This is a genomic window from Hirschia maritima DSM 19733 (assembly GCF_000378345.1).
GTDB lineage: Bacteria > Pseudomonadota > Alphaproteobacteria > Caulobacterales > Hyphomonadaceae > Hirschia > Hirschia maritima.
This window is the reverse complement of sequence record NZ_KB899544.1, coordinates 1-115,343: the sequence shown is the minus strand read 5'-3', so window position 1 is coordinate 115,343 and position 115,343 is coordinate 1. Positions and strand designations below refer to the sequence as shown.

At 43.6% G+C, this 115,343-nt stretch carries 91 protein-coding genes and 2 pseudogenes (1 of these 93 running past the window's edge); 37 read left to right on the top strand and 56 right to left on the bottom strand.

Annotation, left to right across the window (positions count from 1 at the left end):
- The 17 genes from F551_RS0100480 to yghU all read right to left on the bottom strand — a co-directional run.
- Nucleotides 1-1,264, bottom strand: partial view of an ATP-binding SpoIIE family protein phosphatase gene (locus tag F551_RS0100480; RefSeq protein ID WP_018995501.1) — the 5' portion only. 815 nt of this gene lie to the left of the window's left edge; the window shows 1,264 of its 2,079 coding nt (coding positions 1-1,264); it begins with the start codon at nt 1,262-1,264; its stop codon lies off the left edge, out of view.
- 9 nt (nt 1,265-1,273) lie between these two features.
- Entirely contained in the window at nt 1,274-1,579 is a 306-nt protein-coding gene (locus tag F551_RS0100475; protein WP_018995500.1) for an STAS domain-containing protein, read from the bottom strand.
- Between the two features lie 12 nt (nt 1,580-1,591).
- Nucleotides 1,592-2,638 carry a methyl-accepting chemotaxis protein gene (locus F551_RS0100470; RefSeq protein ID WP_018995499.1) on the bottom strand — a complete coding sequence of 349 codons (1,047 nt, stop codon included), beginning with the start codon at nt 2,636-2,638 and terminating at the stop codon, nt 1,592-1,594.
- A 38-nt stretch (nt 2,639-2,676) separates the two neighbouring features.
- Nucleotides 2,677-3,735: a protein-glutamate methylesterase/protein-glutamine glutaminase gene (locus F551_RS0100465; protein WP_018995498.1), complete on the bottom strand. Its 1,059-nt coding sequence runs from the start codon at nt 3,733-3,735 to the stop codon at nt 2,677-2,679.
- Nucleotides 3,735-4,343, bottom strand: coding sequence for a hypothetical protein (locus tag F551_RS0100460; RefSeq protein ID WP_018995497.1), 609 nt, complete (start codon nt 4,341-4,343; stop codon nt 3,735-3,737). The genes F551_RS0100465 and F551_RS0100460 overlap by 1 nt, the downstream gene beginning before the upstream one ends.
- Nucleotides 4,340-5,215, bottom strand: coding sequence for a CheR family methyltransferase (locus F551_RS0100455; protein ID WP_018995496.1), 876 nt, complete (start codon nt 5,213-5,215; stop codon nt 4,340-4,342). The genes F551_RS0100460 and F551_RS0100455 overlap by 4 nt, the downstream gene beginning before the upstream one ends.
- 31 nt (nt 5,216-5,246) lie before the next feature.
- On the bottom strand, nt 5,247-8,114 hold the full coding sequence (locus F551_RS17580) for a methyl-accepting chemotaxis protein (RefSeq protein ID WP_018995495.1): 2,868 nt from the start codon (nt 8,112-8,114) through the stop codon (nt 5,247-5,249).
- Between the two features lie 4 nt (nt 8,115-8,118).
- Complete coding sequence (locus F551_RS0100445; RefSeq protein WP_018995494.1) at nt 8,119-8,664, bottom strand: chemotaxis protein CheW; 546 nt, start codon at nt 8,662-8,664, stop codon at nt 8,119-8,121.
- A gap of 5 nt (nt 8,665-8,669) precedes the next feature.
- Nucleotides 8,670-10,736 carry a chemotaxis protein CheA gene (locus F551_RS0100440; RefSeq protein WP_018995493.1) on the bottom strand — a complete coding sequence of 689 codons (2,067 nt, stop codon included), beginning with the start codon at nt 10,734-10,736 and terminating at the stop codon, nt 8,670-8,672.
- Between the two features lie 19 nt (nt 10,737-10,755).
- The gene (locus tag F551_RS0100435) at nt 10,756-11,121 is read right to left on the bottom strand and encodes a response regulator (RefSeq protein ID WP_018995492.1); all 366 of its coding nucleotides are present in this window, start codon (nt 11,119-11,121) and stop codon (nt 10,756-10,758) included.
- On the bottom strand, nt 11,114-11,428 hold the full coding sequence (locus F551_RS15980; RefSeq protein ID WP_018995491.1) for an STAS domain-containing protein: 315 nt from the start codon (nt 11,426-11,428) through the stop codon (nt 11,114-11,116). The genes F551_RS0100435 and F551_RS15980 overlap by 8 nt, the downstream gene beginning before the upstream one ends.
- Nucleotides 11,429-11,902: 474 nt before the next feature.
- The gene (locus F551_RS0100425; RefSeq protein WP_018995490.1) at nt 11,903-13,435 is read right to left on the bottom strand and encodes a tryptophan halogenase family protein; all 1,533 of its coding nucleotides are present in this window, start codon (nt 13,433-13,435) and stop codon (nt 11,903-11,905) included.
- Nucleotides 13,425-14,915, bottom strand: a complete 1,491-nt coding sequence (locus tag F551_RS0100420; RefSeq protein ID WP_018995489.1) for a tryptophan halogenase family protein — start codon at nt 14,913-14,915, stop codon at nt 13,425-13,427. The genes F551_RS0100425 and F551_RS0100420 overlap by 11 nt, the downstream gene beginning before the upstream one ends.
- 26 nt (nt 14,916-14,941) lie before the next feature.
- Nucleotides 14,942-15,982 (bottom strand): cupin-like domain-containing protein, encoded by a 1,041-nt coding sequence (locus tag F551_RS0100415; RefSeq protein WP_018995488.1) that lies wholly within the window; start codon nt 15,980-15,982, stop codon nt 14,942-14,944.
- A gap of 13 nt (nt 15,983-15,995) precedes the next feature.
- Nucleotides 15,996-16,727 carry a SapC family protein gene (locus tag F551_RS0100410; RefSeq protein WP_018995487.1) on the bottom strand — a complete coding sequence of 244 codons (732 nt, stop codon included), beginning with the start codon at nt 16,725-16,727 and terminating at the stop codon, nt 15,996-15,998.
- A gap of 139 nt (nt 16,728-16,866) precedes the next feature.
- Nucleotides 16,867-20,016 carry a TonB-dependent receptor gene (locus tag F551_RS0100405; protein ID WP_018995486.1) on the bottom strand — a complete coding sequence of 1,050 codons (3,150 nt, stop codon included), beginning with the start codon at nt 20,014-20,016 and terminating at the stop codon, nt 16,867-16,869.
- A 396-nt stretch (nt 20,017-20,412) separates the two neighbouring features.
- Nucleotides 20,413-21,252, bottom strand: coding sequence for a glutathione-dependent disulfide-bond oxidoreductase (gene yghU / locus F551_RS0100400; protein ID WP_018995485.1), 840 nt, complete (start codon nt 21,250-21,252; stop codon nt 20,413-20,415).
- A 206-nt stretch (nt 21,253-21,458) separates the two neighbouring features.
- Between yghU and F551_RS0100395 the strand changes: the two genes are divergently transcribed.
- Nucleotides 21,459-22,751, top strand: a complete 1,293-nt coding sequence (locus F551_RS0100395; protein WP_018995484.1) for a Xaa-Pro dipeptidase — start codon at nt 21,459-21,461, stop codon at nt 22,749-22,751.
- 65 nt (nt 22,752-22,816) lie between these two features.
- On the opposite strand, the gene F551_RS0100390 is transcribed toward F551_RS0100395, so the two are convergent.
- Nucleotides 22,817-24,625 carry an acyl-CoA dehydrogenase gene (locus tag F551_RS0100390; RefSeq protein WP_026296561.1) on the bottom strand — a complete coding sequence of 603 codons (1,809 nt, stop codon included), beginning with the start codon at nt 24,623-24,625 and terminating at the stop codon, nt 22,817-22,819.
- A gap of 223 nt (nt 24,626-24,848) precedes the next feature.
- Between F551_RS0100390 and F551_RS0100385 the strand changes: the two genes are divergently transcribed.
- Both F551_RS0100385 and F551_RS0100380 read left to right on the top strand, forming a co-directional pair.
- Nucleotides 24,849-25,319, top strand: coding sequence for a MarR family winged helix-turn-helix transcriptional regulator (locus F551_RS0100385; RefSeq protein ID WP_018995482.1), 471 nt, complete (start codon nt 24,849-24,851; stop codon nt 25,317-25,319).
- Entirely contained in the window at nt 25,316-26,074 is a 759-nt protein-coding gene (locus tag F551_RS0100380; protein ID WP_018995481.1) for an enoyl-CoA hydratase/isomerase family protein, read from the top strand. Before F551_RS0100385 ends, F551_RS0100380 begins: the two co-directional genes overlap by 4 nt.
- A gap of 34 nt (nt 26,075-26,108) precedes the next feature.
- Here F551_RS0100380 and F551_RS0100375 read toward each other — a convergent pair whose 3' ends face one another.
- The 7 genes from F551_RS0100375 to F551_RS0100345 all read right to left on the bottom strand — a co-directional run bounded on the left by F551_RS0100375 (nt 26,109) and on the right by F551_RS0100345 (nt 33,360).
- The gene (locus F551_RS0100375) at nt 26,109-27,290 is read right to left on the bottom strand and encodes a vWA domain-containing protein (protein WP_018995480.1); all 1,182 of its coding nucleotides are present in this window, start codon (nt 27,288-27,290) and stop codon (nt 26,109-26,111) included.
- 31 nt (nt 27,291-27,321) lie between these two features.
- On the bottom strand, nt 27,322-28,164 hold the full coding sequence (locus F551_RS0100370; protein WP_018995479.1) for an AAA family ATPase: 843 nt from the start codon (nt 28,162-28,164) through the stop codon (nt 27,322-27,324).
- Between the two features lie 90 nt (nt 28,165-28,254).
- Entirely contained in the window at nt 28,255-29,046 is a 792-nt protein-coding gene (locus F551_RS0100365) for an SDR family oxidoreductase (RefSeq protein WP_018995478.1), read from the bottom strand.
- Nucleotides 29,021-29,695, bottom strand: a complete 675-nt coding sequence (locus F551_RS0100360) for a histidine phosphatase family protein (RefSeq protein WP_018995477.1) — start codon at nt 29,693-29,695, stop codon at nt 29,021-29,023. The genes F551_RS0100365 and F551_RS0100360 overlap by 26 nt, the downstream gene beginning before the upstream one ends.
- A 2-nt stretch (nt 29,696-29,697) precedes the next feature.
- A complete protein-coding gene (locus tag F551_RS0100355) occupies nt 29,698-30,768 on the bottom strand; it encodes a phosphotransferase family protein (RefSeq protein WP_018995476.1) in 1,071 nt (356 codons plus the stop codon).
- A gap of 6 nt (nt 30,769-30,774) precedes the next feature.
- Nucleotides 30,775-31,593: an SDR family oxidoreductase gene (locus F551_RS0100350; protein ID WP_018995475.1), complete on the bottom strand. Its 819-nt coding sequence runs from the start codon at nt 31,591-31,593 to the stop codon at nt 30,775-30,777.
- Between the two features lie 81 nt (nt 31,594-31,674).
- Nucleotides 31,675-33,360, bottom strand: a complete 1,686-nt coding sequence (locus F551_RS0100345) for an AMP-binding protein (RefSeq protein ID WP_018995474.1) — start codon at nt 33,358-33,360, stop codon at nt 31,675-31,677.
- Between the two features lie 126 nt (nt 33,361-33,486).
- Between F551_RS0100345 and F551_RS0100340 the strand changes: the two genes are divergently transcribed.
- The 4 genes from F551_RS0100340 (at nt 33,487) to F551_RS0100320 (ending at nt 36,864) form a co-directional block, all read left to right on the top strand.
- A complete protein-coding gene (locus tag F551_RS0100340) occupies nt 33,487-34,395 on the top strand; it encodes a LysR family transcriptional regulator (RefSeq protein WP_026296558.1) in 909 nt (302 codons plus the stop codon).
- Nucleotides 34,396-34,505: 110 nt separating this feature from the next.
- A complete protein-coding gene (locus F551_RS0100335) occupies nt 34,506-35,348 on the top strand; it encodes a class II aldolase/adducin family protein (protein WP_018995472.1) in 843 nt (280 codons plus the stop codon).
- Nucleotides 35,349-35,398: 50 nt separating this feature from the next.
- On the top strand, nt 35,399-36,313 hold the full coding sequence (locus F551_RS0100330; RefSeq protein ID WP_324603029.1) for a bile acid:sodium symporter family protein: 915 nt from the start codon (nt 35,399-35,401) through the stop codon (nt 36,311-36,313).
- A 173-nt stretch (nt 36,314-36,486) separates the two neighbouring features.
- Nucleotides 36,487-36,864, top strand: a complete 378-nt coding sequence (locus F551_RS0100320) for a VOC family protein (protein ID WP_018995469.1) — start codon at nt 36,487-36,489, stop codon at nt 36,862-36,864.
- 67 nt (nt 36,865-36,931) lie between these two features.
- On the opposite strand, the gene F551_RS0100315 is transcribed toward F551_RS0100320, so the two are convergent.
- The 6 genes from F551_RS0100315 to F551_RS15975 all read right to left on the bottom strand — a co-directional run bounded on the left by F551_RS0100315 (nt 36,932) and on the right by F551_RS15975 (nt 45,751).
- Entirely contained in the window at nt 36,932-37,795 is an 864-nt protein-coding gene (locus tag F551_RS0100315) for a DUF1838 family protein (RefSeq protein ID WP_018995468.1), read from the bottom strand.
- A gap of 69 nt (nt 37,796-37,864) precedes the next feature.
- On the bottom strand, nt 37,865-38,884 hold the full coding sequence (locus F551_RS0100310; protein WP_018995467.1) for a sugar kinase: 1,020 nt from the start codon (nt 38,882-38,884) through the stop codon (nt 37,865-37,867).
- Between the two features lie 108 nt (nt 38,885-38,992).
- Nucleotides 38,993-39,745: an SDR family NAD(P)-dependent oxidoreductase gene (locus F551_RS0100305; protein ID WP_018995466.1), complete on the bottom strand. Its 753-nt coding sequence runs from the start codon at nt 39,743-39,745 to the stop codon at nt 38,993-38,995.
- A 36-nt stretch (nt 39,746-39,781) separates the two neighbouring features.
- The gene (locus tag F551_RS0100300; RefSeq protein WP_018995465.1) at nt 39,782-41,305 is read right to left on the bottom strand and encodes an MFS transporter; all 1,524 of its coding nucleotides are present in this window, start codon (nt 41,303-41,305) and stop codon (nt 39,782-39,784) included.
- Between the two features lie 45 nt (nt 41,306-41,350).
- The gene (locus F551_RS0100295; RefSeq protein WP_018995464.1) at nt 41,351-43,543 is read right to left on the bottom strand and encodes a heparinase II/III domain-containing protein; all 2,193 of its coding nucleotides are present in this window, start codon (nt 43,541-43,543) and stop codon (nt 41,351-41,353) included.
- Nucleotides 43,544-45,751, bottom strand: a complete 2,208-nt coding sequence (locus F551_RS15975; protein ID WP_155825676.1) for a polysaccharide lyase 6 family protein — start codon at nt 45,749-45,751, stop codon at nt 43,544-43,546.
- A 330-nt stretch (nt 45,752-46,081) separates the two neighbouring features.
- Here F551_RS15975 and F551_RS0100280 point away from each other — a divergent pair, with 330 nt between their 5' ends.
- On the top strand, nt 46,082-49,390 hold the full coding sequence (locus F551_RS0100280) for a TonB-dependent receptor domain-containing protein (RefSeq protein ID WP_018995461.1): 3,309 nt from the start codon (nt 46,082-46,084) through the stop codon (nt 49,388-49,390).
- A gap of 75 nt (nt 49,391-49,465) precedes the next feature.
- The gene (locus F551_RS0100275; RefSeq protein WP_018995460.1) at nt 49,466-50,218 is read left to right on the top strand and encodes a FadR/GntR family transcriptional regulator; all 753 of its coding nucleotides are present in this window, start codon (nt 49,466-49,468) and stop codon (nt 50,216-50,218) included.
- A gap of 171 nt (nt 50,219-50,389) precedes the next feature.
- Here F551_RS0100275 and F551_RS0100270 read toward each other — a convergent pair whose 3' ends face one another.
- Genes F551_RS0100270 through F551_RS0100250 form a run of 5 tightly spaced genes read right to left on the bottom strand, consistent with a single transcriptional unit; the run spans nt 50,390 to nt 55,422 of the window.
- The gene (locus F551_RS0100270; RefSeq protein WP_018995459.1) at nt 50,390-51,502 is read right to left on the bottom strand and encodes a polysaccharide lyase family 7 protein; all 1,113 of its coding nucleotides are present in this window, start codon (nt 51,500-51,502) and stop codon (nt 50,390-50,392) included.
- Nucleotides 51,502-52,593: a polysaccharide lyase family 7 protein gene (locus F551_RS0100265; protein ID WP_018995458.1), complete on the bottom strand. Its 1,092-nt coding sequence runs from the start codon at nt 52,591-52,593 to the stop codon at nt 51,502-51,504. Before F551_RS0100265 ends, F551_RS0100270 begins: the two co-directional genes overlap by 1 nt.
- 53 nt (nt 52,594-52,646) lie before the next feature.
- Nucleotides 52,647-53,927 (bottom strand): TRAP transporter large permease, encoded by a 1,281-nt coding sequence (locus F551_RS0100260; protein WP_018995457.1) that lies wholly within the window; start codon nt 53,925-53,927, stop codon nt 52,647-52,649.
- Nucleotides 53,927-54,427, bottom strand: coding sequence for a TRAP transporter small permease (locus F551_RS0100255; protein ID WP_018995456.1), 501 nt, complete (start codon nt 54,425-54,427; stop codon nt 53,927-53,929). The genes F551_RS0100260 and F551_RS0100255 overlap by 1 nt, the downstream gene beginning before the upstream one ends.
- Entirely contained in the window at nt 54,424-55,422 is a 999-nt protein-coding gene (locus tag F551_RS0100250) for a TRAP transporter substrate-binding protein (protein WP_018995455.1), read from the bottom strand. The genes F551_RS0100255 and F551_RS0100250 overlap by 4 nt, the downstream gene beginning before the upstream one ends.
- Nucleotides 55,423-55,749: 327 nt before the next feature.
- Here F551_RS0100250 and F551_RS0100245 point away from each other — a divergent pair, with 327 nt between their 5' ends.
- Nucleotides 55,750-56,835, top strand: a complete 1,086-nt coding sequence (locus F551_RS0100245) for a LacI family DNA-binding transcriptional regulator (RefSeq protein ID WP_018995454.1) — start codon at nt 55,750-55,752, stop codon at nt 56,833-56,835.
- 5 nt (nt 56,836-56,840) lie between these two features.
- Here the strand turns inward: F551_RS0100245 and F551_RS0100240 are convergent, their stop codons facing one another.
- The 3 genes from F551_RS0100240 to F551_RS0100230 form a co-directional block, all read right to left on the bottom strand.
- The gene (locus F551_RS0100240; protein WP_018995453.1) at nt 56,841-57,320 is read right to left on the bottom strand and encodes a gluconokinase; all 480 of its coding nucleotides are present in this window, start codon (nt 57,318-57,320) and stop codon (nt 56,841-56,843) included.
- A 33-nt stretch (nt 57,321-57,353) separates the two neighbouring features.
- Nucleotides 57,354-58,187, bottom strand: a complete 834-nt coding sequence (locus F551_RS0100235; protein ID WP_018995452.1) for a hypothetical protein — start codon at nt 58,185-58,187, stop codon at nt 57,354-57,356.
- Nucleotides 58,188-58,286: 99 nt separating this feature from the next.
- On the bottom strand, nt 58,287-61,289 hold the full coding sequence (locus tag F551_RS0100230) for a TonB-dependent receptor (protein ID WP_018995451.1): 3,003 nt from the start codon (nt 61,287-61,289) through the stop codon (nt 58,287-58,289).
- Between the two features lie 705 nt (nt 61,290-61,994).
- Between F551_RS0100230 and F551_RS0100225 the strand changes: the two genes are divergently transcribed.
- The 6 genes from F551_RS0100225 to F551_RS0100200 all read left to right on the top strand — a co-directional run bounded on the left by F551_RS0100225 (nt 61,995) and on the right by F551_RS0100200 (nt 68,716).
- The gene (locus F551_RS0100225) at nt 61,995-62,747 is read left to right on the top strand and encodes a FadR/GntR family transcriptional regulator (protein ID WP_018995450.1); all 753 of its coding nucleotides are present in this window, start codon (nt 61,995-61,997) and stop codon (nt 62,745-62,747) included.
- Between the two features lie 60 nt (nt 62,748-62,807).
- Nucleotides 62,808-63,302 (top strand): flavin reductase family protein, encoded by a 495-nt coding sequence (locus F551_RS0100220; RefSeq protein ID WP_018995449.1) that lies wholly within the window; start codon nt 62,808-62,810, stop codon nt 63,300-63,302.
- Nucleotides 63,303-63,397: 95 nt separating this feature from the next.
- On the top strand, nt 63,398-63,988 hold the full coding sequence (locus F551_RS0100215) for a TetR/AcrR family transcriptional regulator (protein ID WP_018995448.1): 591 nt from the start codon (nt 63,398-63,400) through the stop codon (nt 63,986-63,988).
- 164 nt (nt 63,989-64,152) lie between these two features.
- Complete coding sequence (locus tag F551_RS0100210; RefSeq protein ID WP_018995447.1) at nt 64,153-66,519, top strand: efflux RND transporter permease subunit; 2,367 nt, start codon at nt 64,153-64,155, stop codon at nt 66,517-66,519.
- 2 nt (nt 66,520-66,521) lie between these two features.
- Nucleotides 66,522-67,376 carry an outer membrane lipoprotein-sorting protein gene (locus F551_RS0100205; protein WP_018995446.1) on the top strand — a complete coding sequence of 285 codons (855 nt, stop codon included), beginning with the start codon at nt 66,522-66,524 and terminating at the stop codon, nt 67,374-67,376.
- Nucleotides 67,377-67,501: 125 nt separating this feature from the next.
- Nucleotides 67,502-68,716, top strand: coding sequence for a hypothetical protein (locus F551_RS0100200; protein WP_018995445.1), 1,215 nt, complete (start codon nt 67,502-67,504; stop codon nt 68,714-68,716).
- Here F551_RS0100200 and F551_RS0100195 read toward each other — a convergent pair.
- The 4 genes from F551_RS0100195 to F551_RS0100175 all read right to left on the bottom strand — a co-directional run bounded on the left by F551_RS0100195 (nt 68,713) and on the right by F551_RS0100175 (nt 73,525).
- Nucleotides 68,713-69,339: a TetR/AcrR family transcriptional regulator gene (locus F551_RS0100195; RefSeq protein ID WP_018995444.1), complete on the bottom strand. Its 627-nt coding sequence runs from the start codon at nt 69,337-69,339 to the stop codon at nt 68,713-68,715. The genes F551_RS0100200 and F551_RS0100195 overlap by 4 nt on opposite strands.
- Nucleotides 69,340-69,439: 100 nt before the next feature.
- A complete protein-coding gene (locus F551_RS0100190) occupies nt 69,440-70,567 on the bottom strand; it encodes a glycosyltransferase family 2 protein (RefSeq protein WP_018995443.1) in 1,128 nt (375 codons plus the stop codon).
- A 39-nt stretch (nt 70,568-70,606) separates the two neighbouring features.
- A complete protein-coding gene (locus tag F551_RS0100185; protein ID WP_155825673.1) occupies nt 70,607-71,371 on the bottom strand; it encodes a hypothetical protein in 765 nt (254 codons plus the stop codon).
- Nucleotides 71,372-71,476: 105 nt separating this feature from the next.
- A complete protein-coding gene (locus F551_RS0100175) occupies nt 71,477-73,525 on the bottom strand; it encodes a TonB-dependent receptor (RefSeq protein WP_018995441.1) in 2,049 nt (682 codons plus the stop codon).
- Between the two features lie 386 nt (nt 73,526-73,911).
- Here F551_RS0100175 and F551_RS17605 point away from each other — a divergent pair, with 386 nt between their 5' ends.
- Entirely contained in the window at nt 73,912-74,673 is a 762-nt protein-coding gene (locus F551_RS17605) for a helix-turn-helix transcriptional regulator (protein ID WP_407636360.1), read from the top strand.
- Between the two features lie 51 nt (nt 74,674-74,724).
- Here F551_RS17605 and F551_RS17600 read toward each other — a convergent pair.
- Nucleotides 74,725-76,362: pseudogene (locus F551_RS17600) on the bottom strand (TcfC E-set like domain-containing protein); the annotation flags it as partial.
- Nucleotides 76,363-77,326: 964 nt separating this feature from the next.
- Between F551_RS17600 and F551_RS0100160 the strand changes: the two are divergent.
- On the top strand, nt 77,327-78,943 hold the full coding sequence (locus F551_RS0100160) for a helix-turn-helix transcriptional regulator (protein WP_018995438.1): 1,617 nt from the start codon (nt 77,327-77,329) through the stop codon (nt 78,941-78,943).
- Between the two features lie 49 nt (nt 78,944-78,992).
- Here F551_RS0100160 and F551_RS0100155 read toward each other — a convergent pair whose 3' ends face one another.
- The 4 genes from F551_RS0100155 to F551_RS0100140 all read right to left on the bottom strand — a co-directional run bounded on the left by F551_RS0100155 (nt 78,993) and on the right by F551_RS0100140 (nt 82,382).
- Nucleotides 78,993-79,532 (bottom strand): hypothetical protein, encoded by a 540-nt coding sequence (locus F551_RS0100155; protein ID WP_233355183.1) that lies wholly within the window; start codon nt 79,530-79,532, stop codon nt 78,993-78,995.
- Between the two features lie 251 nt (nt 79,533-79,783).
- Nucleotides 79,784-80,338, bottom strand: coding sequence for an ECF-type sigma factor (locus F551_RS0100150; protein ID WP_018995436.1), 555 nt, complete (start codon nt 80,336-80,338; stop codon nt 79,784-79,786).
- 215 nt (nt 80,339-80,553) lie between these two features.
- Nucleotides 80,554-81,348, bottom strand: coding sequence for a DUF4198 domain-containing protein (locus tag F551_RS0100145; protein WP_155825670.1), 795 nt, complete (start codon nt 81,346-81,348; stop codon nt 80,554-80,556).
- Nucleotides 81,345-82,382 carry a DUF6607 family protein gene (locus F551_RS0100140; protein ID WP_033404407.1) on the bottom strand — a complete coding sequence of 346 codons (1,038 nt, stop codon included), beginning with the start codon at nt 82,380-82,382 and terminating at the stop codon, nt 81,345-81,347. Before F551_RS0100140 ends, F551_RS0100145 begins: the two co-directional genes overlap by 4 nt.
- A gap of 135 nt (nt 82,383-82,517) precedes the next feature.
- Here F551_RS0100140 and F551_RS0100135 point away from each other — a divergent pair, with 135 nt between their 5' ends.
- The 4 genes from F551_RS0100135 to F551_RS0100115 all read left to right on the top strand — a co-directional run bounded on the left by F551_RS0100135 (nt 82,518) and on the right by F551_RS0100115 (nt 89,408).
- Entirely contained in the window at nt 82,518-84,683 is a 2,166-nt protein-coding gene (locus F551_RS0100135) for a TonB-dependent hemoglobin/transferrin/lactoferrin family receptor (protein ID WP_155825667.1), read from the top strand.
- Nucleotides 84,684-84,703: 20 nt separating this feature from the next.
- The gene (locus F551_RS0100130) at nt 84,704-85,534 is read left to right on the top strand and encodes a hypothetical protein (RefSeq protein WP_018995432.1); all 831 of its coding nucleotides are present in this window, start codon (nt 84,704-84,706) and stop codon (nt 85,532-85,534) included.
- A gap of 598 nt (nt 85,535-86,132) precedes the next feature.
- Nucleotides 86,133-88,544: a TonB-dependent receptor gene (locus F551_RS0100120; RefSeq protein ID WP_018995430.1), complete on the top strand. Its 2,412-nt coding sequence runs from the start codon at nt 86,133-86,135 to the stop codon at nt 88,542-88,544.
- A 117-nt stretch (nt 88,545-88,661) separates the two neighbouring features.
- Nucleotides 88,662-89,408 (top strand): helix-turn-helix domain-containing protein, encoded by a 747-nt coding sequence (locus F551_RS0100115; RefSeq protein WP_018995429.1) that lies wholly within the window; start codon nt 88,662-88,664, stop codon nt 89,406-89,408.
- Nucleotides 89,409-89,612: 204 nt separating this feature from the next.
- On the opposite strand, the gene F551_RS0100110 is transcribed toward F551_RS0100115, so the two are convergent.
- The 3 genes from F551_RS0100110 to F551_RS0100100 are packed head-to-tail and all read right to left on the bottom strand — an operon-like array spanning nt 89,613 to nt 92,703.
- On the bottom strand, nt 89,613-90,185 hold the full coding sequence (locus tag F551_RS0100110; protein ID WP_018995428.1) for a VOC family protein: 573 nt from the start codon (nt 90,183-90,185) through the stop codon (nt 89,613-89,615).
- A 3-nt stretch (nt 90,186-90,188) separates the two neighbouring features.
- Nucleotides 90,189-91,217: a chromophore lyase CpcT/CpeT gene (locus F551_RS0100105; protein ID WP_018995427.1), complete on the bottom strand. Its 1,029-nt coding sequence runs from the start codon at nt 91,215-91,217 to the stop codon at nt 90,189-90,191.
- A gap of 16 nt (nt 91,218-91,233) precedes the next feature.
- Nucleotides 91,234-92,703, bottom strand: coding sequence for a flavin monoamine oxidase family protein (locus F551_RS0100100; protein WP_026296553.1), 1,470 nt, complete (start codon nt 92,701-92,703; stop codon nt 91,234-91,236).
- Between the two features lie 147 nt (nt 92,704-92,850).
- Between F551_RS0100100 and F551_RS0100095 the strand changes: the two genes are divergently transcribed.
- The 8 genes from F551_RS0100095 (at nt 92,851) to F551_RS16985 (ending at nt 99,654) form a co-directional block, all read left to right on the top strand.
- Complete coding sequence (locus tag F551_RS0100095; RefSeq protein WP_018995425.1) at nt 92,851-93,696, top strand: DUF1838 family protein; 846 nt, start codon at nt 92,851-92,853, stop codon at nt 93,694-93,696.
- A gap of 9 nt (nt 93,697-93,705) precedes the next feature.
- A complete protein-coding gene (locus F551_RS16990; RefSeq protein WP_018995424.1) occupies nt 93,706-94,203 on the top strand; it encodes a c-type cytochrome in 498 nt (165 codons plus the stop codon).
- A 101-nt stretch (nt 94,204-94,304) separates the two neighbouring features.
- Nucleotides 94,305-95,159: an alpha/beta fold hydrolase gene (locus F551_RS15965; RefSeq protein WP_018995423.1), complete on the top strand. Its 855-nt coding sequence runs from the start codon at nt 94,305-94,307 to the stop codon at nt 95,157-95,159.
- A 25-nt stretch (nt 95,160-95,184) separates the two neighbouring features.
- Nucleotides 95,185-96,000: an alpha/beta hydrolase gene (locus tag F551_RS0100080; protein WP_018995422.1), complete on the top strand. Its 816-nt coding sequence runs from the start codon at nt 95,185-95,187 to the stop codon at nt 95,998-96,000.
- Between the two features lie 56 nt (nt 96,001-96,056).
- Entirely contained in the window at nt 96,057-97,421 is a 1,365-nt protein-coding gene (locus F551_RS0100075) for an MFS transporter (RefSeq protein WP_018995421.1), read from the top strand.
- An 11-nt stretch (nt 97,422-97,432) separates the two neighbouring features.
- Entirely contained in the window at nt 97,433-97,726 is a 294-nt protein-coding gene (locus F551_RS0100070) for a DUF1330 domain-containing protein (protein WP_018995420.1), read from the top strand.
- A 19-nt stretch (nt 97,727-97,745) separates the two neighbouring features.
- Nucleotides 97,746-98,741 (top strand): VOC family protein, encoded by a 996-nt coding sequence (locus tag F551_RS0100065; protein WP_018995419.1) that lies wholly within the window; start codon nt 97,746-97,748, stop codon nt 98,739-98,741.
- Nucleotides 98,734-99,654 (top strand): formylglycine-generating enzyme family protein, encoded by a 921-nt coding sequence (locus F551_RS16985; protein WP_018995418.1) that lies wholly within the window; start codon nt 98,734-98,736, stop codon nt 99,652-99,654. The genes F551_RS0100065 and F551_RS16985 overlap by 8 nt, the downstream gene beginning before the upstream one ends.
- A gap of 81 nt (nt 99,655-99,735) precedes the next feature.
- Here F551_RS16985 and F551_RS0100055 read toward each other — a convergent pair whose 3' ends face one another.
- Nucleotides 99,736-101,031: a hypothetical protein gene (locus F551_RS0100055; RefSeq protein ID WP_018995417.1), complete on the bottom strand. Its 1,296-nt coding sequence runs from the start codon at nt 101,029-101,031 to the stop codon at nt 99,736-99,738.
- On the bottom strand, nt 101,031-102,515 hold the full coding sequence (locus F551_RS0100050; protein ID WP_169334110.1) for a flavin monoamine oxidase family protein: 1,485 nt from the start codon (nt 102,513-102,515) through the stop codon (nt 101,031-101,033). The genes F551_RS0100055 and F551_RS0100050 overlap by 1 nt, the downstream gene beginning before the upstream one ends.
- A gap of 128 nt (nt 102,516-102,643) precedes the next feature.
- Here F551_RS0100050 and F551_RS0100045 point away from each other — a divergent pair, with 128 nt between their 5' ends.
- From F551_RS0100045 to F551_RS17575, 7 genes and pseudogenes are all read left to right on the top strand, one after another.
- A complete protein-coding gene (locus F551_RS0100045; protein WP_169334109.1) occupies nt 102,644-103,366 on the top strand; it encodes a chromophore lyase CpcT/CpeT in 723 nt (240 codons plus the stop codon).
- Nucleotides 103,367-103,632: 266 nt separating this feature from the next.
- Nucleotides 103,633-104,286, top strand: a complete 654-nt coding sequence (locus F551_RS16980; RefSeq protein ID WP_018995414.1) for a TetR/AcrR family transcriptional regulator — start codon at nt 103,633-103,635, stop codon at nt 104,284-104,286.
- Nucleotides 104,287-104,295: 9 nt separating this feature from the next.
- Nucleotides 104,296-105,360 carry an efflux RND transporter periplasmic adaptor subunit gene (locus F551_RS0100035; protein WP_018995413.1) on the top strand — a complete coding sequence of 355 codons (1,065 nt, stop codon included), beginning with the start codon at nt 104,296-104,298 and terminating at the stop codon, nt 105,358-105,360.
- Nucleotides 105,361-105,370: 10 nt separating this feature from the next.
- Nucleotides 105,371-108,430, top strand: coding sequence for an efflux RND transporter permease subunit (locus tag F551_RS0100030; RefSeq protein ID WP_018995412.1), 3,060 nt, complete (start codon nt 105,371-105,373; stop codon nt 108,428-108,430).
- The gene (locus F551_RS0100025) at nt 108,427-109,842 is read left to right on the top strand and encodes an efflux transporter outer membrane subunit (RefSeq protein ID WP_018995411.1); all 1,416 of its coding nucleotides are present in this window, start codon (nt 108,427-108,429) and stop codon (nt 109,840-109,842) included. The genes F551_RS0100030 and F551_RS0100025 overlap by 4 nt, the downstream gene beginning before the upstream one ends.
- A 588-nt stretch (nt 109,843-110,430) precedes the next feature.
- Complete coding sequence (locus tag F551_RS16975) at nt 110,431-110,748, top strand: tyrosine-type recombinase/integrase (RefSeq protein ID WP_018995410.1); 318 nt, start codon at nt 110,431-110,433, stop codon at nt 110,746-110,748.
- A gap of 166 nt (nt 110,749-110,914) precedes the next feature.
- Nucleotides 110,915-111,400: pseudogene (locus F551_RS17575) on the top strand (site-specific integrase).
- A 15-nt stretch (nt 111,401-111,415) separates the two neighbouring features.
- On the opposite strand, the gene F551_RS0100015 reads toward F551_RS17575, so the two are convergent.
- The 3 genes from F551_RS0100015 to F551_RS15945 all read right to left on the bottom strand — a co-directional run.
- Nucleotides 111,416-111,931, bottom strand: coding sequence for a hypothetical protein (locus F551_RS0100015; protein ID WP_155825664.1), 516 nt, complete (start codon nt 111,929-111,931; stop codon nt 111,416-111,418).
- Nucleotides 111,915-112,397, bottom strand: a complete 483-nt coding sequence (locus F551_RS0100010; RefSeq protein ID WP_018995406.1) for a toxin-activating lysine-acyltransferase — start codon at nt 112,395-112,397, stop codon at nt 111,915-111,917. The genes F551_RS0100015 and F551_RS0100010 overlap by 17 nt, the downstream gene beginning before the upstream one ends.
- A gap of 74 nt (nt 112,398-112,471) precedes the next feature.
- On the bottom strand, nt 112,472-115,343 hold a 2,872-nt coding region (locus F551_RS15945), incomplete at its 5' end, for an Ig-like domain-containing protein (RefSeq protein ID WP_033404349.1).

Below are 115,343 nucleotides of genomic sequence, written 5' to 3'. Positions count from 1 at the left end.
CACAATCTTTAACGGCCTCTGTTCGGCAATATTCTTGAATAGATTTTGGTGGCAAAACTTTCATCGACAGAACGGTTAGGTCGTCATCAAATTTTGACTTCCCGGTGCGGTCTACCATTCTCTGGATAACCGCTTCTACAAACTTACCTTCTTCAACTTTTTGATTTACAAGTATATCTGATATTTGCTCACCAAGCTCTTGAGAAGATAAAGAGTTGTCTGGATTGTCAAAGTCTTCATACAAAGCATCGCTGTAGAGAAAAACGCGGTCGTTGGATTTGAGTGTCACTGTTTTGGCTTCATATTCAATCTCAGACACGCACCCCAAAATCGGTCCGGTTGAGTCTAGTTTTTGAAAAGTTTTCCCATTTTTGCGAAACACAAATGGACACGGGCTTCCTGCATTAACATACTCTAAGGTTTGTTTGCGCTTGTGGTATATTCCATAAAATCCAGTGGAAAATTGCTCGGCTGGAAGGATCTTTTCCAACTCATTGTTTAGTGTGGACATCCACAAACCGGGTTCAGCTTTATATTCTTTAAGACTTCGAACCAATAATTGTAAGCGAAAGGCATTGATAGCTGCAGTCACGCCATGGCCAGACAAATCAAAAAGGAAAATCCCCAATCGACTATTATCAATAGCTGCTGCGTACCACCAATCCCCTCCCAACATATTGGAAGCCTCGTAAAAGGACTCTATTTCAACATTTCGAGCTTCCGAAAACTTTGCGATATTTTTCTCTGAGGGCAATAATGCACTTTGCATATTCTGGGCGGCTTGTAGATCTTGCTGTAGCCTCGACTGATCCTTACGCAATTGGTTCACAAGGTTTTTGCGCTCCAAAGCCCGTTTTACTCTAAGAATAAATTCCCCTTCCGAAGAAGGGTCCGTTATTATTTCAGTTGCGCCAGCTCTAAACGCCTTCAACCTTGTTAACTGGTCATCTCGTGGGAGCTGAAGGATGATTGGAATTTGCTCGTCCAACAAACTCCGCAGCCTCCGGCATATTTCAAGGTTTGCTTCGGCATCCAAGTCGGTATTCAAAATAACTAGATCTGGAATATGTTCATTCACAGCAATCGATGCACTCGAAAAATTTTCTGCAAACTCAAGGCACTGCAGGTCAGCATTCAACAAAACCCTAGCAACTCTATCACGTGCCAATTCTTCATTTGTGATGATCAGGATGCTGGCATCTTCTAATTTAGATTGGAACTCTCTGGAAACAACAGCGAGATTTTGCAAGGCTTGTTTAGGCATAAATCTATCCTAATTTACAACGTCAACCAATTGATCAAATTTGAATAGCTCCGCCACAACAGCGACATGCCCAGTCAAGTTAGAAACTTTTAGAGATTTGCCTTTTTTCTTAGCCCGATCACTTGCAAGAAGCAGCAATCCGATGCCCGCAGAGTCCACCATTTTTAACTCTTGCAAATTCATTATAACATTTGGATCTGGACCATTTTCTATTTCACGAACCACGGGATTAAATGCTTCGTGATCCTCAAATGTCAAAACATCAGATACGTTCACGTGTAGAGTGTCCCCTCTCACATCAAATCTGTATTTCATTGTCTACTCCTGTTAGAATAATTCGATATCACCATTTGCCTCAGCACCAATTTCTTCGGTCTCAGCAGTTTCTCCGAAGTAAGTTTTTTGAAATTCATTTCGGACTTCCGTAAGAGTTATCCCATCAATAATTGTCTGAGCTAGCGCCTCACAACTATCTTCACTGTTCATCTCTGAAGCATCTCGTTGAACAAAATCAGATAGATTTTCCATTACATTTACAATGGCGTCTGTGCGTTGTTTCATGCGATCCTGAAATTGCATCGTCATGATCACTTCGCGAATATCACTGGCTATCGCTTGGGCTTCATCCGTTGAATCACCCAAAATTTCTTGGATGTCGGAATTGCGACTGACCAATGCATCCATCAAAATTTCGAGACTTTTTCTGGCATCAATCTGCACAGAGAAATCAAGAGCACCAATGCGGCTCAACTCCTGATATTCGTCTTTGATAGAACCAATCACTTCTTTTATGCTGTTGGTGACTGTTTGAGTACTATTCAGCATTCGAGTTGCAAGCTCATCAATACCCTCAGAAACTTTGAGCATTTCTTTGGAGACAACTTGAAATCCACTCGCAACTTCTCCAGCTCTTGCAGATTCAATTTGAGCATTCAGAGACAGCAACCTTGTTTGCCGGTTTATTTTCTCGATGTCTCGAATACAATCATCAAGCTCGCTCATTTCTCTTAGAATTTGATCTAATGAATAAATCAAACCCACGCCTTGCTTTGACAAGACAAGGACGCGATTTGAAACCTCCTCTAATGACTCTTTCAAAAACTCAGGAATGGTCGCGAGGTCCATTTCCTCGCCTTCATGTTCGACTTTAGAAACTTGTCGAACAAGTTGTGACAAACGTCCTGCCTGCCCTTCGGTAGAATTGGTTAACTTTGCAAACAAGTCACTCAACTGGGCTGCCTGCTGCTCAACATCTAGAGAGGTTTCTTTTAATATTCGATTTGCACTCTCAACCGTCCCAAGCAAGATTTTGGAGAATGGTGAAACATTCACCCCCTCCTCCAACTCTTCCAATGTGTCCAGCTCAAATGGCATAACTATCTCTATTCTATAATAAAAATTACTATCTGCGTTTAAATTCGAATTGCATTTGAATGATTGCTTGCTTCGTCCAACACTGCGGAAATGATCTGATCTTCAGGTAATTGATGCATTACTGCACCCATCTCAAAAGCGGCTCGCGGCATTCCATAAACGACACTGGATGCTTCATTCTGCCCGATCGTGACAGCACCGACTTCCTTCATATTTAAAAGCCCTTTGGCTCCATCTTTCCCCATACCGGTCAAAAGCACGCCGATAGCCTTGGGTCCGCAATTTTGAGCGACAGAATCAAACAACACATCAACCGAAGGACGATGACCGTTTACTAACGGCCAATCTTCAAGTTTACAGACATAATCCGCCCCCGACCTCTTTAGGGTCAGATGTTTATTTCCGGGGGCAATCCACACCTCCCCTGGCCGGATACGTTGATTGTTTTCAGCTTCTCTTACAGTTACAGCGCATGACTTATGCAATCGGTCAGCAAATTGGCGCGTAAAATTGGGTGGCATATGCTGCGCTATCACCATTCCTGGAGCATTTGCAGGAAGATGAGGCAACATCCGCCCGAGCGTCTCTACGCCGCCAGTTGATGCACCTATGGCAACGATAGATTCAGTTGTTTCGAATGACGCACGATTTTGAAAAACACCTACATTAGGCATTGGCCTTTTGTGGCGTACATTTGAGTTCGCCGCTATTTTGACCTTTTCAATGAGTTCATCCGCCATTTCTTTCATATTCGATGAAAGGTCCAAAGCTGGTTTAGTTACAAAATCAACTGCCCCCAACTCTAGGGCTCTTAAAGTAACATCCGCGCTTTTTGTTGTCAGAGAAGAGATCATAACCACCGGCATGGGACGAAGGGCCATCACCTTCTCCAAAAAGGAGATACCGTCCATTTTGGGCATTTCTACATCAAGTGTGATGACATCAGGATTGGTTAATTTGATTTTCTGTCGTGCTATCATTGGGTCTGGTGCAGTTGCTGCAACAACGATATCATCTGACTGTTCCAACAAACTCGGAATTAGCCGGCGCATTAAAGCGCTATCATCCACGACTACAACTTTGATTTTTTTACCCATTAGAACAACTCCACTGAACCAAGTTCAGCTTTTTTCTCAGGCACAAATTCTGCCTCTTGCCGAATAACTTCGAGCCCAGCAACTGGATCAAGAAACTTACGCCAAGCGCGTCCTGTGACGGGCTCAAACATAATTCTTCGTCCGCGTTCTCCGCCCAAATCCATTTTTGCAACATTCAAACGTTCAACTGCAGCATATTCTTTGGCGAACAGCGCATTCTTGGAGCCTACCTTTCCCATTCCTTGAACGACATTTCCGCCCCCGAAAAATTTGCAATTCAATCGATGTTTCTCGGCTCCCAATTGCAATAAATCATTGATCAATGCATCCATCGCATGATTGCCGAATCTCAATGCCAAACTGGCACCGGACCACAAACCAGCATCATCATTGGGCAGCATAAAGTGGTTCAATCCACCTATTCTACTTTGGCTATCCCAAATGCAAGCTGCTACGCAGGACCCAAGGACAGTCACAACAATTTCTTCGGGATCAGAAGAAACATATTGTGCGCCGGGCAACACCGTGACGATGTATCTTTGCTTTTGCCGATCATAAAATCGAGATACTTGATTGTCTGACCTCTGGAGTTTTTCTGCCACACTCATATGGTTCTCTCCACATGACGGGGCTCATAGATTGTCCGCCCAACTAACTTAAACGGCGACCTGTCACCCAATATGGACTCCGAGTGACCTAAAAATAGCCAACCATCATTGGATAAGGTTTTTGCAAACCGGTCGACGAGGGATTTTTTCGATGGTGGATCAAAATAAATGAATACGTTTCGGCAAAAAATCACATCAAATTCAGTTTTTATTGGCCATGCACTATGAAGATTTAATCTATTGAAAGTTATATGATTTTTAAGTTCAGAATTAACAATAAAACTCTTATCATCGTTCTGCTTCAAATACCGGGCTTTATAACCCGGTGGAATTTCTTCTAGGCCCAAATCATCATAGCGACCCTGCTTGGCTTTATTGAGGATATTGGTATCAATATCTGTTGCCAAAATTTTCCAGTCCCAGCCTTCGCCCCTATCAAACGCATCAGCAAGTACCATAGCCAATGTATATGGTTCTTCACCTGATGAGCTTGCGGATGACCACACTCTTATGCGCTTATTTCCGGTGAATTTAGCCCGTTTTTTCCAGTACGGAATTATCGTATTCTGCAAGAACTCAAAATGATGTGGTTCTCTGAAAAAACGCGTGTGATTGGTCGTCAAAGCATTGATAAAATCCTTGGATTCCTTGACCGCATTTGCCCCTTGCAAGAGTTGAGCATAGCTTTCGAAATCCGGCAAAGACAATGCTCTCAACCGTCTCACAACTCGAGCATAGACCAACTCCCGCTTTGTCTCATCAATAACAATCCCTGCTTGCTTATAGATTGCTTCAGAGATTGTTTTGAATGCCGCATCATCCATCGAGAATTCACGGTCTTCTTGTACATTTTCATTTGCAAGAGCAGTCATAATTTATACCCAACCTAGCCTTCCGGCAGCTTTAGAATTCACTCCAGTCATCGTCTTCTTCAATGCTTTCGGCCAAAGCGGATTGAAGCACCCTTGCACCGCCTGTATTGGCTACAGCAGGTACTCTTTGAGGAGTTGAGTTTGATGCAAATGATCGTTGCTCAGTTTGTTCGCCCACATCGAAAAAACCCATACGGTCCCTCATGTTTTGAGCTTGGTCTGTCATGGTTTTGGCGGCAGATGCATTTTCTTCGACGAGAGCAGAGTTTTGCTGCGTCATCTCATCCATTTGCGTGATGGCTCTGTTTATTTCCTCTGCACCAGTTGCCTGTTCACCTGAAGCAGCGCTAATTTCGGCAACAATATCAGCTACTTTCTTAATGCCATCAACAATACCATTTAGTGCTTCACCAGTTTGATTTACTAACTCAACACCACCTTCAACTTGTGCGCTTGAGTCAACAATAAGGTCTTTAATATCTTTGGCAGCTTGCGCCGAGCGCTGCGCCAGAGAGCGCACTTCTGAAGCCACAACTGCGAACCCACGACCAGCATCACCAGCACGAGCTGCCTCCACCGCAGCGTTCAATGCCAATAGGTTTGTCTGGAAAGCAATCTCATCAATTACTCCGATAATATCTGAGATCCGACGCGAAGACTCTTCAATCTTACCCATTGAATGGACAGCATTATGAACGATTTCACCACCAGATACTGCAGATTCTCTAGCTGTAATCGCCAATTGACTTGCATGCTGAGAATTGTCCGCATTTTGCTTAATGGTAGCAGCCATCTGCTGCATTGATGAGGCCGTTTCTTCAAGGTTTGCAGCCTGCTGTTCAGTACGTTGTGATAGGTCTGTAGCTCCAGAGGAAATCTCCTCAGCGCCGCTAGACACCTCAACTGAAGCATGAGAAATGGCCAATACCGTATCTTGCAATTTGGCAGCTGTTGAGTTGGCGTCTTCTTTTAGTTTGCCGTAAACGCCTTCAAAATCATCTTCAATACGTTTTGTTAAATCGCCTTGCGACATTGCTGTCAGCATCATCCCCAAAGCATCCAACACTATCGAAACTCGCCCGGAAAGAATGTTGATACTTTCCGCTAGTACCAACATGAAGCCATCTTTGTTTTCTGTAGACAGTTGTTTGCTGAAATCGCCACGGGAAACGGCTTCAACAACGCCTTGAACCTCTAATTCAACCGCTTTCTCAGCCGTATCATCACGCCATTCCACAACAGTTCCGACACGCTGTTTATCATCATCAAAGACGGGTGTAGCGATCAGATGAAACCGTCTTTCTCCAACTTTAATATCCGTCTCAAATGTAGATGTTAATCGTGCCAACATAGTCCGTTGATGAGCTGGATTTTTATGGAATATATCGATATTGGCCCCATGCAATTTTTGGCTATCGAAATTAGGCAGTTCCTTTTTAAGATCCGACTCAGCGACACTCATCATCTTTTGTTGCGCGGCGTTAAGATACACAATGTTGAAATCGTCATCTGCAATCATGACATTTGTTGTAGCAACATCGAGCGCAGAACGAATTCGAGCGTTCTCTTTCATTCGCTCACTCTGTGAAAGGTCAGAAGCATATTTTACAACTTTAAAAGGTCGCCCTTTTGTGTCGTAGATTGGATTGTATGAAGCTTGCAGCAGAACTTTCCGACCGCCCGCAGCTACACGCTCATACTCACCCTCATCAAATTCGCCGCGCCCCAGTTTTTCCCAAAATTGGCGATATTCAATGGAATTTGCGTATTTAGGGTCAGCAAACATTGAGTGATGTTTGCCTTGGATCTGCTCCAATGGGTAACCCATTGTTTTACAGAAGTTTTCATTTGCCGTCAGAATGCGCCCAGTGAGGTCAAATTCAATAACAGCTTGTGATTGGCTAATGGCATTTATCTGGGCAATCATATCCGCAGATTTGATTTTTTCCTGCGTGATGTCACTTGCAAATTTTACAACTTTGTATGGTTTACCATTCAAATCGAAAATTGGATTATAGGAAGCAACAATCCATATTTCTTTGCCATTTTTACCAACGCGAGGAAATTCACCCGATACGAACTCCCCTCTATTCAACTTCTCCCAAAATTGACGATATTCATCAGATGCCGCTAGCTCGTCATCCGCAAACATTGAGTGATGCTGCCCCTGAATATCTGCCAATGAATACCCCACTGTTTTGCAGAAATTCTCGTTCGCATTTAATATCTTACCAGTCATATCAAATTCAATGACAGCTTGAGACTGGCCGATGGCTTTTATTTGAGCGCCCATATCAGAAGATTTTATTTTCTGATCTGTCACGTCAGTTGCATATTTGATTACTTTGTAGGGCTTGCCCACATCGTCAAATACAGGATTGTATGAAGCGACGATCCAAATATCTTTGCCGTTTTTCCCAACTCGCGGAAACTCACCAGCAACAAACTCTCCACGTCTTAATTGACGCCAGAAATTTTCATATTCAGCACCCTTTGCCACAGCTTGATCCACAAACATAGAATGGTGCTGTCCAACGATTTCTTCCTTGCGATATCCTACTGTTTCGCAGAAGTTATCATTGGCATCCAAAATAGTTCCATTCAAATCAAACTCGATTACAGCTTGCACTTTATCAATCGCATTTAGCTTGGCCGTCATTTCTCGCATTTGCGCGCGCTGGCCAAGATGATTGCCATTTTTCTTGAATGCTAAAGCACCTACAGCCGCCGCAGCCGGAACACAAAGAGCAAGTGCCGCACCTAAACCAAACTGAGAACTAACAAATGACACACCGGCAAATCCAACCAATCCACCAGCAAAAAGCGCTGCTGATGACATTAATTGCTGTCTTTTATCTTTAGTTGTTGAAGTATTAATTGGGGAGGAATTCTTGTTCATCTGATTATTCCTTCAGCGCATTTAATTGATTTGTTGGGATTTCAGATCCATCCAATTCGTGGATCTCAGGAATGAAAAGGTTTTCTAGATCGAGCATGGCGACCATCTGCTCTTTATCGGTCAAAAAACCCGTAAACACATTGGCATCTGTCTTGGCATTAGTTTCTGGAACGGGTTTAATTTGATCGTCTGACACCATCAAAATATCTGATACAGCATCAACAAGCAGACCTATTTGTCGATCATTTATTGCTACGATAACAATGACATGACGTTTTGTTGGATCAGTCATGCTGTCACCCAATCGACACTTCAAATCGACTATTGGCAGCACAGCGCCACGTAAATTCAAAACGCCTCGAATATACTGGGGTTGGTTTGGCAGACTGGTTATGTCGTCCCAACCTTTTATCTCCCGTACCGACATTATATCGACGGCATAATAAGCTTCATCCACAGTAAAACTAACGTACTGCTTCGGAGGAGACAGCATCTCCACATTTGCTTCGTTTTCATTTGAAATATCAGATATCATCTGAGGTTGGCCCATGTGCTCTATCCTCCTGACGCAATAGTTTGAATTTCGTTTTCAGCAGGTATTTCTGAAACCGTTTTTGATTTTGAAATTGGAGATTTGGGTAGCAAAGCCGAAAGCCCATCCACATCGAGAATGAGGCGAACACGCCCATCTCCCAAAATGGCAGACCCAGCTACGCCGGGAATACGATAATAGTTTGTTTCAAGGCTCTTAATGACCACTTGCTGTTGCCCAAGAAGCTCATCGACAACAATACCAACATGACGGCCAAATTCGGTTTCGACGATAACTGCTAGCTTCCTAAGCGGCTCGGTTAATCCTTTGCGTGAAAGCCCCATACAACCGCATAAGTCTATCAAGCGAATGGCATTTCCGCGTAAAGACAATACGGATCCACCATCGGGCATTTCTTTTATTTGATTTGCTGCTGGGCAGACCGTTTCTACTATCGAAGACAGCGGTATAACATACCTTTCATCCGCAGTGGCAACCAGCATTCCATCAAGCACGGCCAGCGTCAAAGGAAGAGCCAAGGTAAAACAAGATCCCTTCCCTTTTTGAGATTCAAGTGTAATCCGGCCACCAAGTTTTTGAATATTTCTGCGAACAACGTCCATGCCAACGCCACGACCAGAAACATCGCTCACTTCACTCGCCGTTGAAAAACCAGGACGGAAAATCAACATCTCGATTTCTTCTTTGGAAAGCTCTTCGCCTTCTTGGATCAAGCCCTGTTTAACAGCTTTGGCGACGACTTTATCAGGATCGAGCCCTCGACCATCATCGCTCACGCGGATCAATATACGCCCATTTCGTTGCTCGGCACTAAGACGAACTGTACCTTCTTCAGGCTTACCCATCCCAACACGATCAGCAGGCATTTCAATTCCATGATCCATACAATTACGGATCATGTGCGTGAGCGGGTCTGCCAACTCTTCAATAATAGTCTTATCTACTTCAGTAGCTTCGCCCTCCAGGATGAGGTTCACATTCTTATCAAGCTTCTTGGACAGATCGCGTACTAACCTTGGATATCGCGAGAACAGAGCCTTAATCGGCTGCATACGAATTGCCATCACGCCTTCTTGTAGCTGACGTGTTCGCATCGTCAGATCTTCAAGAGCTTGCAACTGATTGATTTGTTCAATTCCAATTTCTGATGAAATACTCTCTAACGCCATTGCTTGAGCGATGACTAATTCGCCAACCATATTGACCAATTGATCGACACGTTCGAGATCGACACGGATAGAACCTTTGGAGGGTTTTGCTTTTTCTCCGTCAGCTTTGTCATTTTGATTTTGAGGAGTTGTCGAAACTTCAATCGGGTTTTGTGACGTTAAAACTTCACCATCATCGGTTTCTTCTGCGATTGTTTCATCAGGAATTATGGATAAATCACAATCACCATCAACAAATTCGAAAATGGCTTCTATATCTTCAATGCCACTCTCTGTTTCTAGTGTAATTATCCAATCAAAGTAACTCTCCATTGGATCTGTCTTAGACAGTTCGACGATTCTTGAGGTGTCTATTTCAATTTCAGTTTCACCAAGATCAGTTAATGCCTCAAGCAGTAACTGGGGCTCATTTGCTGCTTCATAGAGCTCGCGATGTGGACGAAATTTTACTGTATATTTGATCTTTCCCGATTGTCTTGGTTTTTCGGCGCTTTGAACTTCGGAAAATTGTCCTCCTTTTGGATTGCGCTGACGCACCTGCTCTAACACATCTGCTTCGAGATTTTCCGGTGCCTCCTCTCTAGCCTGAGCATATTCGATGAGAGTGTGAAGAATATCACCGGATTGAACAATTAGATCGGGATCACCAGTTTGTAGATGAATTGTGCCGCTTCGGACTTGATCTAAAAAGTCTTCCAATTCATGAGCAAAAGTGACCAGACGCTCTAACTTAAAAGCGCCAGCTCCAGCTTTGATTGAATGAACCGCCCTAAATAACTCATTGAGTGTTTCATTGTCGTTTTCATCAGGTTGCAGATTTCCCGCAACTTCTTCAAAACGCTGAAGCAACTCATCACATTCTTCAAAAAACGTCTGACGAAATTGTTCAAAATCACTCAATTTGCATCCCCCCAGATTGCTATCTACATACGCGCTTGACGACGCCAAGCAATTGATCGGGATCAAACGGTTTCACGATCCAGCCTGTTGCACCCGCAGCCTTACCTGCTGCCTTTTTTGTACCGTCAGCTTCGGTCGTAAGTATGAGAATGGGCGTTGATCGAAATTGGGGTTTGGTACGCAACTCTTTGGTCAGTGTGATACCATCCATACGCGGCATGTTCACATCAGAAATCACTAAATCAAAATTTCCAACGGTACTTGATTGAAGTGCATCCATGCCGTCTTCGGCCTCAACGGTTTCATACCCTTCACGCTTAAGTGTGAAAGAAACCATATCTCTCATTGTCTTTGAATCATCCACGACAAGAACACGTTTAGCCATTTCCCAGCTCCCACTCTTCAGCAACTGCCCCCAGTCCCAGGACTTTCATTGCATGCAAAAATTCATTGCTCATATTTTGGATTTGGAATTTCTTATTTTGTAACTGACAAGTTTTCGCCGCGCTTAGCAGAACTTGGATCGCTGTCGTGTCGATTACGTCAACTTGCTCAGCATCAAGAAGAATGTCTTGCTCACCTTCACTTATTTCCAATAAATTGGAATGAAGGTCATCAACAGCACCGCCAATTAATCGCGCTTCTAGTTCAATTTTTTCAGCGAAGCTTAATATAGCTACATCATCCGACATTAAATTCTTAAATCCTCAATACAGACTTAAATATCTATTCGTCACGAATACTTATTTTACTTCAGGATTTGAATTATCTGTGTAGGCACAAACGCAATATTCATTATCCTGCTAAAAGCAAAAGGTTACCCAATTGACGATATTTGGTAAGAATTTGTACGCCCAGAAGTAATAACAACTACTTAACGGTGAATAATGATTACGAAATTTGCTTAAAATATTAGGAAATGCATTTACTCCGAATTAACGAATTAATCCGGAGCATTCAAAATGAACACAGCCAAACTAAGTAGTTTGGCGCTCCAATCGGCCCACCACTTGCACTTTATAGATAAATATCGTTTTTTTGGGCCAGTATTTAAGCTTCAGTAAAACGGCTTAATTCTGCGAAGTTGCATTTGGACGCAACATCAAAAGCTGCTTTCAATTTCCAAAAAATTCCTAATTTCGAAAGCTCTATTCACAAACGTCAAGCTATCCGTTGATTATATCTAATATCTCACGATTGGTTTTCAATTTTGTAGACATCAAAGATATGTTTCTTTCAACATTTGAAAACGCAGATAAAGCAAAACGTTCTTCATCTGGCGACACTCCGACACCTCGAGGAGCCGTTTTGTAGCCCATTCCATACAGCACATATTGATAGCTTGCTGTTGGAAACGCTTCATCCACACTATCAAATTCAGCTTTATTAGGTACCTGCGCTTTCCACAGCTCCAAATCCGCTTTCAATCTCTCTGAAATTGTAGCTGGGTCCGCGCTATCCTTCCAAAACATTCCGTCTCGATTGGACATCACATAGTGCAATTTAAGAAAATCGATTATTCTCTGCCATCGAAAACCAAAGCGTTTATTGAACCGATCAGCTATAAAATCCATTGCACTTCTATTTGCTGGCATGTGATCAGCTAATAATGCAGCCGAAGCTTCAATCACCATCATCGCTGAGGCTTCCAACGGCTCTAAAAATCCTGCTGACAGTCCTATCGCGACACAATTTTTATGCCAAAACTTCTCTCGATATCCCGGATTTATATCAATTTTTCTTGGTGTTAAATCAGAGAATTCAACCTCTGTTACACCCAAATATTTTTGCAATTGCCGCGCAGCTTCCTCATCAGAAACATGGTTGGAGCTGTATACATGCCCAACACCGCGACGATTGTACAAACCAATATCCCAAACCCAACCAGCTTCCTGTGCGGTGGATATTGTCGCAGATTGAATAGGCTCATTCTCTTGATAAGGCACTTGAACAGCCAAAGCAGAGTTTATCGGCATTTCAGCGCTTTTGTCTTTAAACTCAACACCTAAGTGTTGTCCCAACAATAATGACCGAAACCCTGTGCAATCCACAAACAAGTCAGCATCGATATCGCCATTGTTTTCCGTAGTAACGGCTTCAATATCTCCGTTCTCACGAAATCGCACATTAAGAACCTTATCCAAAACAAGATTCACGCCCATTTTTTGTGTGCAATGTTGTCTTAGAAACCCAGAAAATTTTCCGGCATCCAAATGGTATCCATAATTCAGCGCCCCACCATATTGAGGCGTTGTTATAAGCTTCGGGGATAAATGCTTCTCACAAACCGCTTCCTGCGCACATGCAATTGATGAGAAAGTATCTGTCTTGCCAGCATCCACCCAATATTGAGCCAGATTTCCCTGATAAAACCCCTCAGGCAACTCGAAGGGGTGATAGTAGAAATCGTCTGCGCTGCCATCTTTCCATCCTACAAATTTGGATGCTTGCTTAAAAGACGCCTGACATTCTCGCAAAAATTCGTTTTCATCAATTCCGGCATTGCGCAAAGTAGCCTTCATTCCCGGCCAAGTGCCCTCACCCACTCCTATTATCGGAATGTCGGAAGCTTCAATTAGAGTGATTTTTAATCCACTCTCACCTTCCGATTTATGCTTGCTTGCTAGAATAGCAGCGGTCAGCCAACCAGCCGTACCTCCCCCAACAATCAAGACAGACTTAATCGGCCTACTGGACATTATCTATTCCACAATATTGCCTGATGAAATCACTGTGCTTTGGCATATTCGAAACGTTTTTTACGATGTTTTGCTTAAGGTCGGTCATCGCCTGTTTTAGCTGCCCGTTTGGCAACATTTGCCCAACAAGATGATACCCATTACTCTCCAATCCTTGCCCCCTAAATACCTGCAACCAAGAATCTATTCGGAATAAATCCAACCCTTCCTGGAAGGCAATTCCATTTTTCGTATACAGGTCAATTCGATGCTGAAGAGATTCTGGAATATCCATTTCTGCGCGCTGTTTCCAAAAATCTGAATCTGTACGCTGATTAAGCTTGTAGTGAAGAATTAAAAAGTCCCGAATACTTTCAAGTTCTTCTCTCGCATAGCGATTGTACTGATTACGTAAAGCATCATTTGCGCCACCAAACGGAAACATTTGAACAAGGCGAGTCACGCCGATCTGGAACAAGTGAATACTTGTAGATTCCAATGGTTCAAGAAACCCACTCGAAAGGCCGAGTGCAATACAGTTTTTAGTCCAACACTCTTTACGACGACCCGTTACAAATCGAATAGGACGTGGCTCTGAAACCAGTTCCCCTTCAATGTTATCCATTAGAATGGAATGAGCCTCATCATCACTCATAAAATCACTACAATATACGTGACCATTTCCAACCCTGTGTTGAAGTGGAATACGCCACTGCCAGCCAGCTTTACGCGCAATTGAACGCGTATAGGGCACAATTTCTTGAGACACCTTTGTTTGAACAGCCAAAGCACTATTCATCGGCAGGTGATCACTCCAATCTTCATACCCCACGCCAAGCGCCTTATCGATTAAAAGCGCTCTAAACCCGGTACAATCTATAAACAGATCACCTTCTATTACTTGCCCGTCTTCTAATTGCAGAGAGCTAATGTCTCCAGTCTCGGGAGCAAGTGTGACATTGGAGATTTTGCCTTCAATACGCTTTGCACCTTTTTGTTCACTATACCGACGCAAAAACTGCGCATAGAGGCTGGCATCTAAATGGTATGCATAATTGAGATTTGATTGTTCTGATGTGGCAAACTTTCCAGCTTCAGCCGCTTGGAGTTCAAAGCAATAATCATCCATCTCACCAGCCCACCCTTCCGAGCGCGCCTGATACCACATGTGCTGAAAATCCGTCATCCATGTGGAAGGGCCTATACTTCCAAATGAGTGAAAATAACGATCGCCCAATTTACCCCAGTTTTCAAAAGCAATGCCTAACTTGAAGGTGGCCCTCGTCGCGCGCATGAAATCTTGTTCGTTTATGCCCAATAGTCGATGATAAGCTTTGTGGGTAGGAATTGTAGCTTCGCCGACTCCCACAGTTCCAATTGCTTCAGACTCGACCAAAGTCACATCGAGCAATTTCCCCAACTGACCAGAGAGCATTGCAGCAGCAACCCAACCAGCAGTTCCACCGCCAGCAATAACCACCTTTTTTACCTTCTGCTCCATTGAGCTTACTCCCCTATCGTAATTTTCTATCTATTTAATCGCTGCAACAACCGCGCACGTAACCTGCGTGCATTAAGGTCATCCAACGGTGCCAAAGGGCCTTGAGCGTGCTTAGGCAAATGCTGACGAGGAAGGTTTGCATCGCCAAATACATAGTAATCGAGCAATTCTCGCCAGGCTTCCTTTTCATAATCTGGCCGATCTCGTAGGGACAACATTCCTTGATAAAGCATATTCACGGGGTCATCGATAAAAGAAGCCACTTCATTCCACCAGTAATTAACCAGCACATTGAACGGGTCTAACGCCTCTACTTGATGCCACCACATTGCAGGGTATACGAGTACATCACCCGCTCCTAGCTCAGCGATCTCACCAACCTGCACCGCTTTTTCAAAATTTGGATGCGCTTCAAAATCCGGCTCCTGAAAATTCACCATACTAACCACTTGCCCACCGGGCGTAGGCTCTAAGGGGCCTGGATAAAGGTTTGCAGTTTGATCAGGAGGAAACAAAGTAAAACGACGACGCCCTGCTAAACAAGCAGCAATATTGTTCGAAAAATCGTAATGTGCTGCCGCAGTGGTCTCATTGCCCATCCATATGCTGACGTGTAATTTGAATTGTTCGAAAAGCTTTTCTGAAATAATAAGTTCAGCTTCAGTCATCAGATCTGAAAAAAAACCATCAATACTCGTTGACCCAATATATTGCGCTTTTGTTTCATTCGTCGGCTGGAGTTGCTCCATCTGCGAGAAAGCCTCACCTAGGTCAATCGTGTCGGACTTGTAATTAAAACCAGATATATCCCAATTGTAAAAAAAGCGCCCGCCTATTTCAGGTTCAGCGACAAATCTTGTAACTGGTCTACCATTATAATGATCGAGCAAAAAAGACATGACATCTTTGGCAGAGCTCTTGGCTTTTTGGCATATAGGCGTGTGCTCCATTATGCCCTTTAAAATGACTGGCTTAGCATTTTTGATTAGAGATTGAAAATCGACATCAGAAAGTGAGGCCCCTTCGATGACCTCCGTTTTACGTGTAATTTCTAAGCTCTCAACCAAAACACTCCTCCAACTATACAGTTTGAGCGTTTTTAATAGTTTTAAGTTCTATAAGGCGAGACACATTCCCCGCCGAAGACATCACTGCGAAACAATGCTCCAATAGCCCTAGCGAATTCAGTTTAGCTAAATCGTTGCCGCTCAATGAAATCATCTTTTCTTTGCTGATGGTGAACACATCAGGCACGGTATATTTTGCCGTATCAGACAAACTGATATCCAATGCAATGGGCTCGATCAAACCCAACGCGTCCAATTCTGAGAAAAACGCTTTTGCGGCGTTTGCACCAACATGGATCCGCTGAAGAACTTGAGAAACCTGCTGAAGATATGGAGAGTTACCTCCCTGTGGAAGAAAGACATTTTCACCAATATCCCCATTCAACCGCGGATGCTCTAAATCAATATTTATTATGGGTTCCACATGACGCACTCCGTCTATTTGCCGCTCATGTAAAGCAATAGAAAAAGGTCCACGATCCTGAATAGCCGGCACATAACGAGCCTGCCATCCGTCTGAATTCAAGAATAAATTCTCTTCTCGGTCCAACCCCAGCAACACAACCGCGTAAAAATCTCCCTCAGGGGATTTGCGGAAAAATATTGGGTACTCACGCTGCAATTCCATAAATTCTGTGGGAAAAACAAGCGCCTGATTAATGTTATCACCGAACTCTTCGCTGTGATGAATTTGAACCTTTAAATCCTTGTGTTCAACATTATCCAGAACAACAATTTTAGACATGGTTAGATCCCACCAAAATTCATTATTTAAAGTCAGATACGACTTCACTATCAACGCACCTAAGTGCCTAATCCGCAATAGCTTAAAGAAAAAAAGGGGCCACACAGAATGTAGCCCCTTCCTCTAAGTTCTTAAAATACTAGAACTTATAGCGTGCACCTAGATAGTAACGCGGTGAACTCTCACGAGCAAACCATAGGTTTGTTGTTGAGCGACCAAACCAACGTGAGCTTTCTCCAGTCAGGTTAATTGCGTCAAGAGACAGAGCAATATTGTCTGTCAAATCATAGTTCAGACTGGCATCTACCTGGCCATAAGCTTCTACGAATACTGGGTTGTTGAAACCACCACCAGCATTTGCATTCAGCAAGAACTCATCACGCCAGTTATAAGCAAGACGACCAGAGAAACCGTAGTTCTCATAGATAAATGTCAAGTTAGCAGTATCACTTAGACCAGTCAGGGCAAATTGGGACGCAGATGGGTCACCAGTTACGTCATATCCAACATCACCTTCAACTAGAGTATAGCTACCCATGATACCAAAACCAGTATCACCAAAGAAGTGCTGACCTTGAATTTCAATACCGTTGATAGTGGCCTGCTCGTTGTTCACAGGTCTGTTGATGTCAAACACATAAAGCGGGTCATCAGCATTTGGTACAAGATCATACAATGTTTCAATATTGTCGTATTCACTTGTAATGATGTTTCCATCTGCACCTTGAACTGCTTGGAATGCAGCAACTGCAGCAGCTGTGTCACCAGGGTTTTGATCAACGAAAACAGCCATTGCGAACAAGTTGTTGTCGTTTGGATCAGCTCCAACGGTGTCTAGAAGCCCACGTGCTATACCTGTTCGTGTTCCTGCATCATCTGTCGTAGCGTCACGAAGACCGAATAGGTTGCCTTCGTAAGTTTCAGTACCAACAAAGTTACGCACAACTTTTTCAAAGATACCTACAGATACATAACTTGATTCACCGAAGTAATATTCAACGGATAGATCAAAGTTGTCTGACTCGAGCGGTAGGAGACCTGGGTCACCTTGTGTCGCACTCGCAATGTTGTCGAATGCAGTTGGACCAGCTGGAGTTCCCTGAAGTGCATCTGAAGCAAACAAGTTGTTGTATGCTGTGCGCGCAATTGTCTTGGAGTAAGACGCACGTGCTTTTAGAGAGTCAGTAATGTCTACTGCAAAATCAACATTCGGCAACCAGTTGTCGTATGAAGATTGCAGAGTCAGACCATCACCAGAGCCAATCGCCAATGTGAAGTCGTTGTTACCTGTCCAGATAAGCTGTGAAGGCGGCACAGTAGCAGTTTTAGCCGTTACTTCTGTATCTTCATAGCGCAGACCAACATTTAGATACGCAGGACGGTTCGCCACTTCAAACTCTGTGGAGAATTGCGCATATAAAGACAGCACATCTTCTTCTACAGTGTCATCAGCTGACCCCTGCGGACGAATAGATGTGTCGCTAGCAAACACGGCACCAGTGTAACCCGGAATATTGTTATTGATGTAAGCTGAAGAAATAGCTTGGAACAAAGTTGCCGCATCGCCACGAACACCCTGCAAATCACCAACATTGTAGTCATCAAACTGACAAGACAAACAGAATTCTTCAAGCGCATCCGGAGCAATCGCTTGAACATCACCTGGGTTTGCCAGCCCCCAGTTACCCAATGTTTGCTGGAATGTTGCGTTTGTAGTTCTGTTAGACTGCGTGCGATAATTTGCACCAACAGTCAAACGAGACATGTCATCCAGATCCCAATTTGCACGAAGGTCGAACTGGTCGATTTCGTTCTTCTGAGATACCGAACGGATACCGTTCGCGATGTTTGTAGCAACATCATAACGGTCAAACACACCGTCATTTGAAATAGCAGTATCTTGAGCATCAATTAGTGTTTGAATTGGCGCATCACCTGAGTAATCAACCGAGTGAGACACAACAATTGGCCAAGCCATACCAACATTAACTTCTGAAAGTTGGTGTGTTTGACCGTCGTTAGCAACGATACTAATTCCGTTTGGAGTTACTTCTGCTTCAGATGTGTGAGCATCAAAAACGATTTCAAAATTATCAGTAGCTTGGAATTTTGTGTTAAAACCAAATGACTGAAGCTCATCCTTAGTGGCGCGAGTTGTTTGCTGAAGCGCCCAGTCTTTTGTTCCCGAAATGACTTCTGTCAAACCAACAGTAGTCGGAACAGGACTGTCATCAAAGATTACTTCTGAAAAAGGACGACTGAACCAGTTTGAAACCTGCGTGCGGTTTTCTTCACCTTCATTCGTTGCGAACGTGTAGTCAGCTGTCATTTCCAAACGTTCCGTTGGAGCAAACTGCATGACTATTTGACCGTTAATTCTCTCACTTGAGAACTCAGAGAAGTTTGCACGACTATCACGCGGCAGTGCAATGTTCCCTGATGAAGGAGCGTTCACAACATTTGTAGCAGCAGTTACACGACCATTCGCAGGATCAAGGAATGAATCAATATCCTCAATGTTCCAGCTAGCAGATTCAACACTTGGAGCCGCACTGTCGCGCTTCGAATAGCTCCCTGTTACACCCACACCAAATGTGCCAGCTTCGTTTGACCAGCTGACAATACCATTCAGTTCAGGTGTAATTTCATCGCCAGTGTCTACAGATGTGTCTACAACACCCTTAACACCCACAGAGGCGACCAACCCATCAGAATCAAGAGGTCTTGCTGTAACAACATTTACTGTTGCTCCGATACCGCCAGATGCAACATCAGCACGCCCCGTTTTAGTAACCTCCAGTGCACTTACACTCTCAGCAGCCAAGTTAGAAAAATCGAACGCACGACTAGAACCACCAGTTCCGCTTCCGTTACCACCAATCAGTGGAATGTCAGCAGTCGGCATTGAACGACCATTTAGAGTTACAGCATTAAAGCCTGGCCCAAAACCACGCACCGTGATTTGAGAACCCTCTCCGTTTTGGCGGTTGATAGATACACCTGGAATTCGCTGCAATGATTCAGCTAGGTTTGAATCAGGAAACTTACCAATATCTTCTGCGTTAATGGCATCAACAACACCATTCGATTTACGCTTGACGTTCATACCGTCTGTAAGAGCCTGACGGATACCTGTTACAACAATAGTATCCAAAGTTTTAGTGTCTTCAGCTGCTTCTGCAACATCTTGCGCCATTGCTGGTGCAGACAATACAGTTGATAGCGCAATCAAAGATGCCCCGAACTGCAACTGAAATTGCCCTACTCCACCTCTATTAATTTTCTTCATATGCTCCTCCCAGAAGTCAAATTGAAAACCGAACTGATATCGTTGTCAATTATTATTGATATCGTTGTCATATGTTAGCCCTATCATGCAAACAGCAAATGAGGCAACTCTCACATTTCAGATTTTTTGAATGTTGGCTTTTTTGTCACAATCTCGTTCAATTTTCTCCATTTCATATGAGAGATAATTGTTAGCAACTACAAAAATACAGTCTAGTCGTAACTTCAAAATACGATCAAATACAGGCGGCTAAATGAGTAACAAAGATCGGACCTGGACACAAAAACTTTACTTCACTAACCCAATATAACCCTTAAAATATCGCGCATAAACTAGAAAGTTTTCTGTAATTTGTGGCCTTTCACAAAAAATTTCATTCAGTACAATTCAAATCTTTCAATCGAAATCAGTCGCTGAATGACGTTCTTTTAGTTGTGTACTTTCTTCACCCCAAACCCGATTGACACGGCACCCTCTTTTCACAGCGGGACGCTCATTAATCTCATTGGCCCAACGCTGCACATGTTCATATTCATGCACAGACAGAAATTCTGCCGCCTCATACAAACGCCCCAATGCTAGCGCACCATACCAAGGCCAGATCGCGATATCTGCGATCGTGTAATCATTACCAGCAATATACTGACGCTGAGAGAGCGTCTTATCCAAAACATCTAGCTGACGCTTTACTTCCATTGAAAAACGCTCAATTGGATACTCAAACTTTTCTGGCGCATAGGCGTAAAAATGCCCAAACCCTCCACCAAGATAAGGTGCAGATCCCATCTGCCAAAAAACCCAATTCATAACCTCAGTCCGTGAAGCGCCCTGTTCAGGTAAAAACTCGCCAAATTTTTCTGCCAAGTGAAAGAGTATTGATGCCGATTCAAAAATACGCACAGGCTCTTCGCTGCTATTGTCCCAAAGTGCAGGTATTTTCGAGTTTGGATTCATCTCGACAAAACCAGATGAGAATTGATCACCTTCTGTAATATCAATAATCCAAGCATCATATTCAGCGTCTTTATACCCAAGCTCCAACAATTCCTCGAACATGACTGTTGCCTTCACACCATTTGGTGTTGCGAGTGAATAAAGTTGAAACGGATGCTCTCCGACTGGCAATTCTTTCTCATGAGTTTCACCAGATATTGGACGATTTATTGATGCAAATTTTCCTCCATTTCCTGGTTTCCATTTCCAAACTTTGGCGGGAGAATAAGCTTCATTCGTCATGTTTTTATCCAATATCAAGTCACTAGGAGGACAGTTATAGATTTATAGATAAGAGAACAGCTCAAGACTTCCAGCATATTGCTCAAAATAATTAGGCATGAAACTCAATCGAAGTAAAAATATTTGCGTATCAGAACTTGGCAAAACAAAGTTTGCGCACAAAACTAACATGGAAACTAAAATTCCAATTTAGACAGAGCCATCTTATGAAAACCATACAATCCCTTTTTCTTAGCGCGAGCTTGTTGTTTTGCAGTCAAGCCGCGGCAGAAACCAGCACTGATGGCATCCTGATCACAAACAGCAATTTAGTTGACGTTATGGATGGCAAGCTTCTCAAAGATCAGACAATTGTGATTCAAGGGAACAAAATTATTTATGTTGGCTCAAAAAATAATGCTCCTGAGGGCAATTGGAATAACATAGACCTCAAAGGTGCTACCCTTCTCCCCGGCCTGTCAGATAGTCACGTTCACCTTACATCAAATGCCAATGATCATGGATATCGCAGATTAGCCGTCTCGACACCTCGCTCAGCAATCAATGGTGTAAAAAATGCCAACAAAACGCTTCTAGCTGGATTTACAAGTGTCCGTAATTTGGGTGCTCCCGGATATGCAGACATTGCTTTAAAGGAAGCAATTGATGATGGTACCGTCATTGGCCCGCGTATAATCGCTTCCGGTCCGTCCATTGGTATTACAGGCGGTCACTGCGACTCCAACTTACTTCCGTTTGAATACAAACAAAAAGCAGAAGGAGTTGCCGATGGCCCTTGGGCTGTCAGAACCAAAGTTCGTCAAAATAATAAGTATGGTGCTGAAGTCATAAAATTCTGCGGTACAGGCGGTGTACTCTCCAAAGGTACAAAGCTTGGAGCGCAACAATTCACCCAAGAAGAAATGTCAGCCATTGTAGATGAAGCGCATCTTTTAGGGCTTAAGGTTGCAGTTCATGCACATGGCTCAAGTGGAATCGCAACAGCGCTGAATGCAGGCGTAGATTCTATCGAACATGCCAGCATGATTACAGATGCCGCAATAGAACAAGCTGTGGAGCAAGGTACATACCTCTCAATGGATATCTATGTATCTGACTTCATACTATCTGAAGGCGAAAAAGCCGGCATATTGGAAGAGTCCCTAGCGAAAGAACGTAAAGTTGGGCGCATCCAAAGAGAACGTTTTCAAGCAGCTGTAAAAGCAGGTGCGAACATAGCTTATGGCACAGACGCAGGTGTATACACCCACGGACTAAATGGGCGTCAATTCAAAAAGATGGTCAAATGGGGCATGTCTCCCATGCAGGCAATTCAGGCCTCAACAATCGGGAATGCAACCCTCTTTGGAACTCAAGACATGACGGGCTCAATAGAAGTCGGAAAATACGCGGACATGATAGCCGTCCCGCTCAACCCATTAAATGATGTAACAGAATTAGAGCACGTCGACTTTGTAATGAAAGACGGCGTCATCTACAAAAACGAATTGTCTGAATAAAAACCAATAACAAAATAGTGCACTCCCCTCCCGCATTGCGTGGGGGAGTGCACTATTTTTCCAGTTTAAAGTGGATTGTTACCTGTCAAATGTTCAGGTTTTAAATCCATACATGTTTCATCTAAATCAGATACTAGTTTGAACTGAACCAATGCCTTTGGCAGCTCATAGCGGAAGAAATAACGACATGCCGCTAATTTACCCTGATAGAAAGCCACATCATCTCCCTGAGCATTTGCCAAAGCATTTGTTGCGATTTGAGCTTGCCTCAACCAAAGCCACGCAATCACAACATGCCCGAAAGCATCAAGGTAAATTGTTGCGTTCGCCAATTGCGTATTGACGTTTTCATGAGCTTTAACTGTTTCAGTAGTCTCAACCAACACTTTGAGCGCTTGCTCTAGATCTTTGTTGTATTCACCCAGCGCACTCATTTCTGAAGTTGCACTCAAAGTCGCTTGAACTTCTTGCAGAAGAAGCTTCAGCGCAGCGCCATCAAACATAGAAACTTTGCGTCCTAGCAAATCTATTCCATGAATCGCATGTGTACCTTCGTGAATGTGGTTCAAGCGGTTATCCCGATACAAGCGCTCAACAGGGAATTCACGTGTGTATCCATACCCTCCAAGCACTTGAATCGCATGTTTATTTGCTTCCAGGCAGAATTCTGACGGCCATGATTTTGCTATTGGAGTTAGTATCTCCAACAACAAAGCAAGGCGGTTCTGAGCGTCTTTATCATCAGTAAGCTTTTGCTCTTCCACCAAATCAGTACAATAGTATAGAAGTGCTGACGCCCCCTCTACCGCAGCTTTCTGCGCCATTAGAAGACGCTTAATGTCTGTGTGTTCGATAATTGGCAACTGAGGCGTGGACGGATCTTTGTCCTGAGGATGCCGCCCCTGAAGACGTTCGCCTGCATATTTAGTAGAATATAAGAAACCTGCTAAGGCACTCATAGTTGCACCATGCCCAACCCCAATACGTGCCTCATTCATCATGTGGAACATATTCTTCAGCCCCTCATGCGGTTTCCCTAGTAAGTATCCGTGACAATCACCGTTTTCACCAAAATTCAAAAGACAATTGGTTGTCCCACGGTGTCCCATCTTGTGGTTCAAGCCAGCTAGTGAAATATCATTCTTAGCGCCAAGGCTACCATCATCGTTCACGCGATATTTTGGAACAATGAATAGTGAAATTCCGCGTACCCCCGGAGGGCCACCCGGTATTTTTGCCAGGACCATTTCAACAATATTTTCTGTCAATTCATGGTCACCCCCTGAAATCCACATTTTCGATCCTTCGATCAAATAATGCCCCTCTTCAGTTGGTGTGGCCTTAGTCCGAATATCTGAAAGTGAAGATCCAGCTTGAGGCTCTGAAAGACACATAGTCCCAGACCACTTTCCTTCTAGCATTGGACCGAGATATTTGTCTTTTTGCTCCTGTGTTCCTACTGCATTCAACATATTGGCAGCGCCAACCGTCAAAAAGGCGTAAGAATTAATTCCGGGATTAGCAGCAGAGAAAAAGCCAGCCAAAGTAAGATTTACGATGCCAGGCAACTGAGCTCCACCAACATCCTCATCAAAACTAGCTGCGTAAAATCCCGCCTCAGCGAAAGCCTGAAGCCCCTCCCCAACCTCGGGAATGATAGATACTTTTTCGCCATCGAAACTGGGTTCATTTGCATCAAGCTTGGCTGCACATGGTAGATATTTGTCTTCTGCGATAGCTTCAGCAGTATCCAAAATGGCTGACACAGCTTCTCGATCATATGATTGATACCGTTCTGTCTGAAATACTTTATCCAGATTCAGAAATTCATACATCATAAAATCAACGTCACGACGGTTTGCAATCAGGGACATTTTAACAACTACCTCAAAATAGAGTTTTGGCTGACCAGCCTTTTTTAACATATGTACCAGAATAAGGGATGAGATCAATCCTCACCTTGCGGCACTTATTCATTCCAACTCTTGCTGGGATCTTCTCCTCTATTTTTTCATAAAATCATGTGACCTAGCGGAATTATTGACACCCAATTTTGCTTCGCATACGAAATTAGTTATAGAGCAATGAAAGATACGAATGCGCCAGTTTCCAGTATTTCACCTAATCCAAAAAGCCCACTGTGCGCTTTTTCGAGCAGCCGATCATGCTCTAAAAGATTATGAAGGCCTAACCGCAACACAGCACGCGGTTTTATTTATCCTGCTGAGGCAAGACGGTGCGCCTATTTCCGCCATCGCGGATGAGTTGAACATGGGCAAATCCAGTTTGACCGGCCTGATCGATCGCATGAGCGAAAAAGGTTTTCTGCGTCGCGCCCAAAGCAAAACAGACGCAAGAAGCTATGAAGTGTATTTGGAGGATTTGGGTCGACAGGTTGGCGAATCCTCGCTGACTGGTACGCGGCAAATCAATTCCGCTATCCTCGAACCGTTTAATGCCAAAGAGCAAGCAATTATAGAACGTTTCCTTGAGCATGTTTCTAGCAATTCAGCCGAAATCGTTTCTGCAGAAATTGAAAAAATCTACAATCAAAGGTCAAAAAAATGAGTGAATTTATAATCGTAACCCACGATGAGCGCGTCACCACATTGACCATCTCACGTACCGACAAAAAAAATGCGATCACAAAAGCAATGTATGCAGCTATGGCTGATGCCATTCTGGCTTACACAGCAGATGACAATGCGCGCGCTTTTGTTATTACAGGTGCCGGAGATATGTTCACATCCGGCAATGACATCTCTGACTTCACCACAGAATTGACAGGAAATGAAAAACCACCTGTTGTTCGCTTTCTTGATGCTCTACGTGAATGCCCAAAGCCTGTGATCGCCGCAGTAAATGCACACGCAATCGGCATTGGCCTAACAATGTTGCTTCACTGCGACCTTGTGTATGCTCATGAAAACGCGACTTTTGGTGCCCCTTTTGTAAAGCTTGGCGTCGTGCCAGAGGCGGCCTCTTCTATTCTACTGCCTCAAGCGGTAGGCATGGCAGTCGCAAATGACATCTTGCTTGCCGGCAGAACACTGAACGCCAAAGAGGCTCTAGACTTCGGACTTGTATCAAGAGTGTTCAACGACGCAGAATATAGTGCTTCTATTAAAGAATTAGCTCAACACATTGCCGATTCAGCACCAATATCAATGAGAAAATCAAAAGACCTGATCCGCAATCGTCGTGGCGATATGACTACCCATATGAATGCTGAGTTTGCAGATTTTGGCGCTCAATTAAAATCACCAGAATTTGCTGAAAGCATCGCTGCTAAAATGCAAAAACGTAAACCAGTCTACAAATAAACGAGACCTGGCGAGCGACATAGCTCGCCATACATTACCTGGATCCACGTAAATTGGTGATCCCGCGTTCAATCCCCTCGACAGTGAGCGGATACATGCGGTCACCAATAATTTCTCTTATCATCTGATTGGACTGAGTGTAGTTCCAATGCTTTTCTGGCTCAGGGTTGAGCCAGGATAACTTTGAATAGACTTCCGTCAGCCGCTGCAGCCAAACTGCACCAGCCTCTTCGTTCATGAATTCAGAAGCGCCACCCGGCATAGCGATCTCATAGGGTGACATAGCTGCATCTCCCACAACAATTACTTTGTAATCTGCTGGATAGGTATGCAAGATATCCCACGTGTTGAGCTTATCTGTCCAACGGCGGGAATTGTCTTTCCAAACGTAGTCGTACAAACAATTGTGGAAATAAAAATATTCCATGTGTTTGAATTCAGCCCGCGCGGCAGAGAACAGCTCTTCAACCATTTTAACATAGGGGTCCATTGAGCCCCCGACATCAAAAAAGATCAGGACCTTTACAACATTGCGGCGTTCAGGACGCATTTTAATATCGAGATAACCAGACTTCGCCGTTGAATCGATTGTGCTCTTTAAATCAAATTCTTCATCCGCACCTGTACGCGCAAAATGACGAAGTTTGCGAAGTGCCATTTTTATGTTTCGCGTGCCTAACTCAACGCTATCGTCGAGATCTTTAAACTCACGTTTATCCCAGACCTTTACAGCGCGCTTGTGACGACTTTTATCTTGCCCAATACGAATACCTTCGGGATTGTACCCATTGGCACCAAAGGGAGAAGTTCCACCTGTACCGATCCATTTATTGCCGCCTTCGTGTCGTTCTTTTTGCTCTTCGAGCCGTTTTTTAAGCGTCTCCATGAGCTTATCCCAACCACCCAAGGCTTCAATTTCAGCTTTTTCTTCCTCGGTGAGATATTTTTCGGTTAGCTTGCGTAGCCACTCTTCAGGGATTTCCTTTTCCATCCCTTCATCGACATTTTCTAGCCCCTTAAAGGTTGATCCGAATACTCGGTCAAACTTATCAAGATTGCGTTCGTCTTTCACAAGACTGGCGCGCGACAGATAATAGAAATTTTCTACCTTCTTGTTTGCCAAGTCAGCTTCCATCACCTCAAGAAACATGAGGTATTCCTTGACAGTGACGGGAATTCCCGCCGCCTTCAATTCATAGAAAAAATTTGTAAACATAGCGCTCGCCCCGCTCTTTCAAGATAGGTGGTTAGCGTTCTCTACGTGCCATAAATGCCAAACGTTCAAACAAATGGATATCTTGTTCATTTTTCAACAACGCACCATGCAATGGCGGAATTGATGTGCGAGTATCGCTCGAACGCAAGGTTTCCGGGTCAATATCTTCTGACATTAAAAGCTTCAACCAATCGATCAATTCTGACGTTGAAGGCTTCTTTTTAAGCCCAGGAACATCGCGCAACTCATAAAATGTGGTCAATGCATTTGAGACCAAACGTTTTTTGATTTCAGGAAAGTGCACATCAACAATAGATTCCATTGTTTCGGTATCTGGAAATTTGATAAAATGGAAGAAACAACGACGCAGAAAAGCGTCGGGCAATTCCTTCTCATTATTAGAGGTGATGATTACTAGCGGGCGTTTTTTTGCTTTGATAGTTTCGCCAGTCTCGTAAACAAAGAACTCCATACGATCTAGCTCTTGAAGCAAATCATTTGGAAATTCGATATCTGCTTTATCGATCTCATCAATTAGCAAGATTGGCTGATCATCTGCCACAAATGCTTCCCACAGCTTCCCGCGTTTAATGTAATTGCTTACATCAGCAACTTTGGGATCGCCAAGCTGAGAATCTCTCAAACGAGAAACCGCGTCGTACTCATACAGCCCTTGTTGGGCTTTAGTTGTTGACTTGATGTGCCATTCAATAAGTGGACGACCCAATGCCTTGGAAACTTCATGCGCTAACACAGTCTTCCCAGTACCCGGCTCTCCTTTGATCAAAAGAGGACGTTCCAAAGCTATGGCAGCGTTCACTGCAACCTGTAGATCGTCGGTAGCAACGTAATTATCGGAACCTGTAAATTTCATTGTCTTATCTCTTTTAATATCAATCTTTCAGTGAATAGATACGCTAACTCAGCCGCACATCAAGACGTACCGTAGCGACAAGCAATCGCTTTAAAGCAATTTCATGACCCAAGATAACGGAAGTCTTTTCATTAAAAAGCATACAACCGTCCAAGGCCATGCGGGAACGATCGCCTTTGCTTTTCTAGACTCGATCGCCTTCACCAACAGATCACACCCTTTATCATTGGATACGATAAATGGTGTCTTTCCATTCGGCGCTTTTACAGTCATCTCGCTTTCAATATAGCCAGGGAATATTGTGGAGACATCAATGTTTGGCTTGTTCAGCATGTCAGCGCGTATACCTTCAGCCATATGCGCAACCGCTGCTTTACTAGTCGAATAACAATTCATTCCACTTCTCAAACCACGGAATGCGCTGGTCGAAGAAATGATGACCAAATGCCCTTCTTTTTGTTCTCTGAAAATTTTCATCCCAGCTTCACTTTGAGCTAGCGCAGCGATTAAGTTAGTCTCTAAAACGAACTTATTCTTCTGGAAACCGCCTTTTCCGATAGGCGCTCCGTCACCAATTCCCGCATTAATAATAACACGATCAATTTTCCCAAACCTCTGTTGAAAATCTTCAAAGACAGCAAACACCGCATCATGATCATTTACATCTAAAGAAGCCAATTCCACTCTAGTTTCAGGAGATGCTTCAAGGATCTCTGACCTTAACCCCTCAAGTTTTTCGACACGTCGTGCGCACAATGCTAGGTCATATCCTTTTTTAGCAAAGCGCGTTGCCATACCAGCACCAAGCCCTGAACTAGCGCCCGTGATCAAGATGACAGGTCTGTTTTTCTTCGTATCAGCGATGGGTGATGAGGTTGACATTTTCTGCCTCCAAATGGTGGTGTTGGTTGAATGCAATCATTTGCATCCGATTTGATGACACAGAGATTGTCGTCACACTTGCATTGTGTAGAACGCGCTCAACTTGCCGCGTTGTATCTTCACTCAGAGCCATTACTTCTTGAACAACAGCACTGATGGGGCCTCCAGAAGAGAAAACATAAGCATTTCCATCCTTGGGGAGCTGTCTAGCTAGATCGGCGACAGCAGACCTTATACGTTCACGAAAATCAGAACGACTTTCTGTATAGTCTGCATCGTATTCTCCAGAAGCCCAACGCGCGACTGAATTGTCATAAATCGCCTGAAAATCAATATTAGCATTTTCAGAACTTTTAAGCGCATCCCCAATTGCTTTTGAGGAGTTTAATTCAGGATGCAATGCGCTGATGATGTTTATATAATCAAACTCGTTCCAACGTCCGTCCTGCTCATATTCTGTACCAGGCGCAAACCCTTCAGCAGTTTGTCTGTGACGCTTTAAAGTGCCGGAAAATAATCTCTCATCGCCTTCATTCCACATTGCCTTGCCAAGTACTTTTGACTGAATGTGCCCAATGTCAGAAAGGTTGTCATAATCTTCCGCACCAAAGGATGCTTGTCCGTGGCGCACAAAGTGTATTCTTGGCATATCTAACGGCTCTCTTTGATAATTTTACAGCTACGATGATTGAGGTAATTCACGAAAATCCAGTAGTTCTTAAAAGCTGGATTTCTGGTTTGCTTATGATGGTATCGATAGTAAATTTGTTGTGCGATGCCAGCTAACCGAAATAGACCATACACTTGATAAAAGGCTATATTTTTAACTTCTAGATTCATTCTCTGACAATAGTACTCGATGACTTCATTTCGCGTCATCATTCCATCAAGCGTAGTGGGCTGTCGCCTGGTTGAACGGTAAAATTTGTCATCACCTGCCTCAACCCAGTATGCCAGCATGTTCCCGAGATCCATCAAAGGATCACCAATAGTGGCAAGCTCCCAGTCCAGCACACCGATTACCTTTGTAGGGTCTTGTTCATCCAAAACGACATTATCAAATCTAAAATCATTATGCGTAATACAGAGAGTTTCCTTTTTAGGCATGTTCTCCGCGAGCCATTTCATGACTTTGTTGCCTTTGGGCACATTCCAGGTGCGAGCATTCGAATAGCGTTTGCTCCATCCCTCTATTTGCCTGCGCGTATAGCCTTCTCCTGCACCCAAATTTTCCAAGTTCGCTGATTTATAATCAACCTGATGCAACGCGATTAATGTATCTAGAACATTGGTACACATCGTACGCACTTGATCTGCATTCATCTCCAGCCCACGAGGCAAATTACGTCTTGGAATGATGCCAGCGACCCTATTCATCATATAAAATTCAGCACCGATTACTGATTCATCATCTGAATAGCCGCGCATTTTTGGCACGTAGGAAAACACTGGCTCCAACGCTTTTTGCAGCCGATATTCTCGTCCCATATCATGAGCACCTTTTGCCTTAGTGCCCGCAGGAGGACGACGAAGAACAAGGTCATCCGTTTCAAATTTCAATCGGTATGTCCAATTAGAAGCACCACCAGAATACTGAGTGACATCGGGCTCCCCTTGCACTTCAGGCATATGCAAAGACATCCATTTGCGAAGTGAAGATACGTCTAACTCTTCACCTGCCCGCACTTTCCCAGCGGCATCAATTACTCCAGCATTGCTCATATCAACTTACCGCTTCATGCGTTCTTCGATTTGAGCAAGTTGCATGCGCATCAAATTTAAGAAATCTTTGAAAGCAAGTTGTTTTTTTGCTTGTAAAGCTTGCTCTGCTTCTGGGTGAGTGAAGATGTGCGAGTCATTGTTTTCAATACCCTTCACGATCTTTTCTGCGATTTCATCGGCGCCAATTCTCGCACGTTCAACCATGCGTTTCGTCATCATTTCTGATTCTTCAGAGCTGGAACGCATATTTTTCGCCAGATCGGTTCTAAAGAATGCAGGACAAGCAACTTGAACACCCACATTATACTTTTCAAATTCCAACATGAGTGTTTCTGAAATAGCCACGACAGCAGCTTTTGTGGCGTTATAGGCAGCTGCGTCGGGCATGTATAAATACCCTGCCATGGATGCAATATTTAAAAACCGTCCCGTCCCTTGCTTTTGGAACACTGGCAAAAAGGCTTTAGTAGACCGGACGATCCCCATCATGTTGATGTCTACTATCCAATTCCAATCTTCATCCGAAACTGTCTCCATTGGCCCCATTTGGGCAACTCCGGCATTATTGATCACTAAATCAACGCCGTCCCAGTTACTTTCCAGCCACTCAATCGATTTAATAAAGTCCTCGGATGATCTGACATCGCAATGAAGATACTCAGAAGCAGGGTTCAAAGCTTTCAATTCTGATAAAGTCGATTTGCCAGTTTCGTCGTTAATGTCCGCTATGCAGACCTTCTTACCTTGGCGCGCAAAATTCAAAGCCAGCGCTTTCCCCAGACCAGCGCTCCCACCCGTTATAAATATGCGTTCTATTTTACTCATCAAACTATCCTAAAATGCACTATGCAACTCTTTGGATCTCGTTCTAAACAACGATCCATCGATGCCGGACATCCCAATAAATTAATTGTCTCTGAGATCTTTTCTCAAGATTTTCCCGACAGGTGATTTTGGCAAATCTTCAACAAATACAATATGTTTCGGACGCTTATATCCTGTCAGCTCTTTGCGGCAGTATTCTTTAACGTCATCGCTAGTGAGCGTTGGATCAGACTTGATAATGAATACTTTGACCGCCTCACCCGATTTTTCATCGGGAACCCCAATAGCTGCAGCTTCAGACACTCCTTCTAGACTAGAAAGAACATTCTCAATTTCATTGCTGTATACATTAAAACCGGAGACAAGAATCATGTCTTTCTTACGGTCGACAATCTTCAAATACCCCCTGTCATCCTGCACACCGATATCGCCTGTAGCCAAAAAACCGTTCTCATCCATCGCTTCAGCAGTGGCTTCTGGTCGGTTCCAATAACCGGCCATAACATTTGGACCTTTGATCCAAATTTCACCTTCAGAGCCAATTGGTACTTCGCTACCATCATCATTGCGAATAGAGATAAGAACAGACGGAATTGGCAGACCAACAGTCCCAGAGAACTCATCACGAGAATACGGATTACATGTTCCCGCTCCCGTTGTTTCAGTCATGCCCCATCCTTCAAGAATAGGTTGACCAGTCAATTCTCTCCACTTTTCAGCAGTATTTCGGTGCGTTGCAGTTCCACCAGAAATGAACATACGGGATTGTGAGAAATCCACCTTATCAATATCTTTGTGAGCTAGTATTCCGGCATACAATGTATTCAACCCAATCATTAGATTGAAACGCGTATTTGCCATTGTTTTAACAAGGCCGTCCAAATCTCGAGGGTTAGGAATGAAAATGCATCGCGCGCCCTCGAATATACCTACAGAAACAGCATATAGGGTGAATACATGATACAATGGCAGTGGGATAAGCAATTCAGGATTTTCGATCTTGGGTTCGTAACTTAACCCGTAATCCAACCAAGCGCTGGAACAAACCGCCGCTGCAAGAATGTTTTTTTGTTGAAGAATTGCACCTTTTGCAACACCTGTTGTTCCACCAGTGTATTGCAGAACAGCCACATCATCCATTTTGTGTTCTTGAGGTGTCCAAGTCAGTTTTTTTCCCGCATTCAGAAAAGCAGAATATTGAATAGCTGTTGGAATATTCCAGTTAGGTACCGCTTTCTTGACGTTTTTCAGAACAAAATTAGCTGCAACACCTTTCAAACCACCAATAGTATCTCCAATGGATGTCACAACAGTATGCTTGATTGGTGTTTTCGCTAGAACTTCTTCTAAAGTCGCTGCAAAAGTATCAAGAACAAAAATTGCTTCTGCACCACTATCATTTAGTTGATGATCCAATTCACGCGGCGTATAAAGCGGATTAACGCTAACGGCAGTTAGTCCTGCTCTGAACACTCCCAGAAGAGTTACCAGATATTGAGGTATCGTGGGCATCATAATCGCCACACGCGAACCTTTGGATAGTCCTAGATTTTGCAATGACGCTGCAATTTGAGCAGATTCTTCGTCCAAACGTTTATATGTCCAAACGGCACCAAGGCATTCAACAGCGTCACGATCTGCAAATTTGACCATACTTTCATTGACAACTTCAATGAAAGTTTTCTCTCCAAGATCTACTGTCTCTGGAACACCTTGTGGGTAATTTTTTGTCCAAAAAGGACTCTGCACGTCTGTGCTAGTTTGCATTTTTTCTTCCCCGTGAATACCTGATTTGAAGCTGTCATATTCACTTATTATCTATTTTGGCTTCTTTTTAATTTATAATCACGCGGGTTGTTTGATGAATCAAGTGATATATATTAAACTGTTACTATGAACAAAATTCATAACAGCGTAGACAGACTCGACTTAAACCTTCTAAAAGTCTTTGAAGCAATTTATCGAGAACAAAATCTAACTCGCGCAGCCAACCACCTGTCGCTTAGTCCCTCTGCGATCAGTCATGCACTGCGCCGACTAAGGGAACACTTGAATGACCCCTTATTCGTCAAGGAGGGACGCAATATGCGCCCTACTCCCGTTTGTGCGCGCATGGCTCCCGAACTCCTGGAAGAAATCAGTCGGCTGAGGTCAATTTTGCTCAGCTGGGGGCAATTTGATCCTGAAACGAGTAAAATTGTTTTTTCAATCGGAATGCCGGATGCTACCGAGATAATGCTTCTTCCTGAATTAGTAGATAGAGTCAGAAAGCTGGCACCCAATGTAAGCCTAATAGGTACACGGTATGTCCGCGAAGAAATGGATACATCTTTGTCTGGGCACACATTAGATATTTGTATCGACGTGACAATTCCAACTTCCAAACAGCTGCGCCAGTTTCCTTTAATATCCGACTCTTGGTGTATTGTTTCCAGAGGCCGTAAAATTAATTCTATCGAAGAATATTGTGAAAAAGAGCACGTCGCCGTTTCAACCCGTGCCGTTGGGACAATCCTAGAAGATCCCGCTCTCGAAAAACTCGGCATCAACAGAGATGTGAGAGTGAGATGCCAAAACTATTACGGTGCAATCGCAGTCGTGGAACGATCTGACCACGTCCTCACCATGCCACGGAGGCTGGCCAAAGTGATGGCGAATGGAGAGCAATTCAATATTTACGATGTCCCCTTTCACATGCCATCAATAGATCTGAACATCTATTGGCACAAAGACAATGATGAAGATTCTGCCAATCAGTGGCTCAGAAACATAGTGGTCGGTATCACTGAAATTTTCGAGTAAACTTGAAATTCCATTCAAGTGGTACAAATGTAAAATAGTTGACATTTCAGTTCAACTGTTTCCACTAAACTAAACCACAATGAAAATTTCCATTATGCATGAGGCCACAAATGTCAGAACCACACGCAATGCAAACTGAACCGGGCTTTGGAATTCCTGACCCTGAAGACCTGGAAAGCATTCAGGGGAAAGTTTCTGAGGCTGAATGGGCTCTTCGTTGTCAATTAGCTGCGGTATATCGATTGTGTGCAATATATGGTTGGACAGACCTTGTGTTTACACACATCTCCGTTCGATTGCCTGATGAACCAAATGCAAAAGGTGAAATGGAAGAACGTTTCTTGATCAACCCATACGGGCTCCTATTTCAAGAGATCACCGCAACGAGCTTGGTTAAAGTCGATCTGAATGGGAATATCTGTCAGGACACACCATATTTCATTAATCCTGCTGGTTTTACAATTCACAGCGCAGTCCACATGGCGCGCGAAGACGCAGGTTGCGTAATACACCTACACACACCTTATGGGATCGCGGTGTCTGCACAAAAAGACGGGTTACGTCGCTATTCTCAATTTTCAATGCAGGTCTTCAATGATCTTGCCTATCATGATTATGAAGGCATAGCGCTCGACCTTGATGAGCGCGAACGCATCGTCAACGATATGGGTACCAAAAGCCTTCTAATGCTAAGAAACCACGGAACACTGTCCTTGGGTCCCAATTGCGCGATTGCGTTCTTACGTATGTATTTCTTGGAAAACGCATGTAAGGCTCAAATTTTAGCTCAATCAGTCGGAAGTACCGAAGCATTGCATGAAGAGCCTTCAGAAATGGCCGATCGTGTCGGAACACAAAGCGCCCCTGCATTCGTTCAAGGTATGGGGGACAATCTTGTTTGGCCCGGCCTCATTAGACATTTAAAGAGAACGAACCCAGGTTACGACAAGTAATTTAAATACAAAACTTTAAATGAGATCAATGCACTACTTCAATTGAGGTAGTGCATTTCTTTAATTTGGGAGTGAAGAAAATCGCATCTATATTATTTGAAGCCTTACCCCTCGTTTTGGCATTTATCATGTTTTCGTTGGGACTAGGCTTGCAGTTCTCAGACTTCGCGAGAGTTATTACTTTTCCCAAAGCCATAATTGCGGGCGCGATTGCTCAATCACTCTTAGTGCCATTTGTGGCGTTAATGCTTGTCCTAATTACAAAACCTTCGCCAGAAATCGCCGTCGGAATCATGATTTTGTCGTTTTGCCCTGGAGGGGTGATGTCAAATATCATGACAAAAATGGCTGGTGGGACAGTTGCCTTATCAATCAGTTTAACAGGTGTAATCAGCCTACTATCGATCTTAACAATTCCGATATTAGTTACGATTTCCGCAGGTTATTTTATGGGTGAAGACGCAATATCCACCAACACAACACAATTAGGTATAAAGCTCTTTGTTCTGACGGCAGCCCCAGTCATTTTAGGCTTGCTAATCCGGAACTACTTTAGTCGATTGGCCCTCAAAGTAGAGAAATATGTAAGCCTCGCTGCTGCAATTTTGTTTGGTATCATCGCACTAGGAAGCATCATAGCTAATTGGGATGTCTTCGTTCAAAACTTTTGGCAACTTGGCCCCATCCTTATACTCTTAAACATCATATTGCTTGGTGTAGGTGTATTGATCGGAAAGTTGTTTAATCTTGTACCGGCTGATCAAATTACGCTTTCCATTGAAACCGGAGTTCAAAACAGCGCATTGGGAATCACTATTGGTTCGATCGTAATGTCGTCTGAAACAGGCATTTCAGCCTTGAGTCTTCCATCAGGAATATACTCTGTGACGGTGTATTTTGTGACACTTCCAACTATAGCTTTCACGCGCTATTTCTTGAAACGACTTACTCAAAACACCGCTTAATTCATGAAAGAAAATGAGTACCCAAAGGATCGGTTCAACATAAAAATACCCCATGTAAGAGTTGATGCAATTAGGAGCAAATTGCCCCTACGTGATGTAAATAAAGAGTTTGACGCCATGCTCGAAGGGAAGTCTATTCGGTATAAATTATCATTTAGATAGGGAAAAATTGAATGTTCAGCCACATGATGGTCGGTGCAAATGACATCGAAAAATCAAAAGTTTTCTATGACGCACTTTTTGCTGCTCTGGGAGGAAAACCGGGTGTAATCGACCCTAAAGGTCGCATTGTATACATGCATGCTGGAAACATCTTTTTGGTCACGCCGCCTATTGACGGCCAACCTGCAACGCCAGGCAATGGCATGACACTAGGCTTTACAGCAGCCAACCCAGAAGAAGCAGATGCTTGGCACAAAGCTGGTGCAGAAGCAGGTGGCACGATGATCGAAGACCCACCTGGTTGGCGCGAAGGCGGTGGTCTGCGTTTGTACCTTGCCTACCTACGCGACCCAGCAGGGAATAAAATTTGCGCCATGCACCGTGGATAAAAAAGTATAAAAAAGCCTCCGCACTTCATTTTAGAGCGGAGGCTTTTCTTTTCAATTTATCAAAGTACTAGTCGCTCCAACCAGGACCGCCTTCTCCTTTTTGTAGAGCACGAACTTCTTCTACATCTTTTGGAGGCGCTAACCATTGCGGCTTAGATTCCTTAGCCCATTCTAGAATTTCTTCTGGAAATTGATCGTGATTTTCCACACGCCAAGACAATAACCGAATAATCCCTGGACCAGCTCCTGCCCATTTGGGAAGTTTCCCATAGCGTTGCCACGCCATCTGGTGAGGTTCTTCTACACTTCCTTCAGGATGAAAGAAGAAATCATAATTTTCCCAAGCTTCATATTGTGAGCCATTTGGAAGCGGGAAGTCCAAGAAAACAGCAGCATTATAGATGTATGTATCGCCCAATTTTTCGTATGGAATCCCTTCCCCCGCATCAATTTTCTGAACACGGTCGCCTACCCCCTGCTCTACGTCACCGAAAATACGATTATCTTCTAAGCGATAAGTTATCATCTGATATGGATAAGCAATCGGCTCAACTTTATTACCATTGTACTCAGTAAGTACTTTTCCTGTTTCTGGATCGGTGTAAGCGAATGTCTTACGTGTAAGATGAATAATTTCTCCATCTTCTTCATCTGGCCAGATAACCGTTGAACTATCAAAACCAATCATACCAAACAGTTTTTTACCAGATGGGTATTCATAAACCCCACCTTCTGCAATCCAGTGAACAGGTTCGCCAGTTCCAGCACGGCCATCAACCCATGTTTTCAAAGCTTCAGGCGCAGCTTTATAAGACGCCTTTTCAGCCCCCTGATGAACAGATTCAATTTCAGTTTTGGTTGGCTCTGACGCAGATGAATTCATACATCCCATCACAACAAGCGGCGCAACCAGGCCAATAAATAGCTTCACGATCAAACTCCTCCAAATAGCACACCCATAAATGATATACCATTTGAGGAATTTGTAAATTCGTCAGCCTTAACGGCGCAATCTACCCAATGTCGTGGAATTAGCTAACTCATCAATTTCAGCAGCAGACACAAGATTAGCATCGCCAATAATTGTGTGTTTCAAACAATTAGCCGCAGCAGCAAAATTTAATGTGTCTTCTGAAGAACGGCCAGTAAAGCAGCCGTAGATAAAACCGGCCGAGAAAGCGTCACCAGTACCCACACGATCAATTACATTTTGCATGTCATACGCACGAGAAAAAATGGATTCTGTTGCCGTGCGCATATGCGCTTTCCAATGATGGCGTTCCGCTGAAGTTGAATTGCGAATCGTCACTGCGACACGTTCAAGGTTTGGATAGCGACGCATCGCTTCTGCTGATAATTCTTCATACCAGCCATCTTCGCTACCATCTCCTTCAGGAGAAAAACCTAAACACGCTCGACAATCGCCTCGCCCTGCAATCAGTGTGTCCGCCATCTCGACAATCTCTGGCATCACTTGATCTGCACTTTGACCGTATTGCCACAAGCGTTCGCGGTGATTTAGATCGACTGAAATATGTACCCCACGTGCTTTGGCCTCTTTTACTGATTGAACAGCCAGATCACGTGTCTCAATGCTTATTGCAGGTGTAATACCGCTGATGTGAAACCAGCCTGCATCTTTAAACGCTGCATCCCAATCGATTGAACTAGCTTCTAGATTCGTGAAAGAACTATTGTCACGGTCATATACAACGCAGCCAGATCGATAATCTGCACCGGCCTCCATGAAGTATAGCCCCATGCGTCCTTCTATACGAGATATTTGCGAAACATCTACGCCATAACCACGAAGGAAAATCGTCGCTTGCTCACCCAATTCTGTTGGAGGAAGAGCAGATACAAAGCGGGAATCAATGCCCATACACGCAAGTGATACAGCGACATTAGCTTCACCACCGCCATGACAAACTTCAAACGATTGCGCCTGACGCAAACGAAGTTTATCGACCGGCTTGAGCCTCATCATCAACTCACCAAGCGAAACAACTACTTTACTCATTCTTCTATTCTTTCTACTTCGCTAAGAAAGTTCACAAATAAAAAAACATGACCCGCCCCGCTGAAAAGGCGGGTCATGAAGTTTAGGACTGGTAGCCCGGGACGGCTATTACGAGAAAGCCAAACCACCATTCACATCTAGGTTTACACCGTTGAGGAACGAAGCCTCATCGGATGCAAGATAAGCAACAACATCAGCAACTTCATCTGGGTGACCTTCACGGCCAAGTGCAGTCATGCCAGCAATTTTCGCACGTACTTCGTCTTTAGAGAAAGTGTCGTGGAACGCTGTGTTGATAAGACCTGGGTTTAGTGCGTTAACACGGATACCTTTTGGTCCAAGTTCTTTAGCCAATGAGCGAGTGAAAGTCATAACCGCACCTTTAGATGCAGCATATGCCCATGACCCGCCGCCGCCGCCATCACGTGCAGCTTGAGAAGCAAAGTTCACAATAGAACCGCCTTTAGGCATGTGTGGAACAACAGCTTGAGACATCAAGAATGTAGAGTTCACGTTCAAACGCATTACCAAGTTTAGGAAGTCTTCGTCCATTTCAGCAAGCATTTTACGAGCAACAATACCGCCCACTACGTTTGCAAGAACGTGAATCTCTTTACCAAAAGCAGCTTGAGTTTCAGCAACAACTTTGTCCACATCTGTTTTTTTAGTCATGTCACCTTGAACAAGGATAGCTTCACCACCGACAGCTTTAATAGCGTCCATAGTAGTGTTTCCATCTTCAATGCTGTCGTAATAGTTTACAACGACTTTAGCACCTTCTTTTGCAAGCTTTACTGAGATGCTACGACCAATGTCACGTGCACCACCTGATACGATTGCTACTTTGTTTTGGAGTCTCATTTGGGGAGTCCTTTAGTTTCTAATTTAAATAATGAATTACGAAGATTTTGCGTTAGGTCTGATTGGTTCAATCCGACCACACAGAAGCCAAACAGCTGCCAGTGCGGTCAAAGCCAATGCAGCACCAATCACGAATACTGGAGTATAGTTCTCACCAGATGTTAGTTGCGGGATCCAGAACGTTAGTCCTGCTGCAGCTAGTTTCGCCGCCATGCCGGCAAACCCAGCAAGAGTTCCAACAGATTTCCCGCCGAAGAAGTCACTTGCCAATGTTTGAACATTACCGATTGCGGTTTGGAAACCGAATAGGATGGCTGCCATGATCATCACAGCAACAGTCGGGCTACCTGGGTTTGCCATAGCCAATAGTGCTGGCAACATCACTAGACACCCAATTGTAATTGTAAGCTTACGTGCAGCATTCACCGACCAACCAGCTTTCAAGCGGTTTTGAGCGAGCAACCCACCAAACCAAGCACCGACCATAGCACCTGCATAAGGTACCCAACCATAGATCGCGATACCCTTCACATCCATGTTATAGACCTCGGATAGGTATGTCGGGATCCATACAATGAACAACCACCAGATTGGGTCGATCGCTGCTGAGGCAATTATCACACCCCAACTTTGTTTCTTAGAAAGCATTTCACCTGTTCCAGGATTGTAGCCTTCATCACGATCACCATCCTGATCAACGTCCTGGTTTTTCTGGCCAGTTAGAATGTATTCACGCTCACTATCAGTCAGCCAGTCATGTGATTCAGGTGGTGCTTTCACAATAAACCACCATGGCAATAACCATAAGAGACCGATTAAACCAACTAGAATGAAGATAGCTTGCCAGCTCATATACACAGCAAGGAAACCGATCAATGGTATAGAAATCAAACCACCGATTGCGGCACCTGAGTTAAAAATACCTTGCGCAAGCGCGCGTTCTTTTGTCGGGAACCATTCTGCATTGGCTTTAGTTGCGCCCGGCCAGTTTCCAGCTTCAGCTACACCAAGAATAGTACGGAAAATTCCAAAGCCCATTACTGTGTTTGCAAGCGCGTGAGCAGCTGTTGCTATCGACCATACACCAATAGAAAGTGCAAAACCGATACGCGTTCCTACCCAATCGAATATCTTACCGAATATCGCCTGACCAAAAGCGTAGGCAAACATGAATATTACTGAGATAGTCGCTAGAGCCTGCTTACGCACATCTGGTGCAGCGTTTTCGTTCTCATAGTGTTTTTCAGACTGAATTTCCTGATAAATCGCAGGATGGCTAGCTTGTAATGCTTGAAGATCTACACGCGGTAGTGCATCCAAAGCTTCTGCCTTCTTCTCAGCATCACTGATCTGCTCCACAACGGCTAAATCAGTTGAATAGATGTCAGCGTGAGCATCTGGGAAGCGAACACCGAATTCCTGAGCATTCAACACATCTGGGTACATCTCTTTCGAGATGTTCGGCCATAAAACGTTGATGGTTTGTCGGTCGATATAGTTGATCACTGTCGCCAATGCGACGAGCCCAACAACCCACCATCTTAATCCGGAGATTTTCATGATGCAGCCTCCGCCTCCTCTATATAATTATTGTTATTGATGGACTTAACGCAGCACATGAACAGCTCCGTTCCATTCGATCTCTTGGTCGGACAAAGTAATTTTGTGATTTGCTTCTGCCGAAGTATCGTCTGCAATCAATACTGTAATAGTCTCGCAGCTCTCGGTCGAAATTTTGAATACAGCCGCATCGTCGATATTTGAAATTTCGATCGATTCAATTGAAGAGCCCTCGAACTCAGCAACTTCATCATCAAAATCATAATATCCATTGCGTTCATATACAGAGACAAAACTCACACTATCAGAGGCAGTTCGCAAAACCATGCCTTGATCAGGACGCAAATTATTGTCTGGGTCATTTGCTCCAAGCTCTGTGAAAACAGCCTGAAAAGGAGCATCAGATGCAAATGTCAGTGTCTGAAATGAATCCCCCAAACGTAGCGATACGTCTTGCATTCCGCTGAGTTCTTCAGAAGCACCTGATTGCCATAGGTGTTGATATCCATTTGCGCCACCAAGCGCCGATATGCTTTCCGTTTCAAACGAAACGGCGAAAGAAGTCTCAATCAAATCACCTTTGTAGTGAACAGGCAGGTCATATTGGTGCCCCTCTTCACTCATGCCGCGCATGATATCAATAAAGTAAGGCTGTTCACCTTCCCCGCGCGGCACCATCACAAACACACGCTGTAGGTTCACGCCTTCATAAGCTGTGTCAACTTCAGCAGCAGTTACTTGAGCGCCATTGATTTTTCCAAAGAAAAGCACCTCAGGACTGAATTTTTGAGAATGCCTCCAATCACCGCCATAGTGATTTTCTTCATCCACAACGAGCGTATTGTGCGCGATAGAGGCTTTTGCCCAAGAGTTGTTCTCTGGAAGGTAGCGCCCACCAAACTTAGAGACAATGTTGTGGAAACGTACCGCACCATAATCAGCTACGACTTCATATCCATTGTCGTAATAGAGCATGCCCAGTTTATCAAAGTGACCATGGCCCAACCCTTGGGTCGTCGCTTTCATTACTGCCGCGGCATCGTCTATGCGTTCGCCAGAGCGAAGAACAAGCAATGCACCTTCTTCACCTGAAGCCCCATCACGGAACATTTGAGACTGAAATTTAAATGGCTTCGCTTTTCCAGCTTCAATATCATCAAGTAGAGCGCGGCCTTCAGGCGTAGGAACCACGTCTTTCTGAAGCTGCACTGCCCCTAATAGGGTTGGATCTTTTGTAAGATCATACGCAATCGCTAAACCATATTTCAGCTCAACAGTGTTCAATCCTTTTTCGCGGATTGCATCATTAATTGGGAAGAAACGTCCAGCATAACTTTGTTGAACGGTCGATGTGATTGCCTTTAGTACAATTTCGTCACGATATTCAAAGATCTTACGTTCAGGCTCATTTTTCTCAATTGCTTGTGAGAACAATACAAACGGCATCAACGCATAGCGCTGATAATAAGGGCCTTCAGCATAATATCCATCCGGAGAGAAAAGTAGGTCCAACTGCTTTAGGAAGCCGGCTTCACCATCTTGCTTCAAACCGTATAGAGATTTCTCAACACGTTCTTGCTGGTCCAACACATAACCCGTCATGCCCACAGCTGCCGCTGCCCAAGTACCGTGATTATGAATTCGATCGAATGTCTGCGGCGAACCTTCAGATAAGAAATCTGCCATAGGGTTCAGTACACCCTCTTCGATCTTTGAGCGATCTTCTTCACTCAACTCATCGTGAAATGTTTCGTATCCTTGAATAACATAAACAAGCCAAACAGCTTCGTTCAGTCCTTGCCAGAACAAACGACCAGCAGTCGATTTTTTGTGCTCTGGGTGAAGCCCGAGTGTTGGATAAAGTTCCGCATAATCTAGAAGAATGTCACGTGCGAAATCACGGTATTTTGCATCACCATTTGCTTGATACAACATACCAGCTTCATAAATGGTCTTACCATTTGCCTTATGCTGCTCATGAACAACCCCACCACCGGCATCGACAGGCACAGGCACTGGCACACCCTTTTCCATCCGCTTTGCAAGGCTAGTTTCCAATGCTTGCATTTGCAGATCGAATTTTGACAATTCTTGTGCGACTTGAATTTTAGACACTTCTGTTGATACAGACTCGGATTGTGTTTTTTCCACCCCCAAAGTCTGACAACCAGACACTAATCCAATGGCCGTGGAAGCCAAACCGAATTTAAGTAGTGAATTGATGCGCAACTGAGACATTTACTTACGCAAGTCCTCTATTGTTAGGACCGTTGCAGCGACATCACCGTTTAGAGAATTCCCCTCAACGACGGGTGCTGGTTTGCCGGTTGTGATGATAAATTTAAATGGCTCTGATTTCTCAATTGAATTGCCTTCAATTTTCAAAACTTGCACACCGTGGAATAGCACTGAAGGCCCACCAGATGATGCGGCATTCACGAACTCTGAATCTTTTACCCAAACAAAAGGACCAAACGTACTTTCATCACGACCACCACGATAAACGTTTAGAGCTGGCCCCTGAATATCTGAAAATTTAGAACCAGAAACTTTTAAAGTTTCAACATTGTACATTCCATAATCATCTGTTTCGCCATTCAGCTTCACAACTGATCCAGAAATGTTCGAGAAAGAAGAATCTTCAATCTTGATTTTCTTGAACAATGTTCCTTTTGCAGCACTCACGATTGAGAAGCTACGGTTCACCACAAAGTCTTTAAAATTAGAATTTTTTATTACAAGGACATGATTGCGTGCGCCTTCAACGGACGTTGTTGTAATAAAGCTATTACCCACATTATCCGGTGCTTGCTTACCAGTAACAGATACACCCTCAAGCTTGAGAGCTGCATCTTTTGAAAACACAAACATGTTTTTACGTTCAAAAGATAGGTTCACTTCAACGCCATCTTTAGCCGAGATTGTCACCGGAATTTTCAGGTCTACAATCTTTGACTCTTTGTAGTCACCTGCTTCCAGAATTAAGCGATCCCCAGCTTTCGCTGATTTCAAAGCATCAGAAATCGCATTTTCGCCTGGCGAGACAACAACATCAGATCCAGTATCAAACAAATCTCCAGCGTCAGCTTTCGGAAACCAGCGTACACCGGTCTCTTCTTTGGCGACCCCATACTTCGAGGCATCCACCTCCTGAGTGAGGCCGGGTGAAACCTCGAACCCAGAAGATAGCGCCTCGGGAGGAGCTTGGTTTGCCTTATTCCCTGAAAATTCAATACCACTCATATCATCATGTAATGTGAAAGGAGCTTCTTTTTCATTCAGTAAGACGTTGTTTTTAAAAGTCGAATTAATTGGAACCGCAGAGCGCTCAGTATCACTCCCCTCCCCCAACTCAATCGCCACAATGTTTTCGAATACATTACCCTCTATCGCAGCACCATCGACCTGATGATACCTATTGATCGGAGAATTAGGCACACCATTCATAACCACAAGACCACCGGAGAAACGCTCTCCTGTAAGATCTTTGAAATAATTATTCTTGATTGATTGACGCGCATTAATCACACGCACACCACCCGTAAATGGCGCACCATTACCATCAAAGAGATTGTTTTCGACTGTAGTTCCATTTCCGTGACGCAGTGTAAGTGTTCCACGAGAAGAGAAAAAAGTGTTGTTGCGGTAGGTATTGCCACCAGATTTATTGGAAATAATTTCTACTTCGCCGCTGCAACGATCAAAATAATTGTGCTCGACACGAGAATTAGAGTTCGTCAGCGAATAATGACTGGTTCCAATGCGGAAAGTCTCACCACCGTTTGACCCAAGCACTGGGCGCGGACCAAAATAATTATGGTGTACAAAATGGTTGTTTTCCTGACTCTCTTCCGTATTCAAACGGATAATCATCGTCGGACCTGAATTCAACTTTCCTTCAAGATGATTGTGATTGAACTCATTATTCTTTCCATACATCGCCACCCAGGTATCGCGCTGCGTTCGATCAGGATTACTATAATTTTTGATGACCGTGTTAGACACACGAGAATTATGAGCTAAATTTTCTTCATCTACACGAAAACTGATAACTTCATTTCGTGCCGTAAACCCATCCTGAAAAACAAGGCCCGACACTTCAAGATATTCACCACCTAAGCGCAAACTGGACTGACCAGTGAGGGCTACCCCTCCTTCAGTTTCCGCCTTCAGAGTAATAGGTGCTTCTTTTGTACCTTCACCTTTAAAGACTGCATCAAAATCGCGCCATTCACCATTTGCTAAGACAATTACATCGCCTGGCTGCGCGTCTTTTACAGCTTTTTCAAATTGCGCTTCATCAGCAACCAGCACTTCTTTATGTGCACTTTGCTCACCTGATACTTGCGTATTGCTTGACGCGTTTTCTCCTGCAGAGTTGGTTTGAGATGAACACGCAACAAGCGCTAAAGCACTCACCGTCACTAGAAAAAACCTATGCTTCACTTCTCAAACCTCCCGACTCAACAACTTTTTTTGCTTATTCTTATTTTTGAATTTGAGGACAGTATCTCTACAGTCAAATTTGTCAACCAATTTGACCTACCAATTTGCGGCCTATTTTATCAAAAGCCCCAATTCGCCTCTATTTCATCCGGTATTTGTGACATTTTCGCTACATATTTTGGATAATCCCAACTTTAGCATACCAATTCATGCGTAATCGCATACCAATTGGTTGACACATTTTGCTTATTGGTTCTTCCTTTACCTACGCCAACAAAAAAACAAAGCAAATGGCGGTCCACAGGATTCAAGGGAGAATTTCAAAAGGTCATGGCTAACAACCCAAACTCAAAATCACGCCTGTTTAAAATTGCGCTACTCAGCTCCGCCACATTGTCTCTCGGCACCACTGCGTTAGCTCAAGAAACCGAAACAGAAGAAGCAAAAAAACTCGACACGATAGTTGTAACCGGCTCACGCGCGACTATTCAAAACTCAATCGACTTAAAAAGAAGTAGCACGCAGATTGTAGATGGTTTATCTGCAGAAGAAATCGGTGATCTACCTGCACTTTCAATTGGTGAGGCTCTTGAAAACATTACAGGTGCTGCCTCCCACAGAGAAAATGGTGGCGCGACCGAAATCTCAATTCGTGGACTAGGCCCCTACCTTTCTTCTACTGTTGTAAATGGCCGTGCAACAACAAACGGTTCAGGAGATCGCTCCGTAAACTTTTCGCAATTCCCATCTGAGTTGATGAACAAGCTTGCGATCTTCAAAACTCAAGACGCAAGCCAAATTGAAGGTGGAGTTGCTGGACAAATCCAACTTGAAACACTTAAACCTCTAGAGTTTGGAAAGCGCCGTTTCCAGTTTGATTTAAAAGGTAACGTCAATCCAGATCAGCTCAACCAAGACGGCACAACAGCTGGCGACATCGGATATCGTGGAACTGTATCATATGTTGACCAATTTGAGACCGGTATCGGTGCTTTTGGGGTATCACTTGGTGTTCAACGCAGCGACATCTCTCAGCCAGAAGCAGAAAGCCGCTCTACAGGTCCAACCAGTAACTCGCGTCCAGCATGTCTAATTTCTGATGGCTTGGCACAATTCACAGACCAAACAAATGGCGGAACATTTACTGGTTTTTCAACGAACCCAGAAACAACTGACCGTGGTGATGATGACTGTGATGACTTCAATGACCGCAGAAATGCTGAAAACTTAGATACTCGTGGCTCCGACACTGAAGGTGTTGATACATCTATCGATCCAGCTACAGGTCAAGCAATCGATGCAGGTGTACCTTTTGTATTTGCACCTTCTCAACGCCACTACCGTCAAAATGACACGCATGACACACGCGATGCTGTATTTGGTGCCTTCCAATGGCAGCCCAACGACCGTCTAGATATCAATCTTGACGCTCAGTATTCCGAACGCTCTCAAGCAGAACTCCGTAACGATCTAACATTCAATGGCTTCCGTCGCAATGACACCAGCTTGAACCTTCAAGGTATCGGTGGAGACTCTAGCGCAACAACACTAGATACTCTTGGGTACACTGACAGTGGTGCAATTTATTACCAAGTTACCGACAACACTATTGAAGTCCAGGGTGGTAATTACGAGCGTGTTGAAAACTATCTCGGTGTCGGCCTTAACGTAGCTTATGAAGTTTCAGATCGCCTTTCACTATCTGCAGACTTTGCACGCTCAAAAACTGAACGTACAGAAAACAACCAAGAATTCCGCATTCAATCTGACATTTCACCTGTCATCGTTTATGATGAAACACAGGGCCAAGTGCCGGTTTACACGCTTTTGGATGAAGAATTCGACGTTAACGATCACGACAATTACGTAGACCGTTTGCGTGTTCGCATCGACAATGACCTATACCGTGAAAACACGATCGATTCAGGACGTTTTGATGTTAAATATGATGTCGATTACGGTGTGCTAACGACATTTGAAGCTGGTGTAAGATATGCCAAGCAAAACTACCTTGATTTACCGGGTGGAGCAGATTCAGGTAACCCACTAGCAGTTACTTCTGGACGCTTCTCTTTTGAAATTGAGAACGATGGTGAGCTTACAGTCAACAACCGCGAAGTTATTGACGACTCAAATGACGACGGCGTTTTGGAAGACCAATTCAACGCATTGCAAGACAGCATCGTTGGCATTATTGGTTCAACAAACGAAGCTTGTCGTACAACCTTCCCAGAAGACAGCTTCTTAAGCAGTGTCAGCAATGGTGCACTAGTAACCAACATTGACGATGATGGAACTGTGCTTAGCTCCACAAATTCTTGGGGAACATTTGATGCAGAATGTGTAGCAAACACTTCTGTAAACTCATTGAATGCTATTCTCGGGGACATCAACGCGTACTTGACAAACCCAGATGCAGAAGAAGCAAGCTTCAGCGAAGCCCTAGGTGCCTTCTCTGCTGGAATTCCAGCGCTCATCGAAGAAAGCAGCCGCACTATAGATGTTGAAGAAACAACAACTTCATTCTACGCAATGTCAGGATATGAAACAGAGCTTGGCGGCATGCCAGTCTCAGGTAACTTTGGTGTTCGTGTTGTCCAGACTGAAGTTGAATCTACAAGCTATAGACCTTCTTTGACCATCAATGAATCTGGCGGAGAATTCTCGCTAGAAATTGGTGACAGTGCTTTTGTATCTGAATCTCACGACTACACTAGCGTGCTCCCAAGCGCGACAGCGATTTTGGAGCCAAGAGACGATGTGCTGCTTCGTTTTGGTGTTTTCAAAGCGATTTCTCGTCCTGATCCAGCTGACATGGGCTTCAGCCGCACAATTAATACAGTTGGCACAGATGATGATGATGTAGCATCATCACCAGAAGAACTAATCACAAGTATTGTTGCCAATGGTAACCCTAGTTTCGACCCACTTGAATCTTGGAACTATGATGCAAGTGCTGAATGGTATCCAAACGATGACTCAATTTTAGCTTTCGGTCTTTACTACAAAGACTTCCAAGGTGGATTTGCTAACGTCATTCAAAACGAGACATACAATTTTGGTGGAACTGAAGTTGTTTTCCCAGTTAGCGTGCAACAAACAAGCGAAGAAACAAGCACTCTCTGGGGTCTAGAATTCACAGGTACACATAACTTTAGCTACTTGCCAGGTGCTTTGAGTGGTTTGGGTGTGAAAGTTAGCTATAACTATGCTGACTCTGACTTTGAGTTTGAAGACAGCCGTTATGGTGACGCGTTCCAAACTCAACTGGACGGAACTGTAATCCAAACTGCACAAGGCATTATTGCTCCAGCAGGCCTACCAGGACTGTCTAAACATACAGCTTCAGCCCAAGTTTACTACCAAATCGGTGCCCTGGACATGCAAGTTAACTACAAGTATCGTGATGATTACTTCCAACCATTCACATCTGATGGTACTCGCCTTCGTTTCGTTGGAGACGTTGGTGTGTGGGAAGCTCGTGCCTCATATGAGTTGACTGAAAACTTGAAGCTTTCTGTAGAAGCAATCAACCTGTTCAGCCAACCTAAAGAACAATATGCGTTCGTGACTGACGACCTTTATGAGGTCAACGACTACGGCCCACGCGTATTCTTCGGACTTCGTGGAAAGTTCTAGGAACTAAATCAGAAGCTCTGCAATTTGATAATTCAGATTGCAGAGCTCTGAATTTCTCAAAACTATTCAAAATAGATGGCTGAACAAAGATTATATAATAAAGTTGCGAATGAAATCCTTGAGATGATTGACTCTGGGCAATACTCGCCGGGGACACGTCTTCCAGGAGAAAGAGAATTAGCAACAAAGTTTAATGTAAGCCGCGTCGTCATTCGTGAAGCAGAAATTTCACTCGAAGCCATTGGGCGCGTAGAGATCAAAGTTGGATCAGGGGTTTACGTCAAGCAGCCTGAACAAGCACTCAACGGCAAACCAGTTTTACCACCAATGAGCGCATTCGAACTCACCCAAACTCGGCTATTGTTTGAATCTGAATGTGCCGCGCTCGCTGCTACCATGATCACTGATGAGCAGATCGCCAAACTAGAAGACACAATCATCAAAATGGGTGAAGCCAGCGGCCAATCAGCCGATGGTGAACAAGCTGACCGAGATTTCCATCACCTTATAACAAAAGCCACACGCAATGTAGCCAATGAATTTTTTATGGAAAACCTTTGGCGAATGAGAACTGAGATCGACAGCGTAAAGAAAGTATATGCAGCTGTTTGTGTTGAAGACTCAGCTCATCGCGTCAAAGAACATGTCGATATTCTGGAAGCTCTTAAATCACGCGACCCTGAAAGAGCCCGCAAAACTATGAGAGAGCACTTCGCTAGACTATTGGAAGCTCTTTTAGATGCCTCCGAACAACAAGCTATTGAAGAAGCAAAGCGAAGATCATCCAGCAATAGAGAACAATTCCTTAAATCGTCCGTTAGACATTAAGGGCCCTCTCCAAAACGAAAACCAAAGCCTGTTGCCCCTTTCATCCAACACTCTCAAACTAGTACAATCAAAATGGGTAAGTAGTGAGATTAAAACACAGCCCACTACTTACCTAAGTCATATGAAGGAAAAGGGATTCCCTCATTTGTCCACAGCTCCAACAAGATCAAACTAATTTGGAGTTGCTTCACTCACACTCAGTTTCCGAAAGGAAACTTGAGTGTAATTTCCATCAATAATATCCTGCTCTAGATTTCCCGTGCCAGGACACGCAGGATATCTAAAACTTGGCGCATCTTTGGTACTACATTGATTATAGGCACCAGCCTTGAAATAGAGATAGTCACCTGTGTACCCATTAGGGTGGTCCAACGAGTCAATCTCACCATTTGCATCTACATTATTAGACAAATTAATTTTGAATGTTTTGGTTCCCAATCGTTCATTCTCAAAAGTCAAATACATCGTATTTTCATGAATATTTACGGTGTAGCTAAATTCTTCACCTAGCTTGATACCTTTCAGTTCTGGAGTAGCTGAATCAGCCCAAGAATTCCCCCACACCAGATATTCGATATCGATACGATCCGGGTTATCTACCGCCAAATTTCTCTCATAAGTCCAATAAACAGATCCGTACTCATGATCAGGCCACTTTTTAAAAGAAATTTTGAGGGGTTCATTTCCCCAACCAAATCCATCAACCTTCGTTTTAAGCTTGCCTGCATGAATTTGCCCGATGACGACTGAATATGCGGGTTCTTTATCTGGGTACCCCGCATTTCTAGATACATGGTCAACCTTAAGAGTCGCCTCTAACTTTCCACCAACAGCAGCATAATCCGATGCATTTTCATTCGCAGCCAACGCAAAATTATTCTTTGGATTATTTCCCTTAATTGAAAGGTTCCCACCTCGACTTTCGAAACGCAATTCGCTTCGAGTATTTGTCGAGTTTGGAGTTGTGGATGCTTTATTAGGGCTCATGAAAACCATGAACCCATCTTCATCTATGTAGAAGTAGTCAGAATGGTGAAAGGACTGAATATCAACTTCATTGACAACATCAACTTTTCCGTTTTCATCATCATCGACCGGCAAAGTAATCGACCAGTGACTTAAATCAAACTTGTCAGCCGGGTTTTGCAAACTAATTTTACCTGCGTCTATCTCGGTCGTATTCTCTTCCAAAACACCAGACGACGTGGCGCAGGATGAGATTGAGGTAGACATGAGCAAAACGGAAACTACTGCATATGCCTTTTGGTCTTTAAAAAGGTGCATTAATCTACAGGCTCCGCATCACTAACCACCAAATTGGTAAACGTAACTTGAGAGTAGTTTCCGTCTTTAATGTCTCGCTCTAAATCCCCTGTTCCTGGGCATGCAGGGTAGCGGAATGTCGGCGCATTTTTCGTGCTACACTGGTTGTAACCACCCGCTTTGTAGTAAAGGTAGTCTCCAGTATATCCGTTTGGGTGATCCAGTTCATCATAGTTTTTCGAAAGATCAACTTGATGCTCAACCGTCGGGTGACCTTCTGCCTCGAATGTCACATACATAGTGTTTTCATGCACGTTTACCGTATAGCTAAACTCTTCACCTAATGCGATTCCTGCGTCACCCGGATCTTCCGGACTGTCCCATGAACTCCCCCAGACAGGAAACTCAATGTCGATACGGTCTGGATCATCAAAATCCAAGTTTCGCTCATACGTCCAGAAAACCGATCCTTTTTCATGGTTTGGCCATTTTTTGTACGAGATTTTAAGCGGCTCATTCCCCCATCCATATCCGTGATCCTGCGTTGGGAATTGATATGCATGAATTTGACCAACGACGATTGAATACGCCGGTGATTTATTTGGATAGCCGGCATTTAGTGACACGTGGTCAACATAAAGAGATGCTTCAAGCTTTCCGCCAATAGCATCAAACTCCTCTGCATCATCTTTCGCTGCAATGGCCCAGTTGTTTTTCGGCGAGTCTTCTGCAATCGAATAGTCTGCACCACGACTCTCATACCGCAATTCACTACGTGTATTCGTTGAAGTAACCTCGGTCGCAGCTTTGTTCGGGCTCATAAAAACAAGATGCCCCTTATCGTTCAAATAAAAATAATCTGGGTGCTCATAATTTTGCAGCTCCGGCACAATAATCACATCAGCGCCGGGACCACCACGCTCCGCGATAGGCAATGTAAGAGACCAGTGACTCAAATCAAACTTTGAAGACGGATACACGACCTCTTCAACAACATTTTCTACAATCTCTTTAGGGGTCTCAACAACCTCCTCAGTTGCCGGTGCACACGCAGTATTCAAAAGCGGCAAAGCAACCCCACAAACTAAAGACTTTCTCCCAAACATCTTCATTTTATATCTCTCTGAAACGTATTGTATTTTATAGAATTTAGATCCATCGCCTGTCACCCCAACATATTTGGCAATGTCATCGACAAAGCAGGGACAAACGTGATGAAAAGCAACGCAATCACAAGCGCCAAATAGAACGGCCAAATTGTCTTGATCGTTTTTTCAATTGGTACCTTCCCAACTGCAGAACCGACAAACAGAACCGCTCCAACTGGCGGCGTGACCAAGCCAATTCCGAGATTAATCATCATGATGATCCCGAAATGAGTAGGGTCGACACCTGCAGCCATTACTAGGGGCAAGAAAATCGGTGTCGTGATCACAATCAAAGGAGACATATCCATAAACGTCCCCAATATCAGCAAAAGCAAATTCACGATGAGCAGAACGCCAATTGGGTGGCTAGTCAAAGACGTGATCATGTTGGCGAGATGTGTGGGCGCTTCCAAAATCGCGACGGCGTAACCGAAGGCCGAGGCGGCAGCTACAATCATCATGATCATTGCTGTTACACGAACTGATTGCTGCGCACACTCCAGGAATGTTTTCAAATCCAATGATCTATAAACGAAAAGACCAATAGCGATTGTGTAGATCACTGCGATCGCCGAAGACTCAGTCGGCGTGAACATCCCGGAAAGGATCCCTCCCATAATGATAATCGCCGTCATCAAACCCGGAATCGCCCAAACAAATGCGCGCGTAAACTGCTCCCATCCTGGAAATTTTCCTTTTGGGTAACCGCGCTTTACGGCAACAAGCCATGCGACAACCATCAACAAAATTCCGGTCAAGACACCTGGAACTATTCCCGCGAGGAATAAATCCCCAACGGAAACTCCCTTCCCCGCACTCGCAGCATACACAATCATGTTGTGAGATGGTGGAATAAGCAAACCGACTATCGCAGCGGTTGAAGTAACATTAACAGCATAATCACCGTCATACCCTTGCTCTTTCATTAAAGGACCAAGTGCAGACCCCATCGCTGATGCACTAGCTATAGCTGAACCAGATACAGCTCCAAACATCATAGACGCCCCAACGGTGACCTGCCCCAATCCACCACGACTGCGCCCGAAACATGCATCCGCAACACGCACTAATCGGTCAGCAATCCCAGCTCGATACATCAGATCTCCCGCAAAAATGAAGAAAGGAATGGCCATAAGCGTAAACAAACTCATCCCCGCGGCCATGCGATGGAAAACCACCTGCAATGGAAAGTCTAACGCAATAAAGGTAGCAATCGCAGAACCCAATAACGCAAACGCAACGGGCACACCCAACGCCATCAAAATAAGCAGAACACCAATAAGAATAGCAAGTTCCATTACGCTTTCTCCTCTTCACTGACTTCATTTGAGAAAGTTGCCTCTAATAGGCGCACAATGGAAAATATAGCGATCAAAGCTCCGGAAATTGGGATGGCTAGAAAACCCATTCCACGTGAAAAGCCCAAACTCGGAATATCGAAATGCCAAGTCGCAATACATAGCTTCACACCATAAACGGCCATGCAAAGCCCTATTGCTCCAACAACAAATTCGCTGAAACGTCGCAAAGCAAACACCATTTTTACTGAGACAAAGCTTTCAATGGCTTGTATCCGAATGTGAAAGCCCTCGCGGACTCCCGCAGCAGCAGCAAAGCTGATGTACCAAATCATAAGGGTTACAGCAGCCTGTTCGGACCAATTGGGAGAAGCACCCAAAACATAACGGCCAAACACCTGCCAGCCAATAATGGCTGTCATCAGAAGTAAACCAAACGTACCAACGACTATCAACGCCTCTGACGCTTGTTTAGTAAATTTACGTGCAAGAGTGATCATGTTTCAACATCCCTCATTGCTTCAATTTCTTCGATCAATTGTTTTTGGTCATTCGATGTCGCAAAGCGATCCCAAATAGGTCGCATCAAATCTGAAAATTGAGTAATATCGTCGACATCGTTCACTTGGACACCAGCTGCCAAAGCTGCCTCCTGAGAAGCTAAAACTTTCGCATCCCAAAGCTCACGCATGTATAAAACGGATGCCTCTGCACACTCCATCAAGATAACCTGATCATCTTCACTCAACGAATTCCAGCGATGCAGGGACATGACCATCATGTCCGGCGTCATCACATGCTGACTACGGGTGAAGTAAGGCGCAACCTCGTGGTGACGCTCTGTAAAGTAGGTTGGCCAGTTGTTTTCACCGCCATCGATCACCCCCTGCACCAATGATTGATACACTTCACCAATATACATAGGGGTGGCATCCGCTCCCAGAGCATCAATCATCGCCACAGACACATCTGAGTTTTGGACGCGGAGTTTCATCCCAGCTAAATCGTCTGGTGTTTTTATGGGGCCGCGAGACCCATAAAAATTGCGGGAACCACAATCATAATAGACGAGCCCTTTAATTCCGTATTGCTCGAAAGAATCAAGCACCTTTCGACCGGGAGCACCATCAAAAACACGTCGAGAATGCGCAACATCTTTGAATAAAAAAGGCAAAACAGGTACAATGGACAGTGGCGCAATAGCGTTAAACGGGGCGATGTTAATACGCCCCATATCAATGCCGCCCATCGTCATTATTTCCATGGTGTCGCGTTCAGAACCCAACTGCCCGCCCTGAAACACTTTTATACCCAGACGCCCCTCGGTACGCTCGCTCAATAAGCGCCCCATCTCTCGGGTTGCCATCACAGTAGGATAGTCACTTGCATGACTATCGGATGAAAAAATCACCCTACTATCCAAACCACTTTCGGAACTACAGGCACCTATCCCTAGCGCCCCCAATCCCCCAGCAAAACTTCGACGTGAAAACATCTACTAAATTATCCTCCAAGAGTGCCCGCATTTTTATGCAAATTATTTTTTTTGACACCGGTCACATTTTAGCGGAAAATCTACAAACCGCAAGGTATGGGCAGAACTTAATTCACCGAACTGCACATATGCCTCAATATTTAAACATCTGAATAATAAGGATTATTTAGAAAATAACCCAAACCTGGAGAAAAACATTTTCTTGACATCCTAAAAAAAAGAACAAGTCATACAGAAAATTCGATATCGCCGAATGAAAATTTCGTCGCTTTTAAACTTTAAACTGCATCCAATTGGGTGCTCGATTGACACAAAACAACCAACACAATGCCTCAAAAGAAAAAAACAAAAAAAGAAATAAATGAAGCAATTCAGGATTGGCTGGATAGTTATTCGAGCTCAAAAAAAGCCACAATTAAAGATGTCGCCCAAATCGCGGGCGTTTCAAAAAATACGATTTCAAGAATCATCAACAATTCTCCACTCGTCAAAGACGAAACGAGACTTGTGGTCAAAACGATTATAGAAAAAATAGGCTATCAGCCCGACCCTCAAGCGCGAGGACTTGCGTTCCGGCACTCCTTTTTAATTGGAATGTTATACGGAAACCCAAATCCCCATTTTGTATTGAACTTACAGCAAGGCATTTTGGATGGGCTAGACGACACAGACTACGAACTTGTCGTTAGACCGTGTTATAGATCAAATCCAAACTATTTGTCTGACATACAAGCCTTTGTTGAACGCATGAAACTGGCCGGTGTTATTCTAACGCCATCACTCGCAGAAGATGAAGCATTAGCAAAAATGCTGAGGAAGGCAGGATGCAAATACATCCGAATTTCACCTGCGGAACTCGATGAAGAGAAAAACATCATTGTCACTAACGACCGTATCGGAGCCTCTGAAGCCGCAGACTATCTATCATCTCTCGGACACACACAAATAGCATGCATTTTGGGAAGATCCGATTTTCTTTCCAGCAAAGAAAGGCTTGAAGGATTTAGAGAAAGCTTACGGGCAAATAAAATCCACTTACCCACAGAGTATTTAGTAAAAGGTGATTTCACTTTTGAGTCCGGCACGTCCGCAACACAGGAATTACTAGCTTTACCCACCCCTCCGACTGCGATTTTTGCTTCAAACGACGAAATGGCCGCCGGTGCCCTACATGCGATACGGTTGGCAGGATTAAGAGTTCCAGAAGATTTATCAGTAGTTGGCTATGATGATTTCCACATAGCAGTTACCGTCTGGCCTAGACTAACCACTTTGCGTTCCCCTATTCATGACACAGGAAAGCTTGCAGTTCAAAAGCTACTTTCGGAAAACCCATCAAACCAATCCGCATTTCCGGACATTCCTTCTCCCACACTTGTTGTCAGAGAATCGACTAGCCCACCAACACCATAGAAAACCTAAAGGTTTTGGATTATTTTCGTGACCACCTCTGAGGGCGCATCATTTATCTCTATTTTTAAAGCCCCCTCGGGCACTTCGAATGAATCTAGCTGAGAATCTAACATTTCGACTTTAAAAAAATGCCCTGTCCGGGCACCCAAGCGCTCTAGCAGCAGCTCCCTACCCCCATTCAAAAAAACAAACATGACTTCGCGATCAACTTTTTCAACAATCCACCTTCTAACCTCTTCATTCAGAGCCGAACACGATGAAACACACGCACCTGACTGCGCATTAATTTCAGCTGAAAGAGCCTCAATCCATTCCCGTCGATCATTATTTGATAATGGCTCCCCTGAGCTCATTTTTTTTACATTTTGCGCGGGATGAAAATCGTCCCCCTCAATAAAGGGCAAACTTAATCTTTCGGCTAACAACTTACCGATCGTTGATTTACCCGCGCCTGATACACCCATCACAATATATGCTTTGGTCATAACGCTTCACTCCTCACATTTTCCGGACCGAAATCATTCAAGCACAACACTCGGAGGAACAGACAACTCCATGTTTTTTGCCATGAAGACATCATCATACCTGACTCCCCCATTCCCATACGGTGATTTCTTCGATCCAGTATTGCTAATTGTAAGAAAGTGAGTGAGCGGCAATTCACGTTGCATACGAAATTTGCCTCTCCTGTAAACGAGAGTTTGGACCTCAAATTCTCCTCCACGCATATAGAGGTCAAAGCCCTGCCCACCATCTTCATTACGCGAATTGTTGACGACATACCAAAGCTCATACCATTCTCCATCCTGCAGAGGATTTACAGGTTCTTCAGCAAGAACATTTCTAATTTTTTCGTACTTTTTATGGCCAGCGGAGACCATCAAAGTGCCATCATTTCTACTTCCATCCGACTCAGCCTTATCGGTAATCCGCATCATTGGCTCAAATGCGTCATAACTAAGCAATGCTATTTGTTCTGACGGCAAATTGCCCAAACCAAATGAATGATTGTTCGGAAAATACTCAACATTAATGCGCGTATAAAAAGTGTAGATTTCGCCCACTCGAACAGTCGTAGGCAGCTCCACAAAAGTTAAAGCCTTTCGGTTCCCCAGAACTCCATCAGGCGCGGCTTTCTTCAACAAAAATCTGTTATTCTGACTTTCGAATGCAGTTATTTCTGCAATTTGGGGATCTTCGACATATGGGTCAGTGTCATTCTGCGCATCAACCTTGACCCAATCCTCACCCAATTCCAAGCGCTCAAAATTATCAACTAGTTGCCAATAAGAACTGGACGCTGAACACGCCCCCAAACACAAAACACAAAGTAATGAAAACAACTTATTCATTGTTGTCTTTCTCCAAAACAAATTCAAATGGGACGACAGCAAAAAAGAAAAGCGCCGGGCAATTGGAAACTGCCCGGCGCTCTATTACGTTACATTCGATTAGAACTTGGCGCGAACACCAAGGCTGTATCTACTGTCACTTTCCTGAATTTCCCACATAACTCCTTGAGCAGAAGAACTGATCAAAGGCTCACCTGTGAGGTTTGTTGCACTACCAACAACAGTCAACCAATCGTTAACATCCCAGCTTGCTGAAAAGTCCAATTGAGAGATTTCATCACGGAAGCTGTTACCCTGTGTTGGGTCATTGTCGAGGTCAATAGTGTTGCTAGCAACAAGCAGACCGATGTGCTCAGTACGCTTCTGAGTGGTGTCGTCTAGGAATCTACCACGGTGTGAGTAAGCTAGACGTGCAGCAAATGCATCATATTCCCAGAACACTTGGAAGTTGTAAGAGTTTTTGGAAATGTCTTCAAGCGGAGTACCGGATGGAGACGTGCTCTCAGAGTAAGTGTAGTTCGTGTTGACACCGAAACCAGACCATAGACCCGGAAGGAAATCAAAGTTGTACACTAAACCAAGCTCGAAACCTTGGATCGTTCCGTTTTGACCGTTCGTTTGAGTTGTCGTTTGAACACCAGCGCGGTCACGTAGAGATGCCCACAGAGCAGACCCCTCATCAGTACCATCAGGCGCACTTGAGTAAGTGAACGAATCTTCTGTTACACCTTCTGGCAATAGACAAATCTGACTTGGGATTGACTGGTTCTGACTAGCAACAGCCCCTGGCTCGTAAGCACAGTAGATTGAAGATTGCAAGAATGAAGCTACATCCTTGTAGAACACTGTGGCAGACAACATGTTGGCCTCACCCCAGTAGTGCTCAACAGCGAAGTCAAACTGAGTTGCACGGTATGGTTCAAGACCTGGGTTACCACGCGTAGCAGTTACAACATCTGAGTTAAAGTCATAAGCTGGGCTCAACTCACCAAAGTCAGCACGACGCATCACTTTCGCACCAGACGCACGTAGCACTGTGTTATCTGACAATGGCACCGTTATGTTGATGCTTGGAAGCAAGTCGCTGTATGACTCAGTATCCGTAACAATTACACCATCCTGATAAGCAGAAGCTGTAATTTCAGTGTCCACGAAACGAGCACCAGCAACAACTGTTGCAACATCAAAGTCGAATTCACCCTGAACGTAGAATGCCTGAGTGTCTTCTTCGATTTTCGTGTATGCACTTTCACTAAACGCCAAATTATCTTGAAGAGTACCAGTAACTTCTCTGTTTGTACCTTGAACCAATTCTTGGAAAATTCCAAAAGTACCTTCCAGATCTTGGCTAAGAAGAGCAGCGTTATACAACGTAAATGGAGCAGTTTGGTTTTCAGAAGTATAACCAGCCTGATCGAACAACTCAGTCCCACTATATGGCGTTACAAGAGTTCCAGGATAAAGGTTGGCAAATTCAGCCATTGTCCAAACGATGTATTCACTTCCATCAGCAGACGTTAGGTCTTGGTGAAGGTTGGCTGAACGGAATTCCGATCTGTTTCTTTCATAAGATCTGTCGGTAACACGCACACCGGCTTTAGCTGCTGTAAACCAGCTCAAACCACCCGGGTTTGCATATTCAACATCAATACGGAATGCATCTTCTGTGTTCTCGATATCGTCGGTACGGTGTCTAAACTCACGAAGAGCAAGAGCTTCTTGGTTTAAGTAAGGATTCTCAACACCATTCAGATAAGTAACACCAGGCACTGAACCATGACTGCTTGTATCGATCAATGAATCGATAAACAGACGGTTTTGACCCGCAGGATCAAGCGCTTCTGCAGCCTGGTCGTGCGCACGCCAGTTAAACTCGGACGCAGGTGTTTTCTGGTCAGATTTTGCTGATGCGAACTCAAAGCTTACGTTCAAGCTGTCTGTGAAGTCCCAATCACCACCAAGAGCGTTTGAAAACGACTCTGTGCTTCTGAAAGTACTCCAAGTTTTTGGAAGAATGAAGTTGCTGCCTTCAAGAACAAATCCGGTTAGCTCACCATTTTCCTTCTCAACAGCTGTTCCATTGGCATTTGTTGCAGAACCACCAGCTTGAAGAACAGAGTAAGCTTCTTGACCACCATCACGGTCAGTGTAGTTAAAGTCGAAGTAGAAATTACCACGATCATTCGCTGGGGCCCACTGCAAGCTTACGTTAGCAGCTGTACGTTCTCTGTGCTCAACCCAAGGCTCATACTTGTGTTCACGCGAAATAATATAGTTTCCACTTGGTGTGTTTGACGAAAACTCGTCCACACCAATTGTTCCATCATCATTCCAATCGAAACCTGACTGCACACGCAAGTCCTGCTGAAATTGATCTTGGCGCAATTCACGGTCTTGATAAGATAACGAAGCAACTACACCAAATGAGCCGCCCGCTCCAAGGTCCCATTTGTCTCCGTATGTACCATTAATAATCGGAGCAATGTTTTCTGTCTTATCAGCATACTCAGCATCAACACTTACAGAGAGGACACGGTCGCTTAACTCTAGCGGACGTAGTGTCTTCATGTTGACGGTACCACCTAGAGCACCCTCAATCATTTCAGGTGTTGGTGATTTAATAACTTCAACTTGTGACAAGAACGCGGCTGGCATGTCATCCAGGCTGATACCTTGACGCGCGTCACCTAGTGTTGAACGACCATTAATTTCAACACGGTTTTGCGGTAAACCACGGATAGAAACAGCATTACCAACACCAAAGTCACGGTTGATAGAAACACCAGTTACGCGCTGAAGCGCTTCAGCGATGTTGTTGTCAGGAAGCTTACCAATATCTTCTGCAACAATTGCATCAATAACTTGCGAAGAGTCCCTCTTCAGCTCAGCAGCTTTTTTCAAGCTTGAGCGAATTCCAGTAACAACAATAGTGTCCAACACCTTGTCATCTTCTGCCTGGTTGGCAGCTTCCTGCTGCACTTCAACCACATCTTGTGCAAAAACTGGCGATGCAAATGAAAATGCCACACTTGCGCAAAGTGCCGCACGCCAAGCTTGCTGTGAACGCGTTGAATTCGATTTATCACGATTTCCTGAAACCATGAATTATCCTCCCATATTATAACTTTTTATCAGGTATTGAACCTATTTTTATTTGGCCCGCCCTACACCAAAACCACATGTTCATACCAATTAGTCAACCAATTACAGCTTTTTTATATACAATTTGGCCTGCAATACCCACTCTTTTTGATCAAATGTTGTATTTTCAACACATTTTGTGACCGCTCCCATTTTATTTTATCACAGATGCTCTTGGAAATTTTCAGCACAACTTACGTTTTATTCGTTTACAATAGACAATCGGCAGGCACGGAATGGGACTATTATTCTATCGATTCTGCTTATTTGATCGTTTCAAAGAGCTGAAATCTTAATCTATACACACCACCACCTTTAATGCGGCCCAAATTGGTCATACCAATTATTGCGCCCCCAAAGACGCCTCTGTTACAAAACAAACTTCAAAACAATGACTAAGCACCGACATGAAGCATGAACCGCTCAATTGACAATGTATTGCTGGCCCATGCCCCCCGTGAAAGAGACCCGTATCTCGATCAAAGATTCACCTGCAATCAAAAGGCGCCTAAAGATTGCTAAGACCAATTACCAATCCCACTCAGAAACTAGAATGCTGCAGTCATAATATTTGAAAACTTGAATTGGCATGACCAATTAGGTTAGTATAGATTCAGAGAATCAAATGGCGGCACTCCGCAGAACCAAAGGCAGTTTCAGAAATAGATGGCTGAACAAAGATTATATAATAAAGTTGCGAATGAAATCCTTGAGATGATTGACTCTGGGCAATACTCGCCAGGGACACGTCTTCCAGGAGAAAGAGAATTAGCAACAAAGTTTAATGTAAGCCGCGTCGTCATTCGTGAAGCAGAAATCTCACTCGAGGCCATTGGGCGCGTAGAGATCAAAGTTGGATCAGGAGTTTACGTCAAGCAGCCTGAACAAGCACTCACCGGCAAACCAGTTTTACCACCAATGAGCGCATTCGAACTCACCCAAACTCGGCTATTGTTTGAATCCGAATGTGCCGCACTCGCTGCCACCATGATCACTGATGAGCAGATCGCCAAACTAGAAGACACAATCATCAAAATGGGCGAAGCCAGCGGTCAATCAGCCGATGGTGAACAAGCTGACCGAGATTTCCATCACCTTATAACAAAAGCCACACGCAATGTAGCCAATGAATTTTTTATGGAAAACCTTTGGCGAATGAGAACTGAGATCGACAGCGTAAAGAAAGTATATGCAGCTGTTTGTGTTGAAGACTCAGCTCATCGCGTCAAAGAACATGTCGATATTCTGGAAGCTCTTAAATCACGCGACCCTGAAAGAGCCCGCAAAACTATGAGAGAGCACTTCGCTAGACTATTGGAAGCTCTTTTAGATGCCTCTGAGCAACAAGCTATTGAAGAAGCAAAGCGAAGATCATCCAGCAATAGAGAACAATTCCTTAAATCTGCTTTACAAAATTGATACCGACATATTGCATGCAACTAAACCAATATATGCCGAACTCCTATTTTGAGAGCCAATATGGACGCCTTCTCGCCACTTTCAGACACAAGAGCATTTCGAGATTCTCTTGGTAAATTCGCAACTGGCGTAACAATTGTTACAGCTCAATCTCCTAAGGGGCCAATTGGAATTACGGCAAACAGCTTTTCAAGCATTTCACTTACCCCACCACTGGTAATGTGGGCTCCTGCCAAACTATCCTCTCGGCACGACCTTTTTGTAAACTCACAGCATTTCGCTATTCATGTTTTGAGCGATCAACAAAAAGATTTGTGTGACGCGTTTGCGAAGCCCCAAAGTGACCTGACCGCACAACCACACAGGCTTAACAATCACGATGTTCCTATATTTGAGGATTGCTTGGCAATTTTTGAATGCACCACATTCCAAGTGCATGATGCAGGCGATCACTCAATAGTCATTGGGCATGTAAATCACGCCCAACAAAGTGAAGGAATTCCGCTGATATTTTCTCAGGGAAAATTCTATACCAACCTTCAAAATATAGAATAATATGAGCAGCTTACTTTAGGGCAATATTTTGTTTTCGTGATTTTGCTCATATATAATCAGTGAGACGGACATTAAAACACGACAAGGATTTTCACATGGGAAGGAGCCAAGCCGAGATTTCAAAGGCTATTGATATTGCTATCGAAGTATTCCGTAATGAGGGATATGAACGCACTGGAATCGAAGACCTTGTCACTGCAACCAAGTTAAATCGCTACGCTATCTATCAACAATTTGGCGGAAAACGCGAATTATTCCTTGCCGCTCTCTCTCGCGACAGTGAGACCATGATCGAAGAATTAAAAAGCAGTGTCGAAAATCGAACTGCTTCAATCATGGCCACAGTTCAAGAATTTATGAATGGCCCTTTGGAAGATATTGTTGACAGTACCAAATCCGAATTTGCTGGCTCTTTAGTTTGCCAGGCAGCATTTGAACTGGCTCCACACGATAAAACCATCGCTGAGAACGTTCATGATTTGATGAACCAAAAAATAGCTGAGATGGAACGAATTTTTCAGATGGCTAAAGATGACAATTCTTTACGGCCGGGCATAAAACCTGCCGATGCCGCCCTCCTCCTAATGACAACTATGTATGGTCTGAATGCACTTGCACAATGCGAAGAAAGTCAGGAATTACTCGAGATGTCTTTGAGCTCTACGTTTGCGATATTGTCGGCCTAATTTTCACGATCCAACTTTTATTCAAAGTTTTTTACAATTCCTCCCTTGAATATTAGAACGACTATTCTAATTTTAGAATGACTATTCTGAAAACGAGATTACTTTGTCGTTTTCAAATTTAATTGGCACATGTCTGGAATTTCCAGGCGGAGGGAGAACTCCTTATGGGAGAAATCAGAAATTCTGCTGATGCGTTTGCATCGCAATTGGCTAAATTCATGCTGCAATGGCGTTGGATAGTCATGATTGGCGCGCTTGCACTAACCGCTGCTTTTGCATCCGGCGCAAGCAACCTTGCATTTTCAACTAATTATCGTGTGTTTTTCTCAGATGAAAATCCAGAGCTAAACAATTTCGAAAATTTTCAAGCCACATATACAAAAAATGATAATATTCTAATTGTTGTTGCCCCAAAAAATGGGGATGTTTTTACAAATGATACACTACGAATTGTCGAAGAACTGACGGAAATTGGATGGCAAATACCTTTTGCTAGCCGTGTCGATTCCCTTACAAACTTTCAACACACTTACGCCGAAGAAGACGATCTCATCGTAGAAGATTTGGCATCCGATGCAGTAAACCTCTCCCCCGAAGAACTTCAAAAAATCAAGGATGTGTCATTAAGTGAACCGCTTCTAGCCAAGCAATTGGTAACGGAAAAAGGGGATGTGACCGCAGTCAATGTTGTATTGCAATATCCCGAAATTGATATCACCGAAGTGCCACAAGCAGTCGGATTTATACGCACTGAATTGGAACGAATTCGTGCAGAAAACCCCGATTACACATTCGCTTTGTCAGGTCTATCAATGCTAAATAATGCCTTCGCGGAAGCCGGCATGATTGACATGATGACGCTCTTTCCGATGATGTTCGCTGTCGTCCTTATCTTAATGGTTTTAACTATCCGGTCATTCACCGGTTCAGTTGTCACAATGGTCATTGCAATAATGTCCATCATGGTTGGATTTGGCTTTGGAGGACTAATGGGATACGCGCTCACGCCTGTTTCATTGTCCGCGATGGTGATCATTCTGACGTTGGCTGTTGCTGATTCAATTCACATTCAAATGTCAGCACGCTCAGCAATGGCTGAAGGCATGAATAAGAAAGAGGCAATACTTGACGCCCTCCGAGTGAACTTTTCACCAGTTCTAATAACATCGGTAACAACAATAATAGGCTTTTTGGCTCTTAACTTTTCAGACTCACCTCCTTACTGGCACCTCGGCAATATGACTGCTGCTGGTATTGCAGCCGCATGGTTATTTTCTATCACTATTTTACCAGCTCTCTTGAGTGTTTTACCAATGAAAGTGAAGGTAAAAGAAAAAGGCTCCGAACCGGTCTTAATGGAAAAACTGGCAAATTTGGTAACCACGCATTGGGGCAAGTTTATCGGAGCGTCTTTAGCTGCAACCATCGCTTTAACCGCATTGGTCCCAACTTTGGAGTTCAACGATCAATGGGTAGATTATTTCGATGACACCCTAGAAATTCGTCGTGACAATGATTTTGCGCTAGATCACTTTGGCCTCTACGCAATTGAATATTCTATTCCTGCAGAAGCTCCAGGCGGGGTATCAGAACCTGAATTCCTGAACTATCTTGAAGACTTTACTGAGTTTTTGAAAACTCAGGACAACGTCACTCACGTTTACTCGATTTCTGACATAATGAAGCGTTTGAACAAAAACCTTCATGCCGACGATCCGAGCTATTACAAAATGCCGGACGATAGGGATTTATCCGCTCAATACCTTTTATTGTATGAGCTATCTCTGCCTTACGGACTGGATCTGAATGATCGTATCAACATTGATAAATCTGCGACGCGTATCACAGCAACACTTGGAAATGTAACTTCATTAGAAACAAAAACTTTCCTGAATGCTGCAGATGCTTGGCTAAAAGAGAACACTCCCGATTACATGCAAACGCAGGCAACGGGAGCCCAAGTAATGTTCACCTACGTAACTGACCGAAACGTACAAAGCATGATCAAAGGAAACATTACTGCCATTCTGGCCATCGCGATTGTTATGATCTTTGCGCTGAAGAGTATCCGTATTGGTCTTCTTTCAATGATACCAAATACACTCCCTATTCTCGCAACATTTGGTGCTTGGGCAGTGCTTGTTGGAACAGTTGGTTTTTCTGTCGCTTCAGTTGCCGCAGTATCTCTGGGTATTGTTGTTGATGATACAGTCCACTTCCTGAGTAAATATCAACGCGCTCGGACAGAACGAAATGAGGCACCAACCCAAGCGATAGCATATGCGTTCAAAACAGTTGGCGCTGCTCTCATTGTAAACACAGTTGTCTTATCTATTGGATTTGCCGTGCTTGCGGGTTCAACCTTCAAGCTCAACGCAGACCTTGGATTAATGACAGCACTTGCAATTGTGTTCGCCTTAATTCTCGACTTCCTATTCCTTCCAGCTCTTCTTCTGCTGGTTGATCGGAAGAAAACTCAAGATTCAAACACGCAAACTCCTAGTCTCGCATCAAATCAAGGGAGCATCTAACAATGTCCTTCACAAATCAGATGACTAAATCTTTTTCAATGCTCGCTGTAGTGAGTGCTCTTTCTCTTAGCTTGGCAATGAATGCCTATGCAGAAACCTACCCTGAATGGGCAGACACCGCAGAAGAGCAAAAAGGCTATGACATAGCCAAAACCGCCGACAATTCAGACAATGGTTTTGGTAATTCTGTTGTTTCAGCACAGATGATATTGAGAAATGCTGCTGGTCAAGAAACCACTAGAGACCTCAATTTCAGCACACTTGAACGCGAGGACAATTCCGTCGGTGATAAATCTCTTGTTGTCTTCAAAACACCGCGTGATGTGGAAGGAACCGCTCTCCTCTCTCATGCGCAAATACTCAAGGCTGACAATCAATGGCTGTTCCTGCCAGCACTAAAACGTGTGAAACGTATTTCTTCAGCCAATAAGTCCGGTCCATTTGTAGGGTCAGAATTTGCTTTTGAAGATTTCACATCTCTTGAGTTGAACAAATACACATATAAATATTTGGAAACGAGCACATTGGACCTTGACGGTGAGAGCCTTCAAGTCGACGTGGTGGAACGAATTCCTGCATACAAAAAATCAGGATATTCTCGTCAAATCGCCTACATAGATACGGAGCACAATCAACTAAGAAAGGTTGAGTTCTTCGATCGTCGCGGCGCAAAATTGAAAGATTTAGAACTAACTGGATACCGTCTCTACAGTGACAACATTTGGCGTGCTCATAAGCTTTCCATGTCTAACACTGTGTCAAAAAAGACGACTGATCTCGTTTATTCCGAATACCAGTTCGACCAAGGACTTACGGATCGTGATTTCGTCAAAGGTGTTTTGGAAACGCTAGACTAACGACACCTCACCACAGAACATCTCTTAGCAGTCTCATTTCCCACTGACTGACATTCCTACCCTAACCCACTTATGTCGGTCAGGGCTGCTAAGAGATACCCAAATGTTTTCCTTCGAGTACGACTATGACAAACCTCAGATACACTCCTCTCGCTTTAGCTTTGGCGTTTGCGGCACCTATTCATTCAGCTTTGGCTGAAGCACCTGAATTTAGCGGTTCAGTCGGCATAGAGGCGCGTGTGTTTCCCAACGATCCATTGTTTCCAAACCAATCTGATGAATTCAGTCAATTTTCTGCAATACTAGAAGCAGAAGTTGATTGGCGCAGTGAAGATCGAAAACATCAATTTGTTTTTATGCCTTGGGCACGCATAGATAGTCTCGATGAAGAACGCACCCATGCCGACGCCAGAGAATTTTATTATAGGTATCGCGGGGACGCCATTGAAGCCCAAGTAGGTTTAATCAAAGTATTCTGGGGAACCGCTGAATCTCGCCACCTCGTTGATATTGTCAATCAAACTGACGGTGTCGAAGACATAGACGGAGAAGACAAACTTGGGCAACCTGCCATCCGCATTGGAACACAACAAGATTGGGGGAAATTGGAAGGCTTTATTCTACCATACTTTCGAAAACAAACCGCTCCTGGCATAGATGGACGCTTAAGAGGTCCTCTCCCTCTAGATTGGGAGAACCCAACCTTTGAAAGCGGAGATGAAGAAGAGAATATCGACTTTGCCCTAAGATATTCTCACTATTTTGGGGATTGGGATGTTGGCCTATCTCTTTTCGATGGGACGAGCCGAGAAGCTTCCTTTTCTCCTTCAAGCGATGGCACAAAATTCATTCCTCACTACGCACAAATTTCTCAATTTGGATTGGATATTCAATACACAAACGAAGCCTGGCTCTGGAAATTCGAAGGGATTGTACGTGAAGGCCATGGAGATACATTCGGAGCATTTGTTGGTGGTCTTGAATATACGTTTTACGGCTTAACAGATGGCGGAGCCGATTTAGGTATTCTAGCGGAATACCAATATGACGATCGCGAAGAAAATTCCCCTCTCGTACCTATAACCACCTCAAACAATGATCTGTTTGTTGGAGCACGTTACGCTTTGAATGACATGCAAGATACCAGCATATTGGCGGGCGGCATTATCGATCTTGAAAACGGTTCTTCCTCTGGCTTGATAGAAGCAGAGCGTAGAATCGGTGACAATTGGAAGGCTGAGCTAGAAGCACGCCTCTTTATCAATACAGACCAAATTGATCCGCTTCACTTCTTCAGAAAAGATGATGCACTAACATTTCGATTAACGCGTTATTTCTAGCGCATTAATTTGTCTGGATCACCAAGCTCTTTACCCAGACCTTCATACACTAGTTTTGTGACGTATTCCGCGACTTGTTGTGGCGGATATTCCAACTTCCCTGAAGCATGAGCTTCGAGAACCGTGTTGATGGAACCAGATACAAAATGCATCGCGATTTCTAGTTCATGTTGCTGCATATCTAAATCAGGCAGCTTACTGGCTCTAACGAGAATTATCTGCATCCCGTATCGGCGCATTAAATCAAGTGCTTCATTCCCTGCCCGGCCCGCGGCAGTACTAAGCAAAATACAATCATTCTCCTGTAACATTTCAATGTAATAGAGAATGATTGCTGTTACGCGATCACGTGGAGATATGCGCTTGTCACTGTCTATTTTTTCAAACTCTTGAACCAAAGTAGACATCAATTCATCGACATATTCGATGACAATTGCCTGTAAATCTCGATAATTGGAATAAAATGTAGGCCGAGTTACTGCCGCAGCTTTTGCGACTTCCTCAATTGTTATTTTCTCCAAACTTTTATCGAGTAGTAATTTGGCTAATGCTTGTTTTAATTTTTCTCGGCTCTTAACCCGACGACCATCGAGCTTGGCTACTTTTGCAGCACTCTGATTCACGGCATTCCCTCAATGTGAGTTTTTCACCCACTATTTTGCGCATATTTTATTTAAAAATTATGCTTTTTTGTTTGTCCCATTACATATATGTACTGAGAATCTAATTCCGCCAAGTGTATAAACTGGTTGCAGCGTAATTCCACACAGCGCCAACTAGAATGCCAGCGAGCGCAGAAAGTACCCAATGCGTTTGCTCTCCATACAAAAAATTAGCGACCCCTACATTCGCGGCTCCCCCTAAAGAGCAGATGACAACAAAGCTAATCAAGCCAGTTATCCATCGCATCCCTGTGCGTCGCCGATCCCTGTATGTAAGCAAATTGTTCAACCAATAGTTAAACACCATTGATGTTATCATCGCGGTAGTTTGCGCCCAAAGGAAAGATTTACCAACCATTTGAAACATGGCTGTGAGCGCCAAAAAATGTACGAAAACTCCAAGACCACCAACAAAAGCAAACGATACAAAGCGAACTGGGATAAGTTTCCCAATGTTCTTATCGATCAACAGCATCGAAAAATCCCATGCAGCTGATGTATCCAACTTGCTTTCCCCCTCTTCTCGTTCTCGGAAGGTATATGGAACTTCCGCTATTTTTAAAGCCGGTTTAGCAGTCGTTAGAATGTCCAATAAAATCTTGAAACCAAGTCCCGACAAATCATGAACGACCAAAAGAAACGTTTCTCGTCCTAACAAGAAAAAACCACTCATTGGATCATTTAATTCTACACGTGTCATTTTATGCGACACCCAGGTTGCGAAACGGCTTATTCGTTCCCGCGTTTCATCCCAATCACCAGTAGAGCCTCCCTCCACATACCGTGTTCCAATCGCGATATCGGCACCTTCGCGAACCGATTGCAACATTTCAGGAAGAATTCGCTCATCATGCTGAAGGTCACCGTCTATCACCGCCACATATTCCGCAGTTGAAGACATCATCCCCTCAATTGCTGCTGATGAAAGCCCCCTTCTTCCTACGCGATGAATAAGCCTTACTCTAGGATCAACCTTTGCAACATCTGTGATTTTATTGGCGGTTCCGTCCGGAGAGTCGTCATCTACAAAGACTGCCTCCCATTTAATATCGAGCAAAGCAGCATCTAAAGCAGCAACCATACGCTCAACATTATCAACTTCATTGAAGACCGGTATTACAACCGTTAATTCCAATCCGCCTGAGGTTGTGCTGTGGTTGGAAATTACGTTTTCTTGTAAATCAGGCATTCGCAATCATCCGATCAAAATCGCTCATTTTCAATTGCTCTATCTGCCAATCCAAGATTTTAAAAGCCGATCAATTTCCGCATTGTCATCGTTCTGAAGTGCGAGTTTCAATTCATTTCCTCGCTTAAACAATGCTAGTTCCAATGCAGAACTCATTTCTTCTTCCGCTACATTGGTCAACAATTCAATGGCCTCATTTTGAAATTGTTCACGATCAAAAGCAATGAGCATAAAAGCTCCTTGAATCGCAAGAAAGTGATCATCTGGCGCTAGTTCTCTGGAACGGTTCCACATCGTTTCTCCGTTTTCGTAAGACGCCCCCAAAGCACGCGCGCCACTTTTACCACCACGCCTTAGCACATCAAAATTCCAAAGCGCATATGAACCCAGTGCACGGGAATTTTCAGGATGTTCCTCTAAAATTTTCTCAAACACATCACGAGATTTCTGAGGTAAACCCTTGAGGTAACTCATTCTTTTACCTGTGGAGCGGGCCTCCAACCACAAAGTCGTTGCATACATCAGATTCACATCGACAGATAAAGGTTCTGCCCTCACCGCCTTACGAACAGCTTTTTTCAAATTTGAAAAACGCCTTTTATCGACAGGCCCATCCAAATCAATCAAGATAGAAATTAAAAGCTTTTCAGCCGCAACATATTCTTTCGAGAAGGCCGCTTCTGAAGAAGCTTCCACAAAATTTATTCCAGTACCAGGATTGGATGCAGGTTCAGACAGTGCGTATGCTTGTTGAGCAAACAAAAAACACCAAAGCAAAACCGAAAGCTTCCATAGGCGCTTCACAACTAGACCCTTTTGTTACTTAATTACACTTTAGTTCGATTTTACAAAGTGTACCACAAGTCAGCTTTCATCTAGCATCAGTTTATGAAAGTTACTTAAAACGCTCTAATATCCGAACCGCAGTCCAAGCATCAAATTGGCCGGCTCCCCTGGAAAATACCTGTCATTTCCGAATGCAAAATCAGCCCGGTCTGCATATCTTTCATCAAAAACATTTCGAATGACCACAAAGCCTTTCACATTATCAGATATTTGCTGATCTAACCTTATTTGATGAATAGTATGTCCAGGATAAGTGCGAGAATTAGCTGCGTTTGTGAAATATTCCCCAACATACTCCAAATCCCAACGAACTGCTCCCGTATTCCAAATATAGCCAGCCCCTAGATCAGCCAACCACTCTGGTGATGTATCAATTTGATTTCCATTAGAGATCACTTCTGAGACATTGTTTACAGCGCGATCAAATTCATAAGTATGATCCCCATAACTCACTTGTCCCGACCACACAAAACCCAAATTGTTTGCAGAAGCTAGAGCAATTTCAATTCCATTGTGATCTGTCTTTCCATCAGCGACATTCAATCTGTTTGCATCGCGGAAGAAAAAATCGGATTTTTGCATTGAATACGCCGCGACGTCATAATTGACATAGCCAGCTAACCTACCTCTAATCCCAATCTCAACGCTATCATTCGATTCAACGTCTGCCTCCGCAACATTTTGTAATGACTGCAAACGATACAAATCAGAAGCTTGTGGTGCACGCTCCCCTCGGGAGAAGTTGGCATAAATTTCCGTATCGTCAACTCCTGTCCAAACAAGGCCGAATTTAGGAGTTAGCAAATCAAAATTGTCATCTCGGTCACTTGGCACCTGAAACCGACCATTTATGCCTGCCGGTGTATTGGTTGCATATTCATAACGATGGGTTTCTGCACGCACACCTGCTAAAATTAGTAAATTTTCAGTGGCTTGAACACGCGCCTCTGCAAAACCAGCAAATGTGAGAGTATCAACTTCATAGTCGTAATGGATGCCAACTGGGAACCTAGTATCACTCGGGAAGAAACCAAATGGCTCAGGTTGTATTTCCTTCAAATACCCAGACGCCCATTGTGCATCTATACCCAAAGTCCAATCAATATTTTTGCCTTTATTGTTGTATCTGCTCAGCAACCCAACACTATCGTGTCCATTTTTTTCTATACCTTTGTATGGCAAAAAATGTTGTCGGAAAATCATGTGCTGAGTAATTGCAAATGGTACAAAATTTAGTTCGCCATTCTCACCAACATCACGAGAAGCCTTTGCTTGAATACGCGCTGTCCATGCATCCCTAAAAGCTTCAGGATTGGGATTCGTTTCCGCGGTATCTTGATCTTTGTAGACATTGTCGCCCTGAATAAAACCGGCAGTTTCTTGATGCAGGTTAGATCCAAAAACACCTGCACCTAAATTCCAAACTTTACCTTTGTTGGACACTTTGAAAGCAATTTTCTGTTGATCCAATCCAGAGTCATCTCTCCAACCATCATCATGTTGCAAAGAGGCAAATCCAGACCAAGCAATGTCTTCCTGTTCCCCAGAAATTGCTCCATCGATACGAGCTCGAGCTAAACTGCCTGCACTTAATTGAATGAAGGGTTCCACGTTTTCGGGCGCTTTGCTCAACACATTGATCACGCCATGAACGGCATTTGAACCATGGCGGGCACCACCCGGTCCACGAACAACTTCAAGATTAGACGCACCCTCATATGGCAATTCGAACAAGGCATTTACATTCCCAAACGCAGCTGCACGCGTTGGCACCCCATCCAGTTGAATCAAGAAAGATCCCTGCCCTGCTCCAGCAGTTAAAACAGGTGACCGAAGCGCGATTAAGTGTTCTTGCCCAGAATTCATTTGAATATTTACACCAGGGAGCGTGTTGACAACTTCCGCTGGATGGTCTCTTCCAATCTGGTTCAGCACGCTTTGAGGAACTCGACTGATAGAGCCAGGATCAATATCCGGTCGAGCAACACTCACATTTTGCACTTCCAAGACTTTAACTTCTTCAGCTTCTTGCGCTATCGCCGGACTGTTCACCTGCAATCCTAAAGCGCACACAGATACTGTTAGAAATTGGGCACCTTTATATCGACTCATCTACTTTCCCTGAACAATCTTTCGAAGACGGCTGAAGCCTTAAAATAATGAAGCAACCGCCGAATTAAAGCTCTTGCTTGGGATAACTTTCACCATATTGCAATGAAAATTCACTCTCCCATCATTCAATCAACAGAGAAGATCAAAACAAAAAACTTGAATGACAATTTTATAAAACCGTAGCTCACGCTACGGAGCATTACCTTTTTTAGCTTGATAGGCCAGCGCCATTCAGTTCCAGCTATTCCCGAAAAATTTCTTCACTCTTCGTACTCAATTTCTACGCATTTCTCATTCATTTGAAGAAATAATTCAATTATAGAAAAAGATTTGTCCGGTTTTTCTGACTTTTCACGTTTTCCCTTTGTGAGAGCAAAGAGGGAAAAATGGACGAACATATTACATACTTGAAGGAGTTGGACCTTTTATACGATTCCGCGATTTACGGTCACCTTGCTGAAAACAATACGTCTTTAGCGACGAGTAGATTGAAAGAACAACAACAAATCGCTTTTTTGAGACATCTCGATAAAGTTTCCAAGTTGTTCACTCCCAGCAGCCGCAATAACGCTCAAAGCAAGCCCGCCCCCTTCTTTGACTCTGTTGAAAACACCCCAACAATAAGAATCTTCTTCACAGATGATTTCATTATCCACGAAGTCAACGAAAACACCGAAACCTTGTATGGAGCTCAAACCGGCGACCATATCGAAGTTCTCCCCATCTGCCCTTCGAGTTTGGATTTGTTGATAAGCAAGCACATCCTGCTCAGATCCAGCAATGATGTTAGTATTATTAGACTCTGCAAACTCGGTAGCCGCTCTATCATATTGGGCACGCTTCATCGTAGGTTTGATCGAAGGAGCGGACTTTGGCTGACTGAACTTCGAACTAGTGATTTTGCTTGGCCCAGCAAGTTGAATCACACCCTCAGCTCCAATTTCTCTCTCACCGAGGCCGAAATTCAAATCACTCAACTTGTTTTCGAGGGCTACTCCATCGATTTCATCGCCGATGCCAGAGATTGCGTGGTTTCCACTGTTAGAAGCCAACTCAGAACGATCTACGACAAAATCTCCTGCACGAATATCGTCGAGCTTATTCGTTTGATTTCTGGTCTCATTATTCGTCCCGAATCCATGTGTTGAATCCTCATTACGTTCGGCGAACAATAAGTCTTCAGCTCTAGAACAGTACAAATCTCCTAAATCCAGGAATACTTTTTCAGAAATTTTGTTGTTAAAAGGAAGATAAATATCACAAACTTTTTCGGCGCCTAAATACACTGCAACGGATTTTACATTTGTGTCGATATCGGTAACGAAAAACCCGCTATCATCGAGAGAGTAGCTCTGATCACCCCATAAAATTCGCCCTTTTGCAAAAGGCCACCCTTTTTGATCAACAATGCGACCAATAACCGTAATTTGGCGGAAAAATTCTGGCTTTAGTGTAACAACATTTCCGGGGAAAGCAGATACTTTTAAAGGCAATGTCTGATATTGAAATGCACCCGTCCCCTTTGGACGAAATTTCACATTTTGAGGTTGAAACTGCGCCATTGGAACAAAAGTAAGACCAGTCTTGAGTCTTTCTAGCTTCAAAGAACCTACACCACCCGCGACCTCCAACTCTTCAGGTACTTCACTCAAATCTAATAACACACCTGCTTTAGCAGACCTTCGATTAGAGAATGCGTACCCCGCAGAGTTCAGTGCAAATGACGTGGATGCAGATCCATAATATCTTGTAGATTGATTACTTCCCCAGTTTTGATCGAGCCTCCCATCTACATTGTATGATTGCCCCTTCAAACGCCCTTGAACGCCAGCACGAAACTCATCATTCGAGTTTGCACTCAAATTCCCACCATATGACCAACCTTTATTTCTCGAGAATTTTGATCTTTTTGACCAATTCATATTCTGCGTCGAGGACCACCTTTCACCGGCAAGATTATCAGGCCTATATTGATTAGAAAAACGCCCAGAATAGGAGGTACGATCACTACGGCCTAAAAAACGAAGGCTCATCAAGAAACGATCTTCATCCGCATTTCTTTGATATCCCAACTGAATTTGTGCTGATAATTTCGTTTTTTCGATCGGGTAAGTATTCGTCCAATTGACACCAATGTATTCTTTGAGCTTCTCGCCTTCGTTGACTGACAAGCGAGCATAATTTTGAAGTCGCCCACCTATAAATGGGGCTGGCATAGATACGTGAACATTCACACTGCCTCTCTTCTCATTACTGAAACCTCCAATTTGAGAAGCATTTGTAAAACCGTCATACCGCGCATTTAGACCTAAATTGTATTCCTTGAAATTTGTATTGGCATCCAAATGAATTCCCATTCCACCATCATCGGCAATGGCAAGCGATGAACGCAAATTCCCGTAGTCAAGAGAACTTTGAAGACCCAACTCGATTAGAGAAAGGTCATCGACCAAAACAGTTTGAAAACGGAATTCAGAACGTTGCCCGAGCTTTCGTTGCCCACCAAAAGATATGATTGATTGCTCTTCAATTTCTCTATCGTTTTGATTGAAAGACTCGCGATCTCGCAATACCCCCGCTTGCACTGACCAATTCCATTTATTTGTATTTCCAGTAGATGAACGTGAAAAAAATTGGCTCTCAGTGCGAATAGCACCGCTTTCCTCTCTTATTTCAATGGATATAGAATAGCTTCCATCAGGAAAATTTTTAGTTGGCAATTGCCAGGTTCCAGCCTCTCTAAATGTCGAAAGAATGAGCTGACCAGACCGAAAAACATCAATATAAGCTTCATTCGAAAGAAACACTGTTACAGGTGTATCAACGACCCTTCCCATTTTTAAAACTGTATCTTCTGATGAGCGAACAGACAGTCCCAATACTTCTCTTTGGGACAACACATCCGACGCTTGAGACCTCAATGCCCCAGCCGAAATGTGCATATCTCGAAAATAAGTTTGAACACCTGCTCTATAAATATTTGTCGATCCGGCAGTGTTTGCCGCACCTACCGCAAATGCACTAAAAGCCCCCTTTCCAGCAACAAGATCAAAACTCAACGAACCGTTCAAGTTTGTGTCGCTCTTTCGACTGAAACCAGACACACGAGTTTCAAGCCCTCCCACCAATCCAAATGCTGAAGGATGACTTGGTTTTACTCTTTTCAATGCTGGTCTAAATTTGGAAGACAAGAAAAAATCAATGCGCTGATCATCTAAGTTTAAAATGAGGCTGTTTTTATCTCTTTTAGGTGCCGTACAAACATTAAAAGACGACACAACACAAAACCCGCTCTGATTTAAATCAACCTTCCCGCCGTAAAGAGCCACAAATTTTTCTCTTTTGCGCAATTCAGGCATCAAGTCTGCAACCTGATCAATGTTGTCAAACTCTAGTATTCCACTGTTCACGAATACTATACTGTCTCCGCGATGTTTTCCGTCCACATAAATTTCGAGATAATGTTGCCCAGCTACCAAATCCACCAAAGAATCTAAGTCTGTTGAATTGGTTTCTTCCAAAATATCCATAAACTCTGATGGAGGCGCAGATTTGATCGCGACATGCTCGTCTTGGGCAAATGCCGAATATCCCCCTCCTAATACAATAAGAAGAGACACTAAAAATATAATTTTGTTGAATATTTTTATCACACCAAATTGCCCAGCTTCTTTTCTTCAATCGAGCTGGTTATGTTAATGACAAGTTAAAAAGACTTGTTCATCATCAATATTGGGTATGAACGTGATTAATACTTCATTTAATGTAAGATAGCCCTGTCTTTTGATATGAGAGTCTCAAGTGAAACGCGAAGAAGTTATAGTTAATCTAATAGAAGATTTATATACGACAGCGACAATACCTGCTCACATGTTTAACTTTGCAGCTTCAGTTACCGAAGCGCTTACACCTGCTCTTTCGCTCTCTCAGCAGGAAAAAGACTTAATCAAAAAGCACTTCAAGAATGGCGCTAATCTTCTTCGCAGGATCCAACCGCCTAACAAAACAGTGGGAAGTTTCGATCAATTGCTGCGCGATTTGATGGGCTTTGCAATTGTTGTCGATTCTAACAATACAATCCTAGCTACCAACAATTATGCTAACGTTTTCAACGTAAAAACTGGCACTAAACTTCAAGACCTTCCAATCGAAGATTCGACACTCGAAGACATACAAAGCACAATTGAACACCTTACTCCTGAATGCGAACCGGCCATCTTAAGTCATTGCTCGTTAGGGCAGAGAGAAAATACCCAACTCCTCATAAAATGCCACAGGCTAGACCATGACAAAGGGAATGATTTTAAGTGCAATAGTTCACAAGTATTCCTGATTTCAGCGGTCGACATTACTATCCATGATGAAGCAATCAATATCATTGCTGAAACATTCAACCTCAGCCCTGCCGAAGCTAAAGTTGCTCAGCTTTTAGGAAATGGCATTCAACCCAATGCAATAGCTGAAAACAGAAATGCATCGATAAATACTGTCCGCACGCAAATCAAAAAAATCCTAAAGAAAGTGGGCGCAGATGGTATTTCCGATCTTGTCCGCACACTGTGTGGATTTAACTCTGCATACCACTCATTACAATACTCTGGTTCTACAACTCCGAAACAAACTGCAGGCAAATTTGAACTATCAATCAATGAAAATCAAACCACACGATGGCAATCAATAGGACCGGATGACGGTTTTCCAGTTTTCCTTTTGCACGACACTTGGGAATTACCCAATTTCAACGAAGAACTTGCTGAGCAATGCATTTTATCCGAGCTAAAACTCATTCTCGTTTATCGTCCGGGCTACGGAAACACATCAGCCAATGAATTACCTCCACCGCATTTGCAGTTAGAAAAGCTAGAACAAGATATTATCTGTATCTGTGAACAAAAAGGAATTGAAAGTTTTTGCTTCTGGGGACTGGGAACTGGCGCAGTTCTAATTCCTCCATTACTAGAAACACTCCATCAAAACGTGGATTCAACTATAGAAACCCCAAGCTTCGAATCCTCATTGTTGACGGATTTTTTTGAGAACTTTCGAAAGCACATTCCAGAGGAATTCATACCCGAAGTTGAAAGCTTTTTTATGGAAGCATTTTACAAGTTTCAGAGCGAAGCTTCACCAGAATCATTTGAAAACTTTTTGAGTCAGATTAACAATGCCAATTACAATGCAATTGAAAAAAGCATAGAATTGTCGAGTCTAATGGGTAACCTGCGTGTCACTTTCGAAAATGGGCCCGAACCAATCTTAGCTGACTTGCAAAAAAGTTTAAATTTTCGGTCAAATTGTGATGCTATACCAAACACATGCGATGAATTCATAGGAACAGCTCGAGACTTAAAAATATCTCCAATAACAGAACACCTTACGAACCGCGATAAAAACTCCAAGCCTCCCCGAGAACAATAGCTATGTCCCCGGGGCCCCCAGTTTTCCAACCCAACTGGCTTTATTGATTTTATTCGACTTTAACTAATTGAGATTTACCCGAAAATACCGCCTTCATTTCCAACGGTGCCGTATTATCCGGAAATGGCAATTCAATTTCTTTCTCATGCCCAACCAACACTCGGACTTTAGTTAAATCATCACACTCTTCCCCAGAAGCGCTACATTGTTTTCCCGGAAGTACTTCAGCGTGAGTGGTTCCGATATTTCTAATCTTTATCTTCCCATCATCTCGCGACACCGTAAGCTCAGGCTCAGCATTGTCGGGACGTTGAAAAACCCAAGCAGCGTATGCGACCAGTAATTTTACACCAATTGTTTCAGTTGTTTCCAACTCACCAACAACTGGTGTTACATTCACCTTAAAGAAACGGTCTTTGTCTGTGTCAGCCAATGCCACAAGTCGCACCCGCTTTTCCTCACCAGGTTCTAAAATGACGCGTTGAGGAGAAACCAATAGGCCTAATTCTCTAGGGTTTTCAGAGTTGATTACTTCTTCAGATTCCAGCCCAGGGTCCACAACTTCAGATGCCTTGATTTTCAAAAACATTCGCTCGTTTCCCGTGTTAGAAACAAACAACTCATTGGCTTTTGTCTGCTGGTCTAAATCTATGAAAAAGTCACTTAGTTTCAATTGCGCATGAGCAACCGGAACCCCAGATACCAACAAGCTCGCTACAATTATCAAGCCTCTAAACATCGCATCATTCCTATCTCAAAGCATTAAGCTGAGGCAAAAATAATTTAGGCGTTTACCAGTGTCATACCCTAAATTGGGTACGCATAAATTTTTCACTAAAATTAGACGACTTCAACACCCATACGAGGAGCCAACCATTCCTTAATGGCTTTCCAATCACGCCGTATGGTTCGAGGATCCACACTCAACATAATTGCAGTTTCTTCTTCAGTTAATCCTGCAAAAAATCTTGCATCTAAAACACGTAGCCACCGTGGATTTGTCTTTTTAAGGTCTTCAAACACACGGGACATGATTACAATATCCTCGGGTGTCTCCGAAAAGCCAGGCAAAACTGTTTCCTCGTCATCATACGTGACCAAGCTCTTCCCACTTCCACGTTTTTGAGACATTTTCTTTCGCGCATAATCAACGATTACCTGACGAATTGCCAATGTAGCTACGGCTTGGAAATGATTATGAGAAAGCTTTCGTTCATTTGAGGCAAGTTTAAAATATGCACTGTGCAATATATCAGCCGTCTCAAGAGTATTCACCGCACCTCTTTTTCGGCGTCTATTTGTACACGCTATGTTTTTAAGAACGTCATAGTATTTAACAAATAACTCAGACGCTGTTTCCAACTCGATCGTATCGAACTCTTCATCTGGATTCATTAAACACCCTCGCACAAACTAAAATGTGTATGCAAACCAACACATCACAGCAGCATGGTTGCTTGCTGTGCACACAAAAGCGATTTTGCAAATTTGGTGCCTATCTTCATGAGTTTCGAATTGTAAGTCCATGAAAAATACAACGACAATGAAGGATGTTTTACGTGATGGTGCTTAAGTTTAGACAGATTTCCTCTTCTATCCAACGATTATTGTTACTCATTACCAACCAATACAGTCAAAGCAGTCGTATAGCTTCTAATGTCAGTGCTCGCACCATCAGGTGCAGGCGCTTGCATTCTAACCCAGATTTGGGCACCTCCTCCATGGTTCATACGTAATTCAAACACACCGTTCACATCCGTCAGAACAACGGTTTCATCCATACCTTCCAAACGCTGTTGTTCAGTATTGAGAACCACCTTTTGTCCTGAAACAGGTTTGTCATCAAATTTAATCACGCCCCGAAAGACATCTTCTCTCTCAATCATGTTTGGATGTGTTGCTGGAATAATCTGCAAACGTTCTGAAGCGTTACGAATTACATCCCAATTAGGCTTTCCAACGCTAATATAAGCCTTTGAGACAGTTGCAGTTTGTGACGTCAAAATAGGTGTATTATCAGGTATCTCAATAGGTTCAGCATCTCTGCTATTGATAAGGTGATAAACTCCATTGAGAAAAACATATTCTCCTTTGCGACCTAATCGCTCACCAGTAGATATTAGTGTTGTTCCTTCCGAAACAACATCAGTTTCCAGTATCGTTTGTGATGCAAAATTATCGATACGTTCTGGCTGCTTTGCGTTTCCATCAGAAGAAACAATAACAAATGTATCCGTGCGTACTGGATAACGTGGCTCGCAACATACATCGTTGAATGCAACCTCAACTGTAATCCTCTGTCCAATTTCGGGAGATGAGGTGGAGGGTTTTACATAGGCTGTATCCCCCCAAACAGGCGCGGAGACAACAATTGCCGCCAACACCATAGCTAAAGACCTGATCAATACTCTCCCCCCTCTTCTTTTACCGCTGTACGTAAACGCTCTTCTAAAGCCCCGATGTCCGATGAAACGTAAGTCGCTATGGTAGATTGAGCCTCAATGATTGCTACACTTGCTTCCATTTCTCCTGATTGAACTGAATTGGCCAATCCCAAAAGAGGCATGTAGAGATCGGAAGTTTCACCTTTAATAGTAACGGCAAAGCTATCATTTTCAGCTTCGATCTTGTTCCATTCCGCTCGAACACCAGCCCAATACTCAGAAGTCGCTTTCCAATATTCATCTGCCGCAGATACAGGGTATTCATCAAATTTTTGGTATGTGTTGATACCAATTTCACGTACTAAAACGTGCGCTTCATCTTCTAGAACCAACTTTGAATTATCTTGTTCATGCACCCATCCTAAAGGCGTTATGGCGTGGCGATTTACTGCATCAATTGCATGGTAATCATCGCGTGTCGTCATGTCACGTCTAGGCAATGGCCTCCATTCTCGTGGCGGTGTCCACTCGGCCATACCATCTGCGTGAGACCATGCACCAATCGCTCCATATCTTGGCGTATCGTCAACTTGATAAACCGTCTGTGACCATTTTCCTTGGCTCTCAGCAACATCACGCCATTGCCAAGCATTTCCACCTACAAATACAAGAACGCGATCCGGTTGATACCGCCAGTCTTGTCTCCAATGTTTTACAATGTGAGGATCATCATTGTCCCCTACAACCAAAATATGCTGGAGGCTGATGAAATTCCCAGTGTCCTCAATTACCCGAACGGATTCATACCCGCCTGACAATTTTGGTTCCTTAAGATCATATCCGTCTACAAAAGCGACGGTTTCCGTGAAATCGAAAGTAACTTTATAGTCTCCGGCCATTGCAAGAATTGATTGACGATCTCTTTCAAAATCTCCCCTTTCAGATTTAACGGCCGTTTGCGTTCCTTGTACATTTTCTGCTCCAGATGTCGTCACACAACCAGTGACAATAAAAGCGGACATCATAGCACCAGCCAACCCACTGTTTAGTTTCATTATTTTTTCCTTTTCTAAAGTCACATGCTAAGACTTTAATAAATTTGAGAATGAAAATGACTTGCAATATCAATAATGCGCGATTAAGGGTTGTCAATCTGATAATGATTCTCAATTACATATTTAGGTCCTCAAATGAAATCTCGCTCTTACAGTAAGTCTCTTGGAAGGTTTCTCTTAGCTTCATCTGTTCTTTCAATGTCTTCTATCGCTATTGCCGAAGAAGCTCCTGATATTATTGAAGAAAAACGAGAAGACACTGTTACCGTTTATGGCACCACCAATCCAATTCATGTGTTTGAATATCCTGGGCAAGTAACCGTTATGGATCGCAAGGCCATTGAAGATATCGTGCCTTCAACAATCTCTGACGTACTTAGAGATGTCCCGGGTGTAGATTTTTCAGGAGGCCCAAGACGAACAGGCGAACTACCAAGCATCCGCGGTTTATCAGGCCAAAACGTGCTTATTTTACTAGATGGAGCTCGCCAAAGTTTCACTTCTGCACACGATGGACGCTTCTTTGTTGATCCAGAACTGATCGGTAGTGCCGAAATTCTGAAAGGCCCTGCCTCATCACTTTATGGATCAGGTGCAGTTGGTGGCGTACTTGCCTTTGAAAGCGTCAATGCAGACGATTTCTTAGCAGACGATGAAGTCTGGGGGGCACGTTTTCGCGCGGGTTATCAAAGCGTCAATGAAGAAAGCCTAGCCTCATTGACCACCTACACGAAACAAGGAAACTTTGATGGTTTAGCCAGCATAGGAATACGTCAATCCGGCGACATTAAGCTAGGCTCAGGTGCAGATTTACCATCTGATGATGAGATTACAACTGCCCTACTAAAGGGAAGTTTTGCCATTTCAAACGCTCTCTCCCTTGGAGGATCATGGCAACGTTTTTCAAATACCGCGATTGAACCCAATAACGGCCAAAGTATAGCTGGAACTGGCGATAGTATTCTTGATCAGAGTGTGAAAAAGGACATTACGACAGACACTTTCCGTTTAAGCACAGACTTCGCACCTAGTAATAATGATTGGATTAACCTAGGCTTTACAGCCTATCAAACAACAAGCGAAGTTGATGAGTTTGATGCAACCATCCCTCGCACGACCATTCGTGAAATAGAAACGACCGGTTTCAATATCCGCAATGCTTCCCAGTTTAACTTAGGAATGTTTGAAAACACGCTCACAATTGGAGGTGATTGGTACAAGGATGAACAGACAGGAATAGACGACCAAACAGATGACAGCTCGAGAGGCGGCGTTCCCAACGGAAAAAGCGAATTTGCCGGCGCATTTATTCAGCTCGAAACAGTCATTGGCTCTCCCATAGGAGAAGTTTTATTGATCCCGAGCGTTCGATATGACAGCTTTGAAAGCTCTTCTTCTCTGGCTCCCAATCAAAACAACTCGGACAATGCAGTTTCACCTAGAATAGCCGCTAGCTTTGAGCCCAAGAAAGCTGATTGGCTCAGAGTTTTCGGATCATATTCTGAAGGTTTTCGGGCCCCATCCATCAATGAGCTATATCTAGATGGAGTTCACTTTTCTCTGCCGCACCCTGTTTTGTTTGATCCGGCAACTTTCTCTTTTGTTTTTGTTTCGAACAATTTCACGCCAAATCCTGATCTTGTACCTGAGGAAACAAAAACAATTGAATTTGGAACAGGCTTTGATTTCACTAATGTTTTCAGCGACAATGACCGACTTCAAGCAAAACTATCATATTTCGAAACCGACGCAAAAAATCTGATCAATCTGACAGTAAATGCAGCTCCAGATGCAACGTGTTTTGTACCCCCTAGTTTCCAACCTTGCACATTTGGTACTTCAGAATCTTCTAATGTGGACGAAGCCGAATTGAACGGTTTTGAAGGTGAACTACAATATGATTCCGATCGTTTACTTGCACGAATTACATATTCCAACATTGAAGGTACCGATAAAACAACAGGTTCTGACCTAAGCTCGCTCACACCTGATCGAATTGCCTTAAACCTTGGCTTAAAAATGCACGAATGGAACACCATCTTTGGAACGCGTGTGCAGATAGCATCAGACTTCCAACAGCGCATATTTGATGGAACAGGCAGTTTTACTATCAATGATGAACGTGATGGATATTCTGTCGTAGACCTATATGCGAGCTGGAAACCTGACTTTATCGACGGCTTACGTTTAGATGCAGGTATCGACAACATCTTTGAAGAAAACTATGAACGCGTTTTTACGGGAGTATCCCAACCAGCACGCAATTTTAAAATAACTGCTGCTTGGCAATTTGGGCAATAAACAGGGTAGACAATTCAATCATGAAAACAACTATAAAACGCTGGTCATCATTGGGTTTGGGCCTCGCAATAACAAGTGGAACTCTTGCCGCATGTGAACCCAACTCTGTTGAAGAAACACAACCCACCGTTCAGTCAGAAACAATCAGACCCATTGCTCAAGACGACTTGTCTCAATTAAGCCAAGGGGGTGAAGGCGAAGGCGGTGTCGACATTTCCGCCGCCCTCACAGACCCAATCGTTTTCAACACAGCTTTGGCTATTACTGAAGCTCATATCATTGCAGCAAGAGATGCTTATAAACTTGGAAAAAATGATGCTGCCGCTGAGATGTTTGCACACCCTGTTTCTGAAGTATTGGCAGATATGGCTGATGTATTCGCATCGCGTAAAGTTGATGATTTTAGTGAACTACTGATCGAAGCTTCTACTTCAGTACTCAATGATGAAGGCGAAGATGCCGTTAATGCAAAAGCTGATGCAATCATTGAGCGGCTGAGAAATGCTGCAACGAAAGCACCTGATAATGGTACATCCCCATTTGATATTACGACTGGGGTTGTCATCGATCAGCTCGAACGTGCAGCCGATATGTACAAAGTAGCCAAAGAATTTGGAGAATATGGTCCGTATCTCGATGGATATGGGTTTTATAAAACAGGCGCAAATGCGTATCAATCGATCGCTGAGCAGCTTGCCACCCAAAACACTGCTGTTGCTAGATCAATAGAAGAAACTTTACATCTGCTTCGCGACGCATATCCAGATGCTACCATGCCAGAAACATTAGATGTGGAACCAGCAATACTCATTTCTTCGGTCTCCAACATTCAACTGAGTGCGACTAGATAACCTTCTATTTCTTGTTAATTCAGAAACCAAAACACCCATTTATTCCTTCGATTTCACCAAATAATTTGACAACCGACTGGAAATCCCCCTCTCCCGCAACGCAAGCGCAATCAAGAAATCGAAGGAAGACATTTCTTGCGTTTTGACTACAAAATACTTCATGACTAAAGCAGGCTAGAATAACTTGCTAGATAGCTGCTCCGTTGCTCGAAACATCTTTAAAACCAGTAATATGGATATAGATTAAGCTGCTAGGACTAACCGAAGATGATCTTCCCAGTAGGCAAGCTTCTTCTTGGGCAAACATTTCTGCCAGATCCAATTGTCCTGCATTTTTAATCACAAGCACAACGATCCAAATTTCGCCTGTTCTCACCCCAAGAGGAGGCAGTCAATCATACGTGGAATATTAGTTTTAAAATAGCCGCATAAATTCATATTCGTATTTTTTATACACATATACATTGACCAAAACACAAAAAAGAAAGAGTATATCTTTTGAGGCGCAGTATTAATGACCAAACACAAGGTCAATTCGGGGATATTTGAACCAGGCCAAAGCCTCTTGAAATACGCCTGAGTTTTTGCGGAGGAACAAATGATTAAAAGTAAGCTTTTTCGAACCACAGCCACACTGTTAGCGCTGCAAGGAATGGCGAGTTTTGGCACGTACACGACGGCCATGGCTCAAGAAACTGACACCAATGAAGCGAGTCGCAAAACACTGGACACAATAACCGTCACAACGCGTAAACAAGAAGAAACCATTCTCGATGTACCTGTGGCTGTTACAGCTTTTGGAGCCGACGCTATTGAAGAACTTGGGTTAGATAGTCTTGAGGATGTTCAAAACTTTACAGCTGGCTTCACATATGAATCATTTGGGACTACCGCAGGTCGCCTAGACAACGTACCACGGTTTAGAGGTGTTACCACAAATACGGCCAACCCGACTCGTCAGACTGCTTCAGTCTTTATAGACGGTGTCTATGTCGCAAATGGCGTTCAAGGAATTAACTTTGAGAACATCGAAAGAATAGAAGCCATTAAAGGTCCTCAATCGGCCTTCTATGGGCGTAGCACATTTGGGGGAGCTATTAATTTTATAACAAAAACTCCTGGTGATGAATTTGAAGGCCGAGTAACTGCATCTGGAACCACTAGAAATGATTACGCAGTTTCCGGTAGAGTTGCTGGTCCACTTGCAGGTGATTGGCTGAGTGGTGCACTAAGTGCAAGGTATAATGACAAAGAAGGTCACTATGAGAGCACAACTGATGGCGGCACTTTGGGAAGTGAAGAAACTTGGTCAGCCACAGGTACCCTCTTCGTAGTTCCAAACAATGATTTGGACATTAAGCTGCAAGCCGCTTACTTCGAGAATGAAGACAATGCACCTGCAATTGGGTTTGTAGGTCAAGACTTATTGAACTGTGGCCCAACAGATTTCGAAACAAACGCCAACTTCCCGAGTGTTGTTCCAGGACAGGCCGGCCCTTTAGGAGGTCAAGAAGCTTTTTTCTGTGGGACTCTACCTATTCTCTCTCCCAACATTCCATCACAAGCAACTCCCGGAATTCTGACTGCTCTTGAAGGCTTAGAGACGCCAATTAATGGATCAGAAGCTCGTCGCGCAGGTAAAGGGTTTGGTCTAGACAGAAGTAGTTTGAGACTGAGCAGTGTTATCAATTATACAATTCCAAACACCGATGTAGAAATCAGTTCAATCACCGGACTAAACAAAGAAGAAGTTAATCAAGCTCGCCCTGGGGAAGGTAACAATTTGGGCCCATCAGCTTTCTATGCCGCTAACGCTAGAGAATTTAACGACTTCTCTCAAGAATTGCGTGTTTCTGGGAACGCAATGGATGATAAAATCAACTGGTCAATTGGTGGAAACTACTTTGATCAAGAGTTAAAAACATCTGGTGTCTTCGGCCTACTAAGTGGCTTCACTTTCGGGAATGGCGCTAATTTCGATGTCAACAAAATCGAAACATTGGGTGCATTCGGAAGCGTAAACATCCAAGCTACCGAGAAGCTAAATGTTGCTATCGAGGGACGATACCAACAAGATAAAATTTCAGAAGATGGAAATGCAACTGACACCAACCCTCCATTGACTGAAACATTCAATTCGTTCCTACCTCGTGTGATTCTGGAATATAAGCCAGATGATGAAACACTACTCTATGCGAGTTACTCTGAGGGAAATCTTCCTGGTGGTTTCAACAACGATTTCATTGAGCTAAACGAAGCAGACCGTACAATTGTTCGTAGTATTCAACCATTTTCTTCTGAAAATTTTGATGAAGAAAAGCTGGCAAACTATGAAGTTGGTGCTAAGCGCAATTTCTCTGACGGGTCTGGGTTCGTTTCTATGGCCGCATTCTACATGGACCGTACAGGCCAAACACTTCGTGACACAACTCAGGCTAATCTCTCAACAGGGTTTGAGTTCATTACTCAATTCCTGAATATTGGTAGATCTGAGATCTATGGTCTTGAAGTTGAAGGCACATGGATTCCATTTGACGGTTTAACACTTGATGGGTCGATAGCTTATACAGATGCTGAATTCGATGTATTTGAATCGGCAAATGCACTTCGTGTTTTTGGTAGAGCAGATGTATCAGGAAATGCCGCAGAAAGATCTCCTAAAGTAAGCGGATCATTCTCTTGGAAATATGAAAACGCTATCAATTCAGATTGGGAATGGTTCATCAGAAATGACAACACATACACTGGTGATCGATACGCAAGTGAAGTCAATTTAGCAATTGCGGAAGGCCAATGGATCAACAATATACGCCTAGGCGCAAGTAACGATAAATACCGCATAGAGTTCTTTGGCGAAAACATCAGCGGAGCAGATACCCCTACTGCTGCAGTTAGGTCTACCGACCTAGGCGCCGTGGTAACTAGAACAAATGGCGCTAGACCATTTGGCTATCTCATTGGTCTAAGAGACCGTAATGAGTATGGAATTCGCTTGAGCGTGAATTTCTAGCATTAAACTTCAAAAGAGCTCCTACAATAAATATTGTGGGAGCTTTTTTGTAAACGTATATGTACAAACTACCGTGTGCTGAATTAATATGTCTTTTGCTGCAAGGAGATAAATTCAGTGACAACAAAAGTGATTAAGTCGGTCGGTCGAATATTTGAAATATTAGAATTATTCGAAGAAGAAAGACGGCCCCTCGCAGCTAAAGAAATATCCAAACAATTAGACTACCCCTTGATGAGCACTCATGAGCTTTTAAAGAGCATGGCGGAATTAGGGTATGCGGACTATGACCAGCCAAATTGGAGTTACATACCTTCAAGAAAACTAATCCAACTCACCGGGTGGCTCGAAGAATATCATGATCGAGATACAAACATTTTGAATTTGATGGAAGATCTCAGTACCATTACGAAAGAAACGATCAATTTAAGCCAACAGGTTGATCACCAAGTGAAGATTATTCACGGTATAGAATGTCAGCACCCGGTGGGTGTGAGTGTAAAAGTTGGTACATTAATGCCACTTTCAAAATCCCTCACCGGTGTTGTTTCCCTATACGGTTTATCGCAGCAAGAAATTGAAGCAAAATTTAAAAGCGGACCAATACCATATGAGAATGATGATTTGGAATGCGTGAAAAAAATTCACACTCAGCTCGATGAATCACAAGCAGCTATACAATCTGATCTGTTTGTAAATGGTATTGGAGCAGTGTGTATTCCAGTGAAGTCAAAACCGTCAAACAAGACATTTGTTATTGGAATTGTTGGGCCATCTGATCGAATAAACTCTTCAGGCTCCAAATATAAATCCGAACTTTTAAAGCTAACAAAAAAACACAAGATCCAAATTGTAAAAAGATAAAAAAAGGCCGCCCCTTGAAACAAGGGGCAGCCTAATCAGCTGAATTAATTTATGAATAACAGCAAGTTAAATAAAACACTCAGACGAAACAAGGGATTATTGTAGGCTCTGAAGTGTCTTCCAAAATTATACAAAATCACCCACTACGCGTCAACAAAATATACCCATACAAGTATGTATTATATATATATGAGTATTTTATTGTTATTTTTTCGATATGTAACCATACAAGTATACACGCGTCCCACTAGGGCTGAGCAATGTTAATGTCTTTGACTTTCCAGTAGCTGAAACTTCCAAATCGCTCACGATTGGAACATTATCCAACTTCACCTTGGAATATATCTCATCAATATTGGGAACACTGAAAGACAAAACAACTTCACCTTCATTTGCCCCACGTTTGGGATTTTCTTTGTTTAATGAAGCCGGACTATTGCTGATTTGGACAAAACTTACTCCAGGATGATTGGGATTTTCACGAGACCAATTTTGTGGAACCATGATCGCATAATCAAGTTCCCCTTCTCCAGTATATCCGTATGCTTTTCCATCTTTGGTACCATCTAGCATTCGGCGACCAGCAAGTTTGTAGCCTACATAACGCTTAAAAAAATCAATGCTGGCTTCAATGTCTTGCGTCACCATTGCAGACCCAGACTGATAAGAATAAGCAGATAAAGTATCGACAGAATTAACTGAAGAAGCACCCGTTGTTTTACAAGCTACTAACGAGACACTCAAAGCGAAAAGCAAAAACCATTTTTTCTTTTTCATCTATCAATACTCCAATGTTTCTAGCAATTCGTCTCGAGTTTCCATGAATTGATATCCATTTAAATAACAATGCGCGTTGACCCCATTTGCGCTAACTCCAACTCGCCGCGCTTTCGCATCGGTCACTGCATAGGCAATAGATCTACGTTGTCCTGTTTCTCGAACTGAAAAGAACATGAAATTAGGGCGCTCTTCATAATACGGATACTCTTTTTGACGCATCATTAGGGTGATAGATTTTCCATCACTCTCTCTAACCAAATCAACCGTCCCGCCTTGACTATGAAGCGACAACCCTTCTTCAGTTTGCACGCCCTCTTCGGACCGGAAACTCACCTCACAAGTAAAGCGATCCACTCTTCGCATTTGAGTGAACTCTCCAGGCTTTGTACCTGAATGGAAACTGTCATCTGAAACAAGGAACGTCATATCCTGACGCCAGTATTTTTTAGCTGACAGAACCAGATTGTGAACAGAATAACGGTGCTTATCGCCTTCGCCAAAAGCACAAGCCTTATCATTCATTTTTGCTTCAAATTGATCAGCTTTACGGCTCCAAATAAGATCACACCCATCAATGAAAAATACATCCTCATAAGACAGTCCGCTCAAACTGTCAGCGCTATCTTTGAAACGATCAGCTTCTTTAATGAAGCCATTTTTCATAATGATTTGGTTCTCATCGTTCGTTTGGAAAGCAGCTATCCTTTGTCGAATAATCTCTTCCGGATTATTATTTATGTACTCTTGGACATAGTACACGTGCTCACCGAGTTCAGGAATTTCCACAGGCACATGGCGCGTGTGGACGCGTGTGTGAATATCCTCTTTAGGCGTATTAGATCGAGGGTCACGTTCGAACCATAATTGCTCCTCATTATCAAATTCGCCTGCAAACCAATTGGTTAGAATTTTGATATCTCTAGCATTTGGATTTGTAGCATTATCAGCTTGAGCATTTGAACTTAAAACCACTCCAGAAATCAGCATAGAACAAGCAACTGTGCTCAGTTTTTGTTTTAACGTTTTCATCTTTACTTCCAATGCTTTAGAGGCTCAAAATATCTATTGCGGCACGCTCTCCGCTTTCAAACGCACCTTCCATTCCGCGCTCCATAATCGCAGTGTGCTCGCCACAGAAATGGATATTTCCGTGAGGGTCTCTCATATGGCGTCCAAATTCTGTAACTTGCCCCGGACGCCAGAACACCCAATCACCTGCTCCATGAACATTTCGGTGACAAGATTGGACCAAAATTGGCTCCAACGCATCCTTAAGCGACGGGCGAGACTGAGCGAGCATTTTCAAAGTGTATTCACCAGCTTCTTTGTCAGTCATGTAGTCATATTTAAATGCTTTCTCGCCGTTCACGAAAGCTATCGCAGAAGATGGGGTGCCATTTGGCCCACGATTGAGAACAGCAAACCTTTCAAACTCATCGTCACTCCAAATATTTGGAGGGAGCCCATCATCTTCCCAGAATTTTTTCTTAATATTGAAGTGAACTTGAATGGACACACCATAGTCAATTTCAGCGACTGCCCGATCCATTCTAGGCGGTAATCCGGGATCAAAAACCATCGACCGCATGACAGGGTATGGAACTGAACACACAACATGGCGGGCTTTATATTGGGTCCCATCCAGGCAATGGATTGTGACCTGCTTTCCATTATCTTCCACCGTATGAACAGTCTTATTCAGCAACACCCCATTTGTAAGATTGTTCGCCATTGCCTCCGGCATAAGCGAGTTACCTCCCTCAATCTGCATCCATGCAGGCTGATCCGGTTTCAACTTTGCCATTTTATTGTTGAAGTCTCCAACGGCATAACGACGAAGCTCATGGAGTGCAGAAGTATTATCCATTCTATCAGCATGTAGAGTGACTTCCATCAAACGAATAGTTTCATCATCATATCCAAGGACTTCCCTCAAATAGCGTGACTGAGGGATGTCGAATTTCTGAAACTCGTTGGTAAGCCATGCATCAAGAGGTGCATCTTTTAGAGGATTGTTACGATTGGATAAATCGTAAAGGTAGCGATCTGGTAGCAATTTGCGGTCTTCACCTTTTAATGGATTTAGCGCGTGCCCCTCCCAATCGTCCTTAAGAATATTTTCCCCACGAATACGGAAGTATTTTTCCGAGCTTGCACCAATTCTATCAGGATTTATTAAATTCAACCCAAGTTGCTTCGCGGCAAAAATCATTCGCGCGTAATTTTGACCTATTATCTCTCCAGCTGCTTCAGGTTTCCCCGGAATCCCCATTAAGGTATAGACTCGCCCGCCAACTCGCTCACGCCCCTCAAGAGTCAATACACTCATGCCCGCCTCTTCGAGCAAAGACGCGGCATGTAATCCAGAAAGTCCTGCGCCAATTACTATGGCGTCATATACTTTTGTATCTTGTGCAATTGCTGGAAAATGAGCCCCGGCAACAGCGGCTGTTCCCAATGCGATCAGTTTACGCCGCGATACATCAAACCCTGAAGTTGATTTCCGATTTTTCACTGTTTCCTCCACATCCACCACAATAAATATATACGTATAATTTTTTTATATATAAGTATTTATAACTTGACCAGACACAAAATGATATATCATAATAGGGATAGATGTTCGACAGAGTTTCAAATGTAAACAAACACAGGATACGAAATGAGTTGCTCAAGACGACAAATTTTGATTGGCGCAAGCTCAGGCTTAGCAGCTACATCCTGCTCGTCAGTTGGATTAAAACCTCATACCAAGCAAACAAACCATAACGAGCTCTTTGATCTGAGTGACCCAGACGACAATTTGACCGCTCTGGTAAAAGTGACAGGAGATCTAAACGGGTCCGCAGTTTGGCATAGCGCCCAGGGACGCATTCACGCTTTACGAAAAGGTGAAATGCCCCTCCCGATCCTTGCTGTTGAGGGTGTTCGTCGAATTCGTTTTGAAAAAATCAGCTCTGGTTACACCATGCATTCTCGAGATTGGGCGATATTCAGAGATATTGAAACGGGTGAAGTTCTCAAGGAATTTAGAAACCCCATCACAGGGAAAACAAACAAGGTTTCACCAATTCTAATTCCCCCTACTCAATGGGATATGACCCCTAATAAGGGGCAACAAATGCCTGATTATACAGGTGAAGCCTACCTCATTGACCGCCCTCTTCTTCTGCCTTGGGTCAAGGAAGGGGATCAAATGACAATGTTACTCGAGTTACTCGTCAAATACAGCTCTGGAACTGCGGGCGGAGAATGGGAGCATTTCAATTTTTCGGCAAATGATCTCAACAATCCTAGCCTCACCTCTGTTCCAACAACTCAAAATTGGACCGGCCATTCACCGTGGCTCCGGTGGATGGATATGGGCAGCAGTGAAGGACGTACACTCTGGCAATCATCTGGCATGAAACACGCCCAGTATGAATCACTACGCCCAGAATTTATTGAAGCTATCAACATGTTTTACGCTGGCTCACTGGAAGCCCCGGAAACTTACATCAAACCATAGAGTATAATAATGAACACAGCAATTAAACTAGTGTTGGGAATGTCTGCCCTCGTATTTTCATCAGCTTGTGGCGAAAAAGACGTTGCGCCACCGCAAAAAGTAGACGCAGCAACATCAAATGTAGCACCCAACGCTCCAGAAGTGGCCTCCCCTCCTAAATCTACTCAAGTGTCTTCGGAGGACCCAATGTCAGAAGAGGCGATGCTTAAGCGAGGCAAAGTCGTTTTCTTCCAATGCCGTTCTTGCCACACACTTGATGAAAACCAAGTCCACATGACTGGCCCCCACCTTTACAACCTATTTGGACGCACAGCAGGTGTGATTGATGGTTTTAATTTTTCAAAAAAGCTAACTGAATCCAAAATCGTGTGGAACGAAGAAACACTAGATAAGTGGATCGAAAGCCCAAATAAATATGTTCCAGGTAATGTTATGGCATATGCCGGCCTCCGCAAAGAATCCGACAGACAAGCTCTCATCGCCTATCTAAAATCGGAAACAAATTAAAACACTCCCTTGTTCACTTAGACGAGGGCGACTGCCTCCCCTGCATTCGAGAAACTTTGTTCTCGAAACAATAGAATTTTGCCCAAAACAGGACCTTCAACATGGCCAAAATAACTAGACTCTTCGTAGATGGCCCTTATGGACAAATTCATATGAGAGTCGCTGGTGATCTACCCACTGATCATCCACCGCTAGTATGTTGTCACATGTTCCCTCAATCGGGTCGAAATTTTGAAAAATTTCTCGAAATATCGGGCAATAGCCGCCTAACAATTGCCGCAGATTTTCCAGGTTACGGTGAATCTGCAGCTCCTGAGCAACAAATTCGAGCTCAGGATTATGCAACGGCTATTTGGAAAGGCCTTGACGCTCTTTCCTGTCTGCCAACCAATCAACCAATTGACATTTTTGGAATTCACGCAGGAGCAAAACTTGCGACGGAGATTGCTCATCAACGCCCTGAGCAAGTCAATCGAATTGCATTGTCTTCCACAGCGATTTTCACTGATGAAGAGCTTTCACAACTTCAATCTACTTTTTCACCAATTGAGCTTGATGAAGCTGGTAGCCGTTTCCAATATTTATGGAACATTCTTTTGAAAAATCGCGGAGAAATGAGCTTTGAAATGCTGGCGACTGCGTTAGCTGAAATGCTTAGAGGTGGTGAAAAATATGAATGGGGTCATTTCTCGGTCTTCCAATATAATAGCGAATTCCCCGATGTTATTCGCAGTCTTCCTCATCCAATTGCAGTGTTGAACCCAGCTGATGATCTCTACGAAATCACCCCAAGAATTACAGATTACCTTTCGAATGGTATACTAATTAGCAGGCCAGATTGGGGGCAAGGTTTTTTGGAAATTCATGCAAAAGATGTTGTTGAGAAAGTCCATGATTTCTTAGACTCACCTTTAGAAAAATACTCTCTAAAAACCCCCTCTCTGGAAAAGCATTGAGTAAATCCAAATTAGGGAACAATAGATGCGCAAAGGATACACAGACCTAGCAGACAAACAAATTCACTGGCGGATGTGGGGGCAACAGCATAGAAACTCATCCAACTACATTTATTGCTTGCACCCCACACCCTATAGCGGATTGGCATTTTCAAGTATTGCGAAACACCTGAGTGTAAACTGGTGTGTAATCGCACTTGATTATCCGGGCTATGGAGGCTCTACTTCACTGGGAAAAACCCCAAGAATCCTCGATTTCGTGGAAGCTGTTTCTGCTGTAAAAAATCACTTAAGTCCAAATGTAAAAGTCAGTTTGATCGGCTTTCACACAGGCTGTCTCGTCGCCATGGAATACAGTATTCTGCAGTACGATGATGTTTCAAACATTTGTCTAATTGATATTCCCGCATTTGACGCTGCAACTCGACAAAAAGAACTGCAAAGCCTCCCCCATCCATACGAAATTCCGACTTCTATTACACAATTTGAAAAAGCATGGAGTTTTGATCTCGGTCAAAACTCTACTACCAATGAGTTTCCTAAAGAACGAGGGTTTGAGCTATTCACCGAAAGGCTTCTATCAGGACGTGATATGAATTCAGCATTTCACGCTGCCTTTTCCTACGATTGGAAAACTGCGTCCAAAGCTCTAATTGCTCCCTCTTTGGTGATTGCAACAGATTCTTTTCTGAAAGATGGCACTTTAGAAGCCGCTAAACTCATTCCCCAATCTACGCTGATTGAAAAAGAGCACATCACTAACAAAGTATTGGATTTAGGTGCGGCAGAATTATCAATCGAAATAGACACATTTTTCAAGAAGTCATCAACACCCATTTGACAAATATAATTATATATGTATTTTTTGTACACATATAATTATATCGGTGCATCTGAATGACAAATAAAAACCAAAGCTCAAAGTCCGAATATCCAAGCGGTTCAACAGCTTGGGCATTGGTCATTTTATTGACTATCTCATACATTTTCAGCTTCTACGATAGATATATTCTCGGCCTTCTAATCGAACCCATCAAAGCAGACCTCAAGCTATCTGATGAACAAATAGGTTTAGTACTGGGCCCCGCATTCGCCATTTTCTATGCGACTATGGGCCTCCCTGTCGGTTGGCTAGTTGATCGAGGGAGAAGGTCTTGGATTATCTCCGCCGGCGTTAGTTTCTGGACTTTAGCCACAGTGGCCTGTGGATTAGCAAAAAACTTCGGACAATTATTTATAGCAAGAATGGCTGTGGGTGTAGGTGAAGCCACTTTGAACCCTTCTGCTATGTCAATGATTTCGGATAGTTTCCCTCCAGAGCGCAGAGGAAAGCCCATAAGTGTATATGTAGCCGCATTGTCACTAGGGGCTGGTTTAGCCTCTCTTATTGGGGGGCTAATACTCAAGTGGGCAAATTCTCAAGATACAATTCAATTTTTAGGTTTCACAGATATTTCACCTTGGCAGCTTGCATTCTTTGCCTCAGCTCCTCCCGGCATTCTGCTCGCTATTATTTTCTTCTTTTGGAAAGAACCCAAAAGGATAGCTGAAACTGGAATGGAGCAAGAAACCGGTGGGTCGTTTGCCGAAGCTTTTTTATACCTAAAGCAAAATTTTGGCACCTATATTGGCTTCATATCTTTATCATGCGTTATGTCCATAATCGCTTACAGCCAAGGTTTTTTAGCACCGGTATTTGAACGCAGTTGGGGCTGGTCTACGGAAAAATATGCATTCACCAACGCTGTTATCCTCCTAATATCTGGTCCAGCAGCAGTCATCCTATCTGGCATCATTACCGACAAACTAACCCAATCAGGACATCAAGACTCCACTATAAAGATTTTGATGGTCAGCTTCTTAGGTGTAGCAATTACGGCAGTATTGATGATGTTCATGCCGAATGGTGAATTGGCATTCTCAATGATTTTCTTGAACACGGCATCCATGGCTGTAATGTCTGCAATGGGCCCCGCATCAGTGCTAGTGCTTGCACCTTCACATATAAAAGGTCAGCTAATAGCATTCTATTACATCGTCACCAGTTTAACCGGCTTATTCTTAGGGCCGATGAGCGCAGGGATATTGTCAACAAGAGTATTCGGAGAAGAAAATATCCGATATGCACTTGCTTCTATCCCGTTGATTTATGGCATAATTCCACTGATTTTTATGCCAATATCCTATCGAAAATACTGCTCTCTTCTTTCAAAACAAAGCGAAGCAACTTCAACTACATCGGTTGTTGCTAATACTAACTAGGACCCCAGCCAATGCCCGCATACATGATCATCCTTTGCAAGATTCACGAGAGAGAAAAATTCATATCTGGATATGGACAAGCAGTTCCAAAACTTGTCCAAAAATTTGGTGGTGAATACTTGATAGTCGCCCCAGGAGCCGAGTTGCTCGAGGGTCAATTGGGGGGGTATGCCTCGGTAGCGATTTCGAAATGGCGCAATAAAAACGCAGCAAAAAAATTCTGGGATTCTCCAGAATATGCTGAAGCAAAAAAACTTCGAGAAGGACTGGCAGATGCCGAAGTCGTGCTAGTTGAAACCCCGTAAACTCGAAGGCACAATTTCAATGTTAGAAGATATCTTTATTCCCAAAAGCTCAGTAGACGCAGCACGTGTTAGCCCACTACACACCGTCACAATCATAACGTCTGATAAAGAACAACTGGAACGCATTTTTTGTGAAGGATACAAATTAGAATTTTCAGGATGGAAATCATGTTCCGACACCTGTGTCAGCCAATATTTATTGCTGGATACAAACAATACGTTTGAATTCGGCTTATTCTATCTGAGTGCCCCCCACAACAATATCCAAATCCGAGTGTTAGCGCATAACGAAGACTCAGGCCCCATTCGTCCCTCCACTACTGGTCTGCATCTGGGAGGTGCAACACTAAGCTTTCCCATTGAAGACTTGTACGAGCATGAGAAAACCATGCGCTCGTTGGAGATTTCTTCCACAATGGGCGTAAAGGAAATGGAGTTCACCAGCCCAACAGGTGAAACATATATTTCAGCGGAAATCGTTTATCCAGTTGCTGACAACGTGTTCGTCATGGGTGTCAAGCGACCTGACATATTCATTCCTGTTGGCCCAGTTAAAGAGCGAACAAAAATTGGGGCTGCTGCATATTCTTCAAGATGTATTCAACACACTGAAAAAACGCTAAAATTCTTCCAAGATATTCTAGGTTACGAAATCAGAAGAGATGTGGAATTTGTTGTTGGAGAGCAGTCTGCCTTAAACATGCCTGAAGGAACGAATGAACGTTTCATTCAAGGTTTTGCACCGGGTTCAGCCTCAGGGTATGTCGTTTTGATGGACCACAAAGACGGTAACATCCCGGCTGCTGATGATAATTATCTCCCCCCCAAAAGAGGCATTGTCATGTGGAGCTTTGAAACATCAGATTTAGATGCAATCGTTTCCCAAGCAGAAGAAATAGGAGTTGAAGTTCTAAAAACACCTGACAAGTACGGGTCTCCAGGGCTTCCATCTTCTAGATCAGCCATTCTCAAAGATCCCGATGGTTTTGCGATAGAGGTATTTGAAAGTGTCTAAATTCTTGAAACTCACATTATCTGCTGGTGTTTCCTGTTTATTCTCGGTTGCCAGCGCACAAACAGATGATCAAACATCATTCCAAGATTGCGAACACTGCCCCGTAATGGTTTCAATCCCTAGCGGTAAAGCAACAATTGGTGTTGAAAAATACGAAGCCAACACAAAACGCGGAGATCTGCCACTTCGAGAAGTCACGATCGACTATTCTTTAGCGGTCGGAAAAACTGAAGTCACAATCGCGCAATATCGCGCATTCATGGAAGCATCCGGACATAAAATGCTTGAAGATGGCTGCAATACTTGGGGTCCCAACCGGATTTTGGGCTACGTCAAAGCTCATTCTTGGTCAGATGCTGGAATTCCACAAAATGAAAAACACCCGGTCGTCTGCGTAAGTTATGACGATGCTCGCGCATATGTAGATTGGTTGTCGAAAGAAACCCACAAATCTTATCGACTGCTTTCATCGTCTGAATGGGAGTATGCAGCCCGAGCTGGTAGCCGCGGGCCTTGGTTTTGGGGAAGCTCGAATAAAGATGCGTGCGAATATGCAAACGTAGCGGATGAGAATTTTAGACGACATTTTGATTATGCTCCCCTGTTCAATTGCAATGACGGATACCTACACACCGCACCTGTCGCTAGTTACAAACCCAATGCTTGGGGTCTACACGACATGCTAGGCAACGCTTGGGAATGGACAGAAGACTGTCTCCACATGAACAAAGAAAACGCTCCTCTAGATGGAAGTGCTTGGCTTGAAGAAGAGGAAGGCCTGTGCGAGAGACGCGTTCCTCGGGGCGGAGGCTGGGTTTCTGGTACCGATTGGGTTAGACTCGGCGCACAAGCCGGTGATCTAGCACACTATCACAGTCAATTGCTGGGTTTCCGTGTTGCATTAGATCAGTGACAATTGCGCCCTGTGTTGATGAAAGTCATCTTCACAGGGCTTCCAAAATTTCCCGTAATACAGCAGCTTCACAATCGAAAGTTATAAGTATCGGCTAGGAGCTTCCAAACCTACATTTTTCATTAATCGCAATACTCGGCTATAAGCCTGCATTTTCTCTCTTGGATCCGATATTTCACGACATATCTGCAAAGCCTTGGCCGTATTACCATGTCGCGCATATCCCCACGCTAAATCTCTCATTGCCGCCGATTTTAATGTGGTAGCCATTCCCAGAGGTTTTTCAGGGACAAGCTCAATCATTCTCCTCGCGAGATCAAACTCTCCGCTAAACGCAGCTGAACCAGAAATTTCGTAATATGAATATCCTTGCATTCTGGGCGATTCAATCTGCCCTGCCAGCTCAACAGCATATTCCAAAACTTCTACGGTTTGATTATATGCTTTAGCATCGCTCAAACGTGTCGCAATACGGCTCGTCGCTCTGGCTTTTTCGTTTTGCTTTTTTGCTTTTGAAGCTGCTTGCATTGCATCAGTGAAATAAATATTCGCACGATCACTTTCATCTATCAAAAGCAAAGTATATCCAATATCTCTCAACGCCGCTCCGATAAAATATCCATTATCCTGAGCACGAGCGATATCGTCAGCTTCAGCAAGCAATTCTTCAGCCAACTTTGCTTTGTCTGCTTGGAAAGCCAATCGAGCCACATCAATGCGGGCCATTGCCTGATAGTATGTAATACTCATTGTAATTGACTGAATGACTTCTCTAGCCGTTACAAAATCACCTTTTTCTGCGAATTTCCCGGCAAGCTTTCTTAAAACAATAGCCTTGGCATTTTCTTCGAGACTTTGACTTTCAGGTAAATTGTGTGCGCCATTGAGAGCCTTGCCTAAGTCATCATGACGGGCCGTTATCAAAACACTCTTTGCAGCAGCATCTATCAAGACGGAAGCTTCCATCCCAGCGCTCTTTGCCAAAATGTCATCGCGCAAGTCTAAGATGGATTTATCTTTTGAAAGCTCACCCAATGCTACCAATATCTCGCTTAGAGCTGCGCTTTTTTGTTTTACATCAGCAATATAATCAAACTCTTCAATCGCCTTTTGTATCAAGTCAACGGCTTCAGCCTGTTCAATAGGAGCATCAATTGCAGTGTCTACAGCAATCGCAAACTCACTCAGTCCGCTAATTTTGACATACGAGTCCTCAATGGTCTCTAGAAAGTCATAAGCCTGTTGAGCGACACATTGTATTTCAATCGAAGCAACGTCGCACGCTATTGGCCGAGGAAATGGTTGACTTTCACAGGCTACAAACATGAGCCCCGCTAGAACCGCAGCGCAAACCATTTTGTCTGATTTTGACAACATCACCCAGCCCCCGCAACTGCGAAAGCAGCCCTTTCACCAGACTCCATTGCTGCTTCCATACCGCGATTAGCAAACGCCGTGTGCTCACCCGCGAAGTGAATTCTACCTGCTGGTCGAGCCACATACCTGCCCAAAGAAGACAATTGACCTGGCCGCCAAAAAGCATAAGCGCCGCCAGCGTACGGATCTAGCTGCCATGACCAGAACTTCACAAACTTCAGTGCACCTTCCGTGCTGGGCCTGATTTGTTTGAGGTAATTCAGTACATATTGGCTTGATAAATCAGGGCCCAATCTATCAAAATGGTTCGCGACCTTATCATTCGCAAATGCTATAAAGCTCGTTATCTTTTCTGGGTTCTCTGGATCATTGCGTAGCGCCATAAAACGCGCCGGTGCACCATCTGTCCACATTGATGGAGGTAGACCATCTTCTTCCCAAAACTTACGAGTAGGCAAGAAGTGAAGATGAGTCACATTTGTATAGCCCAGCGTCCGAATTGCCTCATCTTGAAGGGGGTGTACAGGTGCATCAAGTTTCACTAGGCGCAATGCCGAGAATGGAATTGTCACAATAATATGCTTGGCTTTTGCAATCCGCCCATCATCAAGATGCACTTCTGCGTGATCATTTTCATGCCGAATTCCAGTTACTTTGGCACCTAAATGAATATCTCCTTTTACATGTCGCGCCATTCCCTCAGGAATACGTTGATTTCCCCCTACCCCAGCAAACGGCCCTCCTGAGTTTAAATTCCCTCGCCCCATACTACCAAACGTAAGAATATGGTACATCATCAATGCAGATAACCCATGTGGACCTGCCTCGTCCCCATAACTCATATTCGTACCAGCAGCGAGCCGAATAGCCTCCGGAGAAAACCCTTTCTCAGCAAGATAACGATATATCGAAACATCTTTTTCGGTGAATTTAGGATCAGTGATATCAAGAGTGGATTTTAAAGGATTGTCTTTCGCAAAAAGACCATACTGAACATACCAAGGTAAGGTCTTTTTAAACTCCGCCGGCAAAGGGTTGAGCGGATGATTTTCCCACTCGTCAAATCGAATATGTTGGCCAGAAACATTCATCATTGATATTTCTGGAACAGGCACCGTTCGCTTTCTTTCGGGACCTAATGGAATACCATACCGCTGGGTTGCACCAATCAACCTTCCATAAATACTTCCTATACCGCTCCCACCGGCCTCTGGCGCACCAGGAACATCATCCATTGTATATAGACGTCCACCAACTCTATTTCGACCTTCTATCAAGGTGACTTTGAAGCCAAGTTCCTCAAGCAACAAAGTCGAGTTCAAACCCGCTAACCCAGCACCGATCACTATAACATCAGATGCAATAAACGGTAATTTTTCTGGAGATGGTGAAGCGTTTTGCACTGCTGACTTTACTGGTTTACTCTTTCCACAAGCTGCTGCGCTGAGTGCAAGCCCACCCGCTAACACTTTTCGTCGGTTCATCTTCACCATCTATCTTACCTTACACACTTATCAATAAATTTGGCTATCTCGCTTCACAAAAGATATATCATTATGTATACAATATATACAAATATTTACAACCAATTCTGATGGCGGAGCAAAACCCAATGAAAAAATCGATGCTTGGAAAGTGTTTGACTAGCACACTAGCAGGAGTTTTAACGTTTGCTGTGAGTGGATGTGGCAGCGTAGCAAACTCATCAATAGATCAACGCCTCACCTCCCAAGAGATTGCGGATTTGACAATGAAGTGGTGGCCAGGCGACTACAGCAATGCCGAGCAAATCAGTTTTTTAAAAGAAGATGGTGCGCCAATCTGGAATGAAGGACAACATGAAGATGGTCAGACCTTTGGCGGCCACTTACCAGTGACTTCTTACTATCGCACAATTGACATTCCTGCATTCGGAGAAAAAGTTTTATATCTCGAAGAATTCACATTCAACGACAATCCTTATCGTCAACGATTATACACAATCAAAGTGGATCAAGAAGACAAGGTCCGAGTCAAACTTTGGTATTTTCCCGATAAAACAACTTATGCCAACGCTTGGAAACACCTATCAGAAGTTTCCAAACTGACACCAGATGACATGTCTCCATTACCTGATAGTTGTGATCTCATCGTTCATCAACAAGATGACAATCGGTTGCATATGATGATGCCTAAAGACCAATGCAAATTTGGAAAAAATATATTTGACTATCAAGTCAGCTTAAGTGCTGAAGATTTCTGGTTCCGTGACAGAATTGTTGATGCTGAAACAATGGAGATCACAATGACCGCTGGAGGTTTCACTTATCACAAACTCGACAAAGTAGTGAATTAAGTTTCCAGCGAGAGAAAATACAAAATCGCAACCAAAGTATCCCTTAAGGCGGGGTCCAAATTCAACGTGGACCCCGCCTTTATATATTCCAAGCAACTTTAAAGCTGTTCCGTCCTCCAATATCCCCCCCTCCTCCTCTTCATTGAACAACCTTGACGCCTAACAAATGATAGAAGGATGTAATGATTGTACTTTCGAGCAAGAGAGAATTCCTGTTCACGAAATTTAAATTGACACTTTTGTCATTTTGACATAATTGTCATCGCATGAATTCGTCAACTACAAAAACCCGCTCGGAAATAGGCAATCTGAAAAGAGAGCAAACACAACAACTGCTTATCGCAGCGGCGATGAAGTGTTTTGCGCGTATTGGAGTTGCCACAACAAAAACGAATGACATATGTAAAGCGGCCTCTGTATCGAGAGGAACTTTCTACAATTACTTCACCGACATGGATGACCTAATCATTTCGGTTTTTCAAAAAATCCATGATGATGTTGATGTGTTAATTCACAATCCAGCGAAGGATATTCCAAGGGGCCCGGAATGCTTAGCCGTAACTATCCGTTGGTTCTTTCAAAAAGCACATGACGATAAGATTTTGGGGAAGCTTTTTTTGTATGCCAACGAGTTCCACAATAAAGAAAAGTTCGAAGCTGTTTTCAAAAACAAACTAGAAGAAGACATCAAAGCAGCTCAGAAACGAGGCTTTTTCGACAAGGACGACATCGATGTTGAGATAGCTACTGATGTTATCAAAGGCATCACATATCGCGGAATACAATCCATAGTACAAGGGACAAAATCGCCATCCGATGCTCCATTGTATGTGAAGAGAATGTTTATGGCCCTGGGAATGAACAGCGCCCAACTTTCTAATCTATCAAGTTATATTTCTCACAACCAAAACATGATTTAGGACCGCAAAATGTTAAACAGATTATTTTTAAGTGGGTTAATATTGGTCCTGTTGTCCGCATGCGGGAAGCAAGAAGCCTCCTCTGATCCAACTATAAAAATACGCCCTGCAAAACTCGTTACAGTCAGTCAGGCAAGTTCATCTAGGTCTTTGAGCTTTCCTGCTATTGTCGAAGCTGAGGAAGCGGCAGAACTTACATTTCAAGTGGGAGGTAAAATAGTTGTTCTAGATGTATTGGAAGGTGATGAAGTTAACAAAGGTCAGATCATCGCACGTGTGGAAGAACGCGATTTTCAAAACTCACTCTCACAAGCTCAAGCCCAATTCGACAATGCAGAAACAGAATATCAACGCGCGGTTAGATTAGCTGAACAAGATGCAGTTTCTCGAAGTGTGTTGGAAACACGCAAAACAAATCGTGATGTAGCAAAAGCCGCGTTAGACACAGCAAGAAAAGCTTCAAATAATACAATACTCAGAGCCCCGTTCTCAGGGTATATTTCTAAAGTACATGTAGAACGTCATCAAAACATACAAGCCGGCTCACCAATCGCAAATATCCAGAGCAAAGAAGTTGTAGCATCAATCAATGTGCCTGCAGACCTAGTCGCCCGCACCCCTCAATTCACACCAATCAACACACGAGTTGTCCTGGATGCTGCCTTAAACGACTCGTTTCCTGCCGTTTTCAAAGAAGCCGCCGGCCAAGCAGACCCCGCTTCACAAACATATAGTGTGAGTTTTCGTTTTTCATCTCCAGATAACCTTGCGGTGCTTCCGGGAATGACGGGAAAAATTACAACAGACTTTGAATTCAACAACACATCCGACATTGTTCCATCAGGCATCGCCATTCCGATTTCCTCCGTCATTGCGGAAGGAGACAATCTCTTTGTATGGCGCGTTGATCAAAACACTATGAAAATTTCCAAAACTACTATTTCCACCGGTATAGGCATGCAGAAAGAGGAAGTCATTGTCTTAAACGGTTTAAACAGTGGTGACGTTATCGTAGCTGCAGGTGGATCATTTCTCCATGACGGCATGACCGTACGCGCATGGGAAGCTAAGTAAGGCACAAACCATGACGCTAACTGAATTTTCAATTAAGAACCCGCTCATATGCGCCATAGCTATTATTTTGTCTCTCGTTGGCGGATGGATGGCTTACAACGAAATGCCACGGTTTGAAGACCCTGAATTTACCATTCGGGTTGCCAAGGTGTACACCCAATACCCTGGAGCTAGCCCAACGGAAGTTCTCAATGAGGTGACTGAAGTCTTAGAAACGGCAATACAACAGTTACCAGAGGTCAAAACAGTTTCTTCAGAGTCATCCACAAACTTATCAGAAATCACCGTAGAGATTAAGTTTTCCGCCTCTCCCACCAGAGGTGAACTCCAACTTGTATGGACAAAGCTAAGAAACAAAATCGCTGACACCAAAGCCAGTCTACCTCCCGGCGCTGGTCAGGTCATAGTCAATGATGATTTCGGTGATGTGTATGGCTTGTATTACCTTTTAACTGGTGAAGGTTTCACTCCCCCCGAGCTTCTATCTTACGCAAAAGAACTGCGACGAGATCTATTGGAAGTAAAAGGTGTTGGAAAAGTTGCTCTAATCGGAGAGCAAGATGAAGCAATCTATGTAGAAATCTCACGCGACAAGACAGCGGCACTCGGAGTTTCCCTCAACAATATCTACAATACTCTGTCTCAACAAAACACAGTTTCGTCTGCAGGCAATGTTAAAATCGCGGATGAACGGATTAGTATCCAGCCAACAGGTGGTTTAACAACAGTAGACGCCATTCGGTCATTGCTAATAATTGACCCAACCAGTGGAAGCACCATGCGACTTGGCGACGTGGCAAATGTCGTCAGAGGCTATGAAGACCCTGTCACTAAAATTATTCGATTCAACGGTGTCCCCGCCATTGGAATTGGTGTGGCCAACATTTCAGGTGTGAACGTAGTTCAAATGGGTGAAGACATCGATGAAAAATTGGCTTCGATAGATCATATGCGTCCCGCAGGTATAGAGCTGCATGAATACTATCATCAAGGAAAAGTCGTCGACAATGCGATCAATAATTTTGCCCTAAATGTACTTTCATCACTAGCTATCGTATTTGTTACGCTTTTGATTTTCATGGGTTTCCGCTCTGGCATAATTATGGGGGCCACTGTGTTAATTACAATGTCGGCTACCCTTCTCATAATGTGGGGCAGTGGCATTCCAATGCACCGTATTTCTTTAGGTGCTTTGGTTGTTTCATTGGGAATGCTGGTCGACAATGGAGTCGTTATCACAGACGGGATATTAGTCGGCATAAAAGAAGGAAAGAAAAAGCTCGATGTCGCAATAGATGTCGCCAAGAGCAATATGAAGCCATTAATCGGAGGCACGCTAGTCGGGATGATAGCTTTTGCCCCAATCGGATTTGCTCCCGGAGATACTGCCGAGTTCACAAATTCACTGTTTTGGGTTGTTGCGATTGCTCTTGGGCTTAGCTGGTTTTTTGCATTCACGATTACTCCCCTGTTCTGTTATTGGTTGTTCCCAGAAATGACGAGTAGTGAAGAAGAAAATGCCCCCAAACCAAATCGGTTTATGACGTTCTATGAGACGATCATACGCTCTATTCTTCAGAGAAAAACGATCACGCTGCTTTCTGTTGTAAGTATTTTTGGTTTGTCGATCTGGGGCTTTCAATTTGTAAAAAGCGGTTTTTTTCCTGCTTCAACGTCCCCACAAATCGTGGTTGACTATCAACTTCCTGAAGGAACGGACATTAGTTCAACAACGCAGGATATGGTTAGACTGGAAGCTTATGCCAAAGGTCTTGAGGGCGTAACAGATGTGCAAACCTTAATTGGTGGGTCAACTTTACGATACATGTTGGTATATGAATCTGGCGCAGAGAACTCTTCCACAGGACAACTTTTAATAAAGATCGATGACTATCGCAAAAGCGATACTCTAATTCCAATTTTACAGAATTATATTGATGAAAACTTCCCGTTAGGTCTTGGAAAAGCTTGGAAATTTCGAATGGGTCCAGGTGGAGGCTCAAAAATTGAAGCTGTCTTTTCCGGTCCAGATGCAAAGACTCTAAGAAATCTAGCAAATGATGCGAAGGCCATCATGTCTGCTGATGATGGAGCAGTTTTGATTAAGGATGATTGGAAAAGAGCGATTAGCTATATCGAACCTATATACTCTCAGAGTAAGGGCGAACGTGTAGGCATTTCTCGAAAAGAGTTTTCTGACGCTCTGCAGACGAATTACTCAGGTCAACAGCGCACTGTTTTCCGTGATGGTGACAAGCTAATACCAGTTATTTTCAGAGCCCCTGCAGATGAAAAAGCCAACCCTTGGGATATGGCAACGATCCAAATTTTAAGTCCTACGACAAATGAAACCGTTCCTCTTGGACAATTACTCGACGGTGTTCACGTAAAATGGAGAAATGGTCGATTGCTTCGTGAAGACAGGGTTTTAACGATCAGAGCACAATCAGACCCGGCACCCGGAGTTTTGGCCGCGGACTTGTTCAACCGTCTCAAGCCACAAATTGAAGCAATCCCACTACCAGATGGCTATTCACTGAGTTGGGATGGCGAATTTGGAAGTTCGGCAGAAGCTCAATCTAGTCTAGCATCAACAATCCCACTTGGCCTGTTGGCTATGGTTTTGGTCGTCATAATTTTGTTCAATCGCCTGCGACAACCAATCATAATATGGGCAATCGTTCCCTTAGCGCTGATAGGCGTTGTAATTGGGCTCGTCGCCACTGGAACTCCATTGGAATTTATGGGTTTGTTGGGCCTACTAGCTCTGTCCGGACTTCTGATTCAAAACTCCCTTGTTTTGGTAGACAATACTGATGCCCTAATAAAACAAGGCATTCCAAGATTTGACGCTTTGATACAATCTGCATCCAGTCGCCTAAGACCAGTCCTTATGGGAGCGTTCACTACAGTATTAGGCATTATACCTTTGTATTTTGATGCGTTTTTCAAGTCCATGACGGTCGTTCTGGCGTTTGGACTTAGCTTTGCGACACTGATCACGCTGTTGGTAACGCCTGTTTTATATGCTCTCTTTTTCCGAATTGATAAATCTGAGGTCGCGCAATGAACTCCCGCAACTATGCCTACCTTTCTTTAGCCTTAGTCACAGTTTCGGGCTGTTCCACCCTTCCCGCTCTAAAAAACGGAACGTCGGACGAGGCCATTTCAAGTGCTTTGTCTTCAAGCGTCACTCAAGTGCCCGAGAAATGGAGTTCGAAACATACGAACAGCGAAAATGTTCAAATTGGGTGGGTTGATGCCTTAGAAGATAAGACTTTATCAAAATTGGTGAGAGAAGCTCAACAGAATAATCAAGACCTACAAAAAGCCGCTGCAAATGTTGAGCGGTCCTGGGCTTTAGCACGTCAGGCTGGTGTACCTTTGCTCCCAAGCGTTGGGCTCAGTGGTGGAGCAGACAGAACCTTTTTTTCAAACAAATCTCAACAAGACATAGCTAGCTTTGACTGGGGCATTCAAGCGACCTGGGAAGCTGACATTTGGGGCAGAATAAAAGCAGGGCAAAAAGCAGCAGCCTCCAATGCACTGACATCTGAAGCAGACTTCCTCTTTGCACAATACTCCATCGCTGCGGCAGTTGCTGATGCTTACTTTATCGGCTTAGAAGCTAAGCTTCAGGCAGAGGTGGCCCGAAACAACCTCACAACGCTTTCCGAGACGGACCGCATTGTCAATATTCAATACAATGAAGGGTTAGCGATGGCGCAAGATGTTGCGCTTTCAGCTTCTGATGTGGCCGCAACAAAAGCTTCTCTCCTTTTAGCTGAGGGTGCACGCCGAGACGCTGTAAGAGCACTACAAGTACTCATCGGGAGATATCCTGACGCTGATCTAGAATTGGAGGAAGCTTTGCCAGAAGTGCCCCAACTTCCTCCTGTCGGCCTTCCTTCAGAATTGCTCGAACGCCGACCGGATATAATAGCAGCAGGACAGGCTCTTAAAGCCGCAACTTACTCATTGGATCTGGCCAAAGTCGCCAGACTTCCAAGTTTTAATCTTACCGCTTCTTCTGGCAGCACTTCAAACGAACTGCGTAACTTGTTTGATGTCGACCAAATCATATCTGGGATAGCTGGTGATATCGCCTACCTGCTTTTTGATAACGGGTTCAGTAAAGCTCACATTGATCAAGCAAAATCAGAGTATGAAATTGCATTGATTGACTATGCTCAAACTGCTCTTTCCGCATTTGAAGAAGTAGAAACCAACCTCGACCAATTTGAAGTTGTTCGAAAACGTACAGAAGCACTCTCAGAATCAGCAGACCAGGCTAACCGCGCGCTGGATGTAGCAAGAAAAAGATACCGTGAAGGCGAAACTGACCTCATCGACGTTTTGACAATTCAACAACGCGTATTTTCCGCAGAAAGCAACAAAGTTTCAGCTGAAAAACAACGCATCGATGAATGGATTGATCTTAATCTGGCGCTGGGCGGTAGTTGGAAGAAGTCCCCTCAATAAATCTCCCCCTCGAACTTGTATCGCATGTTTAGGCGTATTAATTATAGTCCATAGACTGTTTTCAGGGGGGAGTACTTCCTTTTAAGATAAATGTTCAAGATGTGCCCAAACGCAAAAACCACCCGTTAAGGTGGTTGGTTGTATGTATTTGATATTGTTAGGAAAGATTGGGTGCGGGGGGGGGTGGATTTGAACCAACGACCTTCAGGTTATGAGTTTGATGATTGGGCTTTTTTAGTTTCTACCTTCAGCTCCCCACAAATACCATACCCAATTGTTATTGTTGACTTTTACATCATTTTTGATCGTATTGAGTTCTCGTGATTTCCTGTCGCGTTGTAACCCATTTGTAACCCAACCTGAATTTTGATTGATCGAGTATGTCGGCCGAAAAATCAAAATCAGAATAAAAGAAAGTTGATGGAATGAAACTCACTATACGGTCAGTTGATCTTCTGGTACCTCAATCCATTGACAAAGATAATTATGATGATGCTCTTAAAAACTTCGGCATTCGAATGAGAAAATCTGGCGGAAAATCCTACTTTGTGATGTCACGCTCCAAAGGGCGTATGCGACGAATTACAATTGGCCAACTTGGCCCCATCACAACTGAAAGACGCACGCAAACAAGCAAAATCTACTCTACACAACTTAACTTCAGGAAAAGATCCAACGGAAGATCAAACGAAAGCATGTCATGGCGGAACAGTAAAAAAACTGTGCGAACGTTTCTTGATTAAATATGTCCCTCAACATCTTAAACAGAGCACAGCTTCAGAATATAGACGTTCTATAGATTTGTTCATTTTACCAAAGCTTGGAAGGCTGATTGTCAAAGACGTTAGCCGTCAAGATATCATTGCTATTCATCATGAAATGATGACAAACACCTTATCAAGCTAATCGGACGTTGGGAGTATTATCAATTCTATTTTCTCAAGCCGAAGCCCGGGGCTTAAGAGACGAGTTTAGTAACCCATGTCGAGGCATCAAAAAGTTCAAAGAAGAAAAACGGGAACGTTTTTTATCACAAGCCGAGCAGCCACAAAGATTGGGTAAAGCACTCAGTGTGGAAAATCCCCTCGCCCCATCTGCTGTTGCCTGCATAAAATTACTCATTCTCACTGGATGTCGATTAGGAGAAATACAACAACTGAAATGGGCTCATGTTGATCTTGATCGACAATTACTCTTACTGCCAGATTCCAAGAAGGCCAAAAACATATATCTTGGAACTTCAGCGGTTGAATTGCCCAACTCACTCTCCCGCGAGCTGGATAACCCTTTTGTCATTACAGGCTAAAAGCAAAGACAATCTCTCACTGATCTCCAAAAACCATGGAGACACATTAGAAAGACCGCCAATTTGGAAGATGTCCGCATTCATGATTTAAGATACACCTACGCATCCACTGTGATTGCCAATGAAGAAAACTTACCAATGATTGGCAAACTACTTGGACACTATCAACCGCAAACAACTGCTCGCTATGCACATCTTGCAAATGATCAGACTATAGCCCACAGCCAACAATATTTCAAAGAAATTGGCTGAGGCTATCTATTAAAGTTACAACATCTTTTCTCTATTGAGCGTGTCATAAGTATCTTGCGCTTTGAATGTATTTGTAGCTTCAGGGTGTGATGGATCAACGATTTGAATGATGGCTTTAAGACCTGGCTTGACCATGTCCTTGAGACTTCCTTCGAGGTTACGATCAAATCGAGAAGCCACAATGTCAGAATAACTTCCAATCCAGACTTCATCAGAAATCATAACGCCGCCATCTGCTTTATTGCGGTCAAACAATTGCACAACAGCAAAATTCTCTTTGCCTGCTCTTAAGGTCGCGTCCGCAGCTCGTGCCAACAATCGAAGCTCAAGGGAATCTGCATCCGTATGAACGCCGCCCCAAGATTCAACAATAAACTGCCCCTTACCCACATCTTGAACGGAAGTATGACGCAATAGCTTGTTGTAAGCACGTTGTTCTATTTGGGCTTGAGTTGGGGTTGCGCACCCTGCACTCACAGCTAAACCTAACAGCATGAGAGCACAACCAATCGTTTTAATGTGCTGTCTCACCACTCTCATCCTTTGACGCAAGAGAATATGTTTCAACCATTCGAACTCCGTCTGGTCCAGTCTTATGGAATTTAAAAGGCTTACCTTTAAAAATGTGCTCGGAGAAATCTTTCATCATTTCATCTTGCCCACCAAATGGAGCAATCAGCTCAATCAGCCAGGCGCGATCACCACCCTTCCATTCATCTGGACGTAATTTATAACCACCATCCATCAGACGTTTCTCAGTCTCTTCAGAAACATTTGCCCATAATGCTACACCTGCAGGATGATTTGGTCCGTTGAAGATGCGGAATTGCTCTAGCAATACGGCAGGCATGACAAACCACTCCAAATCCCCAATGAATAACTGCTTGTGAATAGGTGACTGGGTAAGCAACCATGTCACTTCCCCCAAAACCTGTGATACAGTCTTCTTAGGTGCAGGCTCCGCATTCATCTGCGCACCCATATCATTCCCACTCATATATCTACTCTTTTCATATTACGCATTTGACTCGGCAACTCTTTATTACCGAGTCCATTTTTCACGCTTTGGTATTAATTAAACAAAGAACGAATTCCAAATCCACTCTTCTTATTCATTTTTGCAACAGCAATGTCAGCACTATTGTCTTGATCCAAATCGCGTTTTCTAACAGCAGGTACGCCTGATGAACCTTTAAATGAAGCCATCGCCTGCATTAAGCGTTGCTTCTCTGCAAGTTCGCCCGCTTGCCGCTCGGTAGGCGTTGGCTGTGCATTGGTCTCAACACCGATATCTTGCTTTTCAGCATCAAGCTTCGCCAATCGTTCACCTAATGCAGGTGTTGACCGAACATCATCAGATCTTTGACCAAATTTCCACCACTTACGTTTTGGTGTATTTGTTGAAAGAGCACTTTCACCAATATCAGTTAATTGAAGATCATTTTGAACAATTGAAGGCATTCCTTCTTTAATTTCAGGCGCGATCTTATCCAATCTGTTTATGTTGGACATGTGTGACCGTTCAATTGGATTTGAACCATCTTCAGCTGACAACATAGACTCTGGTGATACAGAAGCAGAAGCAACTCCGGAGGTCTCTCCTGAATTTGGTACTAGCTCTTCAGCGCGACGTTGTGCCTCTAGCATTGCTTCCAAACGCGCTTGAATGTCATCATTTGCATTAATCGAGTTATTACGACGTTCTCTCTCTAAAGCTTGTTCAATTTCACTTCCAGAGAAGCCTCGTAGTTCAACATCACCAAACAAACCAGTCGTACCATCATTCCACTCAAAGACTGCCTGCCCAAATACGCGGTTTGACAATGGGCTATCCTGATAGCCTAAACTCTCATCAGCTGTCAGGCTGATACGTGCGATGCCAGCTTCAAAGAGTGACTTCAATTCACCTTCATCGCTGATCGCATTGTAATTGTAATCTTGCCAAATTTGGAATTGGTCAAACTGAGCATCATCTGCATCAAACCAGCCATCATTATTCGTATCATAGGCTACCAAGCCTTCAAGGTCTGTTTGAGCCCCCTCAAGATCTTGCACAAATGAAATTTCGGACACAGGATCAATATTGCCATCACCATTACGGTCTAACGCCAATAAACCATCACCTGAACCAATCCACCCCAAACGATCTTCAGCACCATTTCCATTCATATCTCGAATAATTGGAGACTGGCCTGGATCAATAAGATCTAACCCATTTCCATCAAGATCAAAGACAAGAGGTTTAACGCCAAATGTTGGCGTTAACGGGTCATCATCACTGAATGTAAGATAATCTGGAATTGATAACTCATCATTATAATCAACATAGCGCACCAAATCCTGCAAAGGAATATCTTGCCCCCAGATAGAATCTGACGAAATCGTTTGAAGTTCAGCAAGATCTTCGATATCACCTGAGTGATTACTAGCTGATTGAGCAACCCCAAAAGCTCCATCTGAAGTCCAACTAAATGTTGACCATTCTGGAGAAACGGCCCCCTCTACGTAACCACTGACGTGTGCAAGTTCTCCACGCAATGCCACATCGTAGATTGTCCGGTCTACGCCATCTGTCGTAATGAGAGATGCTTCATTTAATACAATACTATCCGCGTAACCATCCGTACTTTCATTGACAGAAGTCAAAGCTAATCGGATGCCTGAAATTCCCATTTCTTCTAATGAGGCAAGCTCACTTCCACGACCGATACCATTTTGATTCACATCACGCCATACTTGGAAGAGCGCCCATGAATCATCTTGCGCATCAAACACGCCATCAAAATTGGTATCATAGGCACGCAATCCTTCGAGGTCAGTTTTTGCCCCTTCGAGATCATTTACAAATGAAATCTCTGATAATTTATTGATTATGCCATCGCCATCACGATCAAGTACTAACATGCCATCTTTAGCACTAATCCACCCCATTCTCATAAGTGGACCACCCGTATCGCTTTCAAAAACGATACGAGACTGCGTTACACTGACCAAGTCAGCACCGTCTCCACCTAGATCGATTAAGATAGGATATTGGAACCCACCAGTAGTAATATTACCTTCAATTGGTGTGTTTAGATATTCTGGAACGGGCTCCTGTGTTGTCCCTGTGATAAGATCAACCAAATTAGCATCATCTTGTTCACCATAGAACCATATTCCTTCAACATTGACCAAAGCATCTTGTTCGCCAGTGTGAATATTTCTAGCGACGACAACACCATTTGAATGTTCAATGAATTCATAATCTTCACGAACACCATCGAGGTTTACACGGTCCCACCCTGAACCACCATCTAATCGGTCGTTTCCACGTCCACCTTCAATGATATCATTGCCGCCATACCCATAAATGGTTTCCGCATTATGCGTCCCAACGATTGATATTTCTTGATCATCGCCTTCAGTTCCCTGAGCTAAACCAAAATAACGGTATTTCCCATACTGAGAGCCATCACCAGTAAAACGCAATGCATTAATGTTTCTAACTCGATCATAGGTGCCGCTAGCGATGTGAAGTACAATCCCCTCGTTTTTAACTTCATCATATGAAAAGAGGTAATCTTCTTCCGTACCAGCAAATTCAACACTGTTCCAACCATCGCCACCATCATACAATTGACTACCGCTCTGATCGATCCAATGATCTCCTCCACTCGTTCCGTTGATTGGAATATAACTTGTCGGTTCTTCTGGCAATTCCGGCTCTGACGTATCACCTCGCCCTGTAACGGTTACGGTTGCTATGGCTGTATCTGTGCCACCATTTCCATCAGAAACAGTATAGTTGAACGTATCTGTTGTCGTCTGACCCTCAGCTAAATCAAACTGACCATTCGGATCATAAACAACATTGCCATCACTATCTAAGGCTACACTAGCACCATTTGTACTTACAGAATCTACGCCTGTGATACTCAACGTATCACCAACATCATCATCT

What these genes read in the sequence shown, in the direction of transcription:
- F551_RS0100475 (WP_018995500.1), bottom strand. Translation starts at nt 1,579, where the DNA reads ATGAAATACAGATTTGATGTGAGAGGGGACACTCTACACGTGAACGTA.
- F551_RS0100470 (WP_018995499.1), bottom strand. Translation starts at nt 2,638, where the DNA reads ATGCCATTTGAGCTGGACACATTGGAAGAGTTGGAGGAGGGGGTGAAT.
- F551_RS0100465 (WP_018995498.1), bottom strand. Translation starts at nt 3,735, where the DNA reads ATGGGTAAAAAAATCAAAGTTGTAGTCGTGGATGATAGCGCTTTAATG.
- F551_RS0100460 (WP_018995497.1), bottom strand. Translation starts at nt 4,343, where the DNA reads ATGAGTGTGGCAGAAAAACTCCAGAGGTCAGACAATCAAGTATCTCGA.
- F551_RS0100455 (WP_018995496.1), bottom strand. Translation starts at nt 5,215, where the DNA reads ATGACTGCTCTTGCAAATGAAAATGTACAAGAAGACCGTGAATTCTCG.
- F551_RS17580 (WP_018995495.1), bottom strand. Translation starts at nt 8,114, where the DNA reads ATGAACAAGAATTCCTCCCCAATTAATACTTCAACAACTAAAGATAAA.
- F551_RS0100445 (WP_018995494.1), bottom strand. Translation starts at nt 8,664, where the DNA reads ATGGGCCAACCTCAGATGATATCTGATATTTCAAATGAAAACGAAGCA.
- F551_RS0100435 (WP_018995492.1), bottom strand. Translation starts at nt 11,121, where the DNA reads ATGGCTAAACGTGTTCTTGTCGTGGATGATTCAAAGACAATGAGAGAT.
- F551_RS15980 (WP_018995491.1), bottom strand. Translation starts at nt 11,428, where the DNA reads ATGTCGGATGATGTAGCTATATTAAGCTTCGCTGAAAAAATTGAACTA.
- F551_RS0100425 (WP_018995490.1), bottom strand. Translation starts at nt 13,435, where the DNA reads ATGTCCAGTAGGCCGATTAAGTCTGTCTTGATTGTTGGGGGAGGTACG.
- F551_RS0100420 (WP_018995489.1), bottom strand. Translation starts at nt 14,915, where the DNA reads ATGGAGCAGAAGGTAAAAAAGGTGGTTATTGCTGGCGGTGGAACTGCT.
- F551_RS0100410 (WP_018995487.1), bottom strand. Translation starts at nt 16,727, where the DNA reads ATGTCTAAAATTGTTGTTCTGGATAATGTTGAACACAAGGATTTAAAG.
- F551_RS0100405 (WP_018995486.1), bottom strand. Translation starts at nt 20,016, where the DNA reads ATGAAGAAAATTAATAGAGGTGGAGTAGGGCAATTTCAGTTGCAGTTC.
- yghU (WP_018995485.1), bottom strand. Translation starts at nt 21,252, where the DNA reads ATGACGAATGAAGCTTATTCTCCCGCCAAAGTTTGGAAATGGAAACCA.
- F551_RS0100395 (WP_018995484.1), top strand. Translation starts at nt 21,459, where the DNA reads ATGAAAACCATACAATCCCTTTTTCTTAGCGCGAGCTTGTTGTTTTGC.
- F551_RS0100390 (WP_026296561.1), bottom strand. Translation starts at nt 24,625, where the DNA reads ATGTCCCTGATTGCAAACCGTCGTGACGTTGATTTTATGATGTATGAA.
- F551_RS0100385 (WP_018995482.1), top strand. Translation starts at nt 24,849, where the DNA reads ATGCGCCAGTTTCCAGTATTTCACCTAATCCAAAAAGCCCACTGTGCG.
- F551_RS0100380 (WP_018995481.1), top strand. Translation starts at nt 25,316, where the DNA reads ATGAGTGAATTTATAATCGTAACCCACGATGAGCGCGTCACCACATTG.
- F551_RS0100375 (WP_018995480.1), bottom strand. Translation starts at nt 27,290, where the DNA reads ATGTTTACAAATTTTTTCTATGAATTGAAGGCGGCGGGAATTCCCGTC.
- F551_RS0100370 (WP_018995479.1), bottom strand. Translation starts at nt 28,164, where the DNA reads ATGAAATTTACAGGTTCCGATAATTACGTTGCTACCGACGATCTACAG.
- F551_RS0100365 (WP_018995478.1), bottom strand. Translation starts at nt 29,046, where the DNA reads ATGTCAACCTCATCACCCATCGCTGATACGAAGAAAAACAGACCTGTC.
- F551_RS0100360 (WP_018995477.1), bottom strand. Translation starts at nt 29,695, where the DNA reads ATGCCAAGAATACACTTTGTGCGCCACGGACAAGCATCCTTTGGTGCG.
- F551_RS0100355 (WP_018995476.1), bottom strand. Translation starts at nt 30,768, where the DNA reads ATGAGCAATGCTGGAGTAATTGATGCCGCTGGGAAAGTGCGGGCAGGT.
- F551_RS0100350 (WP_018995475.1), bottom strand. Translation starts at nt 31,593, where the DNA reads ATGAGTAAAATAGAACGCATATTTATAACGGGTGGGAGCGCTGGTCTG.
- F551_RS0100345 (WP_018995474.1), bottom strand. Translation starts at nt 33,360, where the DNA reads ATGCAAACTAGCACAGACGTGCAGAGTCCTTTTTGGACAAAAAATTAC.
- F551_RS0100340 (WP_026296558.1), top strand. Translation starts at nt 33,487, where the DNA reads ATGAACAAAATTCATAACAGCGTAGACAGACTCGACTTAAACCTTCTA.
- F551_RS0100335 (WP_018995472.1), top strand. Translation starts at nt 34,506, where the DNA reads ATGTCAGAACCACACGCAATGCAAACTGAACCGGGCTTTGGAATTCCT.
- F551_RS0100320 (WP_018995469.1), top strand. Translation starts at nt 36,487, where the DNA reads ATGTTCAGCCACATGATGGTCGGTGCAAATGACATCGAAAAATCAAAA.
- F551_RS0100310 (WP_018995467.1), bottom strand. Translation starts at nt 38,884, where the DNA reads ATGAGTAAAGTAGTTGTTTCGCTTGGTGAGTTGATGATGAGGCTCAAG.
- F551_RS0100305 (WP_018995466.1), bottom strand. Translation starts at nt 39,745, where the DNA reads ATGAGACTCCAAAACAAAGTAGCAATCGTATCAGGTGGTGCACGTGAC.
- F551_RS0100300 (WP_018995465.1), bottom strand. Translation starts at nt 41,305, where the DNA reads ATGAAAATCTCCGGATTAAGATGGTGGGTTGTTGGGCTCGTCGCATTG.
- F551_RS0100295 (WP_018995464.1), bottom strand. Translation starts at nt 43,543, where the DNA reads ATGTCTCAGTTGCGCATCAATTCACTACTTAAATTCGGTTTGGCTTCC.
- F551_RS0100280 (WP_018995461.1), top strand. Translation starts at nt 46,082, where the DNA reads ATGGCTAACAACCCAAACTCAAAATCACGCCTGTTTAAAATTGCGCTA.
- F551_RS0100275 (WP_018995460.1), top strand. Translation starts at nt 49,466, where the DNA reads ATGGCTGAACAAAGATTATATAATAAAGTTGCGAATGAAATCCTTGAG.
- F551_RS0100270 (WP_018995459.1), bottom strand. Translation starts at nt 51,502, where the DNA reads ATGCACCTTTTTAAAGACCAAAAGGCATATGCAGTAGTTTCCGTTTTG.
- F551_RS0100265 (WP_018995458.1), bottom strand. Translation starts at nt 52,593, where the DNA reads ATGAAGATGTTTGGGAGAAAGTCTTTAGTTTGTGGGGTTGCTTTGCCG.
- F551_RS0100260 (WP_018995457.1), bottom strand. Translation starts at nt 53,927, where the DNA reads ATGGAACTTGCTATTCTTATTGGTGTTCTGCTTATTTTGATGGCGTTG.
- F551_RS0100255 (WP_018995456.1), bottom strand. Translation starts at nt 54,427, where the DNA reads ATGATCACTCTTGCACGTAAATTTACTAAACAAGCGTCAGAGGCGTTG.
- F551_RS0100250 (WP_018995455.1), bottom strand. Translation starts at nt 55,422, where the DNA reads ATGTTTTCACGTCGAAGTTTTGCTGGGGGATTGGGGGCGCTAGGGATA.
- F551_RS0100245 (WP_018995454.1), top strand. Translation starts at nt 55,750, where the DNA reads ATGCCTCAAAAGAAAAAAACAAAAAAAGAAATAAATGAAGCAATTCAG.
- F551_RS0100240 (WP_018995453.1), bottom strand. Translation starts at nt 57,320, where the DNA reads ATGACCAAAGCATATATTGTGATGGGTGTATCAGGCGCGGGTAAATCA.
- F551_RS0100235 (WP_018995452.1), bottom strand. Translation starts at nt 58,187, where the DNA reads ATGAATAAGTTGTTTTCATTACTTTGTGTTTTGTGTTTGGGGGCGTGT.
- F551_RS0100230 (WP_018995451.1), bottom strand. Translation starts at nt 61,289, where the DNA reads ATGGTTTCAGGAAATCGTGATAAATCGAATTCAACGCGTTCACAGCAA.
- F551_RS0100225 (WP_018995450.1), top strand. Translation starts at nt 61,995, where the DNA reads ATGGCTGAACAAAGATTATATAATAAAGTTGCGAATGAAATCCTTGAG.
- F551_RS0100220 (WP_018995449.1), top strand. Translation starts at nt 62,808, where the DNA reads ATGGACGCCTTCTCGCCACTTTCAGACACAAGAGCATTTCGAGATTCT.
- F551_RS0100215 (WP_018995448.1), top strand. Translation starts at nt 63,398, where the DNA reads ATGGGAAGGAGCCAAGCCGAGATTTCAAAGGCTATTGATATTGCTATC.
- F551_RS0100210 (WP_018995447.1), top strand. Translation starts at nt 64,153, where the DNA reads ATGGGAGAAATCAGAAATTCTGCTGATGCGTTTGCATCGCAATTGGCT.
- F551_RS0100205 (WP_018995446.1), top strand. Translation starts at nt 66,522, where the DNA reads ATGTCCTTCACAAATCAGATGACTAAATCTTTTTCAATGCTCGCTGTA.
- F551_RS0100200 (WP_018995445.1), top strand. Translation starts at nt 67,502, where the DNA reads ATGACAAACCTCAGATACACTCCTCTCGCTTTAGCTTTGGCGTTTGCG.
- F551_RS0100190 (WP_018995443.1), bottom strand. Translation starts at nt 70,567, where the DNA reads ATGCCTGATTTACAAGAAAACGTAATTTCCAACCACAGCACAACCTCA.
- F551_RS0100175 (WP_018995441.1), bottom strand. Translation starts at nt 73,525, where the DNA reads ATGAGTCGATATAAAGGTGCCCAATTTCTAACAGTATCTGTGTGCGCT.
- F551_RS17605 (WP_407636360.1), top strand. Translation starts at nt 73,912, where the DNA reads ATGGACGAACATATTACATACTTGAAGGAGTTGGACCTTTTATACGAT.
- F551_RS0100155 (WP_233355183.1), bottom strand. Translation starts at nt 79,532, where the DNA reads ATGTTTTTGAAAATCAAGGCATCTGAAGTTGTGGACCCTGGGCTGGAA.
- F551_RS0100150 (WP_018995436.1), bottom strand. Translation starts at nt 80,338, where the DNA reads ATGAATCCAGATGAAGAGTTCGATACGATCGAGTTGGAAACAGCGTCT.
- F551_RS0100140 (WP_033404407.1), bottom strand. Translation starts at nt 82,382, where the DNA reads ATGAAACTAAACAGTGGGTTGGCTGGTGCTATGATGTCCGCTTTTATT.
- F551_RS0100135 (WP_155825667.1), top strand. Translation starts at nt 82,518, where the DNA reads ATGAAATCTCGCTCTTACAGTAAGTCTCTTGGAAGGTTTCTCTTAGCT.
- F551_RS0100130 (WP_018995432.1), top strand. Translation starts at nt 84,704, where the DNA reads ATGAAAACAACTATAAAACGCTGGTCATCATTGGGTTTGGGCCTCGCA.
- F551_RS0100120 (WP_018995430.1), top strand. Translation starts at nt 86,133, where the DNA reads ATGATTAAAAGTAAGCTTTTTCGAACCACAGCCACACTGTTAGCGCTG.
- F551_RS0100110 (WP_018995428.1), bottom strand. Translation starts at nt 90,185, where the DNA reads ATGAAAAAGAAAAAATGGTTTTTGCTTTTCGCTTTGAGTGTCTCGTTA.
- F551_RS0100105 (WP_018995427.1), bottom strand. Translation starts at nt 91,217, where the DNA reads ATGAAAACGTTAAAACAAAAACTGAGCACAGTTGCTTGTTCTATGCTG.
- F551_RS0100095 (WP_018995425.1), top strand. Translation starts at nt 92,851, where the DNA reads ATGAGTTGCTCAAGACGACAAATTTTGATTGGCGCAAGCTCAGGCTTA.
- F551_RS16990 (WP_018995424.1), top strand. Translation starts at nt 93,706, where the DNA reads ATGAACACAGCAATTAAACTAGTGTTGGGAATGTCTGCCCTCGTATTT.
- F551_RS15965 (WP_018995423.1), top strand. Translation starts at nt 94,305, where the DNA reads ATGGCCAAAATAACTAGACTCTTCGTAGATGGCCCTTATGGACAAATT.
- F551_RS0100080 (WP_018995422.1), top strand. Translation starts at nt 95,185, where the DNA reads ATGCGCAAAGGATACACAGACCTAGCAGACAAACAAATTCACTGGCGG.
- F551_RS0100075 (WP_018995421.1), top strand. Translation starts at nt 96,057, where the DNA reads ATGACAAATAAAAACCAAAGCTCAAAGTCCGAATATCCAAGCGGTTCA.
- F551_RS0100070 (WP_018995420.1), top strand. Translation starts at nt 97,433, where the DNA reads ATGCCCGCATACATGATCATCCTTTGCAAGATTCACGAGAGAGAAAAA.
- F551_RS0100065 (WP_018995419.1), top strand. Translation starts at nt 97,746, where the DNA reads ATGTTAGAAGATATCTTTATTCCCAAAAGCTCAGTAGACGCAGCACGT.
- F551_RS0100055 (WP_018995417.1), bottom strand. Translation starts at nt 101,031, where the DNA reads ATGTTGTCAAAATCAGACAAAATGGTTTGCGCTGCGGTTCTAGCGGGG.
- F551_RS0100050 (WP_169334110.1), bottom strand. Translation starts at nt 102,515, where the DNA reads ATGAACCGACGAAAAGTGTTAGCGGGTGGGCTTGCACTCAGCGCAGCA.
- F551_RS0100045 (WP_169334109.1), top strand. Translation starts at nt 102,644, where the DNA reads ATGAAAAAATCGATGCTTGGAAAGTGTTTGACTAGCACACTAGCAGGA.
- F551_RS16980 (WP_018995414.1), top strand. Translation starts at nt 103,633, where the DNA reads ATGAATTCGTCAACTACAAAAACCCGCTCGGAAATAGGCAATCTGAAA.
- F551_RS0100035 (WP_018995413.1), top strand. Translation starts at nt 104,296, where the DNA reads ATGTTAAACAGATTATTTTTAAGTGGGTTAATATTGGTCCTGTTGTCC.
- F551_RS0100030 (WP_018995412.1), top strand. Translation starts at nt 105,371, where the DNA reads ATGACGCTAACTGAATTTTCAATTAAGAACCCGCTCATATGCGCCATA.
- F551_RS0100025 (WP_018995411.1), top strand. Translation starts at nt 108,427, where the DNA reads ATGAACTCCCGCAACTATGCCTACCTTTCTTTAGCCTTAGTCACAGTT.
- F551_RS0100010 (WP_018995406.1), bottom strand. Translation starts at nt 112,397, where the DNA reads ATGAGTGGGAATGATATGGGTGCGCAGATGAATGCGGAGCCTGCACCT.